This is a genomic window from Pseudarthrobacter lactosi, assembly GCF_055412785.1.
Map to the genome: position 1 here is coordinate 1,258,446 of NZ_JBVAYS010000001.1, position 112,648 is coordinate 1,371,093.

Annotated in this window: 105 protein-coding genes, 1 tRNA gene and 1 riboswitch (2 of these 107 only partly in view); of the genes, 41 read left to right on the forward strand and 65 right to left on the reverse strand. The window is 64.9% G+C overall.

From position 1 onward, the window contains the following. Together ACZY0Q_RS05765 and ACZY0Q_RS05770 are read left to right on the forward strand one after the other, a co-directional pair. Nucleotides 1-412 carry the 3' portion of an amino acid ABC transporter permease gene (locus tag ACZY0Q_RS05765; RefSeq protein ID WP_056343886.1) on the forward strand. The gene continues 353 nt to the left of window position 1, outside the view, so only the last 412 of its 765 coding nucleotides appear in the window; its start codon lies off the left edge, out of view; its stop codon occupies nucleotides 410-412. After that, on the forward strand, nucleotides 409-1,146 hold the full coding sequence (locus ACZY0Q_RS05770) for an amino acid ABC transporter ATP-binding protein (protein ID WP_463915223.1): 738 nt from the start codon (nucleotides 409-411) through the stop codon (nucleotides 1,144-1,146). Before ACZY0Q_RS05765 ends, ACZY0Q_RS05770 begins: the two co-directional genes overlap by 4 nt. 124 nt (nucleotides 1,147-1,270) lie before the next feature. Here ACZY0Q_RS05770 and hemL read toward each other — a convergent pair whose 3' ends face one another. The 10 genes from hemL to hemE all read right to left on the reverse strand — a co-directional run bounded on the left by hemL (nucleotide 1,271) and on the right by hemE (nucleotide 12,237). Continuing rightward, on the reverse strand, nucleotides 1,271-2,590 hold the full coding sequence (gene hemL, locus ACZY0Q_RS05775) for a glutamate-1-semialdehyde 2,1-aminomutase (protein ID WP_463915224.1): 1,320 nt from the start codon (nucleotides 2,588-2,590) through the stop codon (nucleotides 1,271-1,273). A gap of 78 nt (nucleotides 2,591-2,668) precedes the next feature. Continuing rightward, on the reverse strand, nucleotides 2,669-3,787 hold the full coding sequence (locus tag ACZY0Q_RS05780) for an LLM class flavin-dependent oxidoreductase (protein WP_463915225.1): 1,119 nt from the start codon (nucleotides 3,785-3,787) through the stop codon (nucleotides 2,669-2,671). A gap of 43 nt (nucleotides 3,788-3,830) precedes the next feature. Next, the gene (hemB, locus tag ACZY0Q_RS05785) at nucleotides 3,831-4,811 is read right to left on the reverse strand and encodes a porphobilinogen synthase (protein ID WP_463915226.1); all 981 of its coding nucleotides are present in this window, start codon (nucleotides 4,809-4,811) and stop codon (nucleotides 3,831-3,833) included. Continuing rightward, nucleotides 4,808-5,695, reverse strand: a complete 888-nt coding sequence (locus tag ACZY0Q_RS05790) for a uroporphyrinogen-III synthase (protein WP_463915227.1) — start codon at nucleotides 5,693-5,695, stop codon at nucleotides 4,808-4,810. Before ACZY0Q_RS05790 ends, hemB begins: the two co-directional genes overlap by 4 nt. Further along, nucleotides 5,682-6,665, reverse strand: a complete 984-nt coding sequence (hemC, locus tag ACZY0Q_RS05795; RefSeq protein ID WP_463915228.1) for a hydroxymethylbilane synthase — start codon at nucleotides 6,663-6,665, stop codon at nucleotides 5,682-5,684. Before hemC ends, ACZY0Q_RS05790 begins: the two co-directional genes overlap by 14 nt. After that, nucleotides 6,662-7,927, reverse strand: coding sequence for a ferrochelatase (locus ACZY0Q_RS05800; protein ID WP_463915229.1), 1,266 nt, complete (start codon nucleotides 7,925-7,927; stop codon nucleotides 6,662-6,664). The genes hemC and ACZY0Q_RS05800 overlap by 4 nt, the downstream gene beginning before the upstream one ends. Then, nucleotides 7,924-8,625 carry a hydrogen peroxide-dependent heme synthase gene (gene hemQ / locus ACZY0Q_RS05805; protein ID WP_463915230.1) on the reverse strand — a complete coding sequence of 234 codons (702 nt, stop codon included), beginning with the start codon at nucleotides 8,623-8,625 and terminating at the stop codon, nucleotides 7,924-7,926. The genes ACZY0Q_RS05800 and hemQ overlap by 4 nt, the downstream gene beginning before the upstream one ends. Nucleotides 8,626-8,745: 120 nt before the next feature. Continuing rightward, the gene (locus ACZY0Q_RS05810; protein ID WP_463915231.1) at nucleotides 8,746-9,519 is read right to left on the reverse strand and encodes a hypothetical protein; all 774 of its coding nucleotides are present in this window, start codon (nucleotides 9,517-9,519) and stop codon (nucleotides 8,746-8,748) included. A gap of 101 nt (nucleotides 9,520-9,620) precedes the next feature. Next, entirely contained in the window at nucleotides 9,621-11,060 is a 1,440-nt protein-coding gene (gene hemG / locus ACZY0Q_RS05815) for a protoporphyrinogen oxidase (protein ID WP_463915232.1), read from the reverse strand. Nucleotides 11,061-11,118: 58 nt separating this feature from the next. After that, nucleotides 11,119-12,237, reverse strand: a complete 1,119-nt coding sequence (gene hemE / locus ACZY0Q_RS05820; RefSeq protein ID WP_463915233.1) for a uroporphyrinogen decarboxylase — start codon at nucleotides 12,235-12,237, stop codon at nucleotides 11,119-11,121. Nucleotides 12,238-12,394: 157 nt separating this feature from the next. Between hemE and ACZY0Q_RS05825 the strand changes: the two genes are divergently transcribed. After that, nucleotides 12,395-13,708, forward strand: a complete 1,314-nt coding sequence (locus tag ACZY0Q_RS05825; protein ID WP_463915234.1) for a glutamyl-tRNA reductase — start codon at nucleotides 12,395-12,397, stop codon at nucleotides 13,706-13,708. A gap of 123 nt (nucleotides 13,709-13,831) precedes the next feature. Here ACZY0Q_RS05825 and moeB read toward each other — a convergent pair whose 3' ends face one another. Then, nucleotides 13,832-15,031, reverse strand: a complete 1,200-nt coding sequence (moeB, locus tag ACZY0Q_RS05830) for a molybdopterin-synthase adenylyltransferase MoeB (protein ID WP_463915235.1) — start codon at nucleotides 15,029-15,031, stop codon at nucleotides 13,832-13,834. Nucleotides 15,032-15,115: 84 nt separating this feature from the next. Here moeB and ACZY0Q_RS05835 point away from each other — a divergent pair, with 84 nt between their 5' ends. From ACZY0Q_RS05835 to ACZY0Q_RS05845, 3 genes are read left to right on the forward strand one after another with little or no spacing between them, the layout of a single operon-like run. Continuing rightward, nucleotides 15,116-15,781, forward strand: coding sequence for a TetR/AcrR family transcriptional regulator (locus ACZY0Q_RS05835; protein ID WP_463915236.1), 666 nt, complete (start codon nucleotides 15,116-15,118; stop codon nucleotides 15,779-15,781). Between the two features lie 50 nt (nucleotides 15,782-15,831). After that, a complete protein-coding gene (locus ACZY0Q_RS05840) occupies nucleotides 15,832-16,056 on the forward strand; it encodes a DUF3107 domain-containing protein (RefSeq protein ID WP_463915237.1) in 225 nt (74 codons plus the stop codon). Nucleotides 16,057-16,110: 54 nt separating this feature from the next. Next, nucleotides 16,111-16,413: a hypothetical protein gene (locus ACZY0Q_RS05845; protein ID WP_463915238.1), complete on the forward strand. Its 303-nt coding sequence runs from the start codon at nucleotides 16,111-16,113 to the stop codon at nucleotides 16,411-16,413. Nucleotides 16,414-16,480: 67 nt separating this feature from the next. On the opposite strand, the gene ACZY0Q_RS05850 is transcribed toward ACZY0Q_RS05845, so the two are convergent. The 4 genes from ACZY0Q_RS05850 to thiO all read right to left on the reverse strand — a co-directional run bounded on the left by ACZY0Q_RS05850 (nucleotide 16,481) and on the right by thiO (nucleotide 19,285). Next, nucleotides 16,481-16,807 carry a 4a-hydroxytetrahydrobiopterin dehydratase gene (locus tag ACZY0Q_RS05850; protein WP_463915239.1) on the reverse strand — a complete coding sequence of 109 codons (327 nt, stop codon included), beginning with the start codon at nucleotides 16,805-16,807 and terminating at the stop codon, nucleotides 16,481-16,483. A gap of 75 nt (nucleotides 16,808-16,882) precedes the next feature. Then, nucleotides 16,883-17,698, reverse strand: coding sequence for a thiazole synthase (locus tag ACZY0Q_RS05855; RefSeq protein ID WP_463915240.1), 816 nt, complete (start codon nucleotides 17,696-17,698; stop codon nucleotides 16,883-16,885). Between the two features lie 4 nt (nucleotides 17,699-17,702). Continuing rightward, complete coding sequence (gene thiS, locus ACZY0Q_RS05860; protein ID WP_463915241.1) at nucleotides 17,703-17,939, reverse strand: sulfur carrier protein ThiS; 237 nt, start codon at nucleotides 17,937-17,939, stop codon at nucleotides 17,703-17,705. After that, nucleotides 17,936-19,285: a glycine oxidase ThiO gene (thiO, locus tag ACZY0Q_RS05865; protein WP_463915242.1), complete on the reverse strand. Its 1,350-nt coding sequence runs from the start codon at nucleotides 19,283-19,285 to the stop codon at nucleotides 17,936-17,938. Before thiO ends, thiS begins: the two co-directional genes overlap by 4 nt. Before the next feature lie 19 nt (nucleotides 19,286-19,304). Next, a riboswitch (TPP riboswitch) is annotated at nucleotides 19,305-19,424 on the reverse strand. A 27-nt stretch (nucleotides 19,425-19,451) separates the two neighbouring features. Here thiO and thiE point away from each other — a divergent pair. From thiE to ACZY0Q_RS05885, 4 genes are all read left to right on the forward strand, one after another. After that, nucleotides 19,452-20,228 (forward strand): thiamine phosphate synthase, encoded by a 777-nt coding sequence (gene thiE, locus ACZY0Q_RS05870; protein ID WP_463915243.1) that lies wholly within the window; start codon nucleotides 19,452-19,454, stop codon nucleotides 20,226-20,228. A 63-nt stretch (nucleotides 20,229-20,291) separates the two neighbouring features. After that, nucleotides 20,292-21,812, forward strand: coding sequence for an RNB domain-containing ribonuclease (locus ACZY0Q_RS05875; protein WP_463915244.1), 1,521 nt, complete (start codon nucleotides 20,292-20,294; stop codon nucleotides 21,810-21,812). 293 nt (nucleotides 21,813-22,105) lie between these two features. Beyond that, on the forward strand, nucleotides 22,106-23,800 hold the full coding sequence (locus ACZY0Q_RS05880) for a DEAD/DEAH box helicase (protein ID WP_463915245.1): 1,695 nt from the start codon (nucleotides 22,106-22,108) through the stop codon (nucleotides 23,798-23,800). 8 nt (nucleotides 23,801-23,808) lie between these two features. Next, nucleotides 23,809-24,681 carry a DNA-methyltransferase gene (locus ACZY0Q_RS05885; protein ID WP_463915246.1) on the forward strand — a complete coding sequence of 291 codons (873 nt, stop codon included), beginning with the start codon at nucleotides 23,809-23,811 and terminating at the stop codon, nucleotides 24,679-24,681. Nucleotides 24,682-24,709: 28 nt separating this feature from the next. On the opposite strand, the gene ACZY0Q_RS05890 is transcribed toward ACZY0Q_RS05885, so the two are convergent. Further along, nucleotides 24,710-25,558, reverse strand: coding sequence for a PHP domain-containing protein (locus ACZY0Q_RS05890; protein ID WP_463915247.1), 849 nt, complete (start codon nucleotides 25,556-25,558; stop codon nucleotides 24,710-24,712). 82 nt (nucleotides 25,559-25,640) lie between these two features. On the opposite strand from ACZY0Q_RS05890, the gene ACZY0Q_RS05895 reads away from it, so the two are divergent. The 4 genes from ACZY0Q_RS05895 (at nucleotide 25,641) to ACZY0Q_RS05910 (ending at nucleotide 30,742) form a co-directional block, all read left to right on the forward strand. Beyond that, nucleotides 25,641-27,239, forward strand: a complete 1,599-nt coding sequence (locus tag ACZY0Q_RS05895; protein WP_463915248.1) for an aminopeptidase P family protein — start codon at nucleotides 25,641-25,643, stop codon at nucleotides 27,237-27,239. A 204-nt stretch (nucleotides 27,240-27,443) separates the two neighbouring features. Then, nucleotides 27,444-28,808 (forward strand): ABC transporter substrate-binding protein, encoded by a 1,365-nt coding sequence (locus ACZY0Q_RS05900; protein WP_463916260.1) that lies wholly within the window; start codon nucleotides 27,444-27,446, stop codon nucleotides 28,806-28,808. Nucleotides 28,809-28,841: 33 nt separating this feature from the next. Beyond that, nucleotides 28,842-29,825 (forward strand): carbohydrate ABC transporter permease, encoded by a 984-nt coding sequence (locus ACZY0Q_RS05905; protein ID WP_463915249.1) that lies wholly within the window; start codon nucleotides 28,842-28,844, stop codon nucleotides 29,823-29,825. An 83-nt stretch (nucleotides 29,826-29,908) separates the two neighbouring features. Further along, nucleotides 29,909-30,742 carry a carbohydrate ABC transporter permease gene (locus tag ACZY0Q_RS05910; RefSeq protein WP_463916261.1) on the forward strand — a complete coding sequence of 278 codons (834 nt, stop codon included), beginning with the start codon at nucleotides 29,909-29,911 and terminating at the stop codon, nucleotides 30,740-30,742. A 117-nt stretch (nucleotides 30,743-30,859) separates the two neighbouring features. Here ACZY0Q_RS05910 and ACZY0Q_RS05915 read toward each other — a convergent pair whose 3' ends face one another. Beyond that, nucleotides 30,860-31,924: a YflT domain-containing protein gene (locus ACZY0Q_RS05915; RefSeq protein ID WP_463915250.1), complete on the reverse strand. Its 1,065-nt coding sequence runs from the start codon at nucleotides 31,922-31,924 to the stop codon at nucleotides 30,860-30,862. 77 nt (nucleotides 31,925-32,001) lie between these two features. Here ACZY0Q_RS05915 and ACZY0Q_RS05920 point away from each other — a divergent pair, with 77 nt between their 5' ends. From ACZY0Q_RS05920 to ACZY0Q_RS05930, 3 genes are read left to right on the forward strand one after another with little or no spacing between them, the layout of a single operon-like run. Beyond that, nucleotides 32,002-33,285: a magnesium transporter MgtE N-terminal domain-containing protein gene (locus tag ACZY0Q_RS05920; RefSeq protein ID WP_463915251.1), complete on the forward strand. Its 1,284-nt coding sequence runs from the start codon at nucleotides 32,002-32,004 to the stop codon at nucleotides 33,283-33,285. Further along, entirely contained in the window at nucleotides 33,278-34,033 is a 756-nt protein-coding gene (locus ACZY0Q_RS05925; RefSeq protein ID WP_463915252.1) for a DUF1003 domain-containing protein, read from the forward strand. Before ACZY0Q_RS05920 ends, ACZY0Q_RS05925 begins: the two co-directional genes overlap by 8 nt. A gap of 11 nt (nucleotides 34,034-34,044) precedes the next feature. After that, nucleotides 34,045-35,172, forward strand: a complete 1,128-nt coding sequence (locus ACZY0Q_RS05930; protein ID WP_463915253.1) for an Mrp/NBP35 family ATP-binding protein — start codon at nucleotides 34,045-34,047, stop codon at nucleotides 35,170-35,172. A 25-nt stretch (nucleotides 35,173-35,197) separates the two neighbouring features. Here ACZY0Q_RS05930 and ACZY0Q_RS05935 read toward each other — a convergent pair whose 3' ends face one another. The 3 genes from ACZY0Q_RS05935 to sigE form a co-directional block, all read right to left on the reverse strand. Then, nucleotides 35,198-35,608, reverse strand: coding sequence for a twin-arginine translocase TatA/TatE family subunit (locus ACZY0Q_RS05935; protein ID WP_463915254.1), 411 nt, complete (start codon nucleotides 35,606-35,608; stop codon nucleotides 35,198-35,200). Nucleotides 35,609-35,677: 69 nt separating this feature from the next. Beyond that, nucleotides 35,678-36,556 (reverse strand): anti-sigma factor, encoded by an 879-nt coding sequence (locus ACZY0Q_RS05940; protein WP_463915255.1) that lies wholly within the window; start codon nucleotides 36,554-36,556, stop codon nucleotides 35,678-35,680. Nucleotides 36,557-36,564: 8 nt separating this feature from the next. Continuing rightward, nucleotides 36,565-37,182: an RNA polymerase sigma factor SigE gene (sigE, locus tag ACZY0Q_RS05945; protein WP_463915256.1), complete on the reverse strand. Its 618-nt coding sequence runs from the start codon at nucleotides 37,180-37,182 to the stop codon at nucleotides 36,565-36,567. Between the two features lie 227 nt (nucleotides 37,183-37,409). Here sigE and ACZY0Q_RS05950 point away from each other — a divergent pair, with 227 nt between their 5' ends. Continuing rightward, nucleotides 37,410-38,042, forward strand: coding sequence for an O-methyltransferase (locus ACZY0Q_RS05950; RefSeq protein WP_056343985.1), 633 nt, complete (start codon nucleotides 37,410-37,412; stop codon nucleotides 38,040-38,042). A gap of 83 nt (nucleotides 38,043-38,125) precedes the next feature. On the opposite strand, the gene ACZY0Q_RS05955 is transcribed toward ACZY0Q_RS05950, so the two are convergent. The 4 genes from ACZY0Q_RS05955 to ACZY0Q_RS05970 all read right to left on the reverse strand — a co-directional run bounded on the left by ACZY0Q_RS05955 (nucleotide 38,126) and on the right by ACZY0Q_RS05970 (nucleotide 40,992). After that, nucleotides 38,126-38,293: a DUF3117 domain-containing protein gene (locus tag ACZY0Q_RS05955; protein ID WP_009357720.1), complete on the reverse strand. Its 168-nt coding sequence runs from the start codon at nucleotides 38,291-38,293 to the stop codon at nucleotides 38,126-38,128. Between the two features lie 235 nt (nucleotides 38,294-38,528). Then, complete coding sequence (locus tag ACZY0Q_RS05960) at nucleotides 38,529-39,752, reverse strand: hypothetical protein (protein ID WP_463916262.1); 1,224 nt, start codon at nucleotides 39,750-39,752, stop codon at nucleotides 38,529-38,531. A gap of 35 nt (nucleotides 39,753-39,787) precedes the next feature. Continuing rightward, entirely contained in the window at nucleotides 39,788-40,186 is a 399-nt protein-coding gene (locus ACZY0Q_RS05965; protein WP_463915257.1) for a DivIVA domain-containing protein, read from the reverse strand. 23 nt (nucleotides 40,187-40,209) lie between these two features. After that, nucleotides 40,210-40,992 (reverse strand): LOG family protein, encoded by a 783-nt coding sequence (locus tag ACZY0Q_RS05970; protein WP_252567425.1) that lies wholly within the window; start codon nucleotides 40,990-40,992, stop codon nucleotides 40,210-40,212. 116 nt (nucleotides 40,993-41,108) lie between these two features. On the opposite strand from ACZY0Q_RS05970, the gene ACZY0Q_RS05975 reads away from it, so the two are divergent. From ACZY0Q_RS05975 to ACZY0Q_RS05990, 4 genes are all read left to right on the forward strand, one after another. Then, nucleotides 41,109-41,864 (forward strand): amino acid ABC transporter ATP-binding protein, encoded by a 756-nt coding sequence (locus ACZY0Q_RS05975; protein WP_463915258.1) that lies wholly within the window; start codon nucleotides 41,109-41,111, stop codon nucleotides 41,862-41,864. Nucleotides 41,865-41,937: 73 nt separating this feature from the next. After that, entirely contained in the window at nucleotides 41,938-42,825 is an 888-nt protein-coding gene (locus ACZY0Q_RS05980; RefSeq protein ID WP_463915259.1) for a glutamate ABC transporter substrate-binding protein, read from the forward strand. Between the two features lie 95 nt (nucleotides 42,826-42,920). Next, a complete protein-coding gene (locus tag ACZY0Q_RS05985; RefSeq protein ID WP_463915260.1) occupies nucleotides 42,921-43,571 on the forward strand; it encodes an amino acid ABC transporter permease in 651 nt (216 codons plus the stop codon). Next, nucleotides 43,568-44,425: an amino acid ABC transporter permease gene (locus ACZY0Q_RS05990; RefSeq protein WP_463915261.1), complete on the forward strand. Its 858-nt coding sequence runs from the start codon at nucleotides 43,568-43,570 to the stop codon at nucleotides 44,423-44,425. Before ACZY0Q_RS05985 ends, ACZY0Q_RS05990 begins: the two co-directional genes overlap by 4 nt. Nucleotides 44,426-44,488: 63 nt before the next feature. On the opposite strand, the gene dapE is transcribed toward ACZY0Q_RS05990, so the two are convergent. After that, nucleotides 44,489-45,625 carry a succinyl-diaminopimelate desuccinylase gene (gene dapE / locus ACZY0Q_RS05995; RefSeq protein WP_463915262.1) on the reverse strand — a complete coding sequence of 379 codons (1,137 nt, stop codon included), beginning with the start codon at nucleotides 45,623-45,625 and terminating at the stop codon, nucleotides 44,489-44,491. Between the two features lie 50 nt (nucleotides 45,626-45,675). On the opposite strand from dapE, the gene dapD reads away from it, so the two are divergent. After that, nucleotides 45,676-46,716: a 2,3,4,5-tetrahydropyridine-2,6-dicarboxylate N-succinyltransferase gene (dapD, locus tag ACZY0Q_RS06000; RefSeq protein WP_463915263.1), complete on the forward strand. Its 1,041-nt coding sequence runs from the start codon at nucleotides 45,676-45,678 to the stop codon at nucleotides 46,714-46,716. 7 nt (nucleotides 46,717-46,723) lie between these two features. Then, nucleotides 46,724-47,581, forward strand: a complete 858-nt coding sequence (locus tag ACZY0Q_RS06005) for a transglycosylase SLT domain-containing protein (protein WP_463915264.1) — start codon at nucleotides 46,724-46,726, stop codon at nucleotides 47,579-47,581. Nucleotides 47,582-47,635: 54 nt separating this feature from the next. Here the strand turns inward: ACZY0Q_RS06005 and ACZY0Q_RS06010 are convergent, their stop codons facing one another. Both ACZY0Q_RS06010 and ACZY0Q_RS06015 read right to left on the reverse strand, forming a co-directional pair. Beyond that, nucleotides 47,636-48,247 carry a hypothetical protein gene (locus tag ACZY0Q_RS06010; protein WP_463915265.1) on the reverse strand — a complete coding sequence of 204 codons (612 nt, stop codon included), beginning with the start codon at nucleotides 48,245-48,247 and terminating at the stop codon, nucleotides 47,636-47,638. Nucleotides 48,248-48,341: 94 nt separating this feature from the next. Beyond that, the gene (locus ACZY0Q_RS06015; RefSeq protein WP_463915266.1) at nucleotides 48,342-48,953 is read right to left on the reverse strand and encodes a TetR/AcrR family transcriptional regulator; all 612 of its coding nucleotides are present in this window, start codon (nucleotides 48,951-48,953) and stop codon (nucleotides 48,342-48,344) included. A 65-nt stretch (nucleotides 48,954-49,018) separates the two neighbouring features. Here ACZY0Q_RS06015 and galE point away from each other — a divergent pair, with 65 nt between their 5' ends. Further along, nucleotides 49,019-50,032: a UDP-glucose 4-epimerase GalE gene (gene galE / locus ACZY0Q_RS06020; RefSeq protein ID WP_463915267.1), complete on the forward strand. Its 1,014-nt coding sequence runs from the start codon at nucleotides 49,019-49,021 to the stop codon at nucleotides 50,030-50,032. Nucleotides 50,033-50,171: 139 nt separating this feature from the next. On the opposite strand, the gene ACZY0Q_RS06025 is transcribed toward galE, so the two are convergent. The 3 genes from ACZY0Q_RS06025 to fdxA form a co-directional block, all read right to left on the reverse strand. Then, nucleotides 50,172-51,455 (reverse strand): citrate synthase, encoded by a 1,284-nt coding sequence (locus tag ACZY0Q_RS06025; RefSeq protein ID WP_160672493.1) that lies wholly within the window; start codon nucleotides 51,453-51,455, stop codon nucleotides 50,172-50,174. Nucleotides 51,456-51,684: 229 nt separating this feature from the next. After that, nucleotides 51,685-52,833, reverse strand: coding sequence for a succinyldiaminopimelate transaminase (gene dapC / locus ACZY0Q_RS06030; RefSeq protein WP_463915268.1), 1,149 nt, complete (start codon nucleotides 52,831-52,833; stop codon nucleotides 51,685-51,687). Between the two features lie 13 nt (nucleotides 52,834-52,846). Continuing rightward, nucleotides 52,847-53,173 (reverse strand): ferredoxin, encoded by a 327-nt coding sequence (gene fdxA, locus ACZY0Q_RS06035; RefSeq protein WP_056344030.1) that lies wholly within the window; start codon nucleotides 53,171-53,173, stop codon nucleotides 52,847-52,849. A gap of 134 nt (nucleotides 53,174-53,307) precedes the next feature. Here fdxA and ACZY0Q_RS06040 point away from each other — a divergent pair, with 134 nt between their 5' ends. Next, on the forward strand, nucleotides 53,308-53,553 hold the full coding sequence (locus tag ACZY0Q_RS06040) for a putative acetyltransferase (RefSeq protein WP_463915269.1): 246 nt from the start codon (nucleotides 53,308-53,310) through the stop codon (nucleotides 53,551-53,553). Between the two features lie 87 nt (nucleotides 53,554-53,640). Here ACZY0Q_RS06040 and typA read toward each other — a convergent pair whose 3' ends face one another. Next, the gene (gene typA / locus ACZY0Q_RS06045; RefSeq protein WP_463915270.1) at nucleotides 53,641-55,569 is read right to left on the reverse strand and encodes a translational GTPase TypA; all 1,929 of its coding nucleotides are present in this window, start codon (nucleotides 55,567-55,569) and stop codon (nucleotides 53,641-53,643) included. Nucleotides 55,570-55,839: 270 nt separating this feature from the next. Here typA and ACZY0Q_RS06050 point away from each other — a divergent pair, with 270 nt between their 5' ends. Next, nucleotides 55,840-56,694, forward strand: coding sequence for an SGNH/GDSL hydrolase family protein (locus tag ACZY0Q_RS06050; protein WP_463915271.1), 855 nt, complete (start codon nucleotides 55,840-55,842; stop codon nucleotides 56,692-56,694). A 106-nt stretch (nucleotides 56,695-56,800) separates the two neighbouring features. Here ACZY0Q_RS06050 and ACZY0Q_RS06055 read toward each other — a convergent pair whose 3' ends face one another. The 5 genes from ACZY0Q_RS06055 to ACZY0Q_RS06075 all read right to left on the reverse strand — a co-directional run bounded on the left by ACZY0Q_RS06055 (nucleotide 56,801) and on the right by ACZY0Q_RS06075 (nucleotide 64,232). Continuing rightward, the gene (locus ACZY0Q_RS06055) at nucleotides 56,801-58,504 is read right to left on the reverse strand and encodes a dipeptide ABC transporter ATP-binding protein (protein WP_463915272.1); all 1,704 of its coding nucleotides are present in this window, start codon (nucleotides 58,502-58,504) and stop codon (nucleotides 56,801-56,803) included. An 11-nt stretch (nucleotides 58,505-58,515) separates the two neighbouring features. Further along, nucleotides 58,516-59,460: an ABC transporter permease gene (locus ACZY0Q_RS06060; RefSeq protein ID WP_463915273.1), complete on the reverse strand. Its 945-nt coding sequence runs from the start codon at nucleotides 59,458-59,460 to the stop codon at nucleotides 58,516-58,518. Next, entirely contained in the window at nucleotides 59,450-60,379 is a 930-nt protein-coding gene (locus tag ACZY0Q_RS06065; protein WP_463915274.1) for an ABC transporter permease, read from the reverse strand. Before ACZY0Q_RS06065 ends, ACZY0Q_RS06060 begins: the two co-directional genes overlap by 11 nt. 125 nt (nucleotides 60,380-60,504) lie before the next feature. Continuing rightward, complete coding sequence (locus ACZY0Q_RS06070; protein ID WP_463915275.1) at nucleotides 60,505-62,190, reverse strand: peptide ABC transporter substrate-binding protein; 1,686 nt, start codon at nucleotides 62,188-62,190, stop codon at nucleotides 60,505-60,507. A 278-nt stretch (nucleotides 62,191-62,468) separates the two neighbouring features. After that, on the reverse strand, nucleotides 62,469-64,232 hold the full coding sequence (locus ACZY0Q_RS06075; protein WP_463915276.1) for an ABC transporter family substrate-binding protein: 1,764 nt from the start codon (nucleotides 64,230-64,232) through the stop codon (nucleotides 62,469-62,471). Nucleotides 64,233-64,332: 100 nt separating this feature from the next. Between ACZY0Q_RS06075 and ACZY0Q_RS06080 the strand changes: the two genes are divergently transcribed. Beyond that, nucleotides 64,333-65,379, forward strand: a complete 1,047-nt coding sequence (locus ACZY0Q_RS06080) for an LLM class flavin-dependent oxidoreductase (RefSeq protein ID WP_463915277.1) — start codon at nucleotides 64,333-64,335, stop codon at nucleotides 65,377-65,379. A gap of 57 nt (nucleotides 65,380-65,436) precedes the next feature. On the opposite strand, the gene ychF is transcribed toward ACZY0Q_RS06080, so the two are convergent. Further along, on the reverse strand, nucleotides 65,437-66,522 hold the full coding sequence (gene ychF / locus ACZY0Q_RS06085) for a redox-regulated ATPase YchF (protein ID WP_463915278.1): 1,086 nt from the start codon (nucleotides 66,520-66,522) through the stop codon (nucleotides 65,437-65,439). Nucleotides 66,523-66,652: 130 nt separating this feature from the next. On the opposite strand from ychF, the gene ACZY0Q_RS06090 reads away from it, so the two are divergent. Continuing rightward, on the forward strand, nucleotides 66,653-67,861 hold the full coding sequence (locus ACZY0Q_RS06090) for a DNA recombination protein RmuC (RefSeq protein WP_463915279.1): 1,209 nt from the start codon (nucleotides 66,653-66,655) through the stop codon (nucleotides 67,859-67,861). A 16-nt stretch (nucleotides 67,862-67,877) separates the two neighbouring features. Here ACZY0Q_RS06090 and ACZY0Q_RS06095 read toward each other — a convergent pair whose 3' ends face one another. Together ACZY0Q_RS06095 and ACZY0Q_RS06100 are read right to left on the reverse strand one after the other, a co-directional pair. Next, nucleotides 67,878-68,957 (reverse strand): 4-hydroxy-3-methylbut-2-enyl diphosphate reductase, encoded by a 1,080-nt coding sequence (locus ACZY0Q_RS06095; protein ID WP_463915280.1) that lies wholly within the window; start codon nucleotides 68,955-68,957, stop codon nucleotides 67,878-67,880. A gap of 9 nt (nucleotides 68,958-68,966) precedes the next feature. Beyond that, a complete protein-coding gene (locus tag ACZY0Q_RS06100; RefSeq protein ID WP_463915281.1) occupies nucleotides 68,967-69,821 on the reverse strand; it encodes a hypothetical protein in 855 nt (284 codons plus the stop codon). A gap of 217 nt (nucleotides 69,822-70,038) precedes the next feature. On the opposite strand from ACZY0Q_RS06100, the gene xseA reads away from it, so the two are divergent. Both xseA and ACZY0Q_RS06110 read left to right on the forward strand, forming a co-directional pair. Continuing rightward, complete coding sequence (xseA, locus tag ACZY0Q_RS06105; protein WP_463916263.1) at nucleotides 70,039-71,364, forward strand: exodeoxyribonuclease VII large subunit; 1,326 nt, start codon at nucleotides 70,039-70,041, stop codon at nucleotides 71,362-71,364. Then, nucleotides 71,345-71,563, forward strand: a complete 219-nt coding sequence (locus tag ACZY0Q_RS06110; RefSeq protein ID WP_056344066.1) for an exodeoxyribonuclease VII small subunit — start codon at nucleotides 71,345-71,347, stop codon at nucleotides 71,561-71,563. Before xseA ends, ACZY0Q_RS06110 begins: the two co-directional genes overlap by 20 nt. Before the next feature lie 66 nt (nucleotides 71,564-71,629). Here ACZY0Q_RS06110 and ACZY0Q_RS06115 read toward each other — a convergent pair whose 3' ends face one another. From ACZY0Q_RS06115 to ACZY0Q_RS06140, 6 genes are all read right to left on the reverse strand, one after another. Next, nucleotides 71,630-72,484: a polyphosphate kinase 2 family protein gene (locus ACZY0Q_RS06115; protein ID WP_463915282.1), complete on the reverse strand. Its 855-nt coding sequence runs from the start codon at nucleotides 72,482-72,484 to the stop codon at nucleotides 71,630-71,632. 49 nt (nucleotides 72,485-72,533) lie between these two features. After that, nucleotides 72,534-73,754, reverse strand: a complete 1,221-nt coding sequence (locus ACZY0Q_RS06120) for a pyridoxal phosphate-dependent aminotransferase (RefSeq protein WP_463915283.1) — start codon at nucleotides 73,752-73,754, stop codon at nucleotides 72,534-72,536. A 135-nt stretch (nucleotides 73,755-73,889) separates the two neighbouring features. Further along, a complete protein-coding gene (locus ACZY0Q_RS06125) occupies nucleotides 73,890-74,843 on the reverse strand; it encodes an ABC transporter substrate-binding protein (RefSeq protein WP_463915284.1) in 954 nt (317 codons plus the stop codon). After that, nucleotides 74,840-75,586 carry an ABC transporter permease gene (locus ACZY0Q_RS06130; RefSeq protein WP_463915285.1) on the reverse strand — a complete coding sequence of 249 codons (747 nt, stop codon included), beginning with the start codon at nucleotides 75,584-75,586 and terminating at the stop codon, nucleotides 74,840-74,842. The genes ACZY0Q_RS06125 and ACZY0Q_RS06130 overlap by 4 nt, the downstream gene beginning before the upstream one ends. Continuing rightward, the gene (locus ACZY0Q_RS06135; RefSeq protein ID WP_463915286.1) at nucleotides 75,583-76,293 is read right to left on the reverse strand and encodes an ABC transporter permease; all 711 of its coding nucleotides are present in this window, start codon (nucleotides 76,291-76,293) and stop codon (nucleotides 75,583-75,585) included. Before ACZY0Q_RS06135 ends, ACZY0Q_RS06130 begins: the two co-directional genes overlap by 4 nt. Beyond that, a complete protein-coding gene (locus ACZY0Q_RS06140) occupies nucleotides 76,293-77,393 on the reverse strand; it encodes an ABC transporter ATP-binding protein (protein ID WP_463915287.1) in 1,101 nt (366 codons plus the stop codon). Before ACZY0Q_RS06140 ends, ACZY0Q_RS06135 begins: the two co-directional genes overlap by 1 nt. Nucleotides 77,394-77,621: 228 nt before the next feature. On the opposite strand from ACZY0Q_RS06140, the gene ACZY0Q_RS06145 reads away from it, so the two are divergent. After that, nucleotides 77,622-78,662, forward strand: coding sequence for a pirin family protein (locus ACZY0Q_RS06145; RefSeq protein WP_463915288.1), 1,041 nt, complete (start codon nucleotides 77,622-77,624; stop codon nucleotides 78,660-78,662). Here ACZY0Q_RS06145 and ACZY0Q_RS06150 read toward each other — a convergent pair. Together ACZY0Q_RS06150 and ACZY0Q_RS06155 are read right to left on the reverse strand one after the other, a co-directional pair. Continuing rightward, on the reverse strand, nucleotides 78,648-79,580 hold the full coding sequence (locus ACZY0Q_RS06150) for an N-acetylglucosamine kinase (protein WP_463916264.1): 933 nt from the start codon (nucleotides 79,578-79,580) through the stop codon (nucleotides 78,648-78,650). The two genes, ACZY0Q_RS06145 and ACZY0Q_RS06150, sit on opposite strands and share 15 nt — an antisense overlap. A 130-nt stretch (nucleotides 79,581-79,710) precedes the next feature. Next, nucleotides 79,711-80,697 carry a LysR substrate-binding domain-containing protein gene (locus ACZY0Q_RS06155; protein ID WP_463915289.1) on the reverse strand — a complete coding sequence of 329 codons (987 nt, stop codon included), beginning with the start codon at nucleotides 80,695-80,697 and terminating at the stop codon, nucleotides 79,711-79,713. Between the two features lie 92 nt (nucleotides 80,698-80,789). Between ACZY0Q_RS06155 and ACZY0Q_RS06160 the strand changes: the two genes are divergently transcribed. Both ACZY0Q_RS06160 and ACZY0Q_RS06165 read left to right on the forward strand, forming a co-directional pair. Further along, nucleotides 80,790-82,076 carry an MFS transporter gene (locus tag ACZY0Q_RS06160; RefSeq protein WP_463915290.1) on the forward strand — a complete coding sequence of 429 codons (1,287 nt, stop codon included), beginning with the start codon at nucleotides 80,790-80,792 and terminating at the stop codon, nucleotides 82,074-82,076. 120 nt (nucleotides 82,077-82,196) lie between these two features. Continuing rightward, nucleotides 82,197-82,700 carry an Lrp/AsnC family transcriptional regulator gene (locus ACZY0Q_RS06165; protein ID WP_111908434.1) on the forward strand — a complete coding sequence of 168 codons (504 nt, stop codon included), beginning with the start codon at nucleotides 82,197-82,199 and terminating at the stop codon, nucleotides 82,698-82,700. On the opposite strand, the gene ACZY0Q_RS06170 is transcribed toward ACZY0Q_RS06165, so the two are convergent. Beyond that, a complete protein-coding gene (locus ACZY0Q_RS06170) occupies nucleotides 82,697-83,938 on the reverse strand; it encodes an MFS transporter (protein WP_463915291.1) in 1,242 nt (413 codons plus the stop codon). The two genes, ACZY0Q_RS06165 and ACZY0Q_RS06170, sit on opposite strands and share 4 nt — an antisense overlap. A 168-nt stretch (nucleotides 83,939-84,106) precedes the next feature. Between ACZY0Q_RS06170 and ACZY0Q_RS06175 the strand changes: the two genes are divergently transcribed. From ACZY0Q_RS06175 to corA, 3 genes are read left to right on the forward strand one after another with little or no spacing between them, the layout of a single operon-like run. Then, nucleotides 84,107-84,643, forward strand: a complete 537-nt coding sequence (locus ACZY0Q_RS06175; RefSeq protein WP_463915292.1) for an Lrp/AsnC family transcriptional regulator — start codon at nucleotides 84,107-84,109, stop codon at nucleotides 84,641-84,643. Nucleotides 84,644-84,652: 9 nt separating this feature from the next. After that, a complete protein-coding gene (locus tag ACZY0Q_RS06180) occupies nucleotides 84,653-85,078 on the forward strand; it encodes a DUF1761 domain-containing protein (RefSeq protein WP_463915293.1) in 426 nt (141 codons plus the stop codon). 1 nt (nucleotide 85,079) lies between these two features. After that, complete coding sequence (gene corA / locus ACZY0Q_RS06185) at nucleotides 85,080-86,075, forward strand: magnesium/cobalt transporter CorA (protein ID WP_463915294.1); 996 nt, start codon at nucleotides 85,080-85,082, stop codon at nucleotides 86,073-86,075. Nucleotides 86,076-86,111: 36 nt separating this feature from the next. On the opposite strand, the gene ACZY0Q_RS06190 is transcribed toward corA, so the two are convergent. The 5 genes from ACZY0Q_RS06190 to galU all read right to left on the reverse strand — a co-directional run bounded on the left by ACZY0Q_RS06190 (nucleotide 86,112) and on the right by galU (nucleotide 90,567). Beyond that, a complete protein-coding gene (locus ACZY0Q_RS06190) occupies nucleotides 86,112-87,707 on the reverse strand; it encodes an ABC-F family ATP-binding cassette domain-containing protein (RefSeq protein WP_463915295.1) in 1,596 nt (531 codons plus the stop codon). Between the two features lie 72 nt (nucleotides 87,708-87,779). Continuing rightward, nucleotides 87,780-87,852, reverse strand: a tRNA-Ala gene (locus tag ACZY0Q_RS06195). Between the two features lie 138 nt (nucleotides 87,853-87,990). Beyond that, nucleotides 87,991-88,893 carry a hypothetical protein gene (locus ACZY0Q_RS06200; protein ID WP_463916265.1) on the reverse strand — a complete coding sequence of 301 codons (903 nt, stop codon included), beginning with the start codon at nucleotides 88,891-88,893 and terminating at the stop codon, nucleotides 87,991-87,993. A 145-nt stretch (nucleotides 88,894-89,038) separates the two neighbouring features. After that, nucleotides 89,039-89,656, reverse strand: coding sequence for a GNAT family N-acetyltransferase (locus ACZY0Q_RS06205; protein WP_463915296.1), 618 nt, complete (start codon nucleotides 89,654-89,656; stop codon nucleotides 89,039-89,041). A gap of 5 nt (nucleotides 89,657-89,661) precedes the next feature. Beyond that, complete coding sequence (gene galU, locus ACZY0Q_RS06210; RefSeq protein ID WP_463915297.1) at nucleotides 89,662-90,567, reverse strand: UTP--glucose-1-phosphate uridylyltransferase GalU; 906 nt, start codon at nucleotides 90,565-90,567, stop codon at nucleotides 89,662-89,664. Between the two features lie 107 nt (nucleotides 90,568-90,674). Between galU and ACZY0Q_RS06215 the strand changes: the two genes are divergently transcribed. The 3 genes from ACZY0Q_RS06215 (at nucleotide 90,675) to cpaB (ending at nucleotide 92,517) form a co-directional block, all read left to right on the forward strand. Then, the gene (locus tag ACZY0Q_RS06215) at nucleotides 90,675-91,295 is read left to right on the forward strand and encodes a 5-formyltetrahydrofolate cyclo-ligase (RefSeq protein ID WP_463915298.1); all 621 of its coding nucleotides are present in this window, start codon (nucleotides 90,675-90,677) and stop codon (nucleotides 91,293-91,295) included. Between the two features lie 118 nt (nucleotides 91,296-91,413). Next, nucleotides 91,414-91,671, forward strand: a complete 258-nt coding sequence (locus ACZY0Q_RS06220; RefSeq protein ID WP_463915299.1) for an FmdB family zinc ribbon protein — start codon at nucleotides 91,414-91,416, stop codon at nucleotides 91,669-91,671. Nucleotides 91,672-91,770: 99 nt separating this feature from the next. Further along, nucleotides 91,771-92,517 (forward strand): Flp pilus assembly protein CpaB, encoded by a 747-nt coding sequence (gene cpaB, locus ACZY0Q_RS06225; RefSeq protein ID WP_463915300.1) that lies wholly within the window; start codon nucleotides 91,771-91,773, stop codon nucleotides 92,515-92,517. A gap of 18 nt (nucleotides 92,518-92,535) precedes the next feature. On the opposite strand, the gene ACZY0Q_RS06230 is transcribed toward cpaB, so the two are convergent. The 7 genes from ACZY0Q_RS06230 to ACZY0Q_RS06260 all read right to left on the reverse strand — a co-directional run bounded on the left by ACZY0Q_RS06230 (nucleotide 92,536) and on the right by ACZY0Q_RS06260 (nucleotide 103,549). Next, entirely contained in the window at nucleotides 92,536-96,639 is a 4,104-nt protein-coding gene (locus ACZY0Q_RS06230; RefSeq protein WP_463915301.1) for an AAA family ATPase, read from the reverse strand. Nucleotides 96,640-96,768: 129 nt separating this feature from the next. Continuing rightward, entirely contained in the window at nucleotides 96,769-98,358 is a 1,590-nt protein-coding gene (gene guaA, locus ACZY0Q_RS06235) for a glutamine-hydrolyzing GMP synthase (RefSeq protein WP_185261161.1), read from the reverse strand. A gap of 102 nt (nucleotides 98,359-98,460) precedes the next feature. Next, a complete protein-coding gene (locus ACZY0Q_RS06240) occupies nucleotides 98,461-98,961 on the reverse strand; it encodes a DUF3817 domain-containing protein (RefSeq protein WP_463915302.1) in 501 nt (166 codons plus the stop codon). Next, nucleotides 98,958-99,809, reverse strand: a complete 852-nt coding sequence (locus ACZY0Q_RS06245) for an SURF1 family protein (protein ID WP_463915303.1) — start codon at nucleotides 99,807-99,809, stop codon at nucleotides 98,958-98,960. Before ACZY0Q_RS06245 ends, ACZY0Q_RS06240 begins: the two co-directional genes overlap by 4 nt. Before the next feature lie 193 nt (nucleotides 99,810-100,002). Then, nucleotides 100,003-100,491, reverse strand: a complete 489-nt coding sequence (locus tag ACZY0Q_RS06250; protein WP_193342065.1) for a PTS sugar transporter subunit IIA — start codon at nucleotides 100,489-100,491, stop codon at nucleotides 100,003-100,005. 45 nt (nucleotides 100,492-100,536) lie between these two features. Beyond that, nucleotides 100,537-102,276: a glycerol-3-phosphate dehydrogenase/oxidase gene (locus tag ACZY0Q_RS06255; protein ID WP_463915304.1), complete on the reverse strand. Its 1,740-nt coding sequence runs from the start codon at nucleotides 102,274-102,276 to the stop codon at nucleotides 100,537-100,539. Between the two features lie 136 nt (nucleotides 102,277-102,412). Next, nucleotides 102,413-103,549 (reverse strand): GuaB3 family IMP dehydrogenase-related protein, encoded by a 1,137-nt coding sequence (locus ACZY0Q_RS06260; RefSeq protein ID WP_463915305.1) that lies wholly within the window; start codon nucleotides 103,547-103,549, stop codon nucleotides 102,413-102,415. Between the two features lie 222 nt (nucleotides 103,550-103,771). Between ACZY0Q_RS06260 and ACZY0Q_RS06265 the strand changes: the two genes are divergently transcribed. Next, nucleotides 103,772-105,688, forward strand: coding sequence for a S8 family peptidase (locus tag ACZY0Q_RS06265; protein WP_463915306.1), 1,917 nt, complete (start codon nucleotides 103,772-103,774; stop codon nucleotides 105,686-105,688). Between the two features lie 95 nt (nucleotides 105,689-105,783). Here ACZY0Q_RS06265 and ACZY0Q_RS06270 read toward each other — a convergent pair whose 3' ends face one another. From ACZY0Q_RS06270 to ACZY0Q_RS06290, 5 genes are all read right to left on the reverse strand, one after another. After that, a complete protein-coding gene (locus ACZY0Q_RS06270; RefSeq protein WP_463915307.1) occupies nucleotides 105,784-107,643 on the reverse strand; it encodes an ABC transporter ATP-binding protein in 1,860 nt (619 codons plus the stop codon). A gap of 41 nt (nucleotides 107,644-107,684) precedes the next feature. Then, nucleotides 107,685-108,203, reverse strand: coding sequence for a hypothetical protein (locus ACZY0Q_RS06275; RefSeq protein WP_463915308.1), 519 nt, complete (start codon nucleotides 108,201-108,203; stop codon nucleotides 107,685-107,687). Further along, nucleotides 108,200-109,540, reverse strand: a complete 1,341-nt coding sequence (locus ACZY0Q_RS06280; RefSeq protein ID WP_463915309.1) for a hypothetical protein — start codon at nucleotides 109,538-109,540, stop codon at nucleotides 108,200-108,202. Before ACZY0Q_RS06280 ends, ACZY0Q_RS06275 begins: the two co-directional genes overlap by 4 nt. A gap of 150 nt (nucleotides 109,541-109,690) precedes the next feature. After that, the gene (guaB, locus tag ACZY0Q_RS06285; RefSeq protein WP_111906560.1) at nucleotides 109,691-111,202 is read right to left on the reverse strand and encodes an IMP dehydrogenase; all 1,512 of its coding nucleotides are present in this window, start codon (nucleotides 111,200-111,202) and stop codon (nucleotides 109,691-109,693) included. 217 nt (nucleotides 111,203-111,419) lie between these two features. Beyond that, nucleotides 111,420-112,648, reverse strand: the 3' portion of a protein-coding gene (locus ACZY0Q_RS06290) for an acyltransferase family protein (RefSeq protein ID WP_463916267.1). The gene runs 874 nt beyond the window's last position; only the last 1,229 of its 2,103 coding nucleotides appear in the window; its start codon lies off the right edge, out of view; the stop codon is at nucleotides 111,420-111,422.

Genomic DNA, 112,648 nt, shown 5'->3' on the forward strand with positions numbered 1-112,648 from the left:
TGAGATCTTCCGCTCCGGCATCCAGAGCGTGGAGAAAGGCCAGCTGGAGGCCTCACGTGCACTGGGGTTCAGCTACGGTAAGTCCATGCGCCTGGTGGTGGTGCCGCAGGGCATCCGCCGCGTGCTGCCGGCCCTGGTGAACCAGTTCATCTCGCTGCTGAAGGATTCCTCCCTGGTGTTTGTGCTGGGCCTGGCTGCCTCCGACCGCGAGATCTTCCGGATCGGTAACGATGCCATGGCCAACACGGGGAACCTTTCGCCGCTGGTGGCCGCCGGCGTTCTGTATCTGATCCTGACTGTGCCGCTGACCCACTTCGTGAACTTCATCGACAACCGGCTCCGTACCGGCCGGCCGGAGAAGAAGGAACCGGACGAGCTGGCGGCACCTATCGGCAAGGGGGCACAGGCATGACGGAATTTACTTCCGGCACCCTGACCGGCAAGAACCTGCACCTTTCGTTCGGGCACAACCATGTGCTCCGCGGCATCGACCTCCACGTGGAGAAGGGCACCACGGCTTCGGTCATTGGTCCGTCCGGCTCCGGAAAGTCGACGCTCCTGCGCGTTATGAACCGGCTGATCGAACCGGACCAGGGCGACATCCTGCTCGATGGCCGGTCGGTCCTGAAGGACAACCCGGATGAGCTGCGCCAGCGGATCGGCATGGTGTTCCAGCAGTTCAACCTGTTCCCTCACAAGACCGTCCTGGACAACGTCTCGCTCGCGCTGCGCAAGCTCCGGAAGCTCTCCAACGAGCAGGCGCGCGCCGAAGCCCTGGAGCAGCTGGACCTGGTGGGCCTCAAGCACAAAGCTGACGCCCGCCCGGCCAACCTCTCCGGCGGCCAGCAGCAGCGCGTGGCGATCGCCCGCGCGTTGGCCATGAAGCCCGAGGTGATGTTCTTTGACGAGGCCACCTCCGCCCTCGACCCCGAGCTCGTGAAAGGCGTCCTGGCGCTGATGGCCGACCTCGCCAAGGGCGGCATGACCATGGTGGTGGTGACCCACGAGATGGGCTTCTCCCGCAACGTCTCAGACACCGTCACGTTTATGGACGCCGGAGTGGTGGTCGAATCGGGTCCGCCCGAGCAGATCTTCACGGCGCCCGCAACGGACCGGCTGAAGGGCTTCCTGTCGGACGTGCTGTAGACGCACCAACAGAAAATCCCCGTCTCCCGGACGAATCCCCCACGCATGGTGTGGGGTTTGGTCCGGGAAGCGGGGATTTCTTGCTTAAGCCGTTGACGGCGTGGGAGAACGTACGACGGCGGGACTAACCTTGTGCGGCTGCGGCGGCCTTCGCGGCGGCCGGGAGAGCGTCAAAGATCCGGTTCATCGCGGCGTCGTCGTGGGCGGCCGAGAGGAACCAGGCTTCGAAGACCGACGGCGGCAGGTAGACGCCGGAGTCCAGCATGGAGTGGAAGAACGGCGCGTACCGGAAGGTCTCCTGGGCCTGGGCGTCGGCATAGTTGTGGACGCCGTTGGCGGACGTACCGAATGCGACGGAAAAGAGGTTTCCGGCGAACTGGACGGAGTGGTCCACGCCGGCACTGTCCAGGGCCGCGGACAGCGCCGAGGAGAGCTCCAGCGAGCGGGCGTCCACAAACGAGTAGACGTCGCGGGTGGCGTTCGTCAGGGTGGCTACGCCGGCTGCCATGGCCACAGGGTTCCCGGAGAGCGTGCCCGCCTGGTACACCGGGCCGAGCGGCGCGAGGTAGTCCATCACGTCGGCACGCCCGCCGAGGGCCGCCGTCGGCATTCCGCCGCCGATGACCTTTCCGAAGGTGAGCAGGTCAGGGGTCCACGGGTCCGCTGCGTCAGCAGCGCCGCCGGTGAGCCCCCAGTAGCCGGAATAACCGGTGCGGAAGCCGGTGAGCACTTCGTCCAGAATCAGCAGGGCGCCGTGCTCGCGGGTGATGCGGGACAGCCCCAGGTTGAAACCCTCCCCAGGGGTCACCACGCCCATGTTGGCGGGGGCGGCTTCGGTAATGACGGCCGCGATGTTGGGCCCGTGCGCAGCAAACGCGGCTTCGACGGCGGCGAGGTCGTTGTAGGGCAGGACCAGCGTTTCGGCGGCGGTGGCTTCGGTGACGCCGGCCGAGCCCGGCAGTGCCAGGGTGGCGACACCGGATCCTGCAGCGGCCAGCAGCCCGTCCAGGTGGCCGTGGTAGCAGCCGGCGAACTTGATGATGAGGTTCCGGCCGGTGAAGCCGCGGGCCAGCCGGACTGCGGTCATGGTGGCCTCCGTCCCCGTGGAGACCATGCGGACACGTTCGGCGGCCGGCACGCGCTCCTGGACGATGGCTGCCAGGTTGGCTTCGTCCGGGGTGGACGCGCCGAAGGAGAGGCCGCGGTCAACCGCCGCGTGGACGGCCTCCAGGACGGCGGGGTGGGCGTGCCCCAGCAGCGCCGGGCCCCAGGAGCAGACCAAGTCCACGTATTCTTTGCCGTCGGCATCTGTCAGGTACGGGCCCTTGGCCGAGACCATGAACCGCGGGGTTCCGCCCACCGAGCCGAAGGCGCGGACGGGTGAGTTGACGCCACCGGGCATCAGGGTCTGGGCACGGGCGAAAAGGTCTTCGGAACGAGTCATGCCCCCTATTCTTCCATCCCGTGCGGTGGCATCCGGCGCCACGCCCCAGGCGGGGCGCCGGATACGCTGCCGCCTGGCTCAGCGGTCCGCGCCCACGTCCGCAAGCCTGTCTGAGACGAGAGGCGCCACCTTGGAACCGAACAGCTCGATGGAACGCATCATCTGCTCGTGGGGCAGCGTGCCGCTGCTGTACTTCATCTCGAAGCGGTCCGCACCGAGGGTGCCCTTGAGACGGGCGATCTTCGCCGCCACCGTTTCCGGGGAACCGATAAACAGGGCACCGTCCTCGTCCGCCGCGGCTTCGTACTCGCCGCGCCCGGCCGGTCCCCAGCCGCGCTCCGCGCCGATCTTGTTCCGGGTGGCGAGCCAATGCGGGTAGTACTCCTCCAAGGCCTGCTCGTCAGTCTCGGCCACATAGCCGGGCGAGTGCACGGACAGGGCCTGCGGTTCCCTACCGGCTTCAGCCAGGGTGCGGCGGTAGAGGTCGGCATAGGGACGGAAGCGCTCGGGCTCGCCGCCGATGATCGCCAGGACCATCGGGTAGCCGTAGGTTGCCGTGCGGACCACGGACTGGGGAGATCCGCCCACACCGATCCAGGTGGGAAGCAGCCGGCCCTCCACGTGCGGATAGACCATCTGGCCCCGAAGCGATGCCCGGGTGCGGCCGTCCCAGTTCACCGGGTTCTGGGACCGTACGCGGTCGTAGATGTCCAGCTTCTCCTCGAACAGGACGTCGTAGTCGCCCAGGTCGTAGCCAAAGAGCGGGAAGGACTCGGTGAACGAACCCCTGCCCAGGATCACTTCGGCGCGGCCGTTGGAGACGGCGTCGAGGGTGGCGAAGCGCTGGAAGACGCGGATGGGATCGTCCGAGCTCAGGACCGTGACCGCGCTGCCGAGCCGGATGTTTTCCGTGGCCGTGGCGATGGCTGCCAGCACCACGTCCGGCGCGCTGACGGCGAAATCCTTGCGGTGGTGCTCCCCTACCCCGAAGGAATGGAGTCCGACGGCGTCGGCCACCTTGGCCTGTTCCACCACCTGGCGCAGCACCTCGGCGTGGTGCTTGGGTGCGCCGTCGGCAGCCAGGTCGACGTCGCCGAAGGTGCTGACGCCAAGCAGGATGGTGTCCGCAGGGACGGGGGCCGTGGGGTTGGCCAGGGTTGACGGAGTGGTTACGGAAGGCTCGCTATTTTCATGCATACGCATACAAACCACGGAACATCCGGAAACATTCCCGGCCGTATCAGGATTCCTTGAGCCAGCCTGCGAGCTCTGAAGCCCAGTACGTGAGAACAGTGTTCGCACCCGCCCGCTTGATGCTCAGGACAGAATCCGTGATGGCACCCCGCCGGTCGATCCAGCCGTTCGCGGCGGCAGCCTCGATCATTGCGTACTCACCCGAGACCTGGTAGGCCGAGACAGGAACAGGGCTCATGGCGGCGACGTCGGCCAGGATGTCCAGGTAGCTCATAGCCGGCTTGACCATCACCATGTCTGCGCCTTCCTCAACGTCCAGTTCCACCTCGAGGAGGGCTTCACGGCGGTTGGCGGCGTCCATCTGGTAGGTGCGGCGGTCGCCCTTGAGCTGCGAATCCACGGCTTCTCGGAAGGGGCCGTAGAAGGGCGAAGCGTACTTGGCCGCGTAGGCCAGGATAACGGTGTTTTTGTGGCCGGATTCCTCGAGGGCCTGGCGGATGACGGCGATCTGGCCATCCATCATGCCGGAAGGCCCCAGGACGTGGGCGCCAGCATCGGCCTGGGCCACGGCCATCTGGCCGTAGATTTCCAGGGTGGCATCGTTGTCCACGTAGCCCTCGGCATCCAGGACGCCGCAGTGGCCGTGGTCGGTGAATTCGTCCAGGCAGACGTCGCCCATGATCACCAGGTCATCGCCCACTTCGGCGCGGACGTCGCGGATGGCCTTGTTGAGCACACCGTCCGGGTCCAGGGACGCGGTGCCGCGGGCATCGCGCACGGCGGGAACGCCGAACAGCATGATGCCGCCCACGCCCAGTTCCATGGCTTCCGCGGCGGCTCGCTTGAGCGAGTCGGTGGAGTGCTGCACCACCCCGGGCATGGAGGAAATGGGCATTGGCTCGCTGAGGCCTTCGCGGATGAACGCGGGCAGGATCAGGTCTGCCGGAGCCAGCCGGTATTCGGCGGTGAGCCGGCGCAGGGCGGGCGTGGTGCGGAGGCGGCGCGGGCGGTGGTTCGGAAAGCTCATCGGGTGTTCCCTTCGTTGGCGAATACGGTGCCCAGCGCGGCCACTATGCCGTCCGGGGTGGGGACTTGGGCGGTGGCGGCCACCGGGATGCCGAGGGCGCCAGCTTCTGCCGCCGTCGGGCGTCCGATGGCGATGAAACGGCAGCGGCCCAGCGGCAGCAAGGTCGCGGCGATACGGCGGGCAGCGCTCGGCGAGGCGGCCACAACGGCGTCGAGTCTCCCGGCGTTGAGCTCGCTGCGGGTCTGCGACTGGCTGAGCTCGCGGGGAACGCCGGGGTGGGAGACGCCGACGGCGGACGGCAGTTCCGCCTCCAGTCGGAGTTCCGGACGAGCCGGGTAGTCCACGGTGTGGTAGGCCACCACAGCGGTGACGTCGGTCCCCTTGGCTGCCAGTCCATCGCGCAGGGCAGGCGCAGCGATATCCGCCTGCGGCAACAGCACGCGGGCCGGGCCGGCAGTCCAGAGGTCCACGAGCCCTTCGGCGGACTGGATGTCCACCGGGGCCAGCGCCACGGGGATTCCTGCGGCTTCGAGGACCCGCCGGGAGGACGGTCCGATCGTGGCCACCCGCGTTCCCGCCGGCACCAGGGCAGCCGGAGTGGTCCCGCGCTCGGCCGCCTTTTCCACGAGCATCCGTACCGTGGTGATGCTGCTGACCACCAGCCAGTCGAAGCCACCGGCGGCCAGGGTGTCCAGCGCGGCATCGAGAACCGGCTGGTCCGTGGCCCGTTCAAAGTCGATGAGCGGCAGGACCAGCGGCTCGGCCCCCAGGCTGGCGAGCAGTGCGGCCAGCGGGGCGGCGCGGTCGGCGCTCCGGGTGATCAGGACGCGTCTGCCTCCCAGAGTGCCCACCAAGGCTCCGGCCAGGTCATCAGGATGCGGCAAGGTCCGCGATCTCCGCGGCGCCGGCGGCCAGCAGGAGCTCGGCCACCTCGATGCCGAGCAGCGTGGCCCCGACTTCGGTGAGGCCGTCCGTTGCCTTCTTTTCGCGCACCGTCCTGGCCCCATCCACGGCGCATACTGCCGCCTCGAGGTACAGGATGCTGCCCTTGCGGTAGGCGAAGGCACCCACGGGGGCGGCGCAGCCGGCCTCGAGGCGGGCCAGGACGGCACGCTCCGCGGTCACGGCGAGGCGGGTGTCCTCATCGTTGAGCGCGGCCAGGGCCTGCGCCAAAACACCTTGCGACCCTTCGGTGGAACCCGCCACGCGGGGGGCGTCGGCGCTCCGGCATTCGATGGCCAGCGAACCCTGTCCCGGCGCCGGCAGCATCACGTCCATCTCGAAGAATTCACTGACGACGTCCAGGCGGCCGATGCGTTCCAGGCCGGCGGCGGCCAGCACGACGGCGTCGAGGTCCCCTGGTGCGCCTGCTGCGTTTCCGGGCAGGCCGGGTACTCGGCCCAGACGGGTATCAACGTTGCCGCGGATGTCCTGCACATCCAGGTCCGGCCGGGCGGCCCGCAGCTGGGCGGCGCGGCGCGGCGAGCCGGTGCCCACTGTGGCGCCCAGCGGCAGGTCAGCCAGCTTGAGGCCGTCGCGTGCGCACAGTACATCCCGCACATCGGCGCGCTTGGGTGTTGCGGCGATCGTGAGGCCCAAGGCCGCGCCCGTCGGGAGGTCCTTGAGCGAGTGCACGGCGACATCGCAGGCGTCCTGCAGCAAGGCGTCGCGCAACGCGGCGACAAACACCCCGGTGCCGCCCATCTGGGACAGTGATCCTGTCTTGACGTCGCCCTCGGTGGTGATGTGCACCAGCTCCACGGGGAAGCCTCCGACGGCAGCCAGCTGGTCCGCCGTCTGCTGCGTCTGGGTCAGGGCGAGCTTGCTGGCCCTGGTTCCGATCCGTACGGTCACGGGGTTCCTACTCCCCCGGCAGCGCCTGCGGAAGCGGCCGGGTACGCGTCATGTCCGGTGCCGACTGTGGTGTCGGCTCCGGCGATGGTGGGCTTCTCGCCGCGGAAATTGGCGCAGCATCCCGGCCGGCAGACGTCGTACCAGGGGCCCAGCCCGGTCACGGCAGGCCGGTCGCCGATGTTGTTGGCGAGCGTCCGTTCGGAGATGAGGTCAACCAGGCCGTTCACAAACTTCCGGTGCGTGCCGGGCGTGGGTACACGCGTAGCGGCCAGGCCAAGGTTGCGGCACGTTTCCAGGGCTTCGGTGTCCAGGTCCCAGACAACTTCCATGTGGTCGCTGACGAAGCCCAGCGGGACGATAACGATGCCTTTGATGCCCTGGTCCGCCAGGTCGGCGATGGCGTCATTGATGTCCGGCTCCAGCCACGGCACGTGGGGCGCACCCGAGCGGGATTGGTAGACGAGGGACCAGGGCGCGGTCAGGCCCGACTCGGCCTCAACCCGGCTGATGACAGCTGCGCCAGTGGCCAGGTGCTGGGCCACGTACGCGGAACCTTCCTCGAACTCGCGCGGCTCGTCCCCGGACCGTCCGGCAGCCTCGGCATCCCGGGTGGGGATGGAGTGCGTGGCAAAAAGGATATGCACGGGGGCGTCTGGTGTTCCGGCGGCTGCAAGCTGCGCCCGCACATCCGTCAGCCCGGCGGCGGTTCCTTCAATGAAGGGCTCCACAAAGCCCGGGTGGTCGAAGTACTGCCGGACCTTGTCCACTTCAAGCCGGCCGTCCAGCCCGGTCTCCGTCAGGGCGATGCCGATGTCCTCGCGGTACTGGCGGCAGCTGGAGTAACAGGAGTAGGCACTCGTGGTGACCATCAACAGTTTCCGGTGGCCGGCGTCGTACGCGTTCTGGAGGGTCTGCGGAATGTAGGGGTCCCAGTTGCGGTTGCCCCACAGCACCGGAAGCTCAATGCCGCGGGCCGAGAGTTCCGCCTCCAGGGCAGCCTTGAGCTCGCGGTTTTGCTGGTTAATGGGGCTGATGCCGCCGTTGGCCCTGTAGTGGTGGGACACCTCTTCGAGCCGCTCATCCGGGATGCCCCGGCCGCGGGTGACATTGCGCAGGAACGGGAGGACATCGTCCTGGCCCTCGGGCCCGCCAAAGGAGGCCAGCAGAACGCCGTCATAGTTTTTGGGCGCCATCCGGCCGGCTTCGGTAACGGGGTTGATTCCGGTGAATACGGCGTCCGCCGCGGGCTCAGGCTGCGTCATGCCAGGACCTCAGCGACCTCTACAGCGGTGATCCGGCGGCCGGTGTAGAACGGGATTTCCTCCCGTACGTGGTTGCGCGCTTCGGTGGCGCGAAGGTGGCGCATCAGGTCCACGAGGTCCACCACTTCCGGGGCTTCCAGTCCCAGGATCCACTCCCAGTCGCCCAGGGCGAAGGAGGATACCGTGTTGGAGATGACCTGCGGGAACTCCCGGCCCAGCAGGCCGTGGTCGCGCAGCATCTTGCCGCGTTCCTCGTCGGGCAGGATGTACCACTCATAGGAGCGCACAAACGGGTAGACGCAGAGCCACTCGGCCGGGGCCACACCGCGCGAATAGGCGGGGGTGTGGTTCTTGGCGAACTCGGCTTCCCGGTGGACGCCCATGGCAGACCAGACAATCTCGGTGCCGGCGAAAAGGGTGCTGCGGCGGATGTCGCGGATGGCCTGCTGCAGCGCTTCGGGCTTTGAACCGTGGAGCCACACCATAACGTCGGCGTCGGCGCGCATAGCGGAGACGTCGTAGCTGCCGCGGTGGGTGACGCCGGCCTCGGCCAGGCGGACCAGCAGGGCATCGAAATCGGCGGCAGCGTCGGCGCTGCGCACGAGTTCCTCAGACCGCTTGAAAACAGTCCAGAGAGTGAAGAACTGCTCGGCTGATTCTTCGGTTTTAGTGACAGATTCGGCAGAAGTGTGGCTCATGGTTACCAGTTTGCCCCTTCCCTACCGCCAAGTCGAAACCGGCGACTTCTACAAGACGTAGAAGTGCTTAAAGTCACAGCTTCGACCCAGTGCGCGTCTTGAGCCGATCCGCCACAGTGGTCAGATCTTGCGGATCCGCGCAAAAAGGAGTCCGGCGGCCCCGGCAGACCCCACCAGTCCCACACCAAGCCAGACCTTCGCGGGTTCGGCCGCCTCAGCTGCTGCCGTGGCCGATGCCATGTTGTCTCGGCTGGCTGGTGCGTTTCCGTGGCGCCCCGGTCCCGAAACTGGCGTGGCGTTGGCGCTGTGGGAGCCCGCTGGCTGGTCCGCCGCGGGGTCGCCGCCCTGGCGGTCCTCTGGCGTCCCCTCGGCGGCTGCACCGGGCTGTCCGATCGGCTGCGTGCCTGCCAGCGAACCGGCGGCATCCGGGGAGGTGCTGATCGGCGCCGGAATGCTGGACGGCGACCCTGGGCTCTGCGGCGTCGTGCCCTGCGGAGTTGTGCCCTGGGGCGCTGGGGTGGCAGACGTCGTTGGAGCGGACGACGTCGGCGCAGTTGACGTGGGCGCAGTGGACGTAGGGGCGGGAGCCGGTGTAGCCGTGGACGTCGGAGTGGGAGAGCCTGAGGGCGCGGGAGTCGGTTGGGGCGAGGCTTTGGCCTGTCCGCCGGAACCTCCCAGGAGGCCATTCAGCAGGCCAGTAACTCCGGAGAGGTCCCCGTCCGCTGCGACGTCGGCGGAGACTGTGGGATCAGTACTGCCATCGGCCGCCTGGGATGCCGGAACGCCGGCTGACAGGACCAGTACCGCTCCGACGGCGGCAGCTGCAGCGCCACGCCGGATTCCCCCATGGATACTGGTCCGGGAACGGGAAAATTCGGACCTGTAAATAACCATAGTTATCGACCCTAGCCACATCAGGGGGTGGATGGAAAACCGGAAACTGCACCCCGAAGTGGCCCTTTCAAGGCCCATATTCCACTGAACAGGGGCGATGGTCAGCTGAGCAGGCTGCGAATTTCTTTCCGGGTATCGGCCACCACGGCGGCGAGTCCGTTACCGGCCACCCATCCGCCCACAATGCCAAGGCCGGCCTCTGCCGCGCAGAGCTCCCTTACCTCGGCCACCCGAGCTTTGTGTCCCACGGCTGCGAACGGCAGGGCCCCTTTCCACCTGACAACATCCCAGCCGACCACGTCGGTCCCCTGCACCGGGACGTCCAGCAGGACCGAAGCGTCACGTAAGGCAGCAGCCAGGAGTTCAGTATCGGGGGCTGGGGCGGCGCTGCGGGTCCCGGTCGATTGTTCCGAGGCTTCCAGCCTGCCGTAAGAAAGCCGGAGCACGTGCGTTCCGGGACCGGCCGCGGCGGCCAGCCAATCCCACTTCGCGGTTGCATGCGTCAGGGCTTTCGCCTGGACGCCCGGGGTCTGGGGGGCTACCAGGATCCCGGTGCCTCGCGGCCTACGGTCAAGCTCAGGCACGTCCACCACCAGGGTCACCAGCCGGACGTCGGGACCGCTTTCCGGACTCCTGCCGGCGAGAGCGGGTACGGCCGGCTGAAGCAGCCCCACGGCTGCCGGGCCGGGCAGCGCCACCACCAGCAGGCCGCCGTCGTACGTTGCGTCACCGGCAGTAACCCGCCACCCGTCCGCCGTCCGTTCGACGGCGTCCGCGGCTGTTCCGCTCATCAGGGTGACGCCGCGGCGGCGGAGATCGCTGAGCAGGGCCACCACCAGGGTGTGCATCCCGCCTTCGAGGCCGGCGACGGCGGAACCCGCCTTCGCGACGGACGGCTGGGTGGAGCCGCGCCGCTGGGCGGCCACCGCGGCTGCGAGGGAACCGTGTTCGCGGATTCCGGCGCGGAGGCCGGGTGCCACCATATCCACGTCCAGGAGGCCGGGCTCCGCGGAGTGCACGCCGCCCACCACCGGGGCCACGAGGCGTTCCAGCACGCGGCGGCCCATCCGTGCCCGCACCAAGGCCGCGACGCTGGTGACGTCCGCCGATGCGCCGATCGATGCCGGCAGGTACTTATCCAGGGACGCCCGGAGCGAGCCCAGAAATCCCAAGGACCGCCTGACCTCCGGGTCCCAGGGGTTGGCGGGAATGCCCAAAACGCCCGTCTTGGGCAGTTCGCGCGGGCCTTCCGGAAGCTGCACCCAGGCACCGCCGGGGCGGGGCGCCACAACCTTGGCGCCGAGTCCAAGTTCAGCAGCAAGGTCCGCCACAGCGGCGGAGCGTGTGGCGAAGGACTCTGCGCCGCTGTCGAGGGTAAGCCCGGCCACCACGTGACTGCCCACGCAGCCGCCCCAGGATGCTGTGGCTTCCAGGACGGTCACAGTGAGTCCGGCAGCTGCCAGCTCCCGTGCGGCCAGCAGGCCTGAAACGCCGCCGCCCAGGACGAGGGCGGCCTGGTTCGGCGTCAAGGAGCTGCCCACGGTCCTACTCCGGGGAAATGGAATGGACTGGTTCGGCGTCAAGGAGCTGCCCACGGTCCTACTCCGGGGAAATGGAATGGATAAGTTCGACAACCCGGGTCAGGACCGTGGGATCGGTTTCGGGCGGCACCCCGTGGCCGAGGTTGAGCACGTGGCCGGGCGCAGAGGCTCCGGCCGCAATGACCGCACGCACATGGGCTTCCAGCACGTCCCACGGCGCGGACAGCAGCGCGGGGTCGATGTTACCCTGCAGCGGAACCGTTCCGCCCAGGCGCCGGTTGGCCTCATCCAGCGGAAGGCGGTAGTCCACGCCCACCACGTCCACGCCGACGTCGCGCATGGCTACGAGGAGTTCGGAGGTTCCGGTCCCAAAATGGATCAGCGGCGCGCCGAGGTGGCGGACGTGGTCCAGCGCGCGGGCCGAAGCCGGTGCCACGAACTTGGTGTAGTCGGCCAGGCCCAGTGATCCTGCCCAGGAGTCAAAGAGCTGTCCGGCGGAGGCACCGGCTTCCAGCTGGGCGCGGAGGAACATCCCGGAGGCGTCGGCAGCCCAGTTGGCCAGCGCCGTCCAGGTTTCCGGGTCGGCGTGCATCATGGTGCGCGGGCCCAGGTGGTCACGGGAGGGTTTGCCTTCAACCATGTAGGCGGCGAGGGTAAAGGGGGCACCGGCGAAGCCGATCAGCGGGGTTTTGCCTAGCTCGGCGACGGTCAGCCGCACGGCTTCGCGGATCGGTTCCAGTGCTTCCCAGGTCAGCTGGGGCAGGGCGGCAACATCTGCAGCCGTGCGCACCGGCCTGTCCAGCACGGGGCCTACGCCCGGCACAATGTCCACGCCGACGCCGGCGAGCTTGAGCGGAATGACGATGTCGGAGAAGAATATGGCAGCGTCCACGTCATGGCGCCGAACAGGCTGCAGCGTGATTTCAGCTGCGAGCTCGGGCCGAAGGCAGGAATCCAGCATGGCCACGCCTTCGCGCACCTTCAGGTATTCCGGCAGCGAGCGCCCGGCCTGGCGCATGAACCACACCGGGCGCCGCGACGGCTTGCCGCCACGGTAGGCGGTGATGAGCGGCGAATCTGCGGTGCGGCCGTCCATCAGCGGATGGTCGGCGGCAAGCGCGCTGTCGTTAGACGAGGCACTGGACACGGCTTTGGACACGGCGGAACTGGAAGTCATGCCTCTGATTGTGCCCAAAATCGGCCCTAAAAGATAACGACAGCCTGTCACCTGCGGTCGCTCCGGCCCCGCCGTGGCAGGAAACACGGTCCTTCGGCGCCCTTGGCCGTTGCCGGGTTGTTCTACCGGGCAACGAAAAAGCTATGATTGACCTGCTGTGGTTCTTTTTTCATTGGTGGCTACACACGCCGACATCGACCTTGAGACCGTTGCTCACCTGAGCAGCGGTGCTTCCGGTATAGCAACATCTGCACTCTCCGGATCGCCGGCAGTGACGGGTGCGATTGTCCTTGCCACCTGCAACCGGTACGAAATCTATGGCGAAGCGCCCCACGCTGACGATGTTGAGGCTGCCCGCGCGGCTCTCGTGTCCGAGATCAGCGGCCTCAGTGGCCTCAACGAACAGCTCGTGTCCCGCTCTTTCAGCACACGCACAGGCCCTGAAGTCAGCCAGCACCTGTTCGCCGTCAGCTCCGGGCTGGACTCCGCCGTGGTGGGTGAACGTGAAATCGCAGGCCAGGTCCGCCGCGCACTCATCACTGCCCAGCAGGAGGGCACGGCCAGCTCCGGCCTGGTCCGCCTCTTCCAGGCCGCCTCCAAAACGGCCAAGGATGTGGGCGCGCAGACCGCCCTCGGTTCCCGTGGCCTGTCCATCGTTTCAGTGGCACTGGATCTGGCCACCGATCTTTCCGAGAGCCCCGACTGGTCAGCGAAAAAGGTGGTGGTGTTCGGCACCGGCGCCTACGCCGGCGCCACCATGGCGCTGCTCCGCGAAAGGGGCTGCACCGACATCTCCGTGTTTTCCTCCTCGGGCCGCGCCGAAGCGTTCGTCGCCACCCGCGGCGGAACATCGCTGGACAGCGATTCCCTGCCGGTAGCTGTGGCGGCGGCCGACGTTATGATCGGCTGCAGCGGCTCCGACACCCGGGTCGAGGCCGGCGAACTTGCCGAGATCCGCGCGGACTCTCCTCAGCCGCTGATCGCGATTGACCTCGCCCTCACCCATGATTTTGACCCGGAAGTCGGCCAGCTCGACGGCGTTGAGCTGCTCACACTGGAATCCGTGCGTTTGGCGGCACCCCAGGAACAGGCTGAGTCCCTCACCCAGGCCAGCGGCATTGTGTCCGGCGCAGCCCAGGCCTTCGAGCAGGAACGGGAAGCCCGCTCGGTGGATTCCGCCATTGTGGCGCTCCGCCGGCACACCATGAACGTCCTTGACGCGGAGATGGAACGCGTCCGGGCCCGCCACGGCTGCACGGCCGCCGCCGAGGAAGTGGAGTTCGCCCTCCGCCGGATGGTCAAGCAGCTGCTGCACGTGCCCACCGTCCGTGCCCGCGAGCTGGCCGCCAACGGCCAGCAGGACGACTACGTGTCGGCGCTCGAAACCCTCTACGGCATCACCGTGGAGCAGCCGGCCACCGCAGCGCAGGCGGAGTGCCCCGTGGACTACCGGGGCCTCGAAACCGCCTAACGCCCCACGGACGCTCTCTCACGTATAACAGGTTTTTCAACAACGCTCTCTCACTACCTTCAAGGTAGTGAGAGAGCGTTGTTGATTTACGGCCCAAAAGTGATAGAGCGATAGGGCAAGCGGCTAGTAGACCGGCTTCTGCGGCTCCACGTCGCGCACCCAGGCCAGGATTCCGCCGTCGAGATGGCTGACGCGCTGGTAGCCGGCTTTCCGCGCAGCCTCCATCACGTTGGCCGACCGGGTGCCGGCCTTGCAGTGGAACACAATGTCCTTGTCCTGCGGGAGTTCCGCCCAGGCCTCCCCCGCGAGGATCCTGCCCTGCGGGATCAGCACCGAGCCGTCAATGCTAACGATTTCGTGTTCGCCGGTTTCCCTGACGTCCACCAGCTCGAAGTCCTTCAGGCCTGCCTTACGGGACGCGAGCATGGTGGCCAGCTGGGTTGCCGTCACGGTGTGCTCCGTGTCTGCGGAGACGGCAGGAGCGATGCCGCAGAAGGCTTCATAGTCCGTCAGTTCCGTGATGGCTTCCGCCGCAGGGTCCTTGGACACGCGGATCTCGCGCCAGCTGCCGCCCAGCGCATCAAACAGTGCCACCCGGCCAAGGAGTGAACGTCCGACGCCGGTGATCAGCTTGACTGCCTCGGTCACCATGAGTGATCCCACGGCAGCGCAGAGCATGCCGAAGACGCCACCCTCGCCGCAGGAGGGCACGGATCCGGCCGGCGGGGCCTCGGGGTAGAGGTCCCGGTAGGTGGGTCCGTGCTTTTCCCAGAACACGCTGACCTGGCCGTCGAAGCGGAAGATCGATCCCCACACGTAGGGCTTGCCGAGGATGGCCGCGGCATCATTGACCAGGTAGCGGGTGGCGAAGTTGTCCGCCCCGTCAAGGATCAGGTCGTAGTCCGCGAACAGCTCCAGCGCGTTGGAGGCATCCAGCCGGACATTGTGCAGCCGGACGTCCACCAGCGGGTTCAGGGCCGCGATGGCGTCCCGGGCGGACTCGATCTTGGGCCGTCCTACGTCGGCGACGCCGTGGATCACCTGGCGCTGGAGGTTACTGAGGTCTACGTCGTCGTCGTCGATGATTCCCAGGGTTCCCACACCCGCTGCAGCCAGGTAGAGCAGTGCCGGTGACCCGAGTCCCCCGGCACCGATGACCAGCACTTTGGCGTTTTTCAGCCGCCGCTGCCCCACCGCTCCGATTTCGGGGATGATGAGGTGCCTCGAGTAGCGTTCCACCTCGGCCGGCGTCAGGTCACCGGCGGGCTCCACGAGCGGTTTAAGCGAGACAGAGGAATCATTTGCGGTCAAAGTCGAAGCCATACTTCAATGTATGCCCCGAGATGCGGCCCGGTCATATTACCGCGCAGTATTGTGTAAGTAACGGCAAGCGAAAGTAGGGCAACTGTGGTCCATGAAGCACGGGCTAACCGGGCGTCCGGCGGCGAACCGGCCGCACCCCCACGGGCTACGGGCCAGCGGTCCGCCCGGCTTCCCCGGGATGAGCGCCGGGCGCAGCTTCTCGCTGCGGCGCAGGAGGTTTTTGTCGCCAACGGCTACCACGGCGCCGCCATGGATGAAATCGCCGAAACAGCCCACGTCAGCAAACCGGTGCTGTACCAGCACTTCCCGTCCAAGCGGGAACTGTATCTTGCCCTGCTGGACAGCCATCTCGCGTCCCTGACCGACCTGATGCTCGGTGCTTTGAGCTCCACTACGGACAATGACGAACGTGTCCAGGCGGTGATGCGTGCCTACTACCGCTTCATCGCCAGCGACGACCAAGCGCACCGCCTGGTCTTCGAGTCCGACCTCATCAATGATCCCGATGTCAGTTCACGCCTCGAGACATTCAACAAGACGTTTGCGGACGCCGTGGCGCGTGTGATTGCCGAAGACACCAAACTGCCGCACCTGGAGGCGCAGCTTCTGGGACGCGGCCTGGCAGGAATGGCCCAGGTCAGCGCGCGTTATTGGCTGGAAACGGACGGGAACCTGGACCTCGATGTGGCCAGCGACCTCATTTATCGTTTAGCTTGGCGCGGAATCTCTCGCTTCCCCAAAGAGTCCTAGACTACAAATAAGAGAACCCAAGAAACTTTGATTGGCTGGGAGGCCCCCTGTTGGAAATTAAGATCGGCATTCAGAACATTGGCCGCGAAATCGTCCTGGAATCGGCTCAGGATGCTGACACTGTAGCGACGATCGTTGAAGAAGCCATCACCAAGGGCACCGACCTCCGCCTCAAGGACGACAAGGGACGCATTATCATCGTTCCCGGCAATGCCCTGGGCTACGTGGAAATCGGCGCCGAAGAGGCCCGCAAGGTCGGTTTCGGCCAGTTCTAGTACGTCCGCGGCCAGCCGCCCTGGCGGTTGGCCGCTGCTTCCTGAGGAGATTCCATGCTTTCGCTGACCATCGTTGTCCTGGTCTTAGTGGCCGCAGGCTTTGTTGTCTGGGCCAATGACAAGCGCCACACCCGGTATGGGACGGGGGTGCCCGCAGGGGTTGCCGTTGTGGTGGGTGCGGTCAGCTGGATCATCTTCATCGCGGCAGGGTTTGGCTACCAGCCGGGCCTGACGTGGATTCCCTGGGTCCTGCCCATGGCGTTGGGCACCGTCGCTGCCGTTGGAACGGTCATCTACCTCGGCCGGACCCGTGAAGGCCACGACACGCAGCGGCTGACGCAGGCGCTCAAGCTGTAGGCGATTCCTTAAAGAACGGCGACCACCACCCAGCAGGGTGGTGGTCGCCCTTCTTTAACCCGGCGGGCTAACTCGCCCGTTGGGCAGTGGCACCGAGCCGAGCGGCAGCAGCACTCACGGCCGCCGCAGCATTGGCATCCCGCTCGGTGACCTCGCCGCCGGCGTCGTGGGACGTATAGCGGAGATGGACCTTGTTGTAGCGCCAATCCAGGTCCGGGTGGTGGTTCTGTTCTTCGGCCAGGCGTCCGACGGCGGCAATCAGCTCCAGTGCGGCGGCCGCCGTCTGCGTCTTATAGACAGCAACGAACCCGCCCTGCCGGTACTGCCAGTCGGGCAGCTCGGCGAGAACGGCCTCGATCCGCTTGCGCGTGAGGGTGTCGTGCTTGCCGGCCATGGCGGCCTCCTTGGCTCGTCCGGTGAGACCGCCGCGGCGTTGGTCGACGGGTCCGGCCGGCCTGGATGAAACGGCCTAGAGAAACTCTGCCCGGCCTTCCATGGCTGATGACGCCAAAGCGTGCTCGCGGCGCGGAATCCTGCCGGCCGCTTTCGCCAGCCTACCGGCGATGACGGCGTGTTTGAAGGCCTCCCCCATGAGGACCGGGTTCTGCGCACGTGTGACCGCGGTGGCCAGCAGCACGGCGTCACAGCCAAGCTCCATGGCCAGTGCGGCGTCGGATGCCGTGCCGATGCCGGCGTCCAGCACCACGGGCACCGACGCGCGCGAGACGATCAGTTCGATGTTGTGCGGATTCAGGATTCCCAGGCCGGTACCAATGGGCGCTCCGAGCGGCATAACCGCGGTGGCACCCAGGTTTTCCAGCCGCAGGGCCAGGACCGGGTCGTCGTTGGTGTAGGCGAACACTTTGAAGCCCCGGTTTACCAGCTGTTCCGTGGCGTCCACCAGCTCCACGGCGTCCGGCAGCAGGGTCTGTTCGTCGGCGATGACTTCCAGCTTGAGCCAGTCGGTTTCCAGCGCTTCGCGGGCGAGTTCCGCCGTCATGACCGCGTCCCGTGCGGTGAAGCAGCCTGCGGTGTTGGGCAGGATCCGGATCCCGTGGTCCACCAGAAGCTGGAAAAGGGACCCTGATTCGGCCGGCGAATAGCGCCGCATGGCCACCGTGGTCAGTTCGGTTCCGGACGCCAGCAGGGCAGCGCCCAGCCCGTCCAGGCTGGGGGCTCCCCCGGTGCCCATGATGAGGCGGGAGCCGAGCTCGACGCCGTCGATCACCAGCCTGTCGGACGCCTCGGGCGGGATCTGTGTGCTGATGTTGCTGGTAACTGTCATGGTGTCAGCCTCCCTGGACTGCTGTGACCAGTTCGACGTCGTCACCTTCGGCGAGCGCCGTGACGAACCACTGGCTGCGGGGTACTACTTCGGAGTTATGGGCGACGGCGACGCCGAGTTTCTGCCCGTCTGTCGCCTGTCCGTTGGCTGCGAGGGGGCGGCCGGTGATCTGGCTGATGAGAGTGGTGATGGAGGCGTCGTCGGCCACGGAATGGCTCGAGCCGTTGAGGGTGATGTTCATGCTGATTCCTTCTGCGGGTCGAGGTCCTTCATGCTGCTGCTGTCCTTGGGTGGGGTCTGCGTGCCGGCCACTTGGTGCTTTCCTGAAAAGCGGGCCGGGCTGAGGGCCCCCCATCGAGGATCTGTCCGGCCGTCAAGCAACTCCCGGCAGATCGCTGCCGCCGCCGGAGCAAGCAGCACTCCGTGGCGGAAGAACCCGGTGGCGATGATCAGCCCGGCAATGTCTCCTGTGCTCCCAGGGTTCCCCGCGTTCCCCGTCGCTGGTGCGGAAACCGGAACGCGGCCCAGGAGCGGTGCGTTGTCCGGGGTGGCGGGCCTAGCTCTTGCCGTGCATTCCAGGAGTTCAAGCTCCGAGACGGCCGGCACCAGGACCTGGGCGTCACGCAGCAACTGATAGACGCCACCGGCCGAGACAGCACCATCACCTGTCCCGGCGAGCGCATCCTCCCGTTGCGTTGCCCCAATCACCACCGTGCCGTCCTGTCTGGGAACGATGTAAACCGGCACACCATGGACCATTCCACGGACAGTGGAAGTGAGGAGCGGTCGCAGGTGCTGCGGAACAGCCAGTCGAAGGATGTCACCGTAGACGGGCCGCAGGGGCAGGTGCAGTCCCGCCGGCAGGCCTCCCAGCGAGGCCGCCTGCAATCCGTTGGCCACGACGGTCTCCCGGGCCTGGACTTCTCCGCCGTTTGCGAGCGCCACGCCGCTGACGCAGCCGTCCTGCCAGAGAAGGGCAGTGGCCCGTTGGTCAACGGCGAATCCCCCGCGGGCACCTGCCACTGCGGTTCCAGCCCCTGATTCATGGAGGGCCAGGACTGCCTGGAGGCACGCCACCAGTTTCCGTGGATCCACTTGGTGGTCGGCGCGGATGTCCAGGGCGCAGGAGATGGCTGGGCTGAGCAAGGATTCCCTGGACCTGGCCTCACGGACAGTCAGGGGTTCCACCACCAGGCCGCTGGCCTGCTGCACGGCCCGGAGGTCCATCAGCGCCCGGCGGTCCGCAGCGTCCGCGCCGATGGCGAGGGTCGGCGTCGTCAGGTATCCGGTCTCGCCGGCCCCCGCCAGGGCGAGGTCTGCCGCGAAGGCGGGCCACAGCCCGGAGGATGCAAGCATCAGCTCCAGGAGGTATTCCTCCTGGTAGTGCAGTTCGCTCACAGGGGCAAGCATGCCGGCGGCTGCCCAGCTGGCGCCGCTCCCGGGTGCGTCATCGATCAGCACAACGGATCGGCCCGCTCGCCGGGCGTCCCAAGCTATTGCGTGGCCGATGACGCCGCCGCCGATGACTGCCACGTCGGCATGCAGCACGGCGGCCGTGCTGGCCGGGACGCTGGTTGATCCAGCCACAGGTGGGCTGCTTGTTGCGGGGGGCATCTGGTTCCTTCCCTACGCCGGTATTAGCCGGATCAGGTCAAGCGGTCGGCTCTGACGCCCTCTCAGCCCGGCCGCTTTATGACGGCTGCAACGGGCTCCCGCAGTACCCGCCCAGTTTAGGGGAATTAGGCTGGTTTCCATGAACGCGCAATACTTCGCCGCTGCAGGCACGCCCTCCGCTACCTCCTCCGCTCCCGATTCCCTGGCCGGAACAGACCCGACCCTCGGTGTGACCACAGGCCTCCCGCACAGTGCCAGGCTCTACCTGTGCACTGATGCGCGCCGGGACCGCGGGGACTTTGGCGAGTTTGTGGACGCGGCTTTTGCCGGCGGCGTGGACATCATCCAGCTCCGCGACAAGTCCATCGAGGCGGCGGAGGAACTGGAGCTGCTGGCCGTTCTTCAGGCGGCTGCCGAACGCCACGGAAAGCTGTGGGCCGTCAATGACCGTGCCGATGTCGCGATGCTGTCCGGCGCCCCCGTCTTCCACATCGGTCAGAAGGATCTGCCTGTTGCGTCCGCCCGCACACTGCTGGGCCGGCGTGTTGCGGTCGGTCTTTCCACGCACACCGCCGAGCAGATCGAAGGCGCCATCCGGCTGTCCGGCGGGCTGCCTGCCGAAGGCAGCCTGGACTACTTCTGCGTCGGACCGGTCTGGGCCACTCCCACCAAACCCGGCAGGGCCGCCGTCGGCCTTGACCTGGTGCGGTACGCGGCCGAAGCAGTCCGCACTGCCGGTGGCACCCAGGCCACGCTGCCCTGGTTTGCCATCGGAGGCATCGATCTTGGCAACGTGGAGCAGGTAGTGAAGGCCGGTGCCGGCAGGATTGTTGTGGTGCGTGCCATCACCGAGGCCTCCGATCCCGCAGCGGCTGCAGCGGCACTCGTGGCGGCCCTGGACGCCGGCGCATCCTGAGAATCCCCGCGTGGCGGACGGTGGGCGTGCACGATCCGTGGAAATCGGGCTAACCTGATTTTCGTGTCACATCATCGGTTGTCCCCCAACGTCCATGAGCAGACCAACGAGCTCGCGGCGGCACTGAGCGCCCTGCGGACCGAGCTGGAACTACCGGGGCCCTACCCGGCAGAGGCGGTCCGGGACGCGGAAGCGGCAGTGGCCGCACACGAGTTGCCGGGCGCTGATCTGACGGACGTGGACTTCCTCACCATCGATCCGGCATCCTCCACTGACCTGGACCAGGCGCTGTTCATCGAGCGGGCAGGCGCTGGCTACCGGGTGCTTTACGCCATCGCTGACGTACCCTCCTTTGTCCGCCCTGGCGGCAGACTGGACGCAGAGACCCGCCGCCGCGGACAGACGTTCTACGTCCCTGACGGCCGTATTCCGCTGCATCCGGAGGTCATCAGCGAAGGGGCCGGCAGCCTCCTGGCCGGGCAGCTCTGTTCCGCCTATGTGTGGGAGTTTGGGCTGGACGACGCCGCACACGTCTCCACGGTGAGTGTCCGCAGGGCCACCATCCGCAGCCGGGCCAAGCTGAGCTACAAGGGAGTCCAGGCCGAACTCGATGCCGGGACGGCCGGTCCCGTGCTGCAGCTCCTGAAGGAAGTGGGGCTCAAGCGGGTTGAACTGGAGCGGCAGCGTGGCGGCGCCAGCCTGAACATGCCCGAGCAGGAAATCGTGCAACTGCCCGACGGCGGCTACCGGATTGCCGCGGCACCGCAGCTTCCGGTGGAGGACTGGAACGCCCAGATTTCCCTGATGACCGGAATGGCGGCGGCGAACCTGATGTTGGCGGGAAAAGTGGGCATCCTGCGCACCATGCCGGCGCCGGACGAGCGCTCCCTGCGCCACTTCCGCCTCCAGACGGAGGCCTTGGGCAAGCCGTGGGACGGCAAAATCAGTTACGGCGAATACCTGCGCAGCCTTGACCCGACAGAGCCCCGGCAACTGGCTATCCTGCACTCCGCCGGCATGCTGTTCCGCGGCGCCAGCTACACGGCGTTCGACGGCACGGTTCCGGACGACGCCGTCCAGTCCGCCATCGGCGCCGCCTATGCCCACACCACGGCACCGCTCCGGCGCCTCATCGACCGCTTCGTGCTGGTGATCTGCGAAGCCCTGAGCAACGGCAAGCCCGTACCGGACTGGGCGCGGGAAGCCCTGCCGTCCCTGCCGGAGATCATGGCCGGATCCGACCAGCTGGCATCGCGGATGGAACGCATGGCGCTGGACACCGTGGAGGCCGCGCTCCTGGTCAACCATGTGGGGCAGGAGTTCGATGCGATCGTGATCTCCGGTTCCAAGCCGCAAAAGGACAACGGAAACGGCAACGGGAAAAACGGCAACGGCGCCAAGAACGGCACTGTGAAAAACGGCGCCGCGAAAAACGGGAACGGCCCCTCGGGGATCATCCAGATCGCCGAACCCGCCGTGACGGCCCGCTGCGCCGGCGATCTGGAATCGGGTACCAAGGTGCGGGTCCGCCTGATCTCCTCCGATATTGCCGCCCGCGAGGTCCACTTCGAGCTGCTGGCCTGACGGTTTGGCGCCCTGCCTGTTCTGCCCAAAGCCGGGATTCCGGGTCCGTACGGCTAGACTGAAGAAGTAGATATGGATGCCCGGTCGTTGATTTCCTTGATTTTGAATTCAACAAGCCCGCCCCTACGCGATCTTGAGATGCACCCGTTGGTCACCAGTGCCAGCATTTGATAGCCCGCGATCGGCTTCCACTGGATTTGCTTGCGCGCTTCGAGCGTGCTCCGGAACGGCCACGTTGGCCGGCCCGTTGAGCAGGCAGCGCCAATGCCCAAATGAATTAAGGAAACTCCACTGTGAGTGAATTGCATACGCACCAACTTCTGATCGACGATTCCGGCCTCGAAGTCCTCGAGCCGGAAGAAACCATCATCTCGGACGAGAAGCCGCACGAGATCGAGGAGAAATCCTTCGCGGACTACAACGTCCGCGCCGACATCGTGGAATCCCTCGCCGATGCCGGGATCACCCACCCCTTCCCCATCCAGGCCATGACCCTGCCGGTGGCGCTTTCAGGCCACGACATCATCGGGCAGGCCAAGACCGGCACCGGCAAAACCCTCGGCTTCGGCATTCCCGCCCTGCAGCGCGTGGTGGGTCCGGACGACGCCGGCTACGACAAGCTCGCAGTTCCCGGCGCACCGCAGGCCCTGGTCATCGTGCCCACCCGCGAGCTGGCCGTCCAGGTGGCCAACGATCTCCAGAACGCCTCCCGCAAGCGCAACGCCCGCATCACCACCATCTACGGCGGCCGTGCCTACGAGCCCCAGGTGGAAGCCCTGCAGAAGGGCGTCGAAGTGGTCGTCGGTACTCCCGGCCGCCTCATCGACCTCTACAAGCAGAAGCACCTGGTCCTGAAGAACGTCAAGATGGTCATCCTTGACGAGGCCGACGAAATGCTGGACCTCGGGTTCCTGCCGGACGTGGAAACGCTGATCGCCGGTACCCCTGCGGTCCGCCAGACCCTGCTGTTCTCCGCCACCATGCCCGGCCCGGTCATCGCGATGGCCCGCCGCTACATGACGCAGCCCACCCACATCCGGGCCGCTGATCCGGATGACGAGGGCCTGACCAAGCGCGATATCCGCCAACTCATCTACCGTGCCCACAGCATGGACAAGATCGAAGTTGTGGCCCGCATCCTGCAGGCCCGCGGCCGCGGCCGGACCATCATCTTCACCAAGACCAAGCGCACCGCAGCGAAGGTTGCCGAGGAGCTTGTGGACCGTGGCTTCGCCGCCGCCGCCATCCACGGCGACCTGGGCCAGGGCGCCCGCGAGCAGGCCCTCCGCGCCTTCCGCAACAACAAAGTGGACGTGCTGGTGGCCACCGACGTCGCCGCCCGCGGCATCGACGTCGACGACGTCACGCACGTCATCAACTACCAGTGCGTTGAAGACGAAAAGATCTACCTGCACCGTGTGGGCCGCACCGGCCGCGCCGGCAACAAGGGCACCGCCGTGACCTTCGTTGACTGGGACGACATGCCGCGTTGGGGCCTGATCAACAAGGCCCTGGGACTCAGCGTCCCGGAGCCCGTGGAAACTTACTCCTCCTCGCCGCACCTCTACGAAGAGCTGGACATCCCGGAAGGCACCAAGGGCCGCCTGCCCCGCAACAAGCGCGTGCTGGCCGGTGTCGACGCCGAGGTCCTCGAGGACCTGGGCGAGACCGGCAAAAAGAACACCCGCCCAAGCGGCGGCCGTGACAGCGCCCGCGACAGCAGCCGCGACGCCGGCCGCTCCGGTGCTCGGGACAGCAGCAGCCGCCGCACCGGTGAGCCCGGCGGACGCTCCGGTGACCGCCGTCGTCGTACCTCTGATGCGGCGACCGCCGGCACCAGCCCCGCCCCGGAACCGGCTACCGCGGCTCCGGCCGAAGGCGAAGTGGACCCCCGCGCCCGCCGCAGCCGGACCCGCACCCGCCGCCGCAACGGCGAAGTGGTGGCCGGTGCCGACAACGGCCCGCAGCAGCGCGGCACCGAGGCATAACAGCCTCGATGACTGACACCGTCTGGGCGCCGGACGGCAGCAATCTGGTGGTTCACGCGGACAACGCGGAGTACCTCCCCTCGCTGCCGGACGGCGCCTTCACCTTGATATACGTTGACCCGCCGTTCAACACCGGCAGGGTCCAGAAGCGCCAGGAAACGCGGATGGTCCTGAACACCGACGGTGACGGCGACCGCGTGGGCTTCAAGGGGCGTTCCTACGACACCATCAAGGGCGCCTTGCACCGGTACGATGACGCCTTCAGTGACTACTGGTCGTTCCTGGAACCCCGGCTCGTGGAGGCCTGGCGTCTGCTGGCCGACGACGGCACGCTCTACCTCCACCTGGACTACCGCGAAGTCCACTACGCGAAGGTAATGCTTGACGCCATCTTCGGCCGCGAGTGTTTCCTCAACGAGATCATCTGGGCGTACGACTACGGTGCCCGTGCCAAGTACCGCTGGCCTACCAAGCACGACAACATCCTCGTTTACGTCAAGAACCCGGCAAAATACCACTTCGACAACGCCGAGGTGGACCGCGAGCCTTACATGGCGCCTGGCCTGGTGACTCCGGCGAAGCGGGAGCTCGGGAAGCTGCCCACCGACGTCTGGTGGCACACCATCGTCTCCCCCACCGGCAAGGAAAAGACCGGCTACCCCACGCAGAAGCCCGAGGGCCTCATCCGCCGGGTAGTGTCGGCGTCAAGCCGGCCCGGGGACTGGTGCCTGGACTTCTTCGCCGGTTCCGGGACCCTTGGCGCCGTGGCGGCCAAGCTTGACCGGAAGTTCGTGTGTGTGGACCAGAACCAGCCTGCCATCGACGTGATGGCCAAGCGGTTGGGTGCCAAGGCGAGCTTTACGTCGTTCCCGGCCAACTAGGTCGGTCAAGTAGGTCGATGCGGACCCGTTAGGGACGGATCACGGCGGTTCCCGTGCCGAGTTCTTCGATCCGTGCCAGCACGTCCGCAGTGGTCAGGTTTTCTCCGAGCAGGTTCGGCTTGCCCGTTCCGTGGTAATCCGAAGAGCCCGTGATCAGCAGTCCGTGCTTGGCGGCAAGGCCCCGGAGAAACTCGCGCCCTTCCTCCGGGTTGTCACGGTGGTCGATCTCCAAGCCGGCCAGGCCGGCGTCGATCATGTCACGGTAGGTGCGCTCCCCCACGACCCGGCCCCGGCCGGACGCCACGGGGTGTGCGAACACGGGAACCCCGCCAGCGGCACGGACAAGTTCGACGGCGGTGGCCGGGTCGGGTGCGTAGTGCTGGACAAAGTAGCGTGAATGGGACGTCAGGATGGACGCGAACGCCTCGGAGCGGTCCGAAACCACGCCGGCCGCCACCAGGGCATCAGCAATATGCGGCCGCCCCAGTGTCGCCCCGGGAGCCACATGGTGGATGACGTCGTCCCACGTCAGCGGGTAGTCTTCGGCGAGCAAGGTCACCATGCGTTCGGCCCGGGTGAGGCGTGCGTCCTTGGCCTTGGTGATCTCTTCAAGCAGCCCCGGGTGGGCAGGATCGTGCAGGTAACTCAACAGATGCACGCTGATGCCCTGCCCGGTCCGGCAGGAAACCTCCATGCCGGGAACCAGCGCCACCCCGTTTTCCAGCGCCGCCAGGGACGCCTCGGCCCAGCCGCCGGTCGAGTCGTGATCAGTCAGTGCCACCACGTCCAGGCCCGCCCGGGCAGCCGAAGCCATCACGTCGGCGGGGGTTTCGGTGCCGTCCGAAACATTCGAGTGGGCATGCAGGTCAATCCTCACTTGCACAGCCTAGTTGACCGCGCCCGCGCCGGCTTTGGATCCTTTGTCGCGCGTGCACCGGTGCTGGTGAGACGATGGTGCCGTGAACGATGCCGAAAACACCCCGACCTCTGTCTCCCAGCCCCTCGACGAGCGCGTCAACAACCGCTCGCAGCGGCCCAGTTCCGCCGCCTTCAAGGCCTTTATGGCCGGCAACTGGGCGCCGTCCGAGCAACAACTGCCGGCGCTCGACGCCGTGGCCCACTACGCAGCGGCCCGGCGCAGTGCCATCTCGGAGAAGTTCATAGGCGAACGCCTGGTCATCCCCGCCGGTCCGCTGAAGGTCCGCTCCAACGACTGCGACTACCGGTTCCGTCCGCATTCCGGCTTTGCGCATCTCACTGGCCTGGGCCTGGACCACGAACCGGACGCTGTCCTCATTCTGGAGCCTGCCGGTGAAGGAAAGGGCGACGGCGGCAGTCACCACCGTGCCACGCTGTACTTCCGTCCGCTGGCCGGCAGGGATACAGAACAGTTCTACGCTGACTCCCGTTCCGGCGAGTTCTGGATCGGCGCACGGCCCACCCTGGCCGAGTTCGAAGCGCACCTTGGCCTGGCCACAGCCCACATCGATGGACTTGAATCAGCGATCACCAAGAACGTGGGCGCCCCCGAGATCGGCGGCATCTCCATCCGGTTGGTCCGCAAGGTGGACGAGAACATCGACGCCCTGGTGGATACTGCCCGGTACAACACTGCCAAGGACCCGGACAACCTGGACCTTGCTGTCCTGGATGCACTTGATGAAAAGCTTTCCGAAGCGCTGTCCGAACTCCGGCTCCTGAAGGATGAGTGGGAAATCGAACAGATGATGACTGCGGTGGCTGCAACTGTCGAGGGCTTCGTGGAGGTGGTCAAGGCCCTGCCCCGCGCACTGACCCATGCCCGAGGCGAGCGCGTCGTAGAGGGCGCGTTCTTTGCCCGTGCCCGCGAGGTCGGCAACGAACTCGGCTACGACACCATCGCCGCCGCCGGCAACAATGCCACCGTCCTGCACTGGACGCGGAACACCGGCAGGATCAACGCCGGCGAACTGCTGCTGCTGGACGCCGGCGTTGAAGCGGACTCGCTCTACACCGCAGACGTCACCCGGACGCTGCCCGTCAACGGCACGTTCACCGCGGTCCAGCGCAAGGTCTACGAGGCAGTCCTGGATGCTGCCGACGCCGGATTCGCCGCTGCCCGGCCGGGTGCGAGGTTCCGTGATATCCACACCGCCGCCACCACTGTGTTGGCGGAACGCCTCGCCGAGTGGGGACTCCTCCCCGTGAGCGTCGAGGAAGCCGTCAGCCCCGAAGGCCAGCAGCACAGACGTTGGATGCCGCACGGGACCAGTCACCACCTTGGTCTGGATGTGCACGACTGCGCCCAGGCCAAGCGCGAACTGTACCTCGATGGGATCCTCACGGAAGGCATGGTCTTTACCATCGAACCCGGCCTGTACTTCAAGAACGAGGACCTGGCCATCCCGGCAGAGTACCGCGGCATCGGGGTGCGGATCGAGGACGACATCCTGATGACGGCCGATGGTCCGGTGAACCTCAGCGCCGCGCTGCCCCGCAAGGCCGACGACGTGCAGTCCTGGATGGCAGGCATCTACCAGGAGCTGGACGCTGGATTGGCAACCGGAGACATCCGCTAGAAGTACTTTCGTCCAGCGCATCACCGCCCGTGGTGCGCTGGACGTCCATGCCTTGGGGTGAACCTCTCATAACAGTTTTTGGCAATCGCTTGCCAAAAGTTGGCATTGACGAATACGCTGGCCGCAGAGAAAGAAATCGTAGACTGAATTTGAGTCTCGGGTCTCTGCCGCAATGTATGTCTTCAAAGGAGAAGTCTCATGGGTATGTCCAAACCGCGCCGCATCGGCACTATCGCCGCAGCGGCCATTTCCGTTCTTATGCTTGCCGCGTGCGGCGGCTCGGGCGGCTCGGGCGGTGCGACCTCCGGCGCCTCGGGCGGCAAGGTGGACGGCACGGGAAAAACGCTCAACGTCCTAATGAACGTCACCGCGCAGTACCCCCAGGAACAGCAGGCCTGGTTCAAGGAGATGAGCGCCAAGTTCAAGACGGAAACCGGAGCCGACATCCAGTGGGAGACTTTCGCCACCGCCAATGACGAGATGACCCGGATCCAGACATCTGTCGTCTCGGGCCAGGGACCTGACGTCTACGGACTCGGCACCACCTTCACCCCCACGGCGTACTCCACCGGGGCGTTCGTGAAACTGGGCGACAACGAATGGAACCAGCTCGGCGGCAAGGACAAGTTCGTTCCCGCGGCGCTTGGCATTTCCGGCCCGGATGACGGCAACCAGATTGGTATCCCCTTCGTGAGCAGGCCGTTCGTGATGGCGTATAACACTGAGCTCCTGGCAGCCGCCGGGATTGAAAAGCCTGCCACCACTTGGGATGAGTTCACCGAGCAGGCAAAGAAGCTCACAAAGGGCGACCAGTACGGTGTTGCCGTGGCGTACAAGGACAACTTCGACCCCTGGAAGTACATATGGGGCATGTCCATCCAGGCTGGCAACCCCATCATTGACGGAAGCAAGGTCCGTCTCGATGACCCCATCACCAAGAAGGCCTACGAGACCTACTTCGGTTGGGTAACCAAGGACAAGGTAGTTGACCCCTCCTCCGTCGGCTGGGCCAACCCGCAGGCCCTGGCCGCCTTCGCCGCCGGCAAGGCCGCGTACTTCCCCATGACCTCGCCGCTGTCCATCCCCGCCCTGGATGCCTCCGCGGTCAAGGGCAAGTACAAGTACGCCCTGATGCCCACCGTTCCCCCGGGCGAGACCGCCAACCCGTCGGACGGTAAGGCGGCCGCCAGCATCCTCTCCGGCGACAACCTCGTGGTAGCTGACTACTCGAAGCAGAAAGACCTCGCCTTTGCGTTTATCAAGATGATCACCAGCAAGGACGTCCAGCTCAACTACTTCAAGGTCTTCGGCCAGCTTCCCGCAAACCAGGAAGCCGCGAAGGAACTCGCCACCAATGAAGTGATTGCGCCAGCCCTCGAGTCGGGAGCCAAATCAGTAGCGACGCCCTTCAGCGGTGCGTGGGGCGATGTGCAGCTGTCGCTGACCAACGTAGTTGTCCAGTCCATTCCGGATCTTGCCTCCGGTGCAGTCAGCGAATCCAACCTGTCCCAGCGGCTCAAGGACGAACAGGCCAAATCGCAGACCGCACTGGACCGGGCCAAGAAGTAGGACCGACCCACCAACTGCGGAAGGTTACGGAAAATGGCTAGCAGCGTTACCGAGCCCCGGCCGGCGGACAGTCCCGCGGCCGGGGAGGCCGCCGGACCCGGCGAAACTTCACCCCCTGGGAAGCGCCGCAAGGGGCTGAGCGAGAAGAACCGGCCCCTGTGGCTCCTGATTCCTGGCGGGCTGCTGATGACGATCGTCATCCTGGTCCCCCTGGCCATGGGCATCTGGATGTCGCTGATCGATCTGGATCAGTACACCCTTCGCCAATGGGTCAGTGCCGAATTCATTGGCGTCCAGAACTACATTGAAGCGGCGCTCAGCAGCGAGTTGCTTCGCTCCATCTGGCTGTCTGTTTCCTTCGCACTGATCTCCACGGTGGTGACCATCCCGCTTGGCGTGGCCGCCGCCGTCGTCACCCAGAACGCCTACCGGGGCCGTGCAGTGGTGCGCTCCATCTTCCTGATCCCCTACGTCCTGCCGTCGTTTGTGGTGGCCAGCGTGTGGCGGACCATGCTGCAGCCTGATGGCATCGTGAACGTGATGCTGACCAACATGGGAATGGACGGCGGACTCTGGCTAAACGGCCCGAACGCCTATTGGACGCTGGTGTGGGTGGAAATCTGGGCGGCCTGGCCGTTCATCTACCTGCTGGCGCTGTCCGGTCTGCAGGCGGTGGACCACGAGGTCCACGAGGCGTCTGCCCTGGATGGGGCCCTGTGGTGGAACAAGCTGCGGTACGTGATCTTCCCTTACCTGAAGGGACCGGTTTCACTGGCCTTCCTGCTTGCCACGTTGAACCACATCAACAACTTCACCCTCCCCTATGTCCTGTTTGGTGCGCCGGCGCCGTCGGATGTGAATGTGCTGCCGATCCTGGTGTACGTCACCAGCTTCCAGAGCTTCCGCTTTGGCCTCAGCGCCGCCATGGCGGTCGTATCGCTGATCCTGATCGCCATTCCGCTCTTCATCTACCTGCGCGCAGTCCGGCTTGATGTGCACGAAGGAGGAAAGAAATGACCACCATCGACGCGGCAAACCCGATCGAGCAGCAGAGGAAGCAGCCCATCCGGCGTGACGCTGCCCTGGAGGTCACACGCCTCATGCCGAGGCCACTGCTGGCCATCGTCACGGTCCTGCTCTGCGCACTGGTCCTCGTTCCCATCGTGTACATCTTCCTGGCCTCGCTGAACACGGATGTGGGAGTCGCCAGCGGCGAGTTCTGGCCGAGCAGCTTCTCGTTGGACAGCTACACCAAAATCTGGGATTCCGTGGGCCTGGCGAAGGCAATCGGCAACAGCCTGATCGTTTCCGGGGCCACGGCAGTCGTCTCGGCCATCATGGCCATCGGCACGGCCTATGTCCTGGTCCGGTTTGAGTTCCGCGGACGCCTGACGGTGCTGCGCGGGCTGCTGGGTCTCCAGTCCGTCCCGGGTACCCTGATGCTCCTGCCGGTCTTTGTGCTCTTCTCCTCCGCCGGCACTTACTTGGGTGTGACCGTCATCGGCACCCTCTGGGGCCTGTTTATCGCCTACCTGACGTTCGCGCTGCCGTTCTCGACCTGGGTGATGGTCACGTACCTCCGCGGCCTGCCAAGGGAACTGGAGGAAGCGGCGCGTATCGATGGCGCGTCCAACCTCGGGATCCTGTTCCGGATCATCATTCCGCTCAGCTGGCCCGGGATCATCGTTTCAGCAATTTTTGCCTTCCTGCTGGGCTGGAATGACGTGCTTTTCGCGTCCGTGTTCACCCGGCCGGACACGCATACTGCCGCAGTTGCGCTGCAGGTCTTCGCGTCCGCGGTTGAGGGTGGCGCAATCCCGGTGTATTCCCAGCTGATGGCGGCTTCCTTGGTCTGTGCCATCCCTGTGGTGGTCCTGTACTTCATGTTCCAGAAGTACCTCGTGGGCGGCCTGACAGCCGGCAGCGTCAAGTAAGACTGCTTCATAAACGACTCCGCCCGGTGCAGCAATTGCTGCACCGGGCGGAGTTGTTTGTTTACTGCGGGCATCGCTCCCCCGGCTAATGGATAACCAGCTCTCCCGGGGCGCGGCCTAAGGTGTGGAGTCGCTGGAGTCCTTGGTGGCGTCGGCGTGGGAGGGCGTCCGGGACTCTTCTGTGGTCCGCTGGCCTGCGCCGGGTTGTGCCGAACCCTGCTGTTCTGAGCCGGGTTGTTCTGAGCCAGTCTGTTCCGTGCCGGGCTGGCCCGTCGTGGCCTGTTCTGAGGCGGGCCGGTCCGAGACACGGACGCCGTACTGGGGACGGCCGTCAGGGAGGTCCGGGTATCGGACGCCGGCGGCGGGAGTCTTCGCGGGCTGAGCCGCTGCTTCCGGTTGCGCGCCCTGGTCCGGCCCGGCGGCGTGCACCTGTCCGCCCTGGGCTGCCCCCTGGCCTGTTGTGCCTCCACCCTGCTGCCCGTAGGGGTCATTCCACGTGGCAGGACGTGCGGGTGCCGGACCGGGCTGATTGCCGGACTGACTGCCCGGCTGGCCCGGCTGGCCCTGCGGGCCGGGCTGCTGGCCCTGCTGGCCGGGCTGCTGGCCCTGCTGACCCGACGGGCCGTACGGCTGGTTCTGGTAGCCCTGGGGATTGTACTGGGCGGCTGCGTCCGAACGGTTCATGGGCAGTTGCTGGAGCAGCCGACGCGCATCATGGGCGGCTTCCACCGACACCACAACGTCGTAGTTGGTGGCCACCACCTGGCTGGTCGATGTGAAATCCCGCTTTCCACGCTGCATGGCGTAGGTGACGATGCCGAACAGCATAAAGAAGGCGGCCCCCATCAGCACGGACGCCAGGATCGAGAAGTAGCCGGGCGACGGGGCGAAGAAGGAAAGCATAACGCCGACGAAAAGGCCGAACCACATACCGCTGAGCGCCCCGGAGAGAGCCACCCGCGGGTAGCTGAGGCGGCCGGTCACCCGCTCAACCATCTTCAGTTCGTTGCCCACGATGGAAACCATGTGGACCGGGAACTGCTGGTCGGCGAGGTAGTCCACCGCCTTCTGGGCATCCAAGTAGGAGGTGTACGAGCCCACGGTGTCGCCGGTGGGCACCGTCCTGGCGTCGTCGGGCCCACTGGGGCCACCGGCCTTGGGAGCACCAAAAATGTTTGACATACACCCATTCTTGCCCATCAGCATGTATGCCGCCTGTAAATTCAGCTAAAAGAGAGCAGACTCGGTAGCCTGTAGACGTGAGTACAAATCTTTCGCGCGTCTTTGTGGCCCGCCTGCTGGGTCTTGACGTCTTCGACCCCTTGGGCGACCGCTTGGGCAGGTTGCGCGATGTGGTGGTGCTCTCACGTGGCAGCCGCGGCGCCCCGCACGTGGTGGGTATCGTCGTCGAAGTTCCCGGCAAAAAGCGGGTCTTCGTGCCGATGACCCGCATAACGTCCATCGACCAGACACAGATCATCTGCACCGGGCTGGTTAACCTCCGGCGCTTTGAACAGCGCGGCGCGGAGACGCTAGTGGTGGCGGAAATGTTCGATCGCCGCGTCACTCTCCGGGACGGCAGCGGCGACGCCACCATCGAGGACATCGCCATGGACCAGCACCGGTCCCGCGACTGGTTCGTGAGCAAGCTGTTCGTCCGCAGGGGCCACTCCCTGTCCCCGCTCAGCCGGCTGCGCCGGAACGAGACCATGATCATCGACTGGGCCGACGCCCTTCAGGGTGCCCGCACCGAACCCCAGGCAGCCACCCAGTTCGTGGCCAACCACGAAGACCTCAAACCCGCAGACTTCGCCGAGGCGCTGCAGGAGATGAGCGACAAACGCCGGTTCGAAGTGGCCAGCGAACTCCAGGATGAAAGATTGGCTGACGTCCTGCAGGAACTGCCCGAGGACGATCAGGTGGAAATCCTGTCCGCCCTTGACGTCCAGCGCGCAGCCGACGTCCTGGAGGAGATGGATCCCGACGACGCCGCAGACCTCCTTGGCGAACTGCCGACAGCCCAGGCAGAAGAACTGCTCCAGCTCATGGAACCCGAAGGCGCCGAGGACGTCAGGCGGCTCCTCGAATACGACGAGGACACCGCCGGTGGCCTGATGACGCCTGTTCCGGTGATCCTTCCCCCGGAGGCGACTGTCGCCGAAGCACTGGCCCACGTCCGCCGTGAGGAACTCTCCCCCGCCCTGGCCTCCTCCATCTTCATCACCCGGCCCCCGCTGGAAACCCCCACCGGACGCTTCCTGGGTGTGGTCCACATCCAGCAGCTGCTGCGGTTCCCGCCTTTCGAGCCCTTGGGCAACCTGGTGGACAAGAACCTTGAGCCGTTGTCCGATCAAGCCCACATCAGCGAAGTGGCCCGCACCCTGGCAACGTACAACCTGAACTCCCTTCCGGTGGTCAACGACGCCGGCCGGCTAGTAGGGGCGGTGACTGTTGATGACGTTTTGGATCATCTGTTACCGGATGACTGGCGCGCCTATGATGGCGAAGCCCCGATAAGAAAACTGGGAGGCCGCATTGGCTGACACCGGCGCCCCCAAGAATCCCAACAAGAAGGCCGCGGCCAAGGGCGGACTCGACACACCCTTAAGCGGCCGCCAACGCATCCTGCCCAAATTCTCGCCGGACCCGGACGCGTTCGGGCACGCCACGGAAGGCTTCGCCCGGTTTATGGGCACGCCGCAGTTCCTGGTCTACATGACGGTCTTCGTTGTCATCTGGCTGGTCTGGAACACGTGGGCGCCGGGAGAATGGCAGTTCGATTCGCGCCTCCTGGGTTACACCCTGCTGACCCTTATGCTTTCGCTGCAGGCCTCGTACGCGGCTCCGCTGCTGCTGCTTGCCCAGAACCGGCAGGATGACCGGGACCGGGTCTCGCTCCAGCAGGACAGGCAGCGCGCCGAACGCAACCTCTCCGACACCGAGTACCTCACCCGGGAACTGGCGTCGCTGAGGATCGCGCTGCGCGAGGTTGCCACCCGCGACTACGTCCGGGCCGAGCTGCGCACGCTCCTCGAGGACATGCTGGAAGCGCAAGAGGAGCTGCGGACCCACGATCACGTCGGAGCCAGCAGCCACGAGTCACCGCGCGAGAAGATCAAGGACAGGCTCAAGGAAAAGCGCGATAAGCAGCGGAATCCCCGCACGCAGCAGATTCCCAAGGTCAAAGCCGGCCACGCCGCCAAAGAGCAGGCAGCTAAGGACCAGGCCGAGAAGGAGCCATCCGTTCAGGACTCGGCCATCCCGGAGCACAACCCCACCACCGAAAGCTGAGTCCTGCCCGCATGAGCCACCCCCTGGAGCAGGCAGTCAACGCTGCATTGGCCACCGTGATCGATCCTGAGCTCCGCCGTCCCATCACGGAACTGGGCATGGTGGAGTCCGTGGACATCTCTGCGGACGGCTGTGTCAGGCTGGCCGTCCTGCTGACCATCGCGGGCTGCCCCCTGCGCGGGACCATTACTGCCGACTCCGAAAAGGCGCTGTCCGCAGTTCCGGGCGTGACCGCCGTCGACGTTGAACTGAAGGTGATGAACCAGGCCCAGCGGGACGCCCTGAAGGAACAGCTCCGCGGCGCCTCCGGCCAGCGCGGCATTCCGTTCAACGAGCCGGGGTCGCTGACCAAGGTGTATGCGGTGGCCAGCGGCAAGGGCGGTGTGGGCAAGTCATCGCTGACGGTCAACCTGGCCTGCGCCCTGGCCGCCCAGGGGCTTCGGGTGGGCATCGTGGATGCCGACGTTCATGGGTTCTCGGTGCCGGCCCTGATGGGCATCACGCAGGCACCCACGCGGGTGGACGACATGATCCTTCCGCCGGTGGCGTACGGCGTAAAAGTGATTTCCATCGGCATGTTCGTGGCCGGAAACCAGCCTGTTGCCTGGCGGGGGCCGATGCTCCACCGGGCCCTCGAACAGTTCCTGACCGACGTCTACTTCGGCGACCTTGACGCCCTGTTCCTCGACCTTCCACCCGGCACCGGCGACATCGCAATTTCCGTTGCCCAGCTGCTGCCGAAGGCCGAGATCCTGGTGGTCACCACGCCGCAGGCCGCAGCTGCCGACGTCGCCGAGCGCGCGGGTGCCATCGCCACCCAGACAGGCCAGACAGTGGCCGGCGTCATCGAGAACATGTCGTACCTGGAAATGCCCGACGGCGGGCGGATGGAGCTGTTTGGCAACGGCGGCGGGGCGATCCTTGCCGAAAGGCTCACGACGACGGTGGGCGCCGAGGTGCCGCTCCTGGGACAGATTCCGCTGGACATCCTGCTGCGGGAAGGCGGCGATACCGGCGCGCCGATCGTGCTTGGCAGGCCGGAGACTCCGGCAGCCATGGCGCTGATCGAGATTGCGGGAAAGCTCGCTGCGAGGCCCAGGGGACTTACAGGGATGAACCTGGGCCTGCAGCCCCGCTAGCGCAGCCCACCAAGGCGGACAGCGCCTAGGTTGCTTCGGTGTCGAACGGGGCTGGTTCGCCCGGGGGCAATGACTGGACCACGCGTTCCGGTCGGGAGGGAGCCGTCCCGCCTGTGGCAGCAGCCCCTGCGCCGGCGACGGCAGCTACCGCGGCCGGCGCGCCGGCACTGACGGGTTTGGTGTCGTCGTCCAGGAGCGCTTCCTTGATGATGCGCCGCGGATCATACTGGCGGGGATCGTATTTCTTCCAGTCGACGTCATCGATGTCGATGCCGACTTCTTCCTTGATCTGCTCCCGCGCACCGGAGGCCATCCGGCGGACTTCCTTCACCAAATTGGCAAGTTTCTGGGTGTATTCGGGCAGGCGCTGGGGACCGATCACCAGGATGCCGATGATCAGCAGGATGAAGAACTCCGGGCCGTTGATTCCAAACACTTTAGGAAGATTACCCTCTCCGGAGCCCGGCTGACGATTCCTGCCCGCCATCGCCGCAAAGTGCCTGCATCACGGAGCCAGTATCTCCCCGAGTTTGCGGATTCCCCGCTCCAACCGGGCCGCGGGAGAGTCGTCCTCTGCGGTCACTGCGGCAGCAGGCGCTGTGCTGGCACCCTCATTAATTCCTTCCACGGCGAGGACGCTGAGCCGCTGCAGCACTGGAACGGCGTCGTCGGCCTGTTCCGCCTGGAGGTCGGATTCCACGGTGAAAATCCCGGCCGTGGTCTCAACAGTGGCCGTCCAGGGCGCCAGGTTGCGGACCACCAGCTTCTCATCCGTCTGGCTTGTGCTTAGGCCGCCGTCCTGACCGAGATTCTGCTCGGCGTCCGCAGGATGTTGTTCCACGATCGTGGCGTAGTGGTTCCCATCGGAGAGGTGCAATTCCACCGCCGGCCGTCCGTTAAGTGTTATGGCATTGGCGCTCCGGACGTGGAAGCCGAGCTGCTCCAGTTCCGGACAGACCCAGCCTTCCGAGCGAAGGGCGAGAAGTTGCGATGCGCTGAGCTCCCTGCCGTCGGCCGGCAGCTGGGCCGTATGCTGCTCTAGGCTCCCATTGATGGCCGTCTGGGCGACGGGCGTGCTGTCCCCCGACAGCGCAAACGCACTGACCGCAAGAATTCCGGCGGCTGCGGCCGTGCCGCCGGCGGCGAGTGCGAGGACTTTCACGGCCTGGGACTGGCGCGGGGCTGGCTCGGCCGCGGCCGCCAGCAACTGTGTCCTGGCCAGCAGCCGGGCCGTCAGGTCATCGCTGGCAGGCGGTATTGCCGCATCACGGAGACGCTCGATGTACTGGCGTTCACGCTTCCGGGCCGCTGCACATTCTGCGCAGGTCTGCACGTGCTCGGCGCCGCGGTGGTGCCGGCGTCCAAAGGGGTTCTGGGGCGACATGGTGCCGATCAGAGGATGCTGGCGATGCGTGGCAGCGAAAGCTTCGGCTTTCGTCCTTGGTGTGGCCGGGGATCGCGGTGGGCCAGCTTTTCGCGCAGCATGGTCCGGCCCCGGTGGATACGGGAACGGACGGTACCCAGTTTGACGCCGAGTGCAGCGGCCACTTCGTCGTAGGACAGGCCTTCCAGGTCGCAAAGCACGACGGCGGCGCGGAAGTCCGGGGGCAGCTCCTCCAAGGCAGACTGGACATCGAGGTCCAGGTTGTTCAGTTCGAAGCTCTGTTCCGGTCCGGGTTCACGCCCGGGAATCCGGGATTCGGCGTCGTCAGCCAGAGCGTCAAACCGGATCCGGGTTTTCCGGCGGGCCTGGTCCAGGAACAGGTTGGTGGTGATGCGGTGCAGCCAGCCATCCAGTGTCCCGGGCTTGAAATTCTCCAGTGACCGGAAGACGCGGACAAACACCTCCTGGGTGAGATCCTCGGCGTCGAACTTGTTCCCCGTCAGGCGGTACGCCAGGCGGTAGACCTTGGCGGAGTGGTTGGCCACCACTTCCTCCCAGGTGGGCCTGACCCATACAGCGGCGGAATCTTGCGTCGCAGGGACAGGTGCCATACCTGATGCTGACATCGTCCACTCCCATCGTGGATTGCTATCGCCCGGATACTGTTGACATCTCTGGTTCGGCGCCGATCACCTCATGGATGACCGGATATCCATCATTTCAAATTTGGCTGGGAATTTCCTGACCGGGGCGGTTCTTCAGCCAAAGGCACAACGATTACCTTCCCCGGCTGGCACCCCCGCACACAGTAGGCTGTACTAAACACTCCCCTGCCGCCCAGAAAGCGAATCACATGAGCGCCGACAAATCCACGAGCTGGTCCTATGCAGAAGATCTGCCCGCAGAGGATGAGGTTATGCTTCGTGCCAGGGAGCGCTCGTTCGAATTGGGCGTGACCCCCATCGGCGCAGGTGTTGGTGCGGTCCTGACGGTGTTGGCGGCGGGCTCGAAGGCCCAGACCGCTGTCGAAATCGGCACAGGTGCAGGTGTCTCGGGCGTTTGCATCCTGCGGGGGCTCGGACCGCAGGCCGTGCTGACCACCATCGACGTGGACGTCGAACATCTGAAGGCGGCACGTGAGGCTTTTTCGGAGGCCGGCAGCCCGGCCAACCGCACGCGCACCATTTCCGGCCGCGCCGGGGATGTCCTGCCGCGCCTGACCGACTCCGCTTATGACCTGGTGTTTGTTGACGCCGACAAGCCCGGCCTGCCCGGCTACGTGGAACAGGCTGTCCGGCTCCTGAAGGCCGGCGGGCTGCTCATCATCAATGACGCACTGGACAAGGACCGCGTGGCCAACCCGGCTGTCCGTGAATCCAACACTGTGGTGCTCCGCCAGGTAGGCAAGGCAATCCGCGACGACGACCGCCTGGCGTCCGCTATGCTTCCCACCGGCGACGGCCTGCTGGTTGCAGTCAAGAAGTAGATCTACAGGAAAGAAGCCAGGGTCCGCAGCCGGTTGGCTGCGGACCCTGGCCCTGCGGGATTATTCGGCAGCGCCGAACAGGATTATTCAGTCACGCCGACGAGGCATTCCTTAAGGTTGGCCGCCTCCGCAGCGTTCAGTTCCACCACAAGCCGTCCGCCGCCTTCGAGCGGTACACGCATGATCAGGCTGCGGCCCTCTTTGGTGACTTCCATAGGGCCGTCGCCGGTGCGTGGTTTCATAGCCGCCATGAGGAATTTCCCCTCCATTTAGTCCCAGGACATATCAGCCCGGATGGGCTGTGTCCGCATGGTCAAATCAAGCCGCTATGGCGGCCCGTACTGATGCCGCCATGGCTGAACATTTCTTAATGCTTTTTGTCCCTGCTTACTTACTATTATCCCGTAATGACCCGCGCGTAGCTAATCGATGGACATTTACGGCCGCGTCGGATTCCCCAATCCGCCGGCCAGGCACCGCCCTCGATCACGGCGGATAATCTCCGCCGCCCGGAAGCTGCGCCCATGCCCACAGCCAGACGATCCACACGATCTGGAGCAGGACAAACGTTGTCAGGACCGTGCCGCGGTATGCCTTGGACCGGGACAACAGCGCGGCCGCCAGGGCCAACGGAAACAGCGGTAGCAACATCCGGAAAGTACTGGTCTGGGGGTGGAGGAACAGCAGGAGGTAGCCCATATAGCAGGCGCACCAGAGGCGCATTTCCACACCAAGCCGGACCACCGGCGGGGAGAAAAGCAGGAGCGCAAAAACGCCCGTAAAGACGAATGGCGCCACGATCCCCAGGACCGGGCCAAAGAGGTCGACGCCGGTGTCGAACCAAGGCTTGAACGGCACCAGATCATGGCCGCGCCACACGGTTTCGGTTTTGGTATACGCCTCAATGTCCCCTGTAGCAGCCCATGCCGCTGCCGGCCAGAGCAGGGCTGAGGCACCGCACACAAGGGTGAGGCCCGCCAGGGCGGCCAGCTCCCCCAGGCTGTGGGCGCCCGGCAGCGGCTCACTCCGATGTTTCTCGCGGCCCCGCTCTACGAGTCGCCAGAGGAAGAGCAGCCCCACCATGGCGGCAAAAGGAACGCCCACGGGACGGGACAGGCACAGCAGGAGTACCACCGGCATAGCCGCGAAATAGTGACGCCCCATGACGAGCAGCAGGGCCGACGCCAGCAGGAAAATGGTCAGGGGCTCCGCGTACGGGACCTGGAGAATGGCAGACACAGGAAAGGTCGAGAAGAATGCCACACCCCAAAGCGCCGCAGCGTGCGAGGCCCTGAGCCTGAACAGGCAGTACAAAACCAGGGCCGCACCCAACCCAGCCAGCATGGCGACGACCGTCAGCGCCGCGGCAGGGCTGATCCCCGTCAGGCCCGCGAGCGCACGGCCCAGGGCCGGGAAGAGCGGATAGAAGGCCCACGCATTTTCCTGCACGTTGCCGGCGGTATCCGTTGGAAGTGGTGAGGGATACCCGTCGGTGATGATCCGGCCGTACCATCGCGCATCCCAGATATTGATGAAGTTCCAGTAGTCAGGGACGGCCGGAAACCACGGGTTAGGCCCTTGGTGCAGGGCTGCTGCCATAAAGATGCACGCGCTGACCAGGCGGGCAGCGACGTAAAGGGCGCCAACCTGCAGCCACCATGGCCAGCGTTGGACCGCGGCCACTGTGCGGGCGCCGAATGCGGTGATCAACGCCGTCGGGCCCGTCCGGTCCCCGGTGTCTGTGCTCAAGCGCCCGCCTCCGGGTGCGCCGCACGTTCCGCTTGCAGTAGCCGTGCACGGAGCCTGCCAAGTTCTTCGTCCTTGGCCTCTATCTGGTCCCGCAGTTCGTCGAGGACCTGGTCCACCTGGTCCATCCTGTACCCGCGCAGGCCGAGGGAGAAGCGGACACGGTCGACGTCGGCGGGTGCAGCGTTGGCCGGCAGCAGTACCGGCGGAAGGTTGGCGGGTGGCTGCCCGAACCCCGGGTAGAGAATCGGATTTTCCGGTACATCAGTGCCGACGGCTGGTTCACTCCCCCGGCGGAGGCTCCGCAGTACGCCGCGGCGGCCCCCGGCGCCTGCCCAGAGGGTGGCGCCGATCAGCACGATGGCGAGGTAGACCAGGAAAAAACTCACAGCACCCATCGTGCCAGATCTGGGCCGGCGGCCTATTCGGGGCGTTGCTCGCCGTTGGTGGGAACGGGGGGCGTCCCGTGCAGCACCAATTGCACCGCTTCGGCGGGATCGTCCACTACCTGGATGAGGTCCAGGTCCTTTGCGGAGACCATTCCTTCCGCCACGAGGGTGCCCTTGATCCATTCGATCATCGGCCCCCAGAAGTCGACGCCGAGAAGCACGATCGGGAAGGAGGTCACCTTCCGGGTCTGGACCAGGACCATGGCTTCGAAGAGCTCATCCAGCGTCCCCAGTCCGCCCGGAAGAACGATGAAACCCTGGGCATATTTGACGAACATGGTCTTGCGTGCGAAGAAGTACCGGAAGTTAATGCCGAGGTCCACCCACTGGTTCAGGCCCTGCTCGAAGGGCAATTCAATACCCAGGCCGACGGAGACGCCGTTGCCTTCCACGGTGCCGCGGTTGGCGGCCTCCATGGAGCCGGGACCGCCGCCGGTGATGACAGCCACGCCCGCGGCTGCCAGCTTCCGGCCTACTTCCATGCCCATTTCATAGTACGGGCTGCCAGGCTTGGTGCGTGCCGAGCCGAAGACACTGACGGCTGGCCCCAGGTCCGCAAGCGCGCCGAACCCTTCGACGAATTCGCTCTGGATCCGGAGGACACGCCAGGGGTCTGAATGGACGAACTGTCCGGCGCCCTTGGTATCAAGCAGATGCTGGTCGGACATTTCCACAGCCGCCTGCTTGCGGCGTAGTTCAAGGGGCCCCTTACGGCGCGGCTGGGAGGTTTTGGCCGGATCTGCGTTGATGCTCATCCCCCAAGGCTAATGCCAAGGCCGGCGTGCCTGTGGCAGGTATCTCTTGAATCACGATCCGCGCGAACTTGGCGTGATTCACCTCATAACCAGCCAATGTTCGCTAGATTCTTCTTATGACTACTCATGTGCCCGGCGATGCGCTCGTCTCCCTGAATGGTGTGAATAAGCATTACGGTCAGTTGCACGTTTTGAAGGACATCAATCTCAACGTCCGCAAGGGCGAAGTGGTGGTGGTCATTGGCCCGTCAGGCTCGGGAAAGTCAACGTTGTGCCGTGCCATTAACCGTCTCGAAACCATCGAAGGCGGCACCATCAGCATTGATGGAAAGGTGTTGCCGGAAGAGGGGAAAGAGCTGGCCCAGCTCCGCGCCGACGTCGGCATGGTCTTTCAGTCCTTCAACCTCTTCGCGCACAAGACCATCCTTGAAAACGTGACGCTTGGTCCCATCAAGGTCAAAGGCGTAGCCAAGGCCCAGGCCGACAAGGAAGCCATGGCGTTGCTTGAGCGCGTGGGCGTGGGTCACCAGGCCCCCAAACTCCCGGCGCAGCTCTCCGGCGGCCAGCAGCAGCGCGTGGCCATCGCGCGCGCCCTGGCCATGAAGCCCAAGGTCATGCTCTTTGATGAGCCCACCTCTGCGCTGGACCCCGAAATGATCAACGAGGTCCTCGACGTCATGATCCAGCTGGCCAAGGAAGGCATGACCATGGTTGTGGTCACGCATGAAATGGGCTTTGCCCGGAAGGCCGCCGACCGCGTGGTGTTCATGGCGGATGGCCAGATCGTGGAGGATGCCAAGCCGGAAGAATTCTTCACCAATCCGAAGAGTGACCGTGCCAAGGACTTCCTGTCCAAGCTGCTGACCCACTGATTTTCCATCAACGAACACACACTCCAGTTCGCATCCAGGCCGTGACCCACGGCCGATCAATGAAAGGAATGTCATGAAGGCATTTATGACCCGCCGGAAGTCGTTCTTCGTGGCGGCAACTGCTGCCCTGGCGTTGTCCCTGAGCGCATGTGGCGGCACCACGCCCGGCACCACCAGCGATCCCACAGTTGCCGACAAGCCGACGTTTGCCGCCGGCACCACCATGGCCAAGCTGTCCTCAGCAGGCACCATCAAGATCGGCACCAAATACGATCAGCCGCTCTTCGGCCAGGTGGGCCTGGACGGCAAGCCCATCGGCTTTGACGTCGAGATGGGCAAGCTGATCGCTGCCAAGCTCGGCATTCCCGCTGACAAGATCGAATGGTCCGAGACACAGTCCGCCAACCGCGAGCCGTTTATCGAGCAGGGCAAGGTTGACCTTGTCATCGCCACCTACACCATCAACGACAAGCGCAAGCAGGTTGTCAGCTTCGCGGGTCCCTACTACGAGGCCGGGCAGGCCCTGATGGTCAACAAAGACAACACCTCCATCAAGAAGCCCGAAGACGTCAAGGGCAAGAAGGTCTGCTCCGTCACGGGCTCAACCCCTGCTGCCACGATCGTCGACAAGTACGGAGCGGTGCTCGCCCCGGCCGGCAAGTACTCTGACTGCCTGGAGCCCCTGCGCAACAAGCAGGTCGAAGCCATCACCACCGACAACGTGATCCTTGCTGGCTTTGTGGACAAGGAGCCGGACGCCTTCAAGCTGGCTTCTGACGAGACTTTCACCAAGGAGCCCTACGGCATCGGCCTGAAGAAGGACGACACCGAATTCCGCAACTGGATCAACGACCAGCTGGAAGCATTCGACAAGGACGGGTCCTACAAGAAGGCCTGGGAAGCAACGGCAGGCTCGGTCATCAAGACTGCTCCTGAACTTCCCGCCATCAACCGCTACTAGGTAACATCGGCGGTTTTCGGGGGATTCGCGTCCGCGGGTCCCCCGAAAACGGCCCCCTCCTTTTCGACCGCCTACGCCTAGAGCCGAAGGATCCTATGGAAGTCATCATTGAAAACCTCCCGCTGTATTGGGAAGGCCTTCTACGCACCCTTTTCCTGTCTGTCGTCTCCGGGATCATCGCGCTTACCCTCGGCACACTCCTGGCGGCAGCCCGGGTCTCCCCCGTTGCAGCACTCCGTGGATTCAGCACCGTGTATGTGGAAGTCCTCCGGAACACCCCCCTGACCATTGCTTTTTTCTTCGCAGCTGTCGTCCTGCCACGCCTCGGCGTCACCTTCCAGCAGTTCGAAGTCGCCGCGATTATCGCCCTCAGCGCCTACACGGCGGCCTTCATCGCCGAAGCCGTCCGTTCAGGCGTCAATAGTGTCCCGCTTGGCCAGGCCGAGGCGGCGCGCAGCATCGGCATGAAGTTTAGCCAGGTACTCTCCTTCATCATCCTGCCGCAGGCCCTGCGGACGGTGATCCCGCCGCTGATCAACATTCTGATTGCCCTCGTGAAAAACTCATCCGTCGCCGGCGCCTTCTTTGTGCTGGAGCTGTTCGGCTATGGCCGCCAGATGTCCAACGCCAACGGTGACCAGGTCATGGCCGTACTGCTGGGTGTGGCATTCTTCTATCTGCTCCTCACCATTCCGCTGGGCATCTTGGCCAGCACGGTGGAACGAAAGGTGGCGATTGCCCGATGACTTCAGTCCTCTACGACGTTCCCGGTCCCAAGGCCCGGCGGGTTTCGCTGATCGGTTCCGTCATCGGAACCGTGGTGATCCTTGGCCTGCTCGCCTGGATCGTGATGACGCTGGCCCAACAGGGCATTTTTGAAGGACGCCGGTGGGCGATCTTCACCCGGGCCGATGTCTGGATGCTGCTCGGAAACGGCATCGGTGCCACGCTCAGCGCGGCCGCCATCGCCGCGGTGATCGCGTTCCCGCTCGGCCTGATGCTATGCCTGCTGCGGATCTCCCTCGTCGCCTGGATCCGGATCCCCACCCGGGTGGTCCTGGAGTTCCTGCGCGGCATGCCGGTTGTGCTGATGATGCTGTTCGTCCTGCTGGTGTTCGGCACCAGTTCCTTCATCGCTGTAGTTGCCGGGCTCGTCCTGTACAACGCCGCCATCTTCGCTGAGATCATCAGGGCAGGCATCCAGTCCCTGCCCAAGGGACAGCGGGAGGCGGGCCTGACCATCGGACTGACCAGCTTCCAGTCCCGGATGCTCATCGAACTGCCGCAGGCGGTCCGCCGGATGATGCCATCGCTGGTTGCCCAGCTTGTGGTACTCCTGAAGGACACCTCTCTTGGCTACATCGTGGCCTATGGCGAGCTCCTCCGTGCAGTGCAGGTCATGGCCGACTTCCTGGGTAACGCGTTCCTGTTCCCAATCTTTTTTGTCGCCGCAGCCATCTACATTGCGATTAACATCTGCGTTTCCCGAATTGCGGTGTGGATCGAGCGTCGCGGCACCACGAAGGCCGCTGGCGGCGTTGCCAAGGCGCCAACCGCCGTCGTTGCACCGGAGCTGCCGGAATTACGGGAACCCAAATAGCAATACTTCCCCGTATGCAGAAGGGTCCGCAGCCAGCAGGCTGCGGACCCTTCTGCATACGGGCTACGCCGCCAGCCAGCTCCGCAATGCCCGCAGGCACTCCCGGATGGCGTCGGCATCGACGTGCTCGTTGTCCTTGTGGGCCAGCAGCGGATCGCCGGGCCCGAAGTTCACCGCGGGGATCCCCAGTTCGCTGAAGCGTGCGACGTCGGTCCAGCCGTACTTCGGTTTCGGCTCGGCCCCGACGGCGGCGACGAAGGACGCGGCAGCGGGATGATTCAGGCCGGGACGGGCTCCGGCGGCAGCGTCCACGCGGACCACAGCGAAGCCCGCCAACAGTTCCCTGACGTGCGCTTCCGCCTGGTCCGGCGTCTTGTCCGGGGCGAAGCGGTAGTTGATTTCCACCACGCAGCGGTCTGGAATGACGTTGCCGGCCGTGCCGCCGTGGATCTTCACTGCGTTGAGGCTCTCGCGGTAGTCCAGGCCGTCAACGTTGATGGTCTGCGGCTCGTAGTCCGACAGCCGGGCCAGGATGGGCGCCGCCGCGTGGATGGCGTTGCTGCCCATCCACGCACGCGCGGAATGCGCTGCCTCGCCCACTGTGGTGGCCTCAAAACGGCTGGTGCCGTTGCAGCCACCTTCGACTGTGCCGTGAGTCGGTTCCAGCAGGATGGCGAAGTCCCCGTCCAGGAGGTCGCCGTGGTTGCGGACCAGACGCCCCAAGCCACTCTTGACCGACTCCACTTCCTCGTGGTCATAGAACACAAAGGTGACGTCCCGCTTGGGCGCCGCGCCGCCGTCGAACATTGTAGCCGCCAGCGCCAGCTGCACGGCGACGCCGCCCTTCATGTCAGTGGCTCCGCGCCCGTAGAGCACACCCTCCCCCGGGACGCCGGACTCCCACGTGGACGGGACGGTTCCGCGCGCGCCTTCCGTAACCGGCAACGGCACAGTGTCCAGGTGTCCGGCGAGGATGACCCGTTCCGCCCTGCCCAGTTCGGTGCGGGCGATGATGGAGTCACCGTCCCGGACCACCTGGAGTCCGGGGATGGCCTGCAGCGCGGCTTCGACGGCGTCGGCCAGCACGGTCTCGTTCCCGGACACGCTGTTGATGTCCATGATGGCGGCGGTGAGCACGGAGACGTCCTGACGGAGGTCCAAAGGCACGGTGGTGGATTTCGGGGCGGTTTCGGCAGTCACGTTGCCAGTCTAGTTCGAACGCGGCCCCTGCCTCTCGCTAGACTGGGGCCATGACTGAGACCGCTACCTCCGCCGCGCCCGAGAACCAGAACGCAACCTCCCAAGACCGCTCCGCCTACGGCTTCGGGTTGGCCACCATCGCTACGGCCGTTGGCCAAGACGCAGCGGAAGCCACCGTCCTGGACGTCTGGTTCCCGGCACCGGCCCTAGGCATCGCGGCCGACAACCTTCGCGCCGTGGAGAATGCGGACGAAACCCTGGTCCAGCTCGCCGAAAGCGGCACGGACGCTGACCGCGGGACCGAGCAGAAGGTGGTCTTCGTCCAAATCAACCTTGACGAAGCTCCGGCTGACACCGCCGATGCGTACCTGCGCCTGCACCTGCTCTCCCACCGGCTGGTCCGGCCCAACACCATCAACCTGGATGGCATCTTCGGCAAGCTCCCCAACGTGGTGTGGACCAACTTCGGCCCCGCCGCCGTGGAAGGCTTCGAGCTGACCCGCGTCAAGCTTCGCCGCCGTGGCGCCGTCACTGTCTACGGCGTGGACAAGTTCCCGCGCATGGTGGACTACGTGGTGCCCTCCGGTGTCCGGATCGCCGACGCCGACCGCGTCCGCCTCGGTGCCCACCTCGCCGAAGGCACCACCGTGATGCACGAAGGCTTTGTGAACTTCAACGCCGGCACCCTGGGCGCTTCCATGGTGGAAGGCCGCATCTCCGCCGGCGTCGTGGCCGGCGATGGCAGCGACGTGGGAGGCGGCGCGTCGATCATGGGCACCCTCTCCGGGGGCGGCAAGGAAAAGATCGTCATCGGTGACCGGGTCCTGCTGGGCGCCAACTCCGGCGTCGGCATCAGCGTCGGCGATGACTCAGTGGTGGAAGCAGGCCTCTACGTCACCGCTGGAACCCGCGTGCTTGTTCCCGGGCCCAAGGACGAGGACGGCGAAGACACCGCCAAGATCGTGAAGGCAGCCGAGCTTTCCGGCGTCCCCAACCTCCTGTTCCGGCGCAACTCCACCACCGGCGCCGTAGAGGTCTTGCCGCGCAAGGGCCAGACCGTGGAACTCAACGACGCCCTCCACGCCAACTGACCTGTCGGTGGCACCTGGCCGCAGTTTAATTCGCCCCACCGTGCTGCTGCTTACCCTGGCGCTGGCGGGCGCCGGCGTCTACACGGCAGTTACCTTCCTGCAGCGCTCCGAAACCCTGGTCTCGGAGCGCTGCACGGCCGACGCCGGGACCCAGAGCGCCGAGCTTGCACCGGACCAGGCGGTTAATGCCTCACTGATCACAGCGGTGGCGGTGCAACGTGGGCTGCCTCCCCGAGCAGCCAGCATCGCTCTTGCCACCGCCATGCAGGAATCCAAGCTGCGAAACATCGGCCATGGCGACCAGGCAGGCCCGGACTCCCGCGGACTCTTCCAGCAACGTCCCTCGCAAGGGTGGGGAACCGAAGCCCAGGTCATGGACCCGTATTTTGCTGCCAATGCTTTTTACGATGCCCTGGTCAAGATTCCTGGCTATGAGTCCATGGAAATTACCGACGCCGCCCAGCGTGTCCAGCGCTCGGCCTATCCGCTCGCCTACGCACAACATGAAGACATGGGCCGCTCCTTCGCGTCCGGCCTGACCGGCCAGACGCCCGCCTCCGTGCTGTGCACCTTGCGCGCGCCGGAGGAACCGGGCATACCCGCCGCCGTAGAGTCCGAGCTCGCCCAGGCGTACGGGCCGCTCGCGATCACCACGGAAATTGAATCCCTCGTGGTGGAGGCTGACGGCACCCAGGCATGGTCCGTGGCCCATTGGGCAGTTGCCAACGCCAAGTCCCTGGCGGTGACGCGTGTGGACGTTGCAGGCCGCAGCTGGGACCGTGAGGGTCAGGACGGCTGGCGGGAATCTGACGCGCCGGCCGGCCAGGTTCGGATTACTGTGGCACCGGCGGGCACCGGCAGCTGACTGGCCGGTTACCGATGCCCAGGTGCTGAGTACCTCGGTGCTGACCGCGCAGCCTCAGACCAGGATGTCCACCACGGGCTGGACGTAACTGCGGAAGAGCTCCGGTGCGGACATGAGGTTATGGCTCATGATGATCTTGTCCGGCTCCAGATACCACGCCCGCTGTTCGTTGAGCGGAAGTTCGATGATGGTGAGGGTGAAGTCCCGTGACCCCCGGCCTACCTCCAGCAGGCGGTCATCCACCATGTCGCCGAGCAGCTGGTCCGAACCGCTGGCCACGCGTTCGGCTTCCAGCCTGACGTACTCGCTGCGGCGCTCCCGCGCCCAGGTCAGGGCAGACCCGAAATGCGCCTGCAGGACACGCTGGAGGGCGGGGGAATTTCCGAATTCCGCAAAATCCGGAGGGGACAGCTCCGGCGAGGTCTGGGGGTGTGCCTTCAGCAGCTGCTCCCACCAAGCTTCCCATTCGGTTTTGAGCGCGCTCTGCCCGCCGACGTCGGCGGTGAGGTGCGAGTGGTCTGCATGGCGGATCTTCGGCGCGGCGTGCGACAACGCGGGGTGGCCTGCGCCATCGAGTCCTGCCGCATCACGGACAAAGAGCGCGATCATCAGAGGCCCGGACGTATCCGTAGTGATCTGCCAGCCGGAACCACCTGTGTGATGCATCCCTACTCCTCCTGTGGCCTGCCTGTACCGGCCTGACCAGCCGGTTCTGCTTCCCCGGCTCCCAGTCTATTCCCCATGCCACCGGACGGTAATGTCAGGCGGCCAGGCTCCTGAGGTGTCGGTCCAGGACATCATGGCACATCTGTGCCGTCATCCAGGCGGGCTGCAGGAGGGCGTGCATGCACAGCCCGTCCAGCGTCGCCAGCAGCCTCTCTGCCTCGACCGCCAGCGATTGCTGCCCGTCGCCGTCGTCCGGCACGAGTGCCGTGATGACCTGCCCGACCACGGCCGCCACCTCCCGGTGGCTCCGATCAGCCTCAGCCGCGAGGAAGGGACGGATCCTGGCGGCGTTTTTGAAGGCCATCCATACACAGGCGTCCACGGCCCGTTCCTCGTCGAGCGGAAGAAATTCACTCAACAGAGTTAAAACCGCCTCACGATGCGGGCCGGTCCCGGGTTCGCTGGCGGCCATCGCCGGCAACGCTGCGGTTAGCCGGCCCGTGATCCGGTCCACAACTGCGGCAAAGGAATGGCTAAGCAGTTCTTCGCTGCCGGCAAAGTAGTGCCGGACGGAGCCCACAGCGAGGCCAGCTTCGTCTGCCACCTCCCGCAGTGACGCACGCTCGAGGCCGTCGACGGCGATGATCCTGAAGACCGCGTCAACGATCTCTGCACGCCGGGCCTCGGCATCTACAATTTTGGGCACCTCTATTATTTAGCACACCCGTGCTTAAAACCACGCATCTGCGGAATTGGGATAGCGTAGGGGGCATGAAAATTCTGGTCACAGGTGGCACCGGGTACATCGGTTCGCACACAGTTTTGTCCCTGCAGGAAGCCGGCCACGATGTGGTGGTGATCGATAACCTGGTGAACTCCAGCGAGGAGTCCCTGCGCCGGGTAGCCGAACTCAGCGGCAAGACCGCGGAATTCCACAACGTGGACCTGGTGGACGAAGCCGCAGTGGAAGGCGTTTTTGCCGCCCACACGATCGACGCCGTGATCCACTTTGCCGGGCTCAAGGCCGTGGGCGAGTCGGTCCGCGAACCGCTCAAGTACTACTACAACAACCTTGTGGGCACGCTGAACCTCATCCGGGTCATGGACCGCCACGACGTCCGCTCCATCGTCTTCAGCTCGTCCGCCACCGTCTACGGCGAGCACAATCCCATCCCCTACGTGGAAAAGATGGAGATCGGCGCCAACAACCCCTACGGCCGCACCAAGGAACAGATCGAGGACATCCTCGCCGACCTGGGCGCCGCCGACAGCCGCTGGCACATAGCCCTGCTGCGCTACTTCAACCCCGTGGGCGCGCACCCGTCAGGCCGCATCGGCGAGGATCCCCAGGGCATCCCCAACAACCTGGTGCCCTTCATCGCCCAGGTGGCCGTGGGACGCCGCGACAAGCTCATGGTGTTCGGCGGCGACTACGACACCCCCGACGGCACCTGCCTGCGGGACTACATCCACGTCGTCGATCTCGCCGAAGGCCACGTGGCCGCGCTCAACCACGTTGCGGACCGCGCCGGCGTCTACCGCTGGAACCTGGGCTCCGGGAAGGGATCCTCGGTCCTGGAGGTCCTGCGGTCCTTCGAGAAGGCCGTGGGCCAGTCCATCCCCTACGAGGTCACCGGACGCCGTGCGGGTGACCTCCCCGCCTTCTGGGCCGACGCCACCTCCGCCCTGGCCGATCTCAGCTGGTCCACCACCAAGACCGTGGACCAGATGTGCGAGGACCACTGGCGCTGGCAGAAGAACAACCCCCTCGGCTACACGTCATAAACAGCAACGCGGGGTCACTCAATGCCCGATTCGAGGGGGACATCGGGCATCAAATGACCCAGCGTTGCTTTCATTGGTGAAGAAAACAAAAGCGGCCGGTCACCTTCGTGGAGAAGGTGACCGGCCGCCGTCGTACTAGCTAGCGGACCGGGTAGTCGCGCTCGGGCTCGCCGATGTACAGCTGGCGCGGGCGGCCGATCTTGGTGTTCGGGTCGCTGATCATTTCACGCCACTGGGCGATCCAGCCCGGCAGCCGGCCGATCGCGAACAGCACGGTGAACATCTTCTCCGGGAAGCCCATGGCCTTGTAGATCAGGCCGGTGTAGAAGTCCACGTTCGGGTAGAGCTTGCGCTGGATGAAGTAGTCATCGTTCAGCGCCTTCTCTTCGAGGCGCATGGCGATCTCGAGGAGTTCGTCGTTGCCGCCGAGCTTGGTGAGGATCTCGTGGGCAGTGGCCTTGACGATCTTGGCGCGCGGATCGTAGTTCTTGTAGACGCGGTGTCCGAAGCCCATCAGGCGGACGCCGTCTTCCTTGTTCTTGACCTTCTCCATGTAGTCCTCCGGCTTGGTGCCGTCGGCCTGGATCTGGCGGAGCATCTTCAGCACTGCCTCGTTGGCACCGCCGTGGGCCGGGCCGAAGAGGGCGTTGATGCCGGCCGACACGGAGGCGAAGAGGTTGGCGTTGGAGGAGCCAACCAGCCGCACCGTGGACGTCGAGCAGTTCTGCTCGTGGTCGGCGTGCAGGATGAGGAGAAGGTCCAGCGCCTTGGCGATGACCGGGTCCACTTCATACTGCTCGGCCGGCAGGCCGAAGCTCAGGCGGAGGAAGTTCTCCACGAGATTGTGCGAGTTGTCCGGGTAGAGCATGGGCTGGCCGATGCTCTTCTTCAGGGCGTAGGCGGCGATGACCGGCATCTTGGCCAGCAGGCGGTACGTGGAGACCTCTACCTGCTCAGCGTTGAACGGATCCAGCGAGTCCTGGTAGAACGTGGACAGCGCCGACACGGCCGAAGAGAGCACAGGCATCGGGTGAGCATCACGCGGGAAGCCGCTGAAGAAGCCCTTGAGCTCTTCGTGCAGCAGCGTGTGGTGACGGATCCGCTGGTCGAAGGCTTCCAGTTCCGTGGGGCTGGGCAGGTTGCCGTAGATCAACAGGTAGGACACCTCGAGGAAGCTGGAATGCTGCGCCAGCTGTTCGATGGGGTACCCGCGGTAACGCAGGATGCCGGCATCGCCGTCGATGTAGGTAATTGCGGACGTGGTTGCTGCGGTGTTCATGAAGCCGGGGTCAAAGGTGACTGCGCCCGTCTGCTTGAGCAGCTTGGAAACGTCGTAGCCTTCGTTTCCTTCAACAACCTGGATGCGCGGGAGCTTGAGCTCGCCTCCTGCATGGTGCAGGGTTGCGCTGTTGGTCTCAGTCATGGAGTCCCCTTCATGAGGCGCGTGGGCCTCTGTCGAAAGCTTGATCCAACATCCGGTGAGCCGTGGCACTGACCCTGTTCATCCAGGAATCCAACACCCGGGCTGCCTTCTTGTAGAAAGCCACCATTGATAGTCACTTAAAAAGTACCGCCCGATTGCGGGTGTCACTAATCGGAGGCGTGGGAAACCCCCGTAAAATGCCGTCTTTGTGGCGCGAGTCACATGATTGTTACGGCGTCGTGGCCAGTCTTGCCACAGCAGCGTCGATCCGTTCGTCCGTGCCCGTCAATGCGACCCGCACAAACCCGTTGCCGGCCTCACCGTAAAAGACGCCCGGCCCCACCACAATGCCACGCTCAGCCAGCCGCGCCACAGTGTCCCAGGTGCTCTCCCCGGCGGTGGACCAAAGGTACAGTCCGGCGTCGGAATCCTTGATCTCCAGCCCGAAGCCCCGCAGAGCCGGCACCAGGCGCTCCCGGCGTCCGCGGTACAGGTCCTTCTGGGCCTGCACATGAGTGTCATCGCCCAATGCGACCCGCATTGCTTCCTGCACGGGGTACGGGACGATCATGCCTGCATGCTTACGGCTGTTGACGAGGTTGGCCATGATGGCCGGGTCACCCGCCACAAACGCCGCACGGTAGCCTGCCACATTGGACTGCTTACTCAGCGAGTACACGGCCAGCAGGCCCTCATGGGACCCGCCGGAAACGCGCGGGTCCAGGATGCTGGGCACGGGCTCGCCGCCTCGCTGCGCGTCCCAGGCGCCCCACCCGAGTTCGGCGTAGCACTCGTCCGACGCCACCACGGCCCCCACGTCGCGGGCTTGCGCGACGATATCTTTGAGGGACTCAACGTCCCTGACGCTTCCGGTGGGGTTGCCCGGAGAGTTTACCCAGATCAGCCGCACGCGGGAGCGGGTGGCCTGGTCCAACTCATCGAGGTTGTCGGTAGCCACAGAGGTGACGCCGGCGAAAGTAGCCCCGATGTCATAGGTGGGGTAGGCAACCTTGGGACGGACGACGACGTCGCCCGGCTTCAGCCCGAGCAGGAGCGGCAGCCACGCCACCAGTTCCTTGGAGCCCACGGTGGGCATAACGTTCTTAGGGTCCAGGCCGGGGACGCCGCGACGGCGCTCAAACCACGCCGCAATGGCTTCCCTCAACGGAACCGTGCCGTGGACCGTGGGGTATCCCGGGGCGTCCGCGGCGGCCTTGAGTGCATCTTGGATCAGTGCCGGAGTGGGGTCGACGGGCGTGCCGATCGACAGGTTCACGGCCCCGCCGGGGTGCTCGGAGGCTTTGGCGAGGTACGGAGCCAGGGCCTCCCAGGGGTAGTCGGGCAGGCTCAGGCCAAAGCTGTTCACGGCTGCGGTCAACGCGGTGCCCGGCTCAGTGGTCTTGGTTCTGAAGCGGCAGGGCGGCGATCATCGGGTGATCCTTGCCTGTGTTGCCCACCTTGGCGGCGCCACCGGGCGAGCCCAGGTCATCGAAGAATTCGACGTTCGCCTTGTAGTAGTCAGCCCACTCTTCCGGGGTGTCATCCTCGTAGTAAATGGCCTCCACCGGGCAGACCGGTTCACAGGCACCACAGTCCACACACTCATCGGGGTGGATGTACAGGGAACGCTCACCCTCGTAGATGCAGTCAACGGGGCACTCCTCAATACATGCCTTGTCTTTGACATCTACACACGGCTGCGCGATTACGTACGTCACGTCCCTTGCCTCTCCACGATATTTCCCGGCAATGGCCGGCACTTGAATCCGGCACCTGCCGGACTGTTGACTTCTGAGCCTATTATCTCCCAGCCCATCCACGCGAACCTAGCCGGCCGCCTTAGTATGAACTGGTGAGTCCCGCCCAGCCTACGCCCCGAGAATTTCTGGCCAGCGCCCTGCCCGGAACACGGGTTGTAGTCCGTTACCGGATCGACGGTGGCCTGACCGACGCCCTGGGGCACCTAGTGGCAACTGACGACGGCGGCTGCACAGTCCGCACGCGGAAGGCCGACGTCGTAATCCCCCTGGACCTCGTGGTGGCTGCCAAGGAAGTCCCGCCGGCGCCCGAGCGGCGCCCCGCCCGCGTCCGCAACTGACTCTTTCCTGACACAAAAGAAACTGCCGGCACGATGGCGGGTTTCCCGCCTGCCGTACCGGCAGCTTCAGTGGCGTGCTATTTAGGACTAGGCCTTGGCGCGTGCCCGTGTGGACTTGGCGCGGTCGCTGGCGTCCAGGATGAGCTTCCGGATGCGGATGGACTCCGGGGTCACCTCAACGCACTCGTCTTCGCGGGCGAATTCCAAGGATTCTTCCAGAGTCAGGTTGCGTGGCGGCGTCATGTTCTCGAAGGTGTCCGAGGACGCTGCACGCATGTTGGTGAGCTGCTTTTCCCTGGTGATGTTCACGTCCATGTCATCGGCGCGCGAGTTCTCGCCAACGATCATGCCTTCGTAAACCTCGGAGGTGGGCTGCACGAAGAATGACATGCGTTCCTGGAGCTTGATCATCGCGAACGGGGTGACCACGCCAGAGCGGTCGGCCACGATCGAACCGTTGGTGCGGTACTCGATGGGGCCGGCCCAGGGCTCGTAGCCCTCGGCGATGGAGGAAGCAATGCCGGCACCGCGGGTGTCGGTGAGGAACTTGGTGCGGAAGCCGATCAGGCCACGGGCCGGAACGATGAACTCCATGCGGCACCAGCCGGTGCCGTGGTTGGCCATGTTGGTCATGCGGCCCTTGCGGGCTGCCATCAGCTGGGTGACGGCACCGAGGTACTCTTCCGGCACGTCGATGGTCATGTGTTCCATCGGCTCGTGGATCTTGCCGTCGACGGTCTTGGTGACAACCTGCGGCTTGCCGACAGTCAGTTCGAAGCCTTCACGTCGCATCTGCTCAACCAGGATGGCCAGCGCCAGCTCGCCACGGCCCTGGACTTCCCAGGCGTCGGGACGCTCGGTGGGAAGAACCTTGATGGAGACGTTACCGATCAGTTCCTTGTCCAGGCGGTCCTTGACCTGGCGGGCCGTGACCTTCGCACCCTTGACCCGGCCGGCCAGCGGCGAGGTGTTGATACCGATGGTCATGGAGATCGCGGGATCGTCCACGGTGATCAGCGGCAGCGGCTGCGGGTTGTCAACATCAGTCAGGGTCTCACCAATGGTGATTTCCTCGATACCGGCAACGGCGACGATTTCGCCCGGACCTGCAGACTCGGTGGGAACACGGTCCAGCGCCTTGGTGGCCAGCAGTTCGGTGATCTTGACGTTCTTGAGCTCTCCGTTGGCGCGGGCCCAGGCAACGGTCTGGCCCTTGCGCAGGGTGCCGTTGTAGATGCGCAGCAACGCGAGGCGGCCCAGGAACGGGGAGGCGTCCAGGTTGGTCACGTGTGCCTGGAGGACACCGTTCGGGTTGTACGTCGGGGCCGGGATGTGCTCGATGATGGTCTTGAACAGCGGCTCAAGGTCCTCGTTGTCCGGAGCGGAGCCATCGGCGGGCTGGTCCAGGGACGCGCGGCCCACCCTCGCTGCTGCGTAGACAACCGGAACTTCAAGGATCTTGTCCAGGTCCAGGTCCGGAACTTCGTCGGCGAGGTCCGAGGCGAGGCCCAGGAGGAGGTCCATGGACTCGTGGACAACTTCCTCGATGCGGGCGTCGGGGCGGTCCGTCTTGTTGACGAGGAGGATAACCGGCAGGTGCGCGGCCAGGGCCTTGCGCAGCACGAAGCGGGTCTGGGGCAGCGGGCCCTCGGATGCGTCAACGAGGAGTACAACGCCGTCCACCATGGACAGGCCGCGCTCTACTTCGCCGCCGAAGTCGGCGTGGCCGGGGGTGTCAATGACGTTGATGGTGATGGTCTCACCGTTGGAGGACGGTCCGTTGTAGGCCACGGTGGTGTTCTTGGCCAGGATGGTGATGCCCTTTTCGCGCTCCAGGTCACCGGAGTCCATGACGCGGTCTTCGAGGTGGTTGTGTTCGGCAAAGGAGTTGGTCTGCTTGAGCATGGCGTCGACCAGAGTGGTCTTGCCGTGGTCAACGTGGGCCACGATCGCGACGTTGCGGAGGTCACTGCGTGATGCAGTGGCTACCGCGGTGTTGGTGGTGGTTTCAGACATGCGTGATTGCTCGATTCAGTGGTGAAGTCAGCTGTTGTATCGCGACATTTCCAACCGGAACGCACGACGGATTAGCCCAATAACACAGGGCTCCTTCCCTCATTCTAAACGCTGAGCCTATTGTTGGCCTAAAAATTTCGGATCAGCCCGGTTCGTCCGGTGGGGAATTTCGGCGCGCCACGCCTCAAAAAGTGACCAAGCTCACTGGATTTTTGTGACTTGATGCCACATCATTGCTGTGATAGCCACAGCAAGCCCGGAGAACCCCTGATGCGAAAAGCCTCGGCTCTGACCCGCTTTGTCGCATCTGGAATCGCGGTAGCCGCGCTCCTGGGCGGCTGCGGACAGGCCCCAGCAGCCACACCGGATTCTGGCGCGCCGTCCCCCGTTCAGGCAGCCGCGGCCGGCGCCTACCAGGCCGGCGGCGGGGATCCGATCGGCTTGCCTGCCGGCTCTGTGTACAGCAACCCGGCCAGCGGGCGTGACGAGGTGGTGGTGCCGGACATGCGCCACACCGCCCTCCTGATCGGCGACTCCCAATCCGAACCCGCTGACGGCTGGCCGCGTCTTGGGCTTGCCGCCGTTGGCTACAAGGTCCACTTCTGCGGGCTCGGCGGGACGGGATTTGTGGCGTCCAACGGCAAGACCGGCAACTACATCGACGCCCTGCAGCGCGGTGACTGGAAGCTGCCGTACGGGACGCCCGCGCTGATCGTCATCCAGGGCGGCGGCAACGACGCTGCCCGCGGTGCCACCGATGCCCAGATTGTGGCCAACGCCGACCGGCTGATCGCTGCACTGAAGGACCGCTATCCAGGCGCCAGGATGGCCATGATCGGCACCCTGGCCCGCGGCGCCAACTACGGCGGCGGGCGCAGGACCCAGGTGGACGCGTTGCTGGGCACGGTGGCCGCCCGGCACGGCTTACCTTTTGTAGGTGTGGGCGACTGGCTGTCCAAATACAACCTCTCGAAGAACCTGGCAGATGCGGTCCACATGGATGCCGCAGGGCGCCGGTCACTGGGCGGGCTGCTTGAAGCGAGGCTTCGGCAGCTAGGGTTCGAAGGCCCGGCACTGGACGGCACGGTCCCGGCAACAGCTTCCGCACACACCTCGGCGGACTGAACAGGTTCCCTACGGACTGAACGGAATCTTAACGGCGATGGAGCCGGTGCCCTGAGGCACCGGCTCCATCTTTAACCCGGGAGAGTGTCCTGGATACTGCCGCGGATCAGGCCACTTCGGGCGGAAGCATCAGCTTCGCACCGGGAATGGCGTTGAGCAGTGCCTTCGTGTACTCCTGCTGAGGGGACTCGAACACATCGTCCGTGGAACCGGTCTCCACCAGCTTGCCCTTTTCCATCACGCAGACGTGGTCGGCAATCTGCCGCACCACAGCCAGGTCATGGGTGATAAAGAGATAGGTCAGCCCCAAGTTGGCCTGCAGGTCCGCGAGCAGGTTGAGTACCTGCGCCTGGACCAGCACGTCCAGCGCGGACACGGCCTCGTCGCAGATGATTACCTCCGGATCCAGCGCCAGGGCACGGGCGATGGCGACACGTTGCCGCTGCCCGCCGGAGAGTTCGTTCGGGTACCGCTGCATGGCGGACTGCGGCAATGCCACCTGGTCCAGCAGTTCCCGGACCTTCTTCTCGCGGCTGGCCGCGTCACCAATCTTGTGGACGCGCAACGGCTCCTCGATAGTGCGGAAGATGTTGTACATCGGGTCCAACGAGCCGTAAGGATCCTGGAAGATGGGCTGCACGCGCCGCCTGAACTTGAACAACTCCCGTGTGCTCAGGCCTGATGTGTCCACGCCGTCGAACAGGATCTTGCCATCGGTGGGCTTTTCGAGCTGCAGCACCATCTTGGCGACGGTGGATTTGCCTGAGCCCGACTCCCCCACAATCGCCGTCGTGGTGCCGCGGCGCACTTCGAAGCTCACGCCGTCCACCGCCGCGAAGTCGGTGGACCCAAAGCCCTGGCGGAGCTTGTAGACCTTGCGCAGGTCCTGGATCTGCAGGACGTTGTCCGCGGCAGCTGCCTCCGCAGCTGGAGCCAGCAGGTCTGACGCTTCGAGGCCCTGCTCCTTGGCGACCTGGATCCTTCGGCTCGCCAGTGAAGGCGCAGATTCAACCAGCCGCTTGGTGTACGGGTGCTGCGGATTCTGGAGCAATGCCAGCGAAGGTCCGGCCTCCACCACCTGCCCCCGGTACATCACCACAACCTTGTCAGCCCGTTCTGCGGCCAGCCCCAGGTCATGGGTGATCAGCAGGACTGCTGTACCCAGGTCCGTGGTCATGGTGTCCAGGTGATCCAGAATCTGCCGCTGGACCGTGACGTCCAGTGCCGACGTCGGCTCATCCGCGATCAGCAGGCGCGGCTGGCAGGACAACCCGATGGCAATCAGGGCACGCTGGCGCATACCGCCGGAAAACTCATGCGGATACTGCTTGGCGCGCCGGTGGGCATCCGGCAGTCCCGCTTCGGACAGTACCTGGGCGACATCATCAGGGCCACTGGGCCTGCCGTTGGCGCGGAGGGTCTCCTTGACCTGATAACCGATCTTCCAGACCGGGTTCAGGTTGGACATGGGGTCCTGCGGGACCATACCGATCGTGTTGCCCCGCAGTTCGATCATCCGCTGCTCGGTTGCATGGGCGATGTCCTCGCCATCGAGCAGGATTTGCCCCGCGGAAACGCGGCCGTTGTTGGGCAATAGGCCGATAGCAGCGAGTGCCGTCGTCGACTTGCCTGAGCCCGACTCCCCCACGATTGCCACGGTTTCTCCCGGCATGATAGCCAGGTGCGCATTGCGGACTGCCTGGACTTCACCGCTGCCGGTGGTGAACGTGATGGCCAGATCGCGGATTTCCAGCAGTGGCTTCACTCCGGACGGCCCGGCCTCATCGATGTGGATTCCTGGAGTAATCATCTCTTTCTCTCTCATCGCTGCCGGCTCTTGGGATCGAGGGCGTCGCGTACCGCGTCGCCAAGCATAATAAAGCTCAACACGGTAATGGACAGCGCCGCCGCCGGAAAGAGCATGATTTCCGGCCTGGTTCGAATGGAAGCCTGCGCGCCGGCAATGTCATTACCCCAGGACATGATGCTCTGCGGCAGGCCGATTCCCAAGAAGGACAAAGTGGCTTCCGCCACGATAAAGACGCCCAACTCGAGGGTGGCAAGGACGATAATCGGTGCCAGTGCGTTAGGCAGAACGTGGCGGACCAGGGCGCTAAACTTTGAAACGCCCAGTGAACGGGCTGCCGTCACAAAGTCGGCATTGCGCACTTCAATGACCGCGCCGCGGGTGATGCGTGCCATCTGCGGCCAAGCCAGCAGGGAAATCACAAACACGACGCTCCAAACGCCCCTGTTTTCGCGGAAAAAGGGCAACTGGGTGATTACCAGTGCGCCAAGAATCAGTGGCAGCGCAAAGAAGATGTCGCCCAGGCGGGCAAGAACGGCATCGACCCAACCACCGTAGTAGCCCGCAAGGGCGCCAACGGTCACACCGATAACCAGGACGCAGAACACGGAGAGCAGACCCACTGAAAGCGAAGCCTGGGTTCCGTGGACGACGCGGGAATAGATGTCGCAGCCCTGGAAGGTGAAACCAAAGGGATGCCCGTCCGTGGGACCGCCTTCCGAGTTGGCCAGTACGCAGCCGTCGTTTGGAGCAACTGAGGAAAAGAGTCCCGGGAACAGCGCCACCACAGCAAGTGCCAGAATGAGCAGCGCCGAAATGATGAACAGCGGACGACGGCGAAGCTTGCGCCAGGCGTCCGCCCAAAGACTCAGGGGTGCCTGGTCGGTCTTGACAGCGTCAGTTGCCAGCAACGGGGTTTCGTCGATGGGCGCCACAAAGTGGCTGTTATTACTGGTCATAACGGATCCTCGGGTCAAGCCAGGCATACAGGAGATCAACGAGCAGGTTGGCCACCACGAAGACCAGCACCAGAACACTGACGATGGAGACGATGGTGGGGCCTTCGCTGCGGAGGACGGCTTGGTAGAGCTTGTTGCCGACGCCGGGGACATTGAAGATGCCCTCGGTCACGATCGCTCCGCCCATGAGACCGCCAAGGTTTGCGCCCAGGTACGTCACCACCGGAATCAACGAGTTACGCAGGATGTGTGCGATGACCACCCGAGGCCGTGACAGGCCTTTGGCGGTGGCAGTCCGCACGTAGTCGGCGTTCATGTTTTCGCTGACAGAGGCACGCGTCAGCCGGAGAACATAGGCGAACGACACCAGGCCCAGGACCACTGCCGGAAGCAGCAGGCTGCCCCAATCGGCGTTGGCGCCGACGGTGGGTTTCGCCCACCCGAGTTGTACGCCAAAGACGAGTTGGAAAACAAAACCCAGGACAAACGTGGGTACCGCGATGACAACCAGTGAAACTACCAGAATAGTGGAGTCAAACCAGCCGCCGCGGCGGAGGCCTGCGAAGACGCCGAAAGCTACGCCGAAGATTGCCTGGATTGCCAGTGCTTCAACGGCAAGCATTGCCGTCACTGGGAAGACCCGCGCCAAGCTTGCCGCGATGGGTTGGCCGGTGAAGTCGTTGCCGAGGTTGAACGTGAAGAGGTTCTGCAGGAAGAGCCCGTACTGGACCCAGAAGGGTTCGTCCAGGTGGTACTGGGTGCGCAGGGTGTCGATGACCGCCTGCGGGGGCTGGCGGTCTCCGAAGAGCGCCGCAATGGGATCGCCGGGAAGAGCGAAGACCATGTAGTAAACCAAAAGCGTGGTGCCGATGAAGACGGGGATCACCTGGAGGAGCCGTTTCAAGATAAAGCGGACCACCGGATCACCAGCCTTCCGGATGCGAAGAGAGGTGTTTCATTTGTGCCTTCCTGCCGTGCAGGACAATGGGGGCCCGGCTTTGTGCCGGACCCCCATTCGCCTGGCGGCAAGTTAGATCCTGGAGACTACTTGGCCGTGATGTTGTAGTAGAGGATTCCGCCATTCCAGCCGGTTTCGGCGTTCACAACATTTTCGCTCCACACAATCGGCTTTGTCTGGTCCCACAGGGGCAGACCCGGAAGGTCCTCGAACAGGATTTCCTGCGCCGCATTGAACTTGGCGTTTGCCTCGTCCGTGGTCGTGGCTGCAAGGCCTTCCTGGAGGAGCTTGTCGAATGCGGGGTTCGAGTACTTCTCGTAGTTGGAGGGCGCCCCGGTCGCCCAGACCGGTCCAAGGAAGTTGTAGAGCGACGGATAGTCACCCTGCCATCCTGAGCGGGTCAGACCCGGGAGGGTCGCGGACTTGCGCAGGTTCAGGACCTCAGCGAACTTGGCGAACGGCTGGATCTCGGCCTGAATACCAAGGTTGTTCTTGAAGCCGTTGGCCACGGCATCGATCCATTCCTTGTTGCCGCCATCGGTATTGGAGGCAATCTGCAAGGGCTTGGAGTTGTCGTACGGCTGGATCTTCTCAGCCTGCGCCCACAGGTCCTTGGCCTTGGCGGCGTCGAACGTGAGGACTTCGCTGCCTTTGAGGCCTTCCTTGAAACCGTCGATCACCGGCGGCGCGTAGGCCTTGGCCGGGGTGCGGGTGCCGTTGAAGACTACCTTGGCGATTTCCTCACGGTTGATGGCGTGGGAGAGGGCCTGGCGGCGCAGCTTTCCAGCTTCACCCTGGAAATTGGGGTTGTAACCCGGGATGTTCAGCGTGGAGTTCGAAGCAACTGCCTTTGTGGCGTTGCGGTCCTGGAAGTCGGTGGTGTACGTCTTCAGCGCATTGGACGGCAGCACATCGGTCACGTCCAGGTTGTTGGCCTGAAGATCCGTGTATGCGGGGCCCGGATCGGTGTAGAACTTGAAAGTCACGCCGCCGTTCTTCGACTCGCGGGGACCGCTGTAATCAGCGTTCTTCACGAGTGAGATCGACTGGTCATGTACCCAAGCGCCAGTCTTTTCCATCTTGTACGGCCCATTGCCGATCGGGTTTTCACCGAAGGCCGTCGGGTCTGCCAAGGCGATAGACGGCAGCGGGAAGAACGCTGAGTAACCGAGTCGGAGCGACCAGTCTGCCTCCGGCTGGGCAAGCTTGACCGTGATGGTTGAATCATCAGTTGCCGTGAGGCCGGACATGGTTTCGGCAGTGGGGGCGGGTGTGGACTTCTTCGTCCCATCGGCCGATGTCTCGGTGGTCACGGCCGAGACTTCTGAATATCCTTCGATGGACTCAAAGAAGAATCCGTTCTGCTGCAGACTCTTGGAGTTGGCTGCGAAGTTCCAGGAGTCTACGAATGTCTTGGCGGTGATTGCCTCGCCATTCGTGAACTTCTTGCCCTGTTTGACCTTGATGGTCCAGGTCTGTGCGTCGCTTGACTCGATGGACTCTGCCAGAGCCTCGACTGGCTTGCCGTCCGGGCCGTAGGTCCGGAGTCCTTCAAAGAGCAGCTCGACAACGCGGCCGCCGTAGACCTCACCGGTATTTGCCGGCAGCAACGGGTTCTGTGGTTCGTTGCTGTACGCGGTGATCACCTTGTTGGGATCGCCGGCCGACTGGCTGGCACCGTCATTGCTGCCGCCTCCAGCGCCGCAGCCGGTCAGGGCAAGGGCAGCGATCGCCACCATGCCGAGTGCTTTGGAAGTGCGCGTGAAACGCATTCCGCCTCCTATGAGTTGTGGGAGATATTCAGGGGAAATCTTTTGCTCCCCGGCAGGTCCGTCACAGGTTTTCACTGTGACGTGGCCTACATATACGAGTAGCCTAACCGCACAAAGTCCAAATACTGGTACTCCGTTGCCAAACCGTAACCAGTTAATCGCCAATAACTAGCCGGTACTCGGAAGTTGCGCAAGTCACATGCTACTCGCTGGTAAGGAATGCTGCGAATCGAGGACGGGGCCGGCTCCCACACCGGCGACACGCCCCCTAAAACAGCCTATTTCAGGCGCCACTCCCACACGTTCCACCAGACGCCCAACGGGCCGGAGCTGGGCTTGACACCCGTTACCCGGCTGCTGAAAGCCACAGTTCCGGTGGTCTGGTACAGCGGCAGGCCATAGGCGGTTTCCCAGACGCGTTTGTCGATGTCAGCCAAGAGTTCGTCCTGCTTCGCCAGATCCGTGGTGCCAGCCAGTTGCTCCATGGCTTTGTCTGCATCACCGTCGGAAAATCCGTTGAAGTTGCTGCCGCCACCGGTTTTGAAGATCTGCGGGACGCGACTGACGCCTACCCCGGGTCCGACAAAGCCGAGAATGGCGGCGTCGTAGCTGCCGCCACCGAGCGCTTTCGCCCAGTCCGAGCTGCCGAGGCCGGCGTCTTCAACCGTGAATCCGGCCAAGCGGGCGGAGTCGCGGATTAGGGAAAAAGCCCGCACCCGGTTCGGGTTGTCCCTGTTGTACAGGATGCGGACGGTAGGAGCCGCACCGCGCAATTGCGACTTCGCACCTTGGATATCCACGTCGGAGTATTCGGCCGAGCCGTTGTCCTTCACGGTGTCCGGATACTTGGGGTGGGCTGGCAGGAAGACCTGTGAGTCGAGGGGTTTCGCGTCGGCGACGAATCCGCCCACCACGTCATCCACGATCTCCTGCCGCGGAACGGTCTTCAGAAACGCCTCCCGGACGTCCTTGCCCGCGAACGGTCCCGAAAAGTTGAGATCGAGGTGGTCGTAACCGGACTGGCTGAAGCGCTGGACGGTATTGCCCTGCTCCACCAGGCCGTCGAAGAGGCTTTCGGTACCGGCAGAGGGCTGCGGGGCGATGATGTCCGCCTGGCCGCTCCTGAGCGCGGCGATGGCGGTGGAGGCGGCACCGGTGAACCGTACCGTGATGTCATCCAGATAGGGTTCGGCCCCCCAGACATAATCCCTGTTCCGGACCAGCCGTACCGAGGCGTCCGGAACGATGTCTCGGACAATGTAGGGGCCGCTTGAAAGGTACATGGCGGGATCATCAGGAAGGGACTTGGTGTCGAAGCCTGAGTTCCAGAAGTCGCTGACCCGCTTCAGCGGGGCGTTGACCGAGGGCTGTTTGGGGTCGCCCCGCGGCGAGTCCCGGATCAGGTCCACGAGATCGTCTTCGTCATTGAGGCCGCTTTTGGCGGCGACAACATGGGCGGGGAGCCCGACGTCGAACGCTACTTCCCAATCAGCGTACGGCGAGGCGTACTCCAGGGTGATGGAACGCCCGTCACTCCCGATCTCCGGGAGCGCAGTGACCCCCAGGCCGCTCTTGTCAGCCGCGGCCGAGAAGTACGTCGCACCGGTCCCCGCCTGTGGTTCGGCGTCGTCGAAGTAGCCCGAGCCGGCGGCCCAGGACAGGAGGAGGTCGCCGGCGTCGATGGCTTCGCCGTCGGACCATTTCACACCCTCATTGACGGTGTACTTCACCTTCAGCGGCTTGTCGGAGATCTTCTCGACCCGGCCGAATTTCTCGTTCCTGACCACCTTTTCGGTGTCATCCACGTAGAAGAACCCGGAATGGGTGATGTGGCCGATTTTGGTGTTGATGTCCGTGTTTCCGTCGGCGCTGAACGGGTTAAAGGACGTGAAGGCATTCACCTCGGCCACGGTGGCGCTGCCGCCACGGGTCGTCTCACCGACCACCACAGGCGGCGCGCCCCCGGAACCGGAGCACCCCGAGATAACCAGCGCCGCAGCGACGGCCCCGGTGATGACCTGAATCAGACGCCTCAGGGGCATGCCGTCTCCTTTGTTTTCCTTGAATTCTAGTGGTTCGGGGCGTGACCCAATGTCGGCTTACCATGAGGATCAGCCGTACACCAATCCCCGGAGGAAGCCCATGCCCCACTCTTCACGACCGTTACGCAAGCTTGGATTCCTCACTATTGGCCTCTTCGATCCGGCGGATCCGGCCGCGGGGCACGAATCGACGTTGCAGGTCATCGAACTGGGCGAGCGGCTTGGGTTCGACAGCGCCTGGCTGCGCCACCGCCATCTGCAGTTCGGAATCTCTTCCCCCATTGCGATCATGGCCGCCGTCAGCCAGCGCACCTCCCGGATTGAGCTTGGAACCGCAGTGACCCCGATGGGCTGGGAAAACCCATTGCGCCTGGCCGAGGACCTGGCCACAGTGGACCTCCTCGCGGGCGGACGCATCAATCCAGGCCTGAGCGTAGGCGAACCTATGAACTACGACACGGTGAAGCACGAGCTGTACCCGGATTCCGCCGAGCTGGAGGACTTCAGCTACGCCCGCGTGGATCGGCTTGCCCGATTGATCGCAGGGGAACCGGTCCGGGAATTTTCCGGCAAGCAGGGTGTGGTCGAGGAATTCTCCAACCGCGTCGAGCCGCACTCTCCCGGGCTTCGCGAACGACTTTGGTATGGGGCGGCAAGCAGGAAATCGGCCATCTGGTCCGGCGCAAACGGATTCAACCTGCTCTCCAGCAGTGTGATCTTCCCCGAGGCTGACCAGCAACCGTCATTCGCCGACATCCAGCAATCGCAGATCCGCGCCTACCGCGAGGCCGCCGCGACATCGTCCCAATCGCGCGGACCAGCCCGGGTCTCGCAGGGACTGGTAGTGATCCCGACCGATTCGGCTTCGGCGAAACAGCGGGAAAAGTACCAGCGTTACGTCGACGAACGAACTCCCCGCACCCGTGCGCCGCAAGGGCCGAAGAGAATGCTGTTCGCGCAGGATCTCATCGGCACCAGCGATCAGATTGCGGAACAACTGTACGCACACGCGGGCTTCCAGGAGGTCGACGAAGTGGCATTCGCGCTGCCCTTCAGCTTCGACCATGAGGACTACGTCCAGATCCTCACCGACATCGCCACTACATTGGGTCCCGCCCTGGGCTGGACCCCGGCGAGCGGCGAGTAAGCCTGCCAACACGAAAATCGCGCCCCGGCTGTGCCAGGACGCGATTTCGAAGATGGGTTAGACGTTGAAGCGGAACTCCACCACATCGCCGTCAGCCATCACGTACTCTTTGCCCTCAATGCGTACTTTGCCACGGGACTTGGCTTCAGCCATGGACCCGGCCTCGATGAGGTCATGGAAGGAAACCACTTCTGCCTTGATGAAGCCGCGCTGGAAATCGCTGTGGATGACGCCTGCTGCCTGCGGGGCAGTGTCGCCCTGGTGGATGGTCCACGCGCGTGTTTCCTTCGGACCGGCCGTGAGGTAGGTCTGGAGGCCCAGGGTGTGGAAGCCGACGCGCGCCAGCTGGTCGAGGCCGGACTCGTCCTGGCCGTTCATTTCCAGCATTTCGCGCGCTTCCTCCTCGTCCAGTTCCACGAGGTCGGACTCGAGCTTGGCGTCGAGGAAGATGGCGTCCGCCGGGGCCACCATGGCCCGCAGCTCATCCTGCTTCTCCGGACTGCCCAGGATGCCTTCGTCGGAGTTGAAGACGTAGATGAACGGCTTGGCCGTCAGAAGGCTGAGCTCCTTGAGGTGCTCCATCTCCAGCTTGTCGCTCCTGATCGAGGAGAAGACTGTGTCGCCGCGCTCCAGGACCGCCTGCGCAGCCTTGATGGCGGCCAGCTCTGCGGCATCCCGCTTCTTGATCTTGACTTCTTTTTCGATCCGGGGAATCGCGTTTTCGATGGTCTGAAGGTCGGCCAGGATCAGCTCGGTGTTGATGGTTTCCATGTCCGAGCGGGGATCCACTTTGCCGTCGACGTGGATGACGTCGGGATCATCAAACACCCGGACAACCTGGGCGATGGCCTCGGCCTCGCGAATGTTGGCAAGGAACTTGTTTCCCAAGCCTTCGCCCTCAGACGCGCCCTTCACAATGCCTGCGATGTCCACGAAGGACACCGGGGCGGGAAGGAGCCGCTGCGAGCCAAAGATGTCAGCCAGCTGCTGGAGCCGGGGATCCGGCAGGTTCACGACGCCGACATTGGGTTCGATGGTAGCGAACGGATAGTTCGCAGCCAGCACCTGGTTCCGGGTCAGTGCGTTGAAAAGAGTTGATTTGCCGACGTTGGGCAGTCCGACGATGCCAATAGTAAGAGCCACGAGCATTGATTCTACCGGTTGCCGGACACATGGGCCCCAGCCGGTCCCCCACGGTGCCACACCTTGGTGGAACGGAGGGCCGGATATGTCGCTTCCGTAAATTGTCACAGGGTCATGCCACAGTGAGGATATGGATGCTTTAGCCCTGATTCTTGCCCTGTTGATGCTGCTGGTGGGTGCCGTCGCCGGCGCCGCCGCCACCTACTTCTCCTTGCGCCGGCACAGCCGCGCCCTGGAGGAAGACTTCGACGCCGTCTCGTCGCGGCTTTCCGAGGTCAGCTCCCAGTTCGCCGCCGCGGATGCGGAGCGCCGCCTCCTCTCCCTGCAGAACCGGGAGCTGGGCGAGTCCCGCAACCAAGACGGCAGTGTGCTCCGCGCGCTGGCCCCGGTGGCGGAAAAGCTCACCGCTGTGCAGCAGCAGGTGGCCCTGCTGGAACGCGACCGCCTGGAACAGTACGGCCAGCTGGCGCAGCAACTGCAGGAGGCCAGGCTCTCTGATGCCCAGCTGATCCGCTCCACGCACGCCCTCGAATCCGCCCTGCGCTCCAACAGTGCGCGCGGGCAGTGGGGCGAAGTTCAACTGCGCCGAGTCGTTGAAGCGTCGGGCATGCTCAAGCACGTGGATTTCCTGGAGCAGGTCCACAGCGCCGGAACCGATTCAGCAGTCCGCCCCGACCTCGTGGTCCAGCTTCCGGGCCAGAAGCAGCTGGTGGTGGACGCCAAGGTGCCGTTGTCCTCGTATCTGGAGGCCCAGGAACTGGGTGCGCGTCAGGATTCAGGCACAGCCGGAAACCCCGGCAACCAGCAATCCCTCCTGGCTGCCCATGCCAAGGCGCTGCGGGCCCACGTGGACTCGCTCAGCAACAAGAAGTACTGGGACATTCCCGGGAACTCCCCGGAACTGGTGATCTGCTTCCTGCCTGCCGAATCCATCCTGGCTGCCGCCTTGACGGCCGATGCGACGCTGTTGGACCACGCGCTGTCGAGGAACGTGGTTCTGGCCTCGCCCAGCACACTGCTTGCAGTGCTCAAGTCGGTGGCGTTTACGTGGCGCCAGGATGTGCTGACGGACAGTGCACGCGAACTGTTTGACCTCGCCCGTCAGCTCTACGAACGCATGGGAACGCTCGGGGACAACGTGGGCAAGCTGGGTTCGTCACTCAAGTCTTCGGTGGACCGGTACAACGCCATGATCGGCACTCTGGAAGCGCGGATCCTGCCCACCGCCCGAAAGCTCAATGCCATGGATGAATCAGGGCTGCTCACGCCGCTGGCACTTGAGGTCACGCCACGTACGCTGGCGGCACCTGAGTTTCAGCAGGACGAGGCCGCCGCCTGACGTTGCCGGAGACTGGTCAGTCGCGGGACCGGCGTCCGCCGAGCGCCCGGCTGACGTCTCCGGCTTCCTTCAGGGTCGCGCGGAGTTCCTTGGGCAACGAAAAAAGGAGATCTTCCTCGGCCGTGACAACTTCTTCCACAGAGCCGTAGCCGTAGTCGGCCAGCAGGCGCAGGACGTCCGTGACCAGGATCTCCGGCACGGAAGCCCCTGACGTCACTCCGACGGTTGCCACGCCTTCAAACCACGCCTCGTCCACTTCGTTGGCGAAGTCGACGCGGTAGGAGGCCTTGGCCCCATACTCCAGCGCGACTTCCACCAGGCGGACCGAGTTCGAAGAGTTAGCCGATCCCACCACAATGACCAGGTCAGCTTGGGGGGAGATCTTCTTGATGGCCACCTGACGGTTGGTGGTGGCGTAGCAGATGTCGTCGCTGGGCGGATCCTGCAGGGTGGGGAACCGCGCCTTCAGCAGGCGGACCGTTTCCATAGTCTCGTCCACGCTGAGGGTGGTCTGGGACAGCCAGATGACCTTTTCAGGATCCCTGACGGTTACCTGGTCCACTTCGTGGGGGCCGTTAATGATCTGGATGTGTTCCGGGGCCTCGCCTGCGGTCCCTTCAACTTCTTCATGACCGTCGTGGCCGATCAGCAGGATGTCGAAGTCGTCCTTGGCGAACCTTACGGCTTCCTTATGAACCTTCGTCACCAACGGGCAGGTGGCGTCAATGGTGCGCAGCCCGCGGTCCTCGGCTGACTGGACGACGGCCGGCGATACCCCGTGGGCGGAAAAGATCACCAGGGCGCCTTCCGGGACCTCGTCGGTCTCGTCGACGAAGATTGCGCCCTGTGCCTCCAGCGAGCTCACCACGTGGACGTTGTGCACGATCTGCTTCCGGACGTACACCGGCGGGCCGTAGTGCTCCAAGGCCTTCTCGACGGCGATCACGGCCCGGTCCACGCCGGCGCAGTAGCCGCGGGGCGCAGCCAGGAGTACTTTCTTGGGACCGGTCACCGGAGCCGCGGCGGCTACTTCCTCAGGCGAGCGCCGCCTGCGCGGGACAGTTGGCATCGAGAGGGACACAGCTGTGGAAGTCATCCCTCCATGCTACCGGGTTGGGTGCCGCCGCCCCGGCGAGGCGATGCGGATCACAACGGCTGCCGCGACCAGCACACCGCCGGTTATCGCGGCACCACCGACCCAGGATTGGAAGCTGCTGGAAGCGGCTGCCGCGAACGCGTTCTTGAACATGTCCGCAAGCCCATTGCCGCTCGCCGCTCCCACGACGGCATCCCTTGCGAGCTGCGAACCGGCAGACCACAGTCCGGCCAGTACCAGCGCTGCCAGCCCCACAGCGAAAATCACTGACCAGCGACGACGGGCGGAAACCAGGGCAAGTGCAAAGGCGATGCCCGCTCCGAAGGCAAGGGAGTAGCCGAGCGGCGCGTAGGCGGACACCCTCTCGACCAGCTGTCGCTGCTCCGGTTCTCCAACATTGACCAGCGTCTGCTCGGGCGCGGTCAGCGGCAGTCCCGTGGTGCGCGCGAGTTCCTCCGTCGCCAGCGCCACTAGTGGCGCCACGTCCAAAGTGAGCGACGACGACGGCGCGTCCGGTTCGGCCGGAACTGATGCGGGTGCGGCGAAGCTGAGCCGGTGGCTCTTCCGCAGGCTCTCCTCCCAGGCCGCCGGGTAGCCCGGTAACGCAGTGAGTGAACCGGCAGCCGCCTCAATCACTGGCTTCACCAGACCTGCGAGGGCGTCCGGGATAGCCCCGGTGTCAATGGTTCCCACAGCGGCCGCGGCGAGCCGCTGCTGGAATTCTGCATCCTGCCCCAGTGGACCAGCCAGCGCCACAAAGCCATCCTCCTGGAGTACGTTGCGGTCAAGCCAGATGGCTGGGACGGCCAGGGCGGACAGTAAAACGCCCAGGACGACGGCGACGGCTGAAACGAAGGTGCGCAAGAACGGTCCTCACTGGTTGGCGGCGGCACAGCCATCATAAGTCTGGTGCCTGGACAAAGAATGTCAGTCTCGGGTGGTACAGCTTATGGATAAGGTTGAATGGCATCCGCCAGCCCGCTGACAGCAGCCAGTTGACTGACCGCCGCCATTCAAACACGAACCGCAACCTGCCGAACAAAGGACCGCCATGCCGCCACAGCTTCCCGGGGCAGCGGACATGTCTGACCAGGCCGCCCTGCCGGGCACCGCTGCCACTACGCTGCCTGCTACCGCCGCTGAAACCAGCCCGGACAATCCATGGCCGTTGCAGTTGCTGTCCCAGAAACTCAAAGCCCATATCGACCGCACACCGTCGGCGTGGGTGGAGGGCCAGGTCATCGAAATGAACCGCCGGGGCGGTAACGCGTATCTCACCCTCCGGGACGTGGACGCGGAAGTTTCCCTGCCGGCGTCGGTCTGGACCAAGGTCCTGGACCGGCAGAACATGCCCCTGGAGCGGGGCTCCCGAGTTGTGGCCCTGCTCAAGCCGGAGTTCTGGCTGAAGACCGGGCGGCTCAACATGCAGGTCAGGGACATCAGGCCTGTGGGGCTTGGCGACCTGCTGGCACGGATCGAACGGTTGCGCCAGGCCCTCTCCGCCGAGGGGCTGTTTGCCGATTCACGGAAGAAGCCGCTGCCGCTGCTCCCCCACCGTATCGGCCTGATTACCGGACGGGACTCCGACGCCAAAAAGGACGTCGTCCAGAACGCCTCACTGCGCTGGCCCGCCGTCGAATTCGAGATCCGGGAGGTAGCGGTGCAGGGCAACACCGCGGTCTCGCAGATCATCCGCGCCCTTCAGGAGTTGGACGGCCGCCCCGACGTGGACGTCATTGTCATCGCCCGGGGCGGCGGAGCGTTGGAGGACCTGCTGCCTTTCAACAGCGAGGAACTGATCCGGGCCGTCGCGGCCACGGCTACCCCGGTGGTTAGCGCCATCGGCCATGAAGCAGACCGCCCCCTCCTCGACGACGTGGCAGACCTTCGCGCATCCACGCCCACTGATGCCGCCAAGCGGATCGTGCCAGACGTTGCCGAGGAACTGGCCGGTGTTCGCCAGGCAAGGGAGCACCTGCGCAGGAGCATCGGCAGGCTCCTGGACAGGGAGTCGGACCGGTTGTCCGCACTCCATTCCCGGCCGGTTCTTGCCACCCCCGAAGCTATGATCACCGGACGCGCGGAGGAAATCGAACGCCTCCTGCGGAGATCATCGGCCGCCGTCAGTTCAACGGTGGTGCGGGCAGCGGACCAGCTGGTTCACCTGCAGGCCCAGGTCCGCGCCCTGTCACCGCAAAAGACGCTGGACCGCGGCTACGCCGTGGTCGAACTGGCCAACGGCCGGCCGGCCCGTGCCACCGAAGCTGCCGGTCACGCTGTGGTCCGCGACCCTTCGGAGGCGCCGTCGGGAACTGCATTGTCCGTACGCGTGGCCCAGGGCCTGTTCGGCGCCACATCCACTGGGGAACTTCAACAAGGAGAAGCACATGCCAGAGACAAAGCCTGACCCGGAAATCGAAGCACTGAGCTATGAGGAAGCCCGCGAACAGCTGGTCCAGGTGGTGGGAAAGCTCGAGGCGGGCGGCGCCAGCCTCGAGGAATCCCTGGCACTCTGGGAACGCGGCGAAGCCCTGGCAAAGCGCTGCGAGGAGTGGCTGGAGGGCGCCCGCAAGCGGCTCGCTGCCGCCCGCGACCAGCCGCTCTGACCGACCCCTGGACCAGCCCCCTGACCCACGGTTGCGGGCCTACCCCTCGGAACACCCCGCCCCAGGTCAGGACCGATCAACCAGTTCCCGTTCGATAGCGACGTCGAACTCAGCTTTCGGCCAGTCCAGCTTCATGTCAGACAGTGCACCCAGCACCAACTGCTGCACCGCGATCCTGGCGTACCATTTTTTGTTGGCCGGAACCACATGCCAGGGTGCGGCTTCCGTGTTGGTCTCGTCGAAGGCAGCCTGGTAGGCGCTCATGTAGTCGCCCCAGAATGCCCGTTCTTTGAGGTCGCTGCTGCTGTATTTCCAGTGCTTGGCTGGGTTGTCCAGCCGGGCAAGGAGCCGGGCCTTCTGTTCATCCTTGCTGATGTTAAGCATCACCTTGATGATTTTGGTTCCGGCATCGGTTTGGCGAGCCTCAAACTCATTAATGGCCCGGTAGCGGCGCTTAAGTTCAGCGGGCGACGCCCAGTTATGGACCCGGTGGATCAAAACGTCCTCATAGTGGGAGCGGTCGAAGATGCCCACCATGCCCGCTCCGGGCACTTCCTTCTCGATCCGCCAGAGGAAGTCATAGGACTTCTCTTCCTCGGTGGGTGCCTTGAAAGCCTTGAACTGGACGCCCTGCGGATCCATGGTGGCCATGACGTGGTTGACGATTCCGCCCTTGCCCGCGGTGTCCATGGCCTGCAGGATCAGCAGAAGCCGCTTTCTCCCGCCGAAGCGCGACTCCGCGAACAGCTTTTCCTGAAGTTCGGCCAACGCGCCGTCCAGTTCAGCCAGAATTGCCTGGCCATCGGCTTTGTTGCCCTTGTAACCGGGCGTCGCGTCAGGGTCGGCGTCAGCCAACGAGAAGCCTTTCCCCACCCTCAGCGTATCGACGGGGTGCTTCTTGAACTCGACCAAGTCAGCCATCGGGGTCCTTTGTCCGCAGTGTCCGCGCCAACAGGCGCGTCACCACAGGCTAGTTCCCTTTGTACCTGCTCAGGAAGTCCCCCATGCGGTTGATGGCCTCCTCGAGGTCCTTCACCAGAGGCAGGGTAACCATCCGGAAGTGATCGGGGCGGACCCAGTTGAAAGCCCGGCCGTGGGAGACCAGGATTTTCTGCTCGCGCAGCAGGTCCAAAACGAACTTCTCGTCGTCGCGGATATGAAATACCTCGGGATCGAGCTTCGGGAAGAGGTACATGGCGCCACGGGCCTGCTGCGTGCTCACACCGGGGATGGCGTTGAGCATGTCGTAGGCTTTGTTCCGCTGTTCCAGCAGCCTGCCGCCGGGCAGGATGAGGTCATTGATGCTCTGGTAGCCGCCGAGTGCGGTCTGGATGGCATGCTGGGCCGGTACATTGGCACAGAGGCGCATGTTGGCCAGGAGGCTGATGCCTTCCAGGTAGTCCGAGGCATCTTTCTTCGGGCCCGAGATGGCCATCCAGCCGGCACGGTAGCCGCAGACGCGGTAGGCCTTGGACAGTCCACTGAAAGTGAGGCACAGGACGTCGTCGCCTGTAAGCGCGGCCATGTTGATGTGCACGGCGTCCTCGTACAGGATCTTTTCGTAGATTTCATCCGCGAAAATGATCAGCCCGTGCTTTTCGGCCAGGGCCACGATCTTCTTCAGTGTCTCTTCCGGGTAGACCGCGCCCGTCGGGTTGTTGGGGTTGATCACCACGATGCCCTTGGTGCGGGGCGTGATCTTTGCTTCAAGGTCCTCAAGGTCCGGCTGCCAGCCTGATTCCTCGTCGCAGAGGTAGTGCACCGGCTTGCCGCTCGCCAGGGCTACGGAAGCGGTCCACAGCGGGTAATCCGGTGTGGGGATCAGCACTTCATCACCGTCGTTGAGCAGCGCCATGAGCGACATGGTGATCAGTTCGCTGACGCCGTTGCCCAGGTAGATGTCGTCCACATGGATGTTCTGGATCCCGCGGGTCTGGTAGTACTGGGAGACGGCGGTCCGCGCCGAGAAGATGCCCCGGGAGTCGCTGTAGCCCTGGGCATGGGGCAGATGGCGGATCATGTCCACCAGGATGGCGTCCGGGGCTTCAAATCCAAACGGCGCAGGGTTCCCGATGTTCAGTTTGAGGATCCGGTGACCCTCCGCCTCCATCTGCTGGGCGGCCTCAAGGATCGGTCCACGGATGTCGTATAGGACGTTGTGAAGCTTGGTGGACTGCTTGAATTCTGCCATCCATCAAATATGCCATATGACGGATGTACTTCCGTTGAGACCTCAGACACAGAAGTGCGGAGAGCTGACGACGGCGGCTGCCGGCCCGAGTGGGTCCGGCAGCCGCCGTCGTGATTTGCGCAGTGGAGTCAGGTGCTACTTGACGATCCCCTTGTCCTTCAGCCAGGTGGCCGCTGCGTCTTTGGCGTTTTGCTTCTGGCTGCCGCTGACTGCGCGGTTGAGGTTGACCAGGTCCTCAGTGGTCAGGATCTTCGATACGGCATTGAGCGCGTCCTTGGCCTTGTCCGTCATTTTTGCCTTGTTGTAGAGCGGCAGAACCTGCTGGGCCTTGAAGTTGTTCTTGGGATCCTCCAGGACCACCAGATCGTTGTCCGCGATGGACGGCGTGGTGGTGTAGATGTCAGCCACCTGGACGTCGTCGGTCAGCAGTGCCTGCAGGGTCAGGTTGCCGCCGCCGTCGCTGAAGGGCTTCAGCGACTTCAGTTCGCAGCCGTAGTTCGCTTTGAGGCCGGGCAGACCGTAGGCACGGGTTTCGAACGTGGCCGGGGCCGCCATGGTCAGGTCCTTGCAGACCTTGGCCAGGTCCACAATGGACTTCAGCTGGTACTTCTCTGCGGTGGCCTTGGTGACCACCATGGCGTCCTTGGACTCAGCCTTGGATGCTTCCAGGACTGCCAGCCCGTCGGGGAGCTTACCGGGCAGGGCCTTGTAGATATCGTCGGCCGAGACCTCGGCAGCTTCCGGAGCCACGTGTGAGAGCAGATTGCCCGAGTAGTCGGGGACAAGGTCAATGGAACCGTCCTGGACCGCCTTGAAGTAAATTTCGCGCGCACCGATGTTGGGCTTGGTGGTTGCCGTGACCCCTGCAGCAGTCAGTGCGCCGGCATAGATCTCAGCCACGATCTGGCTCTCCGGGAAGTCAGCCGAGCCGACCACCAACGAGCCGCCGCCGGCGCTTCCGGCGCTGGTGCTGGGGGTGGCCAAGGGGTCACTCCCGCCGCAGGCTGTCAGCGCGACGGCCAGGCCGACGCCGGCAGCCATGCCAGCCAGTCCCCGGCGGGTAAGGATTGTCCTGGTGTTCTCTTTCATGGGGTACCTCCTTGAACAGCAGCTGGCGCAGGCGCGGCAGCTGAGAGATCAACGGAAGCCTTTTGGCTACCGCGCAGATCGGTCTTGAGGCCAGGCGAAAGAAGGACTCTTTGCGCTGCGGCCAGAATGAGGTCAACAACGATGGCCAGCCCTGCAATCAGCAGGGACCCGGCAAGCATCCGCGGGAAATCCTGCAGCGCCAGGCCGTCAAAAAGGTAGCGGCCCAGTCCGCCCAGGGGTAGGTACGCAACCACAGAAACTGTAGCGACGACCTGCAGGACGGCGGTTCTGACACCGCCGAACATCACCTGCAACCCGTTTGGCAGCTCGACCCTGAACAGGATCTGCAGCTCGGTCATGCCCACCGCCCGGGCAGCATCCACCACGGTCCTGTCCACACTCGAAATGCCGGCGTAGGTTCCGGCAAGGAGCGGTGGAACGGTCAGGATGACCAGCGCCCACACCGGTGGCATCAGGCTGCTTCCCGCCAAGAGGGCGAAGAGGACCAGCAGGCCCAAGGTAGGCAGGGCCCGCAGCGCACCTGCCACCGCGACGGCCACCACGCGTCCGCGACCCGTGTGTCCGATGTAGAGCCCTGCCGGAACGGCGATGGCCGTGGCAATCAGCAGGACCAGCCCGCTGTACTGGAGGTGCTCCGAGAGCCGGACGGGGATGCCGGACGTGCCGGTCCAGTGCAGGGGATCAGCTATCCAGGCGAGGGTGTCCGTAAAAATATTGCTCATGGTGCGGCCCCTGCGTGGACGTTGGCATCGGCCAGGTAGCCAGCGGCCGAAGTTGCCGAGGGGCCAGAGGCCTTAGCGGCGCGGGTCCACGGCGTCAACAGCCTTTCCAGGACGACCAGCACGGCATCCATCAGGAGTGCAAGGACGAGGATCGCGATGATTCCCACCACCACTTCCGTGACGAAGTTCCGTTGCAGTCCATCCGTAAACAGCATGCCCAGGTTCCCCACGCCCAGGAGTGCCGCGACGCTCACCAGGGAGATGTTGCTGACGGAAACCACCCGCAGCCCGGCGAACATCACCGGCAGGGAGAGCGGCAGGTCGATCTGGACAAAGCGGAGCCACGGCTGGTACCCCATCGCGATGGCGGCTTGGCGGAGGTCCTCCTCCACGGAGTCAAAAGCATCCAGGGCGGCCCGGACCAGCAGCGCCACCGCGTAGATGGTCAGGGCAACAATGACGTTGATCGGGTCCAGGATCCGGGTTCCGAGAACCGAGGGCAGGATGATGAACAACGCCAGCGAGGGGACGGTGTACAGCAATGAACTTGCGGTCACCACCACCGAACGCAGCGCCGGGTGCGTACGCGCCAACTGCGCCAACGGAATGGAAATAACCAGCCCAAGGACCATCGGAATGAGGGCCAGGACCAGGTGCTGGCCGGCCAGTCCCAAGACCATGCCGCTGTTTGCCAGGAACCACTCCATCAGAGCGCAGCCTGCCTGACCTGGCGGGCGTCCTCAATGACACCGAGGACTTCCTGAGCCCTGACGGTTCCCAGGACCTTGCCATCGCCGTCAACCGCCACACCTTGGCCGGAAGGGGACGACAATGCCGAGTCCAGTGCGCGCCGCAGTGTCTCGCCGGGCCGGAAAAGTGACCCGCCCGGAATGAGCTCTGAGTCCGTCCCGGGCCTCGCCCAGCCAAGGGGGCGCAGGTCCGGATCCACCACGAGCTGCCAATCGGTTACCGCGGCGGGATCGCCGGCAAACTGGCCGGCCGTCATCACGATCGTGGGCACCGGGTGGATGGTGACGGCGTCGGACGTGGTGAACCCCAGGTGGCGGAAGCCACGGTCCCGCCCCACGAAGGAAGCCACAAAATCATTCGCCGGTGCCCGGAGGATTTCCTCCGGGGTGGCGTACTGGGCCAGCCGGCCGCCGACAGCGAAAACGGCCACCTTGTCGCCAAGAATGGTTGCCTCATCGATGTCGTGCGTAACGAAAACGATGGTTTTTGCGAGGTCTTTCTGCAGCCTCAGGAGTTCCTGCTGCAGTTCATCACGCACCACGGGATCAACGGCGCTGAACGGTTCGTCCATCAGGAGGACGGGTGGATCGGCGGCGAGCGCCCGGGCTACACCGACGCGCTGCTGCTGGCCGCCGGAGAGCTGGGACGGGTACCGCTTCCCGAGCGCGGAAGCCAGCCCGACGACGTCGAGCAGTTCAGTGGCGCGTTTGCGGGCCTCTGCCTTGGAAACGCCGTTAAGCCGGGGCACGGTGGCGATGTTGTCCAGCACGGAACGGTGCGGCATCAGTCCGGAGGACTGCATCACGTAGCCCATGGACCGTCTCAGCTCCGCGGCCGGAACCGAGGTCACGTCCCGCCCGTCCACGGTGATCACACCGGACGTAGGTTCCACCATGCGGTTGATCATCCGCAGCGACGTGGTTTTGCCGCAGCCTGACGGCCCGACAAAAACGGTGATGGAGCCCTTGTCGATGGACATGGTGAGCTGGTCCACGGCAGGCTGCCCGCCCTGATACTGCTTGGTGACGCTCTGGAACTCAATCATGGCTTGGTCCATCTGCGGACTTACCTGTTCTGTTGGACGGCATCGGACAGTGTTGGATCATAAGCTCACTGATATTTACGGTAACGCAATCCGTGATCAGCGTAACCGGATCAGCAGGCGATCCGGGCAAGAGAATCCCTACTGTAATCATTCGTTGTACAACCGGGCGCGGATGGGTCCCACCGAACACCGTGTGCTGTGCTGCTTACGCCTGACTCAAGCCCGGCCTAGAGTTGAACGGTGACCAACTTGGAAGTGGCTCCCCAGCAGGAACTTTGTCCGCCCGCAGGCCCCGAAGGGACGTCCGGCCCCTGCCTCCAGCTCTGGCCCGAACGGGAGGTTCCGCTCGGCGGCGTGCGGGCCATGACCGTCCGGCGCACCCTGCCGCAGCGGGGTTTGCCCACCATCGGCGCCTGGTGTTTCCTGGACAGTTTCGGCCCGGACCGCACCGCCATGTCCGTCCTCCCGCACCCGCACACCGGGCTTCAGACGGTCACCTGGCCGCTTGCAGGGAACGTCCGGCACCGGGACAGTGTGGGCAGCGATGTTGTGGTCCGGCCCGGTGAGCTGAACATCATGACCGCCGGGCACGGGGTATCCCACTCGGAGTTCGCGGTTCTTCCTGATTCCGATGCAGGTCCCGACGCCGCCGCGCCCCTGCCCGTCCAGCGCGGCCTGCAACTCTGGGTAGCGTTGCCGGACGCTGAACGCCACCGCGAACCCGCGTTTGAGCAGCACCGGGAACTGCCCTCCGTGAAGGGGCCGGGTTTCACTGCGACGGTGATGATTGGCGAATTCGCCGGGGCGGTGTCACCCGCAACGATGTACTCCCCCATCGTCGGAGCAGACATCTCCTGCGAGGGCCCGGCCGTCCTGCCGTTGAACGTGCACTTTGAGCATGCCGTGCTGGTGCTCGACGGCGGGCTGACGCTGGACGGGCAGGAGGTCCTGCCCGGGCCGCTGGGCTACCTGGGTGCGGGACGCCCCTCACTGGAGTTCCAAGCCCTGCCCGGCACACGTTTCCTCCTGATCGGCGGGGAACCGTTCCAGGAGGAACTCCTGATGTGGTGGAACTTCGTGGGCCGCACGCACGACGAAGTGGAGCAGGCCCGTGAGGACTGGGAAGCGCAGGCGGGCCTCGCCGACGAAGCCGCACGGGGAGCCCGCTACGGGCTGGTTGACGGGCACGGGCCCGACGCAGACACCGAAGCCGGCCGCATCCCGGCTCCCATCATGCCAGCAGTCAGGCTGACACCGCGGAAGCGGTCAGTGGGACCCTGACCCTTCCGACACCAACTTCAGGACGCCAAACACGGGGTCCTGCTCCAGGACACGGACATCGTCTACGCCGGCGTCGGCAAGGTGGCTCCGGAAAGCGTTCTGAAGCGGGACCACATTCATGCCCAGTCCGCTGCCGAGAATGACGGGTCCGTCGATGCCAAGCTTCCGCAATGCCTGGGCAGCCAGCCCGGCAAGGTCCTTGCCGGCCTGGTCCAGGAGTTCCTGGCTGGCCGCGTGACCGGCCGCCGCGGCGTCCACCACCAGGCGTGCCTGCTGGGCCCAGAACCGGCGGCCGGTATCTGGGGAATGGAAAAGCGCAATCAGCCTGTTGGGGTGGTCCACTCCACATGCGAAGAGCAGGGCTTCGGTCAACTGATCCGCCTGGAGTCCCTGGTTCATCCGGCGCAGGCTGTGCCGGACTGCCTCGCGGCCGAGCCAGTAGCCGCTGCCTTCATCACCGAGAAGGTAGCCCCAGCCGCCGGCCCGGGCCTCGTCGCCGGCGGCGTTCCGTCCCCAGGCTGCGGAGCCGGTTCCGGCAATGACGGCCACACCGGTGCTGGCACCGCCCGCGGCCAGCAGCAGCCGTGAATCGTGGACCACGGTGATCCTTGCTCCCGGAACATGGGGTTCGATCAGCGCGGCCAGGGCGGCGGCGTCGTCGTCGGTGTCAATGCCCCCGGCGCCCGCATACACCTGGGCCACCTGCCCCCCGCCGATCCGCGAGAAGAGATCCGCGAGGTTCAGTGCCGCCTGTTCGCGGCTGACGTTCTGGACGTTGGAGCTGCCGGCGGACTCGTCGGCCACGGCCAGTCCGTCCTCAAACCGGACACCGCGGGTCTTTGTACCGCCAATGTCCAGACCGATAATGACCCCCGCGAGGGGGCCCGGGGCGGCTATGGCGCCGCCCTGCGGGTGCATGCGGGGAGTTGCGGTCCGGGGGTGTTCGCTGTCAGTCACCTTCCAAGCCTACTGAAACGCCGCCGACGAATCGCTGCCGGGCCGCAGCCCGCCGTCGTGTCTCACCAAGCCCTTGCGGCAACACCCGCGCCTATCCGCTCCCTGAACGGGCGGCAACCAGGCCGGCCAGCAACTGGGGACCCTCCTGTAGGACCATCTCACGGAAGAAGCGGACAGGATCGGGCTCAGCATCGGGACCGGGTTTCCGCCGCCGCCAGCCCAGCCCGATCTCGCGGTACGCAAGCCCGGATTCCATGCCGATCTCGACCCAGCCCAGGTTGCCCGTTTCCGGGCTGACATGGCGCCCCGGAGCGTTGCCCCCGGGCGGCAGGATGCTGACGCCAAGGCCCGCGGCGACCAGGCCCCGGGCTGTGTGGGTGTCCTGGCTTTCGAACGCGATCCGCGGCCGGAATCCTGCTTCGCGGAACAGCGCATCGGTCAGTGACCGCATGCCGTACCCCGGCTCCAGCGCCACGAAGGGGTCCCGGCGGATGTCCTGCACGCTGACGCTCCCCCGGCCTGCCAGGGGATGGCCGTGGTGAACCACCAGGCGGAGGGGTTCACGGTAGAGCGATGCCGAGGCGATGATGCTGCTTGCGGACGGAACCGGGGCTGTCAGCGACAGATCCGCCTGGCCCGAGGCGAGCTCGGCGAGGCAGGTGTCCCGCGCCCCCTGGCGGAGGATGAAGCCAGCCTCCGGGTGGCGGCTGCGGAAGGCGCTGATGAGCAGGGGCAGGGTGGCCTCGCCGAACGTGTGCTGAAAGGACAGTGACACCTTCCCCCGCACCACGTCCGACTCGTGCCGGACCAGGTCCAGCCCCGCCTGGAATTCGGTCAGGGCCGATTCGATGTACGGCAGCAGCGTCCGGGCGGCCGCAGTGAGGCGGATGCCCCGTCCGTCACGGATCAGCAGTTCGGTTCCGACGACGGCGCTGGCCCGGGACAGGGCCCGGCTCACCGTGGACTGGGGTACCCCAAGGAGCTCAGCTGTTTCCGTGACGTGCTGGGTCCGGCCCAGTTCAGCCAGGATGGGAAGCAGCGGCAGGAGCTTCACCAGCTGTTTGTGGTCTGCGTGCATTCGCCCCACCTTTTCAAACGTTCCGTTTTGGACATGAATTGTACGTAAAAGATGCATTGGAAGCATATATTGCGGAAGTCTACCCTTGAGCTATGCCACAAAATGCCGCAGCCCAGGGAAGCGTCGCCCCACCGCAGGATGGCTGGGCGGGACACCCCAAAGGCTCCGCCTCTTACAACAAGATCCTGGCCGGCCTGGCCTTCGCGGGCGTGGCCACATTCGCCCAGCTCTACTCCACCCAGGCGGTATTGCCGCTCCTGGCTGCAGACCTGAAGGTGACCGCGGCAGAGGCGGCGTTGACCATATCGCTGGCCACTGTGGGCCTGGCCATCACCGTTATCCCCTGGTCCTTCCTCGCGGACAGGATCGGCCGGGTCAAGGCGATGGCCTGGGGCATCTCCGCCGCCACCGTCCTGGGCCTGCTGGTACCCCTCGCCCCCACCTTCGGCGCGCTGCTTGCCTTGCGGCTACTCGAAGGCATGGCGTTGGGCGGGATCCCGGCCATCGCCATCGCCTACCTGAACGAGGAAGTGAACAGGGCCCATGCGGCCATGGCGGCAGGAAGCTATGTTGCCGGCACAACGCTGGGCGGACTGGCCGGCCGACTCCTGGCTGGGCCGGCAGGTGAGCTGTGGGGCTGGCGCACAGCCGCTCTTTCCGTTTCCCTGCTGGCAACAGTGGCCGCGGTACTCTTTCTGGTTCTGGTACCGCAGGCCAAGGGATTCACCGCCGCCAAAGCCTCCGGTTTGCGCGGAGCCATGGCGACGCTCGGCGGGCATGTGCGCAATCCCCGGCTGCTGGCGCTCTATATTCAGGCCTTCCTGATGATGGGCGGGTTTGTAGCCGTCTACAACTACCTTGGCTTCCGTCTGTCCGCTGAGCCGTTCACGCTGCCGGCAACCCTCATCAGCCTGATCTTCCTGGCCTACCTTTCGGGAACGTTTTCGTCCCGCTGGGCCGGCGGGCTGACGGCCAGGTTTGGCCGCAAGAATGTGCTGCTTGCGGGCATCGTCCTGATGATGGTTGGGCTGGCACTGACGCTGACGCCGGTGCTCGCTCTGATCCTTGCCGGCCTGGTGGTCTTCACCGGCGGCTTCTTCGCGGCCCACAGCATTGGCGCAGGCTGGACCGGAAGCATCGCCACCACCGGCCGCGCCCAGGCATCGTCGCTCTACAACCTGGCCTATTACCTGGGCTCGAGCGTCATCGGCTGGGCGGGTGGCCTGGTGTTCCAGTCACTGGGCTGGACTGCGCTTGCAGCGGCAATCATTGCCCTCGCCTGCGTCACGGCGGTGACAGTCGCCGTCGTACATCCCCGCGGGAACGAGGAGTCAGCACTGCCCGGCACACACGACCGGATGAAGGCCGCGCGGCCGTAGAACTATCGGCCACCAAATGACGGGTCCGTCTGGCGATTATTCGGACGGGAGGATGCGTTCCGGGGTGATCAGCAGGATTCCGGCGTCTAGGATGAACTGACGGACATTCAAGGAGATTCCATGAGCAGTAACCCAAAAAACATCCGGCCCGCCAGCCACTTTGAGCCGCTGGATGCCATTGATGAACGGCTTCTCGCCGCCTTGGTGGACGATGCACGGATCTCCAACAAGCAGTTGGCAGAACTTGTGGGCATCGCCCCGTCCACCGCGCTCATGCGGACCCGCGCGTTGTCCGAACGTGGCATCGTCCAGGGATTTGAGGCGAAGCTCAGCCTCTCGGCCATCGGCAGGTCCGTCCAGGCACTCGTAGCCGTCCGGTTGCGGGCCCACGACCGGGACCAGATCGACCGCTTCACGGCCCGCGTTCCGCACCTGCCCGCAGTCCTCTCCACGTTCCACACGTCAGGCTCCGTGGACTACCTGCTGCACATCGCCGTCGCCAGCACCGAGGACCTGCGGGACTGGGTCCTCGACAACCTGGCCACCGATCCTGTGGTGGGCCATACCGAGACCACGCTCGTCTTTGAGCACATCCAGGGGAACCACGGTCCGCTGCCGGATTAGGCTCCGCGCTGCAGCGCTTTCCTCAGAGTTACCCCGGAGAGCGCCGCTGCGGCGGCGCTGCACAGCACCACGAAGCCCCCGACGGCCGTGGGCAGCCCGAACACCGCGGTAGCCCAGCCCAGCCCAAGGACGGGCACGGCGCTGCCCAGGTACGTGATGACATAAACCGTGCTGATGACCTGGGCGTGCTGTGACGATTCCACCTTGGCGGCCACATCATTGAAGACCGTGCGGAAGGCGACACCCTGCCCCAGCCCCGCGCAGACGCTGGCTGTGGCCAGCAGCAGCGGACTGCTCCAGGTGGCCGCTGCGGCAAGGAGCAGCACCGAGCCTCCTAGGACCGCCAGCCCGGCGGGCACCACAAAGCGGCCCCGCACCGACAGCACCTGGCTCAGCGCCGAGGCGGCCAGCGTCATCCCGGCAAGGGCGCCGATCAAGGGACGTGAATCCGTGTGAAGGATCGGGGCGAAATAGGCCGGGGCCAGCGACAGGCAGAATCCAAAGACCGAGAAGCTGAGGAATCCGACGGCGGCCGCGAGCCAGAACGCCCCCCGCGCCTCAGTGGATACCGCGGGCCGGCGGGGAGCCAGGACCATGACGGGACGCCGGCCGGCCGGCGGCTTGATGGCCGGCCGGGCCTCAAGCAGGTAAAGCGGCACCAGCATTGCCGCCAGAATTAGCGAGTGAACGTAGTACGGGGCTGTGGTGGGCCCCGGTAGCAGCGACAGCACGCCGCCGATGACCGGTCCGGCCGCTACTCCTCCCGCCGTTGCCAGCAGTGTGAAGCGCGTGGCCCACTCAGGCCGGGTTGGAAGCAGTTCCCGCAGCGCGGCGGCACTGGCACCCGTGGCCAGGGCAACGGCCACACCTTGTAGCGCCCGTCCGACGCAAAGCGCCACAAGGTTTTCAGCCTGCGAGAAGACCCAGCTGCCCGCCAGTCCGGCGAGTACGGCCAGGATGAGCGCCGCCCGCCGGCCGATGTGGTCCGACCAGTGGCCGGCCAGCATGAGCGTTGCCACCAGCGCGAGGACATAGCTTGCAAAGGCCGCCGTGACCCCGGGTGCCGAGAGGCCAAGGCTTGCCTGGAGCAGCGGATACAGGGGCGTGGCCAGGTTCGCTCCGACCAGCAAGGTGAAGATGACGGCACCGGCCATCACCAGCCGTGCGGTGGTGGATGCATCCCAGCCCCGCCGCCGGGCGGTGGCCGGACGCATGCGGAGTTCATTGAAGACTGTCATTGCTGCTGCCTTGGAGTCGACCGGGGCGGTGGGTCCTTGTGGGAAGCCGCTCCGGGTGGAAATTGATACCTAAAGAATGCTTGACTGTTGACTGATTGGTTCCTTGCTAATGAAACAATTGAGCAAAATACGCAATTCCTGGTGTATCCAGTAACCGAAAGTGACAGTTTGCCTACCCTTGATCCCACTGACCTGAAGATCCTGCTGGAACTCATCCGCGATCCGCGCGTCCAGATCGGCGAGTTGGCCGAGATGCTGGGGATTGCGCGCAACACGGCGCAGTCGCGAGTGCGGCGCCTGCTCCGTGCCGGGGTGCTGCACGACGGCGGCCGCGAGATAGACCTCGAGGCGGTAGGGTACGACGTCGTCGCCTTCGTCACGATCGAAGTGACGCACCGGGAACTGGACGGAGTTGTGGGCGCCCTCCGGCTGCTCCCCCAGGTTCTGGAGGTCCATGAGATCTCCGGGCGCGGCGATGTCTGGTGCCGCGTGGTGGCCACCGATACGCACAACCTGCAGTCCGCCCTCCGCCAGATCCTCCGTATCAAGGGCGTGATACGGACCGAGACTGTCCTGGCTCTCCACACCCACATTCCGTACCGGACCGAACCGCTGATCAGCCGCCTCGCACAGGCTGTGCCCGGCAGCCCAACACGGCCCAAGCAATCGTCGGGGCGCGGCGGCGGGTCCACCGAAGACAGTTAGGATTCGAGCATGGATTGGCTTTCGCATATTTCACAGATCAACTGGCTCGCCGTGCTGCTCGCCTTCATCTCGAGCATGCTTATCGGCTTCGTCTGGTACATGCCGGCCGTGCTGGGCAAGCGGTGGATGGCCGCCATCGGAAAGACCGAACAGGACCTCAAGAACATCAGCGGCGGCGCGGGGATCTGGGTTCCCATGATGGTTACGGCCGCCCTGACCGCCGTCCTCCTGGCCGTACTGATCAGCAAGCTGGGCCTGGACAACGCACTGGCGGGCGGCTGGTTCGCCCTGGTGCTCGCGCTGGTGTTCCGCGCCGGCGGCCACGTCATCCATAACGGATTCGCCGGCCGCCCGACAACGGTCACCCTGATCGATTCCGGACACGACCTGCTCGCGATGACGGTGGCCGGCGCGATCATCGGGGCGATGTCCTGACGTGACCATCATCGACAATGCCGTCTACGTGGACGGCGTCCGAAGCGCGGAGCCGGAGAGCCTGGAACAGACGTTCGAGACCCTTGCCCATCACGGGGGCATGGCCTGGATCGGGCTGTACCGGCCCACGGCGGCGGAAATGGCAGCGGTGGCCAGCGAGTTCGGGCTGCACTCCCTGGCGGTGGAGGACGCCATTTCGGCGCACCAGCGGCCCAAGCTTGAACGGTACGAGGACAACCTCTTTACGGTGCTCCGCCCGGCGCGGTACCTCGATGCCACCGAGACCGTGGAGTTCGGTGAGCTGCACATCTTCACCGGCAGGAATTTTGTGGTCACCATCCGCCATGCCGAAATGGCCGGCGTTGCCCGGGTGAGGCGGCGCCTGGAGGGCCGCCCAGACCTGCTCCGGCACGGACCGGAAGCCGTGCTTTATGCGTTGCTGGACCTAGTGGTGGACGACTATGCACCCGTGGTGGCCGGCCTCGAAAACGACATTGATGAAATCGAGGACCAGCTCTTCAGCGGGGACAACACCGTCTCCCGCCGCATCTATGAACTGGCCCGCGAAGTCATCCAGTTCCAGCGCGCCATCCATCCCCTGCCGGACATGATGCAGCAGCTCAAACGGGGCTTTGAAAAGTACGGCGTGGATTCGGAACTGCAGCACAGCCTGCGGGACGTCGAGGACCACGTGGAGCGGGTCATCTCGCGCGCGGATTCATTCCGCGACCTGTTGCAGAACGCCCTCACGCTGGACGGAACGCTGACTGCCAACCGGCAAAACGAGGCCAGCGCCAAACAGAACGAACAGGTCAAGAAGATCTCCTCCTGGGCGGCGATCTTCTTTGCACCTTCCTTTGTGGCCGGTGTGTACGGCATGAACTTTGACCACATGCCCGAACTTCACTGGGCCCTGGGCTACCCGATGGCCATCGGGCTGATGGCCGGTACCGCAGGCCTGATGTACGCCATTTTCAAAAGGAAGGGCTGGCTGTAGGACGTTCGGCGATGCGGCGCCTCAGGCGGGGCGGCCTCAGGCGACCTGCAGGTCCACACTCCCGTGGCCTGAGTCCGCGGCGCTGAAGACCAGTCGCCGGTTGGCGATCTTGTCGGTAAAGAAACGATCGTGGCTGACCACCACCACTGCCCCCGGGAAATGCAGCAGGGCGCGCTCCATGACCTGGGTGCTGGAGAGGTCCAAATGGTTGGTGGGCTCATCCAGCAGAAGAACCGAGGCACCCGAAAGCAGGCACTGGGCCATGGCCACACGGGCGCGCTGGCCGCCTGAGAGGTTGCCGATCTTTTGCTTGAGGTCAGCCTCGGAGAACTGGAACATGGCCAGGAACCTGTTCACCGATTTCTTCGTCGCAGTCAGGGCCAGGCTGTCAGGCATCGCGTTGACCGCATGGCTGACCGTGTCGTCGTCGTCCAGTTCTTCCAGCACCTGGTTGTAGGAGACCATTCCGGCGCCTTTTGCCCAGGCTACGCTGCCGGAATCGGCCGGTTCTTCGCCGGTGAGTGCCCGGAGCAACGTGGTCTTGCCGCTGCCGTTGGACCCGATGACGGCAATGCGGTTACCGCGCCCGATTTCGAAGCTGAGGCCGCTGAACAGCGTTCTTCCGCCGTAGGCCTTGCTCAGGGATTCCACCCGGCACAGGACGTCCTTGACGTACAAACCGCCGTAGATTTCCGTGATGATCTGGTCCACGGGCCGGGGCGCACGGGACTTCTTGATCCTGGCCAGCTGGTTGGCGAGTCCCTTGCCTGCCGCCTTGGCCGCTTCCCGCCGGTCCGAAATGCCTTCGGCTTCGAAGGCGAGCAGCTCGGACTCGTGGACGAACTGGCTCTCCAGGCTCTTGAGCCTGAACTGCTTGGCAACCACGTATTCGGCAAAATTGCCCGGGTATTCGTGGAGGTGGAAGTTCTCGACCTCCACGATACGGGTGACCACGGAGTCCAGGAACTTCCGGTCGTGCGAGACGATGATCGCAGCGCCCTTGAAGGTCCGGAACCAGCCTTCAAGCCATTCGACGCCGGCCACATCAAGGTAGTTGGTGGGTTCATCAAGCAGGAGGACGTCCGGGGCTTCCAGCAGGATTTTTGCCAAAGCTGCCCGGTTCCGCCAGCCGCCGGAGAGCTCGTCAATGGCGCACGTGCGGTGGTGGTCGCTGAAGCCGAGCGTGGTGAGTACTTTGTCGATGCTGCGCTGGTAGTCCCAGCCATCCAGCCGGTCCATCGCCTCAAACAGTTCGGACTGGCGGTGGATCAGTTCATCAAGCCGCGCTGCGTCGGAGGAGTCGGCGGCGATGGCCGCGTCGATGCCGGCCAACTCGGCCTCGATCTCTTTAACGTGGGCGAACAGGCCGTCCAGGACCTCCGCGATGGTGGCTTCACCGTTCAACTCCGAGAACTGCGAGAAGTAGGCAGCCTTGGTTCCGAGCTCGACGGCCACGGTCCCGGAATCGGGGGCCACCTGCCCTTGGATCAGCTTCAGGATGGTGGACTTGCCCGAACCGTTCTTGCCGATCAGGCCAACCCTGTCACCCGCGTCAAGCTTGAAAAAGGCTTCACGGAGAACCTGGGTTTTGTCAAAGCCGACGTTGACGTCGTTCAGCCGGATCAAACTCATTGATGGTGTCCAATCCAGTGCTAGCTAACTGCGGGCCCGGGGAAACACGGTCCTGGCCAGACAGATGATGTGTGGAGCTAAGGAGATTCGAACTCCTGACCTCTTCGATGCGAACGAAGCGCTCTACCAACTGAGCTATAGCCCCGGAACAGTCCCCCGTCCTTTGGAAGGAACGGCGGTACCGGTGACCTTAGGCTACAAATTTTCGTCGCGCATTGCGAATTGACACACCGCACCTGGACTGGCAACCGGCGTGGGCTGCCCTGGCTACCTTAGTGACGTATCAGGCGCGGCGGCGCTGCAGGACGTCGTCGAGGTTGCTCAGGGCGCTCTGCGCCTTGGTGAGGGGCTTCGCGGCAGGCGCGGTGGGTGTGGCTGCGGGTACGCCCTGTTTCAGGGACGGCTTACCGACGGCTTTGGGCGCCTCGGGAAGATCTAGCGGCTGGGGAGCCGGGCGCTCGGCCTTCGCGGCCTCAACGTACACCGGCTTCGGCACGTCCACCGGTTCCCAGGTGGTGTCAGCCGGCTTCAGCGACATGGCGGCACTGGCATCTCCGGCGGCAACGGCAACAGCCAGTGCTGCTTCCCGGAGTTCCATCGCTGTCAGCGGCTTAGGCTTCGGCTTGGGCTGGTGGGCCTCGGCGTCAAAGAGCCGGTTTTCCGGCCGGGCGGCGGGACGGGCCGCGGCATCCGTGGCGACAGATCCCTGACGCCGCACGGGGGCACTCATCGCTGAGCGAAACGCGGCGTCCACCTTCGCTTTGCGGTCGCGAACGGCCAGGGAGCGGAGCAGGGCCACAGCTGCGACGGTGGCGGCCAGGCCGGCAACCGGCAGCAGCGCGTTTCCGATTCCGAACGGCAAAAGAACACCAGAAACAAAAGCGGTCAGCAGCGCCAGGACACCGACGAGGGCAATCGCTGTCCGGCCATAGCGGATCCGGAACGTGCCGCCCGTCGTCGCACCGCCGGACGTTTCCGTTGCGGGCTCGGGGCTCTTCCTGATCTCCATGGCTGTCTCCTGCTGGGCGGTGATGTTCAGTACCGTCCCGGCTCTCGGTTCCGATGATTCAATGGCTGGTAGTTCCACCGGGAAGTCACCCGCGGCCTGGGCCTGGTGCCGGCGGTTCCGCAGAACATAGGGCGCAACCCATACGATCCAGAGCACAACGGCAACCACAAGGATCACTGAGCTGCTTAGGGGGAAGTCCACAATCAAAACCGTATGAGTATTACGGCAGCCGCCCCCGCATTAGCCACGGTGTGTCGCGGGCAAGGTGGCAATTGATTGGATTTATGACCTTGGAGGTACCCACGGAGGGTCAAGGCGGGGCTCAGGACCGGGACGCGAGCCACCGCGCGAGCAACCCTTCCGGGACCTCTTCAGCGGTCAGCGCGAAGGTCCGGTGGTCTGCCCATTCCCCGTTGATGTGCAGGAAGCGTGGACGGTAGCCTTCGTCGCGGAATCCCAGTTTCTCAACCACGCGGAGGCTGGGGCCATTCTCGGGCCGGATGTTGATCTCCATCCGGTGCAGGCCGAGGGCCTGGAAGCAGTGGTCCGTGGCCAGGGCCACGGCTGTGGGCGCGATGCCATGGCCGGCGCGCGCCTGGTCGACCCAGTACCCGAGCGTGGCCATCATGGCCGAACCCCACACAATCGAGGAAACAGTCAACTGGCCAACGATGACCGGGGCGGCCAACCTGGGTGTGCGCTCAGTGATCAGGAACGGCAGGGCCGTTCCCTGTGCGGCCTGGATTTTCAGGGACCGCACCATCTGCCGGTAGTCAGGCAACGCACCGCCAGGCGCCGGGTTGGATGCCTCCCAAGGCGCCAGCCACTCGCTGTTGCGCCCCCGGACCTGGGTCCATTCCTTCTTGTCCCGGTGCCGGATGGGGCGCAGGACCAGATCACCGCATTCGAGGGTTACGGGCCAGATGGGTCCGGGGCGCACGGCAGCTATTTAGTGAGGCCGGCCGCGAAGCCCGGCAGCCACTCCCGCAGGCCGGGGCCGAGGTCGTCGCTGTCAATGGCGAGCTGGACGCACGCCTTGAGGTAGCTGAGCTTGTCACCGGTGTCGTAGCGGCGGCCGCGGAAGACTACTCCGTAAACTCCGTAGCCTTCGCCTTCGCCGGCTGCCAGTTCCTGCAGGGCGTCCGTCAGTTGGATTTCCCCGCCCCTGCCGGGGCCGGTGCGCTCGAGCACGTCAAAAACTGCCGGGTGGAGGACGTAGCGGCCAATGACGGCCAGGTTGGAGGGTGCCTCCTCCACGCTGGGCTTTTCGACGAGCTTGTTGATCCTGACGTAGGCCTCGCCGTCGATCTCTTGCACATCGGCACAACCGTAGGCACTGATCTGGGAGGGTTCCACCTCAATGAGGGCCACCACGGATCCGCCGGTCTTGGACTGGACTTCGATCATGGTGCTCAGAAGTTCGTCCCGGGCATCGATCAGGTCATCGCCCAGCAGGACAGCAAACGGTTCGTTGCCGACGTGCTGCTTCGCACGGAGTACCGCGTGGCCAAGGCCGTTAGGGTCACCCTGGCGAACGTAGTGGATGTCTCCGAGGTTGCTGGCTGCCTGGATGGACTCAAGTTTGGCGAGGTCGCCCTTGGCTTCCAAGGTGTCCTCCAACGAAGGAACCCTGTCGAAGTGGTCTTCCAGGGCACGCTTGTTGCGTCCGGTGATCATCAAGATGTCGTTCAGGCCAACATTGACGGCCTCTTCAACCACGTACTGGATGGCTGGCTTATCCACCACCGGGAGCATTTCCTTGGGCATGGCTTTTGTGGCCGGCAGGAACCTGGTACCGAGTCCGGCAGCGGGAATAACGGCCTTGCGTACTGTCTGCTGAGTGGTAGTCACTGGACTAATCTAACGGAGGGGCCGATCATTCAGTAATTATTGGTTGCTCGTCGGCCGGCGCGCCGCAGACGCTGCGCCAGCCACATTAATCGGCACGAAGGAGCAGCATGTCCGAAGGCAGCAGCGTAGCCAAGGCGGAGATCCGCGCACGCCACCGTGCGTGCCGTGCTGCGACGGATCCCACCCAGCGTGACGCGGTCGGTGCCGCACTGGCCGCCCACGGCGCCGCGTGGGCCGAACAGCTGACCGATGGGACGCCGTCGACCTTTTGCGCCTACCTGGGCGTAGCACCCGAGCCGCCTACCCTGGCCCTGATCAGCGAACTCCACCGGCGCGGCCACGCGGTCCTGCTCCCGGTCTGTGAGCCCGGCCGCCAGCTCAGTTGGACGCACTGGAGCCCCGGTATCGAGTTTGTCCGCAGCCGGTATGCACCGGTGCTGGAACCGGCCGGACCTCGCCTGGGCCTGGGCATCATGGCGTCCGTTGCCGCGCTCTTCATCCCTGCCACGGCCGTGGACAGGGATGGCAACCGCATCGGCCAGGGCGGCGGCTACTACGACGTCCTGCTGGGCTCACTGGCCGGAGACGGCCTTGACATCCCGTTTGCGGCCGTCGTCTTCGATTCAGAAGTGCTCCCGGCCGGAAGCATTCCCGCTGAAGTCTTTGACCGGAGGGTTCCGGCTGCCCTGACGCCGTCAGGTTTGATCCGGCTACCGGACCCCGCCTGACGGGGGGCTACTTTCCGGGGGTGATAGAATTGGCACTCAGGCCCTGCGACTGCTAATGGACGGTTTGCGTTCAGCGCAACACACAGGACCTCTCGTTTGCCCCCGAGGAGGATCACCAGTGCCCACTTATGCTTACGCCTGCAAGGATTGCGGCCACGCCTTCGACGTTTTCCAGTCGTTTACGGACAGCACCCTGACGTCATGCCCGGAGTGCGAGGGCGAGTTGCGCAAGAAGTTCAACAGCGTGGGTGTGGTCTTCAAGGGCTCCGGTTTCTACCGGACTGACTCCCGGGATGCCAAGGGAAGCACCGTTTCGGCTGCCCCTGCCGCCCCCGCTGCCGCACCCGCGCCCGCCACGGCCGCTGCCGCCAACTGACCTCCGGCCTGACAAGACGTACGACGCCGGCGGCTCGGTTGTCCACATAGGCACCTTCGCTTCTGTCGGACTCGGTTGCCGGTACGTAGCGTGGTTCGCATGCCCGCTACCCTCTTTCGTTCCAGCCGCGGATCCGCCCCGCCGGGACGCCAAGTCCGCCGTCCGCTCCCGTCAGCACGCACCCGGGGCGTCCGTGGCCACAGGCTATGGTCCTGGCTGGGCCGGAACCGGCGCCTTGCGATAGCCCTCCTGTTTTGCCTTGCTGCCGGGATCACGGTCCATCAGCTCACTCCCCCGCCCGCCGATACCGTCTCTGTGCTGGCTGCGGCCCGAGACCTCCCCGCGGGCACGGCCTTGTCGGCCACGGACCTGACGGCAACTAAGATCCCACCGGGGATGCTGACCGCCGGGGCTATATCCCGCACCGGTGAAGCCACGGGAAAACAGCTGGCAGCCCCTTTGCGGAAGGGCCAGCTGGTGACGGACTCCCTGCTGCTGGGACCCGGCCTCCTAACCGGGACGCCTCCGGGCTCCGCAGCCGTGCCCTTGAGGATGGCCGACCCTTCCTCCATCCAGCTGGTATCGCCCGGGCAACTGGTCAACGTGGTCCGGACCGGGGCGAACGGCTACGATCAGCAGTCCCCCTCAGAAGTCCTTGCTTCCTCCGTTCCTGTCCTGTGGACGTCAGGACAGGGCGGCAAGACGGGTCAGTGGTTGGGCACCGGCGAAACCGACGGGCTGATCGTCGTGGCGGCAGCCCCGGAGCAGGCTGCCCGGCTGGCCGGGGCGTCCACCCAGGGCAAGCTGTTTTTCGTTCTGGTGGGGCCGGACGGCGGGGCCGGGTGAGGCGTTGCAGCCTGGAGGTCAGCCCCAGTGCGGCGGCTTGTTTTCCCTCAGCCAGGCGTCGTGATCGTTGTCGGGGCCATCGCCCCAGCGCTTCGGATCATCCTCCGCAGCCTTGTTGGGCAGGGTTCCTGCCGCCTCTGGCAACTGGCGGTCCGGCGCAGCGGCCGTCCCGCTTCCTGCGTCTTCTGACGGGTTGGTACCGCGCGTATCGGCCTGATCGGCATCCCGTGGCGTCACAACAGCCTCCTCACTGGCCAGGCGTCCGGCCTGGTCTTCGTTCCTGTCGTTTCCTATATTTTCCAACACGAGCGGGTCCATGTCTTCATCAAAGAATCCGCCCGAGGCTGTGCCTCGTCCGGGCGGCAGAACATTCTCAAGGCCCAGGTAACCCGCGATCCGGTCCGCGCAGGCGGACGGGTCAGTGAAGACTTCGATGGTCCATAGCGGCATGTACCGCCAGCCCATCCGTTCCAGCAGCTGGGGGCGGAGCCTGCTCCGTTCACGGACACTCATGGTGCGGTATTGCTCCGTGCCATCCGATTCGATGGCCACCGGCCGCGGAATCTCGGCATCGTCCTGACCCATGGTGCTGAGCGGGTCTGCTGCGGCCACCACGTCAATGACGCCGTCGTACTGGTGCCAGACGCGGGCGCCGCGGGCCCGCAGCCGGTCGCCCAGATCGGCCACCAGCGGATCGGCCCCAAGCGCCTGCTCGCTGGCAGCCGCACGCGAGGCCGGGGTGCCGAGATCGGTCTTCCCGGCAATCTCCCGGTTCAGGAGCTCGTAGAAGTCCACCGCACCGTAGGACAGCCGCGTGTGGTCAAGGTCCTCGGGCTGGAAACACGTCAGGACGTGGAGCGAACGGCGGGCACGGGTCATGGCCAAAGCGAATTTTTCCCGCCCGCCCTCGGCCGACAGAGGTCCGAAGTTGTGCAGCGCCCGGCCATGCGGGGTGCGGCCGAAACCGGGTGAGAAGATGACGTGGTCACGGACCAGGCCCTGCGCACGTTCAAGGTCAACCACCCGGAACGACTCGGATCCTGCGCTGAAGAAGCTGGCCAGTCCCGGGTGGTTCGGGAGCTGAAGCCGAATGGACTCACCGATCCGGGCAGCATGGCGCAGGCTGGCGGTGACCACTGCCAGCGATGTGCGCGGCCGCGTCCGGGCGTGCTCAAAGACCAGCTGGACCACGCGGTTAACCTCGGCCACCACGGATTCGACGCCTTCGTGGTCGGCGCTGGGCAGCCCCGTGCCGTCGGGCAGGTACTCAACCAGGAGCGCCCTGTCCAGCCCGGTGGCCGATTGCCCCTCCGGAAGCCTGCGGAGGCCGCCGTCGTAGCAGTTCTTGCTTAGCTGCAGGACCAGGTCCTCATCAACCGCGCGGTACACAAAATTCAACCGCCAGACAGGCAGTACGGCAGACAGCGCCGAATACGCACTTTCGACGCGTTGGTGAGCAGCTTCACCGGCGGCCAGCCGCTCGACACCCACAGTGAAAGTCCGGGGGCTGGCAATCTTGTTATCACCGAAGGCAATGACCTGCCCGGCCCGGGCGATGGCGGGCAGGACAGCCTGCAGCGACGTCGCTTCGGCGTCCAGGATGACCACGGCGTCGAAGTGCTGTTCGGCCGGCAGGAGCCCGGTCATGAGGTACGGGCTGACCGACCAGACGGGCACCAGCATGGGGACCAGCTCCGCGGCCTGGGCCGTCAGCGCCGCGAGGGTAACCCTGCCGTCCTTTAGCAGGCTCCTGAGCAGCTGCGCCTGGCGCGGGTGTTCCGCAAGCGCGGCCCGCCACCGTTCGGACAGGTCCCAGCGCAGGCGCGCCGCGCCGCTGGCAATATGGGCGTTATCCGCAAGCCGGTATTCAGCTTCAAGCTGCCGGAGCGCGTCCCCGTCAGACATGGCCAGGTAGTCGTCGCCGCTGATCATCGCTTCCAGCGCGGACTGCCACCATGCCAGTTCAAGCTCGGCTGCGACGGACCCTGCGGGAACCTCACGGTCCGCAAGATCGGCGAGGAGCTCCCCCAGGCCGTGCTCGCGCATGTTTTCCACGAGCAGCGTGCGCTCGGGAAGCGTTTTGAGCGTGTGCGTGTCGGCCACGAGCCGCTCCAGCCGCTCCATGAGTTCCTCATAGCGGGCAGTTGCCAGCGAGCCACCGGCCTGGGTGTGCCGGAGGGCCTCCCCCAACTGGGTCAGCTCCCGGTCCAGCGACCGGTACATCACATTCATTTCGGCAAGGCCCGAGGGAACCGCCGGATGGCGCTGCGAGGTGGCGTACCCGGACCAGAGGGCACGCTGCTCCTGCACCAGCACCAGCGAGCTGTGGAGATCGGTGATATGGACGCCCGGCCGGACGTACTCTTTCGCGACCCGGCGCAGGCGGGAACGCTGCATGCCAGCCATGTCGACGTTCCGCTCCCGGCGCCAGGCGGAGGACGCCGTGGCGGAGATGAGATCGTTGACCGGCCTGTCGAAGATGTCCGGCGTGAACTTGTCGAGGCTTTCGCGGACAGCCATGAGGAGTTCGAGCTGCTCCCCCCACTCCGAGAAGGACGTGCCCAGCCGGATTTCGGCGTGTTCGGCCACGCTGTTCATCCGGTCGCGCAGGACAGGCAGGTTCCTCGCCACGGTCCGGGCGAGCTCCTGGGCCTCCTCGGTCTCCTTGCGGGTGAGCAGCCGGGCACCGTGCCACAGGCTTGCGGTGGATGCACGGCTGAAGCTGCCAAGCTCGGCGGCGCGGCGGAGCCTGCCGGCGAGCTCGTTGCGGTCGCGGATGCTGTCCAGCACACTGCGCTTGAGCCGCACGGTGGTGGCGGGAGCCGGGTGGATTGACGTCAGCTCGGCCAGTGACTGCATGGCCTGATACGGCGAGCAGCCCCAGCGCTGGCGCACGTTATGCAGGGACGCCACGTGGTCCATCAGCGCGTGCCGGTGCTCGGTGAGGGTCCGGTGGAGGTTTCCCAGCTGCGGTTCGAGTGATTTTTCATTCCGCACGATGGCCCGCACCAGCTGGGCCTTGAGCTGCTGTGGTGTGGCTGTGCCGGAGAGCTGGAACAGGATGGATTCAAGTCCAAGCGATTCCAGCTGTGCCGACACTTCGTTCAGGCTGGCCCGGCGGTCACCCACCACCAGGACTGACTTGCCTGCATCCACGAGGGCACCGATGGTGTTGATGGCCGTCTGGGTCTGTCCCGTGCCCGGCGGGCTGCTGACCACCAGGGAGTCTCCCGCGCGCGCGGCGTCAATGACGTACTGCTGTTCCGGATCGGCGTCGAGGAGGAGGAGTTCGTCGTCCGGGTGGCGCGTGTCCACACTCGGGAAGCGGGAGGGGTCCGGCGCAGGCGCGTCAACGACCTCACCACCGGCGGCCTTGGCGAGGGCGGCGACCAGTGGGTTGCCCTCATTGATCCACGGATCGTCCAGGTTGCCGGAGAGGTCCGCAAAAGTGGACACCAGCAGATTGTGCTGGGCTTCGGCGCCGTGGATGGGCCGGATGAGGGTTGCGAGTTTGTCCAGGACAGGCTGGGGATCGAAGCGTGCGGTGCTGTAAGCAAGGCGTGTCACAGCGTTGACGTCAAAAACGATGCCGTGGATGGTCTTCAGGTGCCGGACCAGGGCCGGGTTGATGTTGGCCTGCTCGGTGAGCTGCAGTTCGTAGTCGTCCTCACCTGGGCGCACCGTGAGCGAAATCGCGGTGAGCATCACCGGCGCGGAAACGCGTTGAGGTTTGCCGCCGACGGCGGAGGTCCATACAACGGTACCTGCGGATAGGTAACCGGCATCAATGCCACGGTCATTTCCGAGTTCGAAGATTTTGGAGCGGATGTTCCGTGATGCCCGCGCCGCGACGACGTACTGCTGGTGGTCGCGGATGAGTGTGGACAGCCGTGTGCGGCGGCCTGCCATTAGCTGGGCCAGACCGGACGGGTGCGCATGGGTCAGGTCAATGGAACCTTCGGGGGTCTTGGTGAAACGCAGCATGGTGTCTGCCCCGGTGACGGGTTTAAGCCCGGACAGCCATTTTCCGAGCTCCTCAGAACCCTCCGGGTGGCCTTGACCAACTGACACTACTGCCTTCTTTTCTGCGTTTGCACGTGACGCCCTGGACCATACCGGCATACTTTCGAGCGTAGCCGCAAAGAAGCCGGGATGAGAGACCGCAACACTGGAACAGGCCAAATTGCGGCGGATTTCAACGGATGATAGCAATGGCCGGCCTCCACTGACGGAGACCGGCCACTCACACTGCTATTCCCACTCGATGGTTCCCGGCGGCTTGCTGGTCACGTCCAGCACCACCCGGTTGACGCCTTCCACCTCATTGGTGATCCGGTTCGAAATCCGGGCCAGGAGATCATACGGCAGGCGGGACCAGTCCGCCGTCATGGCGTCCTCGGATGAAACGGGACGGAGCACAATCGGGTGGCCGTAGGTGCGGCCGTCACCCATGACGCCCACACTGCGGACGTCAGCCAGGAGGACCACAGGCATCTGCCATACCTCGTTGTCCAGCCCGGCTGCGGTCAGCTCCGCACGCGCGATGGCGTCCGCTTTGCGGAGCAGGTCCAGGCGCTCCTGGGTGATGTCGCCGACAATGCGGATTCCCAGGCCGGGGCCGGGGAACGGCTGGCGTCCGACGATTTCCTGCGGCAGGCCCAGCTGGGCGCCCACGGCGCGGACCTCGTCCTTGAACAGGGCCCGGAGCGGTTCCACGAGTTCGAACTGCAGGTCCTCGGGAAGGCCGCCGACGTTGTGGTGGCTCTTGATGTTCGCGGCACCTTCGCCGCCGCCGGATTCGACGACGTCCGGGTACAGCGTGCCCTGGACCAGGAACTTGATCTTCTCGCCGTGGGCCGCGGCCTCGGCGATGATGGCCAGCTCGGCTTCTTCGAACGCGCGGATGAACTCGCGGCCGATGATCTTGCGCTTGGTTTCCGGATCGCTCACACCGGCCAGGGCCGACAGGAAGCGCTCCTGCTCGTTGGCTACATACAGCTTGACGCCGGTGGCAGCAACGAAGTCGCGTTCCACCTGCTCGGCTTCGCCTTCACGCAGCAGGCCGTGGTCAACGAACACACAGGTCAGCTGGTCGCCGACGGCCCGCTGGACGAGCGCCGCCGCAACGGCGGAGTCCACGCCGCCGGAGAGACCGCAGATAACCCGGGCGTCGCCGATCTGCTTGCGGATCCGGTCCACCTGCTCCTCGAGGATGTTCCCCGTGGTCCAGTTGGGTTCCAGCTTTGCGCCCTTGAACAGGAAGTTTTCCAGCACCTGCTGGCCATAGGCCGAGTGCTTGACTTCGGGGTGCCACTGCACGCCGTAGAGGGCCTTCTCTTCGTTGGCGAAGGCAGCCACTTCAGCGCCGGCCGTCGTCGCCAGCACTTCGAAGCCTTCCGGGGCCTCGTGTACGGAGTCGCCGTGGCTCATCCAGGTGTTCTGGTGCTGCGGCATCCCTTCGAGGACCGAGCGGCCCTCGCCGAGGATGGTGGTTTCGGTGGAGCCGTACTCGCGCAGGCCGGTCTTGTCGACCTTCCCGCCCAGGGCGTTGGCCATGGCCTGGAAGCCGTAGCAGATGCCGAAGACCGGAATTCCGGCCTCAAAGAGGTCGGCCCCAACGGCGGGTGCCCCGTCCGCGTAAACGCTGGAGGGGCCACCGGAAAGGATGATGGCGGCGGGGTCCTTGGCCAGGAGCTGCTCGGTGGTGAAGGTATGCGGAACCACTTCCGAATACACATTCGCTTCCCGGACGCGGCGGGCAATCAGCTGCGCGTACTGGGCACCGTAGTCAACAACCAGCACCGGCTTCTGGGAAGTCTGGGATGCAGTGGGAGTAGTCACCGCACTAGCCTACTTTGCGTCGTCACCCTGCCGCACCTTGGCGTGCCCCCCTGTGACGGAGCAGACTCTCCCCGTCCCGGCGGCGCTCCCGATAACGCCGCCTCAGTACCGCTGTGCGGCCTGCGGGTTCGCGGCCAGTTCGGCTTCCACCTCGGCGTGGAACTTCTTCTCCACGATAAAGGACAGGAAAGGCACCACGCCGCCCAGTGCCAGGAGGATCAGCTTCATAAAGGGCCACCGCATCAGCGACCACAGGCGGAAGTTGGAAATCAGGTACACCACATACATCCAGCCGTGAACGATCAGCACCGCGACGGAGATGTTAGCGCCGCCCTCCACGCCCTTGGGCTCGGCATCGGCGAAACCCAGGCCGAACGGCTGGCCCGTGACGGCGTTGGTGCCACCGGCAAACAGGTACTGGCCGAAGGCGTAACGTGCAATAAGTTCGGCGCAGAGCAGCAGCAGCATGGCGCCGGTGAGGTACGCCAGCACTTTGTAGAACTTCAGGGCGGAACGGATCTGACGCTCGGTACCGCCGAAGCGGCGCTTCTTGCCCTTACCCTGCGCAGGACCCTGCTGGACGGCCGGTTTCGGTTCTATCATGGCGTTACCTTTTGTTGGGGCTGTTCAGAAGTTGCTTCGGTGGGCGGAGCATCATGGTGAGGATCGTCGTCGAGCTCCTCTTCAAGGTCCCGCCGGTAGTCGTCCTTGACCAGGCGCCACCAGATAAACAGGGCGAAGCCGGCGAACACTACCCATTCGAGTGAGTAAAAGAGATTGAGCCAGTTGACCTGCTGGGCGGGCGGCTGGGGACCAATCTCCAAGGGTTTCAGGGCGCCGTCAACGGCGGCCGCGGACAGGTCGGACCCGGCCGCCAGTTCCGAAGTCGCGGCCACGAATCCCGGGTACATGCTGATGTCCCAGGAGTTGATCAGTTCTGCCACCGACACGGCGGAGGCGCGTCCGGCGTCCGGTGCGGTGGACGGCAGCGGCGATTCTGACGGCAGTAGCCGTCCGGTCAGGTTCACAATGCCCGACGGCGGTGCGCCGGCGTCGTCGGGATCTGCCACCCAGCCGCGGGCTACTGGAATCCACGTCTCGGGGGAAGCAGCCACGCCGGTGACCGCGGGCGCTCCGGTCACGGCGAAGGCGGAAACCACCCAGTAGCCGTTCTCGCCATTCTTCAGGCGGCCCGGCACCAGGACCTGTTTGGCAGGATCGTAGGTTCCGTCGGCGGAGACCATCTGGTCTGAAACTGAACCGGGGAAGAAGACCCCGGGCTCAAGCGTCTCCGTCAGCACCCTGACGTCCTCGGTGGCGGGATTCACCGCCGCTTCGGGCTGCGTGGAGCGCCCAAACTGCCACTGGCTGAGCAGGACAAACACCCCGGAGACGGCGATCGCGAAGACCAGGCCTGCGATCCATCGGGGCTTAAGGGCTGTTTTCCACACGTGTTAACCGTACTTCGTTCCGCCGTAGAACAACTAAACGCGCTGAGTTCTGCCCCACGAAAGGGCCTGCCCTAGAGTGGGGCAGCCGGGTCCCTACGTGGCGACGGAGTCGACACGAAAGGGCCTGCCCTAGAGTGGGGCAGCCGGGTCCCTACGTGGCGACGGAGTCGACACGAAAGGGCCTGCCCCAATCTCAGTGGTCGAAGAACACCAGGCTGGAGTTGATGAGCTCGGCGATGACTTCGGCATCGTAGGCCCGGCGCAGGGACTCCCGGAAGGATTCCTTGGACAGGGAGCGCGCCAGCGTGGCCAGGACTTCGAGGTGATCGGAAAACGAGCTTGCCGGGGTGGCGATCAGCAGGATGACGGTGGCCGGACCGTCGGCGGCACCGAAGTCCAGGGAGTGGCCGTACTTGGTGATGCCCACGGCGATGGACGTCCGCGAGACGAATTCACTGCGGGCGTGCGGGAGACCGATCCCGCCCGGCAGGCCGGTAGCGAGCTGGTGTTCGCGGGCGTTGACGTGCTCCAGGAACCGCGGCAGGTCGGTGACCCGCCCGGCGGCGAAGAGGCGTTCTGCGAGTTGCGCCGCGGCGTCCGACTTGCCCGTTGCCTCCAACTCCAGAATCACCAGATCGGAGGTGGTGAGATCGGCATCGTACCGGTCAAGTGGTTCCGCCAAGGCGTGTCCCTTCAGTCAGGAGAAATGCTGGTGTGCGGTGCCGCCTCAGCGCAAAGGGACGATGTCCTCCACACCCAGCCGTGCGGCGTCGGCGGATTCGTCGTCCGGCTGCTGCTGGCTCAGCCGTTCAGCTTCAACGCGTGCTACGTAATGCTTTATTTCGCTTTCGCGTTGTACATCGCTCCAGCCAAGGACTTCGCCCATCAGTTTAGCGACAACCGGAACCGCCGACACGCCACGGTCCCAGGCCTCGATGGAGATGCGCGTCCGCCGGGTCAGGACGTCATGGACATGCCGGGCGCCCTCGTGGGTTGCGGCGTAGACGGCTTCGGCCTGCAGGTAGTCGTCAGCGCCGGGCAACGGCTCCGCCAATTCGGGATTCCGGGCGATGATGTCCAGCACCTCCGGAGTCATGGACCCGTAACGGTTCAGCAGGTGCTCCACCCGGGCCACGTGCACACCGGACTCTTCAGCCGTCCTGCTCCTGCGGTTCCAGGCGGCCTTGAATCCGCTGGCCCCGAGCAGTGGGATGGTTTCAGTGCAGCTCGCCGGGACGCGCTCATCCATGGTGCGGGTGGCCTCGTCCACGGCGTCCTTGGCCATAACCCGGTAGGTGGTCCATTTGCCGCCGGCCACCACCACCAGGCCCGGTACCGGGTGGGCCACGATGTGTTCGCGGGAGAGTTTCGCCGTGGAATCGTTCTCCCCTGCCAGGAGGGGGCGCAGTCCCGCGTAGACACCTTCAACGTCCTCCCTGGTCAGGGGGCGTTTCAGGACCCGGTTGACGTGTTCGAGGATGTAGTCGATGTCCTTGCTTGAGGCGGCAGGGTGAGCCTTGTCGAGGTTCCATTCGGTGTCCGTGGTGCCGATGATCCAGTGCCGGCCCCACGGAATGACGAAGAGCACGGACTTTTCCGTGCGGAGGATCAGCCCCACCGTGGACTGGAACCGGTCGCGGGGCACTACGAGGTGGATGCCCTTGGACGCCCGGACCTTCAACTGACCGCGGTCAGTGACCATGGCCTGGGTTTCATCGGTCCACACGCCGGTGGCGTTGATGACCTGCTTGGCTCTGATGTTGAAGTGCGAACCGTCTTCATGGTTGACAACTTTGGCCCCCACCACGCGTTCACCCTCACGCAGGAAATTCACCACCGCCATCTGGTTCACCGCATGGGCGCCGTAGTGCACTGCCGTCCGGACGAGGTTGGCCACGTACTTGGCGTCGTCCACCTGCCCGTCGTAGTAGCGGATGGAGCCCACAAAAGCGTCTTTTTTCAGGCTGGGGGCGGCCCTGAGCGTGCCCCGCCTACTGAGGTGTTTGTGGAACGGCACGCCGCGGCTGTGCCCGCCGGTAATGGACATTGCGTCATAGAGGGCAATCCCGGCGCCCACGTAGGGCCGCTCCAGGAACGGTTTGGTCAGGGGATACAGGAACGGCACGGGCCGGGCCAGGTGCGGGGCCAGGACCGAGAGGATCAGGCCACGCTCGTGCAGCGCTTCCTTAACCAGCCCGAAATCCAGCATCTCCAGGTAGCGCAAGCCACCGTGGATGAGCTTGGACGAACGCGACGACGTGCCGGCCGCCCAGTCGCTGGCCTCCACGATCCCCACACTGAGGCCACGGGTCACGGCATCCAGCGCCGCCCCGGTGCCCACGATGCCGCCTCCGACAATCAGGATGTCCAGTTCGTTGCCGGGTTCCGAGGTGGCCCTGAACCTGGCGATCGATGCTTCCCTGGCCGCGGGACCAAGGACCCCGCCTTCGTTTGGAACAGTGTTCACTGAACGCCTCCTTTGCCGCTGCTGCCAGTAGTTAATCCACACTACTTCTTTGCCGCACGGTTGGGCAGGGCAGGTCCACCGAGGGAGGCGCTCCGGATGACGTCAGCGGTAATCGGCCGATTTCAGGTTGAGGTTGTCAGTTACCGGAGTATGGAGAAACGACGACGTCGACGCGCTGGAATTCCTTCAGGTCCGAGTAGCCGGTGGTCGCCATCGAACGGCGGAGCGCGCCGATCAGGTTGGACGTGCCGTTGGTGTGGTGGCCGGGGCCGAAGAGCACCTCTTCGAGCGGTCCGACAGTGCCGACGTTGGCGCGGTCACCGCGGGGAAGCTCCAGATGGTGGGCCTCCTGGCCCCAGTGCCAACCCTTGCCGGGGGCTTCTTCGGCGCGGGCGAGGGCGCTGCCCAGCATCACGGCGTCGGCGCCCATGGCAATCGCCTTGACGATGTCACCCGAGGTGCCCATGCCGCCGTCGGCAATGACATGGACGTACCGTCCACCGGATTCATCCATGTAGTCACGGCGGGCGGCCGCGACGTCGGAGATGGCGGAGGCCATGGGCGAGTGGATTCCCAGGGCGCGCCGTGTGGTGGCGGTGGCACCGCCGCCGAAGCCGACCAGGACGCCGGCGGCGCCGGTGCGCATCAGGTGCAGGGCGGGCGTGTAGCCGGCTGCGCCGCCCACAACCACGGGGACATCCAGTTCGTAGATGAACTGCTTGAGGTTCAAGGGTTCGTGGTCCTTCGAGACGTGCTCGGCTGACACCGTGGTCCCCCGGATGACAAAGATGTCGACGCCGGCAGCCACTACGGTTTTGTAGTGTTCCTGGGTGCGCTGCGGGGTCAGCGAGCCCGCCACCGTCACGCCGGCGGCGCGGATCTCGGCGAGGCGGGAGGTGATCAGTTCAGGCTGGATGGGGGCGCGGTACAGCTCCTGCATCCGGCCGGTCACCGCGGGGCTGTTGACCTCATCTTCGAGTGCGCCGATTTCGTCGAGGATGGGCTGCGGGTCCTCGTAGCGGGTCCAGAGGCCCTCAAGGTCGAGCACACCGAGCCCGCCCAGGCGGCCCAAGGCGATAGCCGTCTCCGGGGACATGGCCGAATCCATCGGGGCGGCAATGACGGGCATGTCGAACTTGTAGGCATCGATTTGCCAGGAAACGGAAACGTCCTTGGGGTCGCGGGTACGACGGTTGGGGATAATCGCAATGTCATCCAGGGAGTAGGCACGACGCCCACGCTTGCCACGGCCGATCTCGATCTCGTAAGTCACGTGACCACTTTACTTGACCACGCGGGATGCGGTGGGACGCCTCCTCTTGGGTTCATCCTAAAACTGATAGTCCACACTTTATTGACATGTTTTGTCAACCATTTACAAGTTTTGAAAATACCTTTATGTTTACTCTCGGTTACCACCTGATCCACCACGTGACCACCCATCACTCCCCTTCATACGGGCCACACCTGTGCCCGTTCCGAGAAAGAAGCCCCTATGGGACGTTCATCAATCAGGCGCCACCGCATCCTGGCCCTGTCGCTCGCCGCAGCAGTCGGCACCCTGACCTTCGCCAGTTCGCCGGTCTTCGCCACCCCCGAAGACGGTGACGGCACTGCAGCCGGGCCGGCCGCTGTCCAAGGCACTGCGGTGCACGACGTGGCCGCCGGAGAGGCCTACACGAAGTTCATCGTCGACTACAAGGAGACCACGGCGAACGCCACCCCGAACGGCCGCGCCAATGCCTGGGGCAAAGCAGCCAAGTCACAGGGCGTGAAGGTGCAGGAACTCCGCACCCTGGCCACCGGCGGAACGCTGATCGAGGCGGACAGGGCCCTTTCCGGGCAGGCTGCCGAAGACTTCATGGCCGAGATTGCGGCGTCCGGATCGGTCGACTACGTGGAACCTGACGCCCGCATGACGGTGGCTCTCACGCCCAACGACCCACGCTATGGCGAGCAGTGGGATTTCACTGGCACCAACGGCATGCGGGTCCCAGGGGCTTGGGACGTTGCCACCGGCACAGGCGTGACGGTGGCCGTGATCGACACCGGAATCACGGCCCATCCGGACCTCGACGCGAATGTGCTGCCGGGCTACGACTTCGTCTCCGACGCCACCGCAGCGCGTGACGGCAACGGACGGGACGCGAATGCGCAGGACCAGGGCGACTGGTACGCCGCCGGCGAGTGCGGCCAGTCGACAGCCGGCAACAGCTCTTGGCACGGCACGCACGTCGCCGGCACCGTAACAGCCGTGACCGGCAATGCCACCGGGGTGGCGGGCGTCGCACCAAACGCCAAAGTGGTGCCGGTACGCGTCCTGGCCAAATGCGGCGGGTCACTGTCCGACATTGCCGATGCGATTATCTGGTCAGCCGGCGGCACCGTCCTGGGCATCCCGGCCAACGCCAATCCCGCCACGGTCATCAACATGAGCCTGGGCGGGTCCGGTGCCTGCGGCAGCACGTACCAGGCAGCCATCAACTCCGCAGTTTCGCGGGGAGCCACCGTGGTGGTGGCGGCCGGCAACAGCAACCAGGATGCTTCCGGATTCCGCCCGGCCAACTGCAACAGCGTTGTGAGCGTGGCCGCCAGCAACCCGAGCGGCAGCCTCTCCTACTACTCCAACTACGGCTCCACGGTTGACCTGACCGCACCCGGCGGCGACGTCCGTGTAGCAGGCGGCGGAATCCTCTCCACTATCAACACCGGTACCTCCACACCGGGCTCCGCCGGCTACGCCAGCTACCAGGGAACGTCCATGGCAGCTCCGCACGTGGCCGGGCTGGCCGCACTCATGAAGTCCAAATCGTCCACGCTTACCCCGGCCCAGGTGGAGTCCACGCTCAAGCAGGGAACCCGGGCAATGCCGGGCGGCTGCACCACAGGCTGCGGCACAGGGCTCTCGGACGCCACCAAGACCATGGGCCTACTGGCCGGGGCCACTCCCTCGCCGTCCGGCAACCTGCTGCTGAACCCTGGCTTCGAATCGGGCGCAGCCTCCTGGACCTCTGACCACGCCGACACGTTCGAGACCGGAACGAACGCCCGGACCGGTTCAGGCTTCGCCGGCCTCAACGGCTGGGGCCAGGCAACGTCCTACATGCTCGACCAGGCGTTTGCAGTCCCGTCCACGGTGGCCACCGCGTCGCTGTCCTTCTACCTGAAGGTGCAGTCGGACGAAACCACATCCAGCGCGGCTTACGACACCCTGAGGGTTCAGGCGGTCAGCAACGGCGTGACCACCACGCTGGCCACTTACTCCAACCTCAACGAGTCCGCCGGCTATCTGCAGAAGCAGCTCGACCTCTCCGCCTACAAGGGCAAGAGCGTGACCCTGCGCTTCCTGGGTGTTGAGGACTCGTCGCTGGCGACGCACTTCTACCTCGACGACACAGCGGTGACCACCTAGCCCTCGGGGCCGCACGAATCCTGGACCGCCGGCCACGCCTTGCAGCGCGGCCGGCGGTTCCTGCGTGGAGTGGGTGACACTAGGCCCTGCCGTCGTCAGACGCCCTCGGCCTCCTCCACCGTCAGCTGGGATTCGAACATCCTGAAGTAGCGGCCCCGCAGCGCCACCAGTTCCTTGTGGGTGCCCTGTTCCACAATCTGCCCGTCCTCGAGCATGTAGACAATGTCGGCCTTCTCAATGGTGGCGAGCCGGTGGCTGATGGCAATGATGGTGCTGCTGCGGTCCGCGAAAAGCCGGGTGAAGATCCGGTGCTCGGCCAGCGCGTCAATGGCGGACGTCGGTTCGTCCATCACCATGAAGGTGGCGTTGCGGTAGAAGTTCCGGGCCATCGCGAGCCGCTGCCACTGGCCGCCGGAGAGCCCGCTCCCCTTCCGGCCGCGCGGATCCTCCATCCAGTTGCTGACGTAGTTGTCCAGGCCGTTGGGCAGCTTGTTGATGAACTCCAACGCTTCGGCGTCGCTGGCCGCCCGGCGGATCCGGTCATCATCCCGGGGCGACTCGACGTCGCCAAAGCGGATGTTGTCGGCAGCAGTGGCGAACTCATACTTCAGGAATTCCTGGCTCAGCACCGCCAGGTGGCGGTGCCAGGACTTTACGTCGACGGCGGCGAGATCGACGCCGTCGAGCATTACCTGCCCTGAGTCCGGCCGATAGAGACCCGCGAGGATTCGGATCAGGGTGGACTTTCCCGCCCCGTTCTCACCTACGATGGCGACATGTTGGCCCTCGCGGATAGTCATGTTAATGCCGCGGATCACCTCGGTGTCGCTGCCCGTATAGGTGAAGCGGATGTCCCGCAGTTCCACGGTTTTGGGTGCCTGGAGCAGCGGCGGCGAATGGTCCGCATGCATCGGCATTGCCATAAACAGCTCGTAGTCCTTGAGGTTGGCGAGGTCCTCGTCAATGGAACTCAACGAGGAGACCAGGCTGTTGGCTGTGGACAGTGCGCGGCTGACGATCTGCTGGACATAGAGAAACTGGCCAACAGGCTGGGCGCGGGCGATGATCTGGCCCACCACCCAGATCAGGGAGATCACCTCGGCGCCGTACTGCAGGGCGTCGGCGGCGAGCTGCTTGGGGATGTAGCGCTTCTGGAAGTCCAGGCGGCGCCGCTCATCAGCATCCCGCAGCCGGGAGCGGAGGTCCATCAGGTAGCCCACGATCCCGTAGAGCCGCATTTCGGCGATGTGCTGGGGGCGGAGCAGGTTGGTTTCGATCATCCGCCGTTGCCGGCGGGAGTCCACCTGGGTGTTCCAGTGGGCGATCTGTTCGCGCGAGAGCTTGAACTGGAGGTAGACGCTGGGCACAATCGCCACCAGGACAATCACGGCGATCCACCAGCTGACCAGCAGCAGGGCCCCCACGGCCAGGATCACAGAGACCAACTGGGTGAAGATGGCCGCGATCCGGTCCAGCACGCGCGCATAGGAATCGGAGAACCGCTTGGCCCGGTCGTAGAGGTCGATGGTTACTTTGTCGTCGTACCGCCAGAACTCCAGCGCCAGGAAGCGCTCGTACATCTGGTCACCCACAATGGCGCCCACCCTGAAGCTCATGAGCTGCTGGATATAGCGGTCCACGCTGCTGAAGCCGCCCCAGAAGAGCCCCAGGGCAGCCGTGATGATGACGTACACAATGGCCTGTTGGCCGGATGCGGAGTCACCGGAGTAAGCGGCAGCCAGCGCCGTGGTGGTGAGCGCTGCGAAGTACGTGGTCACCAACGGCAGCGTCGCCGAGATGAGCGACCCGACGACTTTCATCACGACGGCGGCTGGCGAGGCCCGGAAGCTGACGCGCAGCACCTGCGCCACGGCCCGGGCGTAGGGCCTCACGGCCAACCGCCGCTGAGGGTCCTTTTTTGGGTTCAGTTCGGCCGGATGACGTGGTTGGGACATGGCTTCAGCCTAGTTCCATGCCTGCCTACAGACTCTTGCGGCTAGTACTTTTCCCCATACTCATACTCGGGGAAATCGAAACAGGCGCTAAAGCTGTCTATCTGGAGACTTTCTGGCCCGTCCCAGATACCAACGATCAAATGAGTTCCGTCGTCATGCAGGATGTCCACTGTGCGGGCCCCATCGCTGTCCGAGTCGTCCTTGACTGTCCAACCTTCAATGTCCTTTGTCCTGTCACGCACCTGATCAAGGAACTTGTCCCTGTCCAGGCCAGGCTGAAGCTCCACCTGCCCGGTGCCGGTCCATTTTTTCTTGTCCCCTCGGCAGTTCAGCAGGCCTGAGGAGTCGTTCTCGAAGACGGTTACCACCAGTTCCTCCGGAACCATTTCAATTATTTGATGCTGGAGGGTCAGCAGTTTCGTTTTTGCCTCTTCCAGAGTCATGTTGGACATCTCTTTATTCGCTTCCTCTACTGCGCACGATGCCAGGCTGACGGCCAGGCTGACGGCAGCGGCGGCGCGCACCCACGCTCCCCGGGCTGCCTTACGTTGCTTAATCACTGGTGAATCTCCTTGCGCACGTCCCTTAGAGCTTGCTCATTTTCCTCGTCGGCGGTCGCAATGAGGCTGTGGTTGTCGATGCTGTATAGCTCTGCCCATCCGTTGCCTCCTGGTGGCTCATACACGTGCTTTTCAAAGGCCGGCTCCTTCATAGGGTAGTTCTCCCCCACAAGCCCGTTCGCTTCGGCGGTCAGCAGGATGTCGGGGTAGGTGAAGCTGGAATATTCAGTGCCGGGATCGGGCACCCAGCCAGGAGGCATCGCGGCACCAGACAGGGCGAGGAGCTTGTCAAAGTGGGCACCTTCGATCTCCGCTCCGGTGAGGTTCCGGACTCCCCAGCTGTGGCCCATACCCACCGATAGTGCGCCAGCCGGCCGCTCAAGATCCACAGCGTCCTGGAAGGCCTGCAGGACCGGCGCCGAGCCGGCTACGAACTCATCGCTTTTGGCCTCAACCAGGAATGCCTCTACCGGGTCCCCGTCGGGAAACTCCGACCCTTTGTACACGAACGCCGCAGTTCCGCCGGATTTGTCCTCCGCAACCAGGAGGGCTGGCAGCTGTTGCGGTCCACCGTCATAGAACGATGCCTCATTGGTGGTGGTACCGGGAACGTAGGTGATCACAGTCGTCGTATTCTCGTCATAGGTGCCGATGAGTTCCACAATGGACTGCGCGGCGGGATCAAACGCTGCGAGCCGGACCTTCCCGTCAACAACCTTCTGAAGGTAGGTCAGTCGATCTTTCCACGCTTCGTGTTCTGCGGTGAACCGTTGCGGGTAGCCCGCATCCATAAACAGCGGGTTGAATACCGGCTCTGGATCATTTTTGTTCAGCCAATCGATCCGATCCTGGGCGTTTGCGCGGTTCGCCTCCACCCGCGCATCAAACGGGATGCCATTCGTGTTGCCGGCTTCGGCCGGGTAGTCACGGATGAACGCCTGCTGCTGATCAGCCGTCAGGCCGGACCACCAAGCCTGGATCTGTGCTGCGGATTTACCGTTAAGGTCCGCAGGCCGGGCAGCCCCGGCAGAAGTACCGGACAGACTCGAGGCGGAGCCGAAGCTGTCAGCCGAACTCGCCGCATCCTGCTCGTTGGCGTTCCTGCTCAGCTCCGCGGCCGCGCTGTTGAGAAAGGCCACGGCATCCCGGAGGACACGGCTGTGGCCCGATTTCCAGTCCTGCCGGAAGTCCTCAGCATCCGGGCCTGGCCACCGGGTGGACGCGACGCCGGAATTGAAGTTGCTGAGCTGAATCTGCAACCTGGTTCCTGCTGACCGCATCGCCGTCGCCAGATCCCTGAGCTGGGCGACGTCTGCGCCATAAAACCCGTCCGACACGTTGCGCCCCCATATTCGATCAAGTAATTACTCCATCGAATATATATGGCGAGCCGGGCTCTGGCTGTGGGGACAACTCCCCACAGCCGGGTGGGCCCACGCCGGCAGGGTTCCCTGGCCGAGCTTGCGAGGTGAGGGTGCCGGTGGGGACTAGCGCGAACCGTAGTTCGGGGCCTCCACGGTCATCTGGATGTCGTGCGGGTGCGATTCCTTGAGGCCGGCCGGGGTGATGCGGACGAACTTGCCGCGGGCCTTGAGCTCCGGGATGGTGGGCGCGCCGGTGTAAAACATGGTCTGGCGGAGGCCACCCACCAGCTGGTAGGCCACCGAGGCGAGCGGGCCGCGGTAGGCGACGCGGCCTTCGATGCCCTCGGGGATGAGCTTGTCATCACCGGAGACGTCCGCCTGGAAGTAGCGGTCCTTGGAGTAGGACGTGTTCTTGCCGCGGGACTGCATGGCGCCCAGCGAGCCCATGCCGCGGTAGCTCTTGAACTGCTTGCCGTTGACAAAGATCAGCTCGCCCGGGGACTCATCGCAACCGGCCAGGAGCGAACCCAGCATAACGGTGTCGGCGCCAGCAACCAGCGCCTTGCCGATGTCGCCCGAGTACTGCAGGCCGCCGTCGGCGATTAACGGCACGCCGGCAGGGATGGCCGCCTTGGCGGACTCGTAAATGGCGGTGATCTGCGGGACGCCCACGCCGGCCACCACGCGGGTGGTGCAGATGGAGCCGGGGCCCACGCCCACCTTGATGCCGTCGGCACCGGCGTCGATCAGGGCCTGGGCACCTTCGCGGGTGGCGGCCTGGCCGCCGATGATGTCCACGTGTGCTGTGACGGGATCTGACTTCAGGCGGCGGATCATGTCCAGCACGCCCTGGGAGTGGCCGTTGGCCGTGTCAACGAACAGTGCATCCACGCCGGCGTCGACAAGTGCCATGGCGCGTTCCCAGCCGTCACCGAAGAAGCCGATGGCGGCACCGACGCGGAGCCGGCCTTCGTCGTCCTTGGTGGCCAGCGGGTACTGCTCGGCTTTGGTGAAGTCCTTAGTGGTGATGAGGCCCTTGAGCCGGCCCTGCTCGTCAACGAGCGGAAGCTTTTCGATCTTGTTGGTGGCCAGCTTGTGGGAGGCTTCCTCACGGCTGATGCCAACATGCCCCGTGATCAGCGGCATCTTGGTCATTACGTCGCTGACCAGCCGCAACGGGAAGTCGGCCTCGGGTACAAAGCGGGTGTCGCGGTTGGTGACAATTCCGAGGAGCCGCATGCCCTCGTCCACAACGGGGAGGCCGGAAACCCGGTACTGCGAACAGATCTCATCGAGTTCCGCCAGGGTTGCCTCAGGGCCGATGGTCAGCGGGTTGGTGATCATCCCGGACTCGCTGCGCTTCACGCGGTCCACCTGGTCCGCCTGGTCCTGAATGGACAGGTTGCGGTGGATAACACCCAGTCCGCCCTGGCGTGCCATGGCAATCGCCATCCGGGATTCGGTGACAGTGTCCATGGCGGCGGACAGCAGCGGTGTGTGAACGGTGATCCGCTTGGAAATCCGCGAAGAGGTGTCAGCCTCGGACGGGATAACGTCCGTGTGGCCCGGAAGGAGCAGGACGTCGTCGTAGGTCAGGCCGATGAAGCCGAAGGGATTGTGCTCGGGCTGGGTCATGAGTGCGCCTCTTACCTTGGTTACGGGTTCACGGGTAGGGGTTGCAGCTAATGACCAGCCCGTCATTACGGGACTGGTCCGTGCAGGGCCTTAGTTATTTCGGGTGCCTCAGGCGCGGTCACCGCGCAGAAAGCTTTGAGTAAATATTAGAACCTCGACGCCGATCCCCCTATTCCGGGAGTCCATTGTGAGCAACGGCACGATCCCCACCGAGGAGTCAGTTCCAGCCGGTCGCCGCCAGCATCCGCTCCTCAAACATGGGAATCATGCTTTCCACATAGGTCCGGCTGAGATGGTTGTCGTCCTTGTACACGTACACGTTGCCCACTACGGCCGGGCAGATCCCGCCGGCGCAGATGAAGTCGCTCAGGTCCATCAGGTGCAGTCCGTCGACCTTCCCGCGGTAACCCTCCAGCGGCGACGGCTCCACCAGCGACTCGTTCAGCGGCGGGTTGCAGGCCGGGGCGTCCGCGCCGTGGCGCTGGACGCACTCGGGCATGTTGATGGTGAAGCGCGGGTTGTCCCGGATCCCGACGATCTCGATGCCGGCGTCCGCGATGGGCTGGATGCCTTCGAGGTACGCAGGCACCTCGGTCTCGAACGGGGCTTCCTCGTGGGTCTGAGTGGCCACGGTGAAGACGGCATCCGGCCGGTGTTCCAGCACATACGCTGCGCTGGCCTGGTTGTAGGCGTTGCACTCGGCGTTCCGGGCCTCCGATTCGGCCCCGAACCGGCAGGCCGGCATCAGCAGCGTGACCAGCTCCCAGCCGCGGGCTTCGGCGATGGGGGCCAGGGCGGCAAGATACTGCTGGGCATGGGAGTCGCCCAGGACAACGATCCGTTTGGTGGGTTCGCCTTCGGGGAGCGCCTGCCGGCACCCTTCCAGCAGAGGGTCTGCGGTGGTGTTGGGACCGACACAGGGCGCATTGATTCCGGCCCAGTCATTGTCCAGCGCGGTGGGCCCGGGAATGATCCTCCCCTGCGGAGCGGAGGCCCCTGCGTTGCCCGGGGCCAGCAGTGCCGCGCCCGGCGTCAGCTCGCGGGGCTGGGCGGCAGTGGCAGCTTCCTCCGCGGTGAGGCTCGTCTGCCAGACCGCTACCGGTCCGGCCAGCAGGGCACAGCAGGCAACCACGACGACGGCGGTGCGCCAGGTGCGCACCTGCGGCCAGCGCCACTCCCGGAGGGGTTTCTCCACAAAACGGGTAGTGAGGACGGCCAGGACCACCGAGGCGGCGATGATCGCCGCGCCTTGGATGAGGGTGGGCGCCTCGACGCCGGTAGCGGCCAGCGCCAGCACCAGAACGGGCCAGTGCCAGAGGTAGAGCGCGTAGGAGTTGTCGCCCAGCGAGACGAGGGGCTTCCAGCTGAGGAGGCGGTCCACACCAAACCGGCTCCCGCTCTGCCCCGCGACAATGATTGCCGCGGCGGCCAGCGTGGGCCACAGTG

What these genes read in the sequence shown, in the direction of transcription:
- ACZY0Q_RS05845 (WP_463915238.1), top strand. Translation starts at nt 16,111, where the DNA reads ATGCTTTCGCTGACCATCGTTGTCCTGGTCTTAGTGGCCGCAGGCTTT.
- ACZY0Q_RS05850 (WP_463915239.1), bottom strand. Translation starts at nt 16,807, where the DNA reads ATGGCCGGCAAGCACGACACCCTCACGCGCAAGCGGATCGAGGCCGTT.
- galE (WP_463915267.1), top strand. Translation starts at nt 49,019, where the DNA reads ATGAAAATTCTGGTCACAGGTGGCACCGGGTACATCGGTTCGCACACA.
- hemL (WP_463915224.1), bottom strand. Translation starts at nt 2,590, where the DNA reads ATGACTCGTTCCGAAGACCTTTTCGCCCGTGCCCAGACCCTGATGCCC.
- ACZY0Q_RS06240 (WP_463915302.1), bottom strand. Translation starts at nt 98,961, where the DNA reads ATGATAGAACCGAAACCGGCCGTCCAGCAGGGTCCTGCGCAGGGTAAG.
- ACZY0Q_RS06170 (WP_463915291.1), bottom strand. Translation starts at nt 83,938, where the DNA reads ATGACAGTCTTCAATGAACTCCGCATGCGTCCGGCCACCGCCCGGCGG.
- hemE (WP_463915233.1), bottom strand. Translation starts at nt 12,237, where the DNA reads ATGACTTCCAGTTCCGCCGTGTCCAAAGCCGTGTCCAGTGCCTCGTCT.
- ACZY0Q_RS06135 (WP_463915286.1), bottom strand. Translation starts at nt 76,293, where the DNA reads ATGGAGTGGTTCCTGGCAAACAGCGGCATGGTCTTGGGACTGGCCGGC.
- ACZY0Q_RS05950 (WP_056343985.1), top strand. Translation starts at nt 37,410, where the DNA reads ATGAGCGCCGACAAATCCACGAGCTGGTCCTATGCAGAAGATCTGCCC.
- ACZY0Q_RS05940 (WP_463915255.1), bottom strand. Translation starts at nt 36,556, where the DNA reads ATGTCGCCCCAGAACCCCTTTGGACGCCGGCACCACCGCGGCGCCGAG.
- ACZY0Q_RS06080 (WP_463915277.1), top strand. Translation starts at nt 64,333, where the DNA reads ATGCCCCACTCTTCACGACCGTTACGCAAGCTTGGATTCCTCACTATT.
- ACZY0Q_RS06090 (WP_463915279.1), top strand. Translation starts at nt 66,653, where the DNA reads ATGGATGCTTTAGCCCTGATTCTTGCCCTGTTGATGCTGCTGGTGGGT.
- ACZY0Q_RS05975 (WP_463915258.1), top strand. Translation starts at nt 41,109, where the DNA reads ATGACTACTCATGTGCCCGGCGATGCGCTCGTCTCCCTGAATGGTGTG.
- guaB (WP_111906560.1), bottom strand. Translation starts at nt 111,202, where the DNA reads ATGACCCAGCCCGAGCACAATCCCTTCGGCTTCATCGGCCTGACCTAC.
- ACZY0Q_RS06025 (WP_160672493.1), bottom strand. Translation starts at nt 51,455, where the DNA reads ATGACTGAGACCAACAGCGCAACCCTGCACCATGCAGGAGGCGAGCTC.
- ACZY0Q_RS06180 (WP_463915293.1), top strand. Translation starts at nt 84,653, where the DNA reads ATGGATTGGCTTTCGCATATTTCACAGATCAACTGGCTCGCCGTGCTG.
- ACZY0Q_RS05855 (WP_463915240.1), bottom strand. Translation starts at nt 17,698, where the DNA reads ATGACAGTTACCAGCAACATCAGCACACAGATCCCGCCCGAGGCGTCC.
- ACZY0Q_RS06270 (WP_463915307.1), bottom strand. Translation starts at nt 107,643, where the DNA reads ATGTCCCAACCACGTCATCCGGCCGAACTGAACCCAAAAAAGGACCCT.
- dapD (WP_463915263.1), top strand. Translation starts at nt 45,676, where the DNA reads ATGACTGAGACCGCTACCTCCGCCGCGCCCGAGAACCAGAACGCAACC.
- ACZY0Q_RS05770 (WP_463915223.1), top strand. Translation starts at nt 409, where the DNA reads ATGACGGAATTTACTTCCGGCACCCTGACCGGCAAGAACCTGCACCTT.
- ACZY0Q_RS06230 (WP_463915301.1), bottom strand. Translation starts at nt 96,639, where the DNA reads ATGCCGGTATGGTCCAGGGCGTCACGTGCAAACGCAGAAAAGAAGGCA.
- ACZY0Q_RS05800 (WP_463915229.1), bottom strand. Translation starts at nt 7,927, where the DNA reads ATGACGCAGCCTGAGCCCGCGGCGGACGCCGTATTCACCGGAATCAAC.
- ACZY0Q_RS05930 (WP_463915253.1), top strand. Translation starts at nt 34,045, where the DNA reads ATGAGCCACCCCCTGGAGCAGGCAGTCAACGCTGCATTGGCCACCGTG.
- ACZY0Q_RS05885 (WP_463915246.1), top strand. Translation starts at nt 23,809, where the DNA reads ATGACTGACACCGTCTGGGCGCCGGACGGCAGCAATCTGGTGGTTCAC.
- ACZY0Q_RS06060 (WP_463915273.1), bottom strand. Translation starts at nt 59,460, where the DNA reads ATGACCAGTAATAACAGCCACTTTGTGGCGCCCATCGACGAAACCCCG.
- ACZY0Q_RS05965 (WP_463915257.1), bottom strand. Translation starts at nt 40,186, where the DNA reads ATGGGTGCTGTGAGTTTTTTCCTGGTCTACCTCGCCATCGTGCTGATC.
- ACZY0Q_RS06095 (WP_463915280.1), bottom strand. Translation starts at nt 68,957, where the DNA reads ATGACTTCCACAGCTGTGTCCCTCTCGATGCCAACTGTCCCGCGCAGG.
- ACZY0Q_RS06070 (WP_463915275.1), bottom strand. Translation starts at nt 62,190, where the DNA reads ATGCGTTTCACGCGCACTTCCAAAGCACTCGGCATGGTGGCGATCGCT.
- ACZY0Q_RS05900 (WP_463916260.1), top strand. Translation starts at nt 27,444, where the DNA reads ATGTCCAAACCGCGCCGCATCGGCACTATCGCCGCAGCGGCCATTTCC.
- ACZY0Q_RS06130 (WP_463915285.1), bottom strand. Translation starts at nt 75,586, where the DNA reads ATGAGCAATATTTTTACGGACACCCTCGCCTGGATAGCTGATCCCCTG.
- ACZY0Q_RS05980 (WP_463915259.1), top strand. Translation starts at nt 41,938, where the DNA reads ATGAAGGCATTTATGACCCGCCGGAAGTCGTTCTTCGTGGCGGCAACT.
- ACZY0Q_RS06265 (WP_463915306.1), top strand. Translation starts at nt 103,772, where the DNA reads ATGGGACGTTCATCAATCAGGCGCCACCGCATCCTGGCCCTGTCGCTC.
- ACZY0Q_RS05990 (WP_463915261.1), top strand. Translation starts at nt 43,568, where the DNA reads ATGACTTCAGTCCTCTACGACGTTCCCGGTCCCAAGGCCCGGCGGGTT.
- ACZY0Q_RS05970 (WP_252567425.1), bottom strand. Translation starts at nt 40,992, where the DNA reads ATGAGCATCAACGCAGATCCGGCCAAAACCTCCCAGCCGCGCCGTAAG.
- ACZY0Q_RS06075 (WP_463915276.1), bottom strand. Translation starts at nt 64,232, where the DNA reads ATGCCCCTGAGGCGTCTGATTCAGGTCATCACCGGGGCCGTCGCTGCG.
- hemB (WP_463915226.1), bottom strand. Translation starts at nt 4,811, where the DNA reads ATGAGCTTTCCGAACCACCGCCCGCGCCGCCTCCGCACCACGCCCGCC.
- ACZY0Q_RS05910 (WP_463916261.1), top strand. Translation starts at nt 29,909, where the DNA reads ATGCCGAGGCCACTGCTGGCCATCGTCACGGTCCTGCTCTGCGCACTG.
- ACZY0Q_RS05985 (WP_463915260.1), top strand. Translation starts at nt 42,921, where the DNA reads ATGGAAGTCATCATTGAAAACCTCCCGCTGTATTGGGAAGGCCTTCTA.
- ACZY0Q_RS06140 (WP_463915287.1), bottom strand. Translation starts at nt 77,393, where the DNA reads ATGGACCAAGCCATGATTGAGTTCCAGAGCGTCACCAAGCAGTATCAG.
- ACZY0Q_RS05810 (WP_463915231.1), bottom strand. Translation starts at nt 9,519, where the DNA reads ATGGTTATTTACAGGTCCGAATTTTCCCGTTCCCGGACCAGTATCCAT.
- ACZY0Q_RS06115 (WP_463915282.1), bottom strand. Translation starts at nt 72,484, where the DNA reads ATGGCTGACTTGGTCGAGTTCAAGAAGCACCCCGTCGATACGCTGAGG.
- moeB (WP_463915235.1), bottom strand. Translation starts at nt 15,031, where the DNA reads ATGGCTTCGACTTTGACCGCAAATGATTCCTCTGTCTCGCTTAAACCG.
- ACZY0Q_RS06150 (WP_463916264.1), bottom strand. Translation starts at nt 79,580, where the DNA reads ATGCACCCGCAGGGCGGCGCCATAGCCGCCCCGGGCCCCCTCGCGGGG.
- ACZY0Q_RS06215 (WP_463915298.1), top strand. Translation starts at nt 90,675, where the DNA reads ATGTCCGAAGGCAGCAGCGTAGCCAAGGCGGAGATCCGCGCACGCCAC.
- ACZY0Q_RS05780 (WP_463915225.1), bottom strand. Translation starts at nt 3,787, where the DNA reads ATGCATGAAAATAGCGAGCCTTCCGTAACCACTCCGTCAACCCTGGCC.
- ACZY0Q_RS05905 (WP_463915249.1), top strand. Translation starts at nt 28,842, where the DNA reads ATGGCTAGCAGCGTTACCGAGCCCCGGCCGGCGGACAGTCCCGCGGCC.
- ACZY0Q_RS05955 (WP_009357720.1), bottom strand. Translation starts at nt 38,293, where the DNA reads ATGGCGGCTATGAAACCACGCACCGGCGACGGCCCTATGGAAGTCACC.
- ACZY0Q_RS06155 (WP_463915289.1), bottom strand. Translation starts at nt 80,697, where the DNA reads ATGCACGCAGACCACAAACAGCTGGTGAAGCTCCTGCCGCTGCTTCCC.
- xseA (WP_463916263.1), top strand. Translation starts at nt 70,039, where the DNA reads ATGTCTGACCAGGCCGCCCTGCCGGGCACCGCTGCCACTACGCTGCCT.
- ACZY0Q_RS05915 (WP_463915250.1), bottom strand. Translation starts at nt 31,924, where the DNA reads ATGTCAAACATTTTTGGTGCTCCCAAGGCCGGTGGCCCCAGTGGGCCC.
- ACZY0Q_RS06055 (WP_463915272.1), bottom strand. Translation starts at nt 58,504, where the DNA reads ATGATTACTCCAGGAATCCACATCGATGAGGCCGGGCCGTCCGGAGTG.
- ACZY0Q_RS06190 (WP_463915295.1), bottom strand. Translation starts at nt 87,707, where the DNA reads ATGAGTTTGATCCGGCTGAACGACGTCAACGTCGGCTTTGACAAAACC.
- hemQ (WP_463915230.1), bottom strand. Translation starts at nt 8,625, where the DNA reads ATGAGCCACACTTCTGCCGAATCTGTCACTAAAACCGAAGAATCAGCC.
- cpaB (WP_463915300.1), top strand. Translation starts at nt 91,771, where the DNA reads ATGCCCGCTACCCTCTTTCGTTCCAGCCGCGGATCCGCCCCGCCGGGA.
- ACZY0Q_RS06050 (WP_463915271.1), top strand. Translation starts at nt 55,840, where the DNA reads ATGCGAAAAGCCTCGGCTCTGACCCGCTTTGTCGCATCTGGAATCGCG.
- ACZY0Q_RS06120 (WP_463915283.1), bottom strand. Translation starts at nt 73,754, where the DNA reads ATGGCAGAATTCAAGCAGTCCACCAAGCTTCACAACGTCCTATACGAC.
- thiS (WP_463915241.1), bottom strand. Translation starts at nt 17,939, where the DNA reads ATGAACATCACCCTCAACGGCTCGAGCCATTCCGTGGCCGACGACGCC.
- ACZY0Q_RS06165 (WP_111908434.1), top strand. Translation starts at nt 82,197, where the DNA reads ATGAGCAGTAACCCAAAAAACATCCGGCCCGCCAGCCACTTTGAGCCG.
- ACZY0Q_RS06125 (WP_463915284.1), bottom strand. Translation starts at nt 74,843, where the DNA reads ATGAAAGAGAACACCAGGACAATCCTTACCCGCCGGGGACTGGCTGGC.
- sigE (WP_463915256.1), bottom strand. Translation starts at nt 37,182, where the DNA reads ATGTCAGCATCAGGTATGGCACCTGTCCCTGCGACGCAAGATTCCGCC.
- ACZY0Q_RS06010 (WP_463915265.1), bottom strand. Translation starts at nt 48,247, where the DNA reads ATGCATCACACAGGTGGTTCCGGCTGGCAGATCACTACGGATACGTCC.
- thiE (WP_463915243.1), top strand. Translation starts at nt 19,452, where the DNA reads ATGAACGCGCAATACTTCGCCGCTGCAGGCACGCCCTCCGCTACCTCC.
- typA (WP_463915270.1), bottom strand. Translation starts at nt 55,569, where the DNA reads ATGTCTGAAACCACCACCAACACCGCGGTAGCCACTGCATCACGCAGT.
- ACZY0Q_RS06160 (WP_463915290.1), top strand. Translation starts at nt 80,790, where the DNA reads ATGCCACAAAATGCCGCAGCCCAGGGAAGCGTCGCCCCACCGCAGGAT.
- ACZY0Q_RS06110 (WP_056344066.1), top strand. Translation starts at nt 71,345, where the DNA reads ATGCCAGAGACAAAGCCTGACCCGGAAATCGAAGCACTGAGCTATGAG.